Annotated in this window: 110 protein-coding genes (2 of these 110 running past the window's edge); 52 read left to right on the top strand and 58 right to left on the bottom strand. The window is 64.9% G+C overall.

Annotated features, from left to right (window positions below; translation table 11 throughout):
• The 4 genes in view from GCN78_RS15570 to GCN78_RS15555 are tightly spaced (at most 1 nt apart) and all read left to right on the top strand, a layout consistent with a single transcriptional unit that may run on beyond the window.
• A protein-coding gene (locus GCN78_RS15570; protein WP_152252502.1) for a vWA domain-containing protein crosses the window boundary here: on the top strand, nucleotides 1-28 show its 3' end. Its footprint begins 1,751 nt before the window's first position; 28 of the gene's 1,779 nt are visible here — the last part of the coding sequence; the start codon falls outside the window, past its left edge; the stop codon is at nucleotides 26-28.
• Nucleotide 29: 1 nt separating this feature from the next.
• Entirely contained in the window at nucleotides 30-623 is a 594-nt protein-coding gene (locus GCN78_RS15565; protein WP_152252501.1) for a hypothetical protein, read from the top strand.
• Nucleotides 620-1,999, top strand: a complete 1,380-nt coding sequence (locus GCN78_RS15560; RefSeq protein WP_152252500.1) for a phenylacetate--CoA ligase family protein — start codon at nucleotides 620-622, stop codon at nucleotides 1,997-1,999. Before GCN78_RS15565 ends, GCN78_RS15560 begins: the two co-directional genes overlap by 4 nt.
• Nucleotides 1,996-3,087, top strand: a complete 1,092-nt coding sequence (locus GCN78_RS15555; RefSeq protein WP_152252499.1) for an AAA family ATPase — start codon at nucleotides 1,996-1,998, stop codon at nucleotides 3,085-3,087. Before GCN78_RS15560 ends, GCN78_RS15555 begins: the two co-directional genes overlap by 4 nt.
• A 72-nt stretch (nucleotides 3,088-3,159) precedes the next feature.
• On the opposite strand, the gene GCN78_RS15550 is transcribed toward GCN78_RS15555, so the two are convergent.
• Nucleotides 3,160-5,856, bottom strand: coding sequence for a TonB-dependent receptor (locus GCN78_RS15550; RefSeq protein WP_152252498.1), 2,697 nt, complete (start codon nucleotides 5,854-5,856; stop codon nucleotides 3,160-3,162).
• A gap of 494 nt (nucleotides 5,857-6,350) precedes the next feature.
• On the opposite strand from GCN78_RS15550, the gene GCN78_RS15545 reads away from it, so the two are divergent.
• A complete protein-coding gene (locus GCN78_RS15545; protein WP_226939654.1) occupies nucleotides 6,351-7,343 on the top strand; it encodes an AraC family transcriptional regulator in 993 nt (330 codons plus the stop codon).
• 209 nt (nucleotides 7,344-7,552) lie between these two features.
• Here GCN78_RS15545 and GCN78_RS15535 read toward each other — a convergent pair whose 3' ends face one another.
• The 11 genes from GCN78_RS15535 to GCN78_RS15485 form a co-directional block, all read right to left on the bottom strand.
• Nucleotides 7,553-8,839, bottom strand: a complete 1,287-nt coding sequence (locus GCN78_RS15535; RefSeq protein WP_152252497.1) for an O-acetylhomoserine aminocarboxypropyltransferase/cysteine synthase family protein — start codon at nucleotides 8,837-8,839, stop codon at nucleotides 7,553-7,555.
• 94 nt (nucleotides 8,840-8,933) lie between these two features.
• A complete protein-coding gene (locus tag GCN78_RS15530) occupies nucleotides 8,934-9,845 on the bottom strand; it encodes a carbohydrate kinase family protein (RefSeq protein ID WP_152252496.1) in 912 nt (303 codons plus the stop codon).
• Nucleotides 9,842-11,482 (bottom strand): alpha-amylase family glycosyl hydrolase, encoded by a 1,641-nt coding sequence (locus tag GCN78_RS15525; RefSeq protein WP_152252495.1) that lies wholly within the window; start codon nucleotides 11,480-11,482, stop codon nucleotides 9,842-9,844. The genes GCN78_RS15530 and GCN78_RS15525 overlap by 4 nt, the downstream gene beginning before the upstream one ends.
• Before the next feature lie 2 nt (nucleotides 11,483-11,484).
• Nucleotides 11,485-12,375: a maltose ABC transporter permease MalG gene (gene malG, locus GCN78_RS15520; protein ID WP_070218276.1), complete on the bottom strand. Its 891-nt coding sequence runs from the start codon at nucleotides 12,373-12,375 to the stop codon at nucleotides 11,485-11,487.
• Between the two features lie 10 nt (nucleotides 12,376-12,385).
• Complete coding sequence (gene malF, locus GCN78_RS15515; protein ID WP_152252494.1) at nucleotides 12,386-13,897, bottom strand: maltose ABC transporter permease MalF; 1,512 nt, start codon at nucleotides 13,895-13,897, stop codon at nucleotides 12,386-12,388.
• Nucleotides 13,898-14,030: 133 nt separating this feature from the next.
• Nucleotides 14,031-15,251, bottom strand: coding sequence for a maltose/maltodextrin ABC transporter substrate-binding protein MalE (gene malE, locus GCN78_RS15510; protein ID WP_070218275.1), 1,221 nt, complete (start codon nucleotides 15,249-15,251; stop codon nucleotides 14,031-14,033).
• A gap of 109 nt (nucleotides 15,252-15,360) precedes the next feature.
• A complete protein-coding gene (locus GCN78_RS15505; protein WP_152252493.1) occupies nucleotides 15,361-16,446 on the bottom strand; it encodes an ABC transporter ATP-binding protein in 1,086 nt (361 codons plus the stop codon).
• 84 nt (nucleotides 16,447-16,530) lie between these two features.
• A complete protein-coding gene (locus GCN78_RS15500) occupies nucleotides 16,531-18,168 on the bottom strand; it encodes an alpha-amylase family glycosyl hydrolase (protein ID WP_152252492.1) in 1,638 nt (545 codons plus the stop codon).
• A gap of 240 nt (nucleotides 18,169-18,408) precedes the next feature.
• Nucleotides 18,409-19,419 carry a substrate-binding domain-containing protein gene (locus GCN78_RS15495; protein WP_152252491.1) on the bottom strand — a complete coding sequence of 337 codons (1,011 nt, stop codon included), beginning with the start codon at nucleotides 19,417-19,419 and terminating at the stop codon, nucleotides 18,409-18,411.
• Nucleotides 19,420-19,760: 341 nt separating this feature from the next.
• Nucleotides 19,761-20,981 (bottom strand): maltoporin, encoded by a 1,221-nt coding sequence (locus GCN78_RS15490; protein ID WP_152252490.1) that lies wholly within the window; start codon nucleotides 20,979-20,981, stop codon nucleotides 19,761-19,763.
• Between the two features lie 219 nt (nucleotides 20,982-21,200).
• Nucleotides 21,201-22,742 carry an MFS transporter gene (locus GCN78_RS15485; protein ID WP_152252489.1) on the bottom strand — a complete coding sequence of 514 codons (1,542 nt, stop codon included), beginning with the start codon at nucleotides 22,740-22,742 and terminating at the stop codon, nucleotides 21,201-21,203.
• 125 nt (nucleotides 22,743-22,867) lie between these two features.
• On the opposite strand from GCN78_RS15485, the gene GCN78_RS15480 reads away from it, so the two are divergent.
• The 3 genes from GCN78_RS15480 (at nucleotide 22,868) to GCN78_RS15470 (ending at nucleotide 26,931) form a co-directional block, all read left to right on the top strand.
• The gene (locus GCN78_RS15480; protein ID WP_152252488.1) at nucleotides 22,868-23,782 is read left to right on the top strand and encodes a LysR family transcriptional regulator; all 915 of its coding nucleotides are present in this window, start codon (nucleotides 22,868-22,870) and stop codon (nucleotides 23,780-23,782) included.
• A gap of 308 nt (nucleotides 23,783-24,090) precedes the next feature.
• Nucleotides 24,091-25,206, top strand: coding sequence for a patatin-like phospholipase family protein (locus tag GCN78_RS15475; protein WP_413465211.1), 1,116 nt, complete (start codon nucleotides 24,091-24,093; stop codon nucleotides 25,204-25,206).
• Nucleotides 25,207-25,284: 78 nt separating this feature from the next.
• On the top strand, nucleotides 25,285-26,931 hold the full coding sequence (locus GCN78_RS15470; RefSeq protein WP_152252487.1) for a methyl-accepting chemotaxis protein: 1,647 nt from the start codon (nucleotides 25,285-25,287) through the stop codon (nucleotides 26,929-26,931).
• Nucleotides 26,932-27,153: 222 nt separating this feature from the next.
• Here the strand turns inward: GCN78_RS15470 and GCN78_RS15465 are convergent, their stop codons facing one another.
• The 4 genes from GCN78_RS15465 to GCN78_RS15450 form a co-directional block, all read right to left on the bottom strand.
• Nucleotides 27,154-27,507: a hypothetical protein gene (locus tag GCN78_RS15465; RefSeq protein ID WP_152252486.1), complete on the bottom strand. Its 354-nt coding sequence runs from the start codon at nucleotides 27,505-27,507 to the stop codon at nucleotides 27,154-27,156.
• Between the two features lie 186 nt (nucleotides 27,508-27,693).
• The gene (locus tag GCN78_RS15460) at nucleotides 27,694-28,248 is read right to left on the bottom strand and encodes a lysozyme inhibitor LprI family protein (protein WP_152252485.1); all 555 of its coding nucleotides are present in this window, start codon (nucleotides 28,246-28,248) and stop codon (nucleotides 27,694-27,696) included.
• A gap of 156 nt (nucleotides 28,249-28,404) precedes the next feature.
• Entirely contained in the window at nucleotides 28,405-29,871 is a 1,467-nt protein-coding gene (locus GCN78_RS15455) for an aminotransferase-like domain-containing protein (RefSeq protein ID WP_152252484.1), read from the bottom strand.
• A 10-nt stretch (nucleotides 29,872-29,881) separates the two neighbouring features.
• The gene (locus tag GCN78_RS15450; RefSeq protein ID WP_152252483.1) at nucleotides 29,882-30,466 is read right to left on the bottom strand and encodes a LysE family translocator; all 585 of its coding nucleotides are present in this window, start codon (nucleotides 30,464-30,466) and stop codon (nucleotides 29,882-29,884) included.
• Nucleotides 30,467-30,681: 215 nt separating this feature from the next.
• Between GCN78_RS15450 and GCN78_RS15445 the strand changes: the two genes are divergently transcribed.
• From GCN78_RS15445 to GCN78_RS15410, 8 genes are all read left to right on the top strand, one after another.
• Nucleotides 30,682-30,984 carry an HNH endonuclease gene (locus GCN78_RS15445; RefSeq protein WP_152252482.1) on the top strand — a complete coding sequence of 101 codons (303 nt, stop codon included), beginning with the start codon at nucleotides 30,682-30,684 and terminating at the stop codon, nucleotides 30,982-30,984.
• Nucleotides 30,985-31,189: 205 nt separating this feature from the next.
• The gene (locus GCN78_RS15440) at nucleotides 31,190-31,654 is read left to right on the top strand and encodes an SRPBCC family protein (RefSeq protein WP_152252481.1); all 465 of its coding nucleotides are present in this window, start codon (nucleotides 31,190-31,192) and stop codon (nucleotides 31,652-31,654) included.
• 272 nt (nucleotides 31,655-31,926) lie between these two features.
• A complete protein-coding gene (locus GCN78_RS15435) occupies nucleotides 31,927-32,697 on the top strand; it encodes a creatininase family protein (RefSeq protein ID WP_152252480.1) in 771 nt (256 codons plus the stop codon).
• 54 nt (nucleotides 32,698-32,751) lie between these two features.
• Nucleotides 32,752-34,023 carry a YVTN family beta-propeller repeat protein gene (locus GCN78_RS15430; RefSeq protein ID WP_152252479.1) on the top strand — a complete coding sequence of 424 codons (1,272 nt, stop codon included), beginning with the start codon at nucleotides 32,752-32,754 and terminating at the stop codon, nucleotides 34,021-34,023.
• Between the two features lie 12 nt (nucleotides 34,024-34,035).
• Complete coding sequence (locus GCN78_RS15425; RefSeq protein WP_152252478.1) at nucleotides 34,036-34,638, top strand: pyridoxamine 5'-phosphate oxidase family protein; 603 nt, start codon at nucleotides 34,036-34,038, stop codon at nucleotides 34,636-34,638.
• 71 nt (nucleotides 34,639-34,709) lie between these two features.
• Nucleotides 34,710-35,081 carry a VOC family protein gene (locus tag GCN78_RS15420; protein ID WP_152252477.1) on the top strand — a complete coding sequence of 124 codons (372 nt, stop codon included), beginning with the start codon at nucleotides 34,710-34,712 and terminating at the stop codon, nucleotides 35,079-35,081.
• Between the two features lie 27 nt (nucleotides 35,082-35,108).
• A complete protein-coding gene (locus tag GCN78_RS15415) occupies nucleotides 35,109-35,444 on the top strand; it encodes a hypothetical protein (RefSeq protein ID WP_152252476.1) in 336 nt (111 codons plus the stop codon).
• Nucleotides 35,445-35,724: 280 nt separating this feature from the next.
• Complete coding sequence (locus GCN78_RS15410; protein WP_152252475.1) at nucleotides 35,725-36,351, top strand: phasin family protein; 627 nt, start codon at nucleotides 35,725-35,727, stop codon at nucleotides 36,349-36,351.
• Nucleotides 36,352-36,457: 106 nt separating this feature from the next.
• On the opposite strand, the gene GCN78_RS15405 is transcribed toward GCN78_RS15410, so the two are convergent.
• The gene (locus GCN78_RS15405) at nucleotides 36,458-37,486 is read right to left on the bottom strand and encodes an alpha/beta hydrolase (protein WP_152252474.1); all 1,029 of its coding nucleotides are present in this window, start codon (nucleotides 37,484-37,486) and stop codon (nucleotides 36,458-36,460) included.
• Between the two features lie 105 nt (nucleotides 37,487-37,591).
• Complete coding sequence (locus GCN78_RS15400) at nucleotides 37,592-38,482, bottom strand: LysR family transcriptional regulator ArgP (RefSeq protein WP_099379669.1); 891 nt, start codon at nucleotides 38,480-38,482, stop codon at nucleotides 37,592-37,594.
• A gap of 204 nt (nucleotides 38,483-38,686) precedes the next feature.
• Between GCN78_RS15400 and GCN78_RS15395 the strand changes: the two genes are divergently transcribed.
• Entirely contained in the window at nucleotides 38,687-39,292 is a 606-nt protein-coding gene (locus GCN78_RS15395) for a LysE/ArgO family amino acid transporter (RefSeq protein WP_152252473.1), read from the top strand.
• Here GCN78_RS15395 and GCN78_RS15390 read toward each other — a convergent pair whose 3' ends face one another.
• Complete coding sequence (locus GCN78_RS15390; RefSeq protein WP_152252472.1) at nucleotides 39,293-40,735, bottom strand: coniferyl aldehyde dehydrogenase; 1,443 nt, start codon at nucleotides 40,733-40,735, stop codon at nucleotides 39,293-39,295.
• A 147-nt stretch (nucleotides 40,736-40,882) separates the two neighbouring features.
• Between GCN78_RS15390 and trxC the strand changes: the two genes are divergently transcribed.
• From trxC to GCN78_RS15365, 5 genes are all read left to right on the top strand, one after another.
• The gene (gene trxC / locus GCN78_RS15385) at nucleotides 40,883-41,335 is read left to right on the top strand and encodes a thioredoxin TrxC (RefSeq protein WP_152252471.1); all 453 of its coding nucleotides are present in this window, start codon (nucleotides 40,883-40,885) and stop codon (nucleotides 41,333-41,335) included.
• A 70-nt stretch (nucleotides 41,336-41,405) separates the two neighbouring features.
• Nucleotides 41,406-41,915: a MarR family winged helix-turn-helix transcriptional regulator gene (locus tag GCN78_RS15380; protein ID WP_226939660.1), complete on the top strand. Its 510-nt coding sequence runs from the start codon at nucleotides 41,406-41,408 to the stop codon at nucleotides 41,913-41,915.
• Nucleotides 41,912-42,658, top strand: coding sequence for a HEAT repeat domain-containing protein (locus tag GCN78_RS15375; RefSeq protein WP_152252469.1), 747 nt, complete (start codon nucleotides 41,912-41,914; stop codon nucleotides 42,656-42,658). Before GCN78_RS15380 ends, GCN78_RS15375 begins: the two co-directional genes overlap by 4 nt.
• A gap of 18 nt (nucleotides 42,659-42,676) precedes the next feature.
• The gene (locus GCN78_RS15370; RefSeq protein WP_152252468.1) at nucleotides 42,677-43,042 is read left to right on the top strand and encodes a DUF6616 family protein; all 366 of its coding nucleotides are present in this window, start codon (nucleotides 42,677-42,679) and stop codon (nucleotides 43,040-43,042) included.
• 189 nt (nucleotides 43,043-43,231) lie between these two features.
• The gene (locus tag GCN78_RS15365; protein WP_152252467.1) at nucleotides 43,232-43,822 is read left to right on the top strand and encodes a DUF1287 domain-containing protein; all 591 of its coding nucleotides are present in this window, start codon (nucleotides 43,232-43,234) and stop codon (nucleotides 43,820-43,822) included.
• On the opposite strand, the gene pdxR (GCN78_RS15360) is transcribed toward GCN78_RS15365, so the two are convergent.
• Entirely contained in the window at nucleotides 43,791-45,263 is a 1,473-nt protein-coding gene (gene pdxR, locus GCN78_RS15360; protein ID WP_152252466.1) for a MocR-like pyridoxine biosynthesis transcription factor PdxR, read from the bottom strand. The genes GCN78_RS15365 and pdxR (GCN78_RS15360) overlap by 32 nt on opposite strands.
• A gap of 103 nt (nucleotides 45,264-45,366) precedes the next feature.
• Here pdxR (GCN78_RS15360) and GCN78_RS15355 point away from each other — a divergent pair, with 103 nt between their 5' ends.
• Together GCN78_RS15355 and GCN78_RS15350 are read left to right on the top strand one after the other, a co-directional pair.
• A complete protein-coding gene (locus GCN78_RS15355) occupies nucleotides 45,367-45,807 on the top strand; it encodes a carboxymuconolactone decarboxylase family protein (protein ID WP_152252465.1) in 441 nt (146 codons plus the stop codon).
• Between the two features lie 80 nt (nucleotides 45,808-45,887).
• Nucleotides 45,888-46,184: a hypothetical protein gene (locus tag GCN78_RS15350; protein ID WP_226939653.1), complete on the top strand. Its 297-nt coding sequence runs from the start codon at nucleotides 45,888-45,890 to the stop codon at nucleotides 46,182-46,184.
• Between the two features lie 103 nt (nucleotides 46,185-46,287).
• Here GCN78_RS15350 and GCN78_RS15345 read toward each other — a convergent pair whose 3' ends face one another.
• Nucleotides 46,288-47,475: a multidrug effflux MFS transporter gene (locus GCN78_RS15345; RefSeq protein WP_152252464.1), complete on the bottom strand. Its 1,188-nt coding sequence runs from the start codon at nucleotides 47,473-47,475 to the stop codon at nucleotides 46,288-46,290.
• Between the two features lie 189 nt (nucleotides 47,476-47,664).
• Between GCN78_RS15345 and epsC the strand changes: the two genes are divergently transcribed.
• Nucleotides 47,665-48,603 carry a serine O-acetyltransferase EpsC gene (gene epsC, locus GCN78_RS15340; protein WP_152252463.1) on the top strand — a complete coding sequence of 313 codons (939 nt, stop codon included), beginning with the start codon at nucleotides 47,665-47,667 and terminating at the stop codon, nucleotides 48,601-48,603.
• Nucleotides 48,604-48,691: 88 nt separating this feature from the next.
• On the opposite strand, the gene GCN78_RS15335 is transcribed toward epsC, so the two are convergent.
• From GCN78_RS15335 to GCN78_RS15315, 5 genes are all read right to left on the bottom strand, one after another.
• The gene (locus tag GCN78_RS15335; protein ID WP_152252462.1) at nucleotides 48,692-49,171 is read right to left on the bottom strand and encodes an META domain-containing protein; all 480 of its coding nucleotides are present in this window, start codon (nucleotides 49,169-49,171) and stop codon (nucleotides 48,692-48,694) included.
• A 79-nt stretch (nucleotides 49,172-49,250) separates the two neighbouring features.
• Nucleotides 49,251-50,147: a subclass B3 metallo-beta-lactamase gene (bla, locus tag GCN78_RS15330; RefSeq protein WP_152252461.1), complete on the bottom strand. Its 897-nt coding sequence runs from the start codon at nucleotides 50,145-50,147 to the stop codon at nucleotides 49,251-49,253.
• Between the two features lie 86 nt (nucleotides 50,148-50,233).
• Nucleotides 50,234-51,625, bottom strand: coding sequence for an LLM class flavin-dependent oxidoreductase (locus GCN78_RS15325; protein ID WP_152252460.1), 1,392 nt, complete (start codon nucleotides 51,623-51,625; stop codon nucleotides 50,234-50,236).
• A gap of 3 nt (nucleotides 51,626-51,628) precedes the next feature.
• Nucleotides 51,629-52,456 carry a MetQ/NlpA family ABC transporter substrate-binding protein gene (locus GCN78_RS15320; protein WP_152252459.1) on the bottom strand — a complete coding sequence of 276 codons (828 nt, stop codon included), beginning with the start codon at nucleotides 52,454-52,456 and terminating at the stop codon, nucleotides 51,629-51,631.
• A gap of 21 nt (nucleotides 52,457-52,477) precedes the next feature.
• The gene (locus GCN78_RS15315) at nucleotides 52,478-53,692 is read right to left on the bottom strand and encodes an acyl-CoA dehydrogenase family protein (RefSeq protein ID WP_152252458.1); all 1,215 of its coding nucleotides are present in this window, start codon (nucleotides 53,690-53,692) and stop codon (nucleotides 52,478-52,480) included.
• Nucleotides 53,693-53,946: 254 nt separating this feature from the next.
• Between GCN78_RS15315 and ssuE the strand changes: the two genes are divergently transcribed.
• From ssuE to GCN78_RS15290, 5 genes are read left to right on the top strand one after another with little or no spacing between them, the layout of a single operon-like run.
• Entirely contained in the window at nucleotides 53,947-54,567 is a 621-nt protein-coding gene (ssuE, locus tag GCN78_RS15310; RefSeq protein ID WP_152252457.1) for an NADPH-dependent FMN reductase, read from the top strand.
• A 25-nt stretch (nucleotides 54,568-54,592) separates the two neighbouring features.
• Nucleotides 54,593-55,591 carry a sulfonate ABC transporter substrate-binding protein gene (locus tag GCN78_RS15305; RefSeq protein WP_193316750.1) on the top strand — a complete coding sequence of 333 codons (999 nt, stop codon included), beginning with the start codon at nucleotides 54,593-54,595 and terminating at the stop codon, nucleotides 55,589-55,591.
• 16 nt (nucleotides 55,592-55,607) lie between these two features.
• On the top strand, nucleotides 55,608-56,768 hold the full coding sequence (ssuD, locus tag GCN78_RS15300; protein ID WP_152252456.1) for an FMNH2-dependent alkanesulfonate monooxygenase: 1,161 nt from the start codon (nucleotides 55,608-55,610) through the stop codon (nucleotides 56,766-56,768).
• A 1-nt stretch (nucleotide 56,769) separates the two neighbouring features.
• The gene (gene ssuC, locus GCN78_RS15295) at nucleotides 56,770-57,561 is read left to right on the top strand and encodes an aliphatic sulfonate ABC transporter permease SsuC (protein WP_152252455.1); all 792 of its coding nucleotides are present in this window, start codon (nucleotides 56,770-56,772) and stop codon (nucleotides 57,559-57,561) included.
• Between the two features lie 23 nt (nucleotides 57,562-57,584).
• A complete protein-coding gene (locus tag GCN78_RS15290) occupies nucleotides 57,585-58,415 on the top strand; it encodes an ATP-binding cassette domain-containing protein (protein WP_152252454.1) in 831 nt (276 codons plus the stop codon).
• Here the strand turns inward: GCN78_RS15290 and GCN78_RS15285 are convergent.
• Both GCN78_RS15285 and GCN78_RS15280 read right to left on the bottom strand, forming a co-directional pair.
• The gene (locus GCN78_RS15285; protein ID WP_152252453.1) at nucleotides 58,372-59,097 is read right to left on the bottom strand and encodes an HAD-IA family hydrolase; all 726 of its coding nucleotides are present in this window, start codon (nucleotides 59,095-59,097) and stop codon (nucleotides 58,372-58,374) included. The two genes, GCN78_RS15290 and GCN78_RS15285, sit on opposite strands and share 44 nt — an antisense overlap.
• Before the next feature lie 55 nt (nucleotides 59,098-59,152).
• Entirely contained in the window at nucleotides 59,153-59,608 is a 456-nt protein-coding gene (locus GCN78_RS15280) for an META domain-containing protein (protein ID WP_152252452.1), read from the bottom strand.
• A gap of 151 nt (nucleotides 59,609-59,759) precedes the next feature.
• Between GCN78_RS15280 and GCN78_RS15275 the strand changes: the two genes are divergently transcribed.
• The 5 genes from GCN78_RS15275 to GCN78_RS15255 all read left to right on the top strand — a co-directional run bounded on the left by GCN78_RS15275 (nucleotide 59,760) and on the right by GCN78_RS15255 (nucleotide 64,871).
• On the top strand, nucleotides 59,760-60,695 hold the full coding sequence (locus GCN78_RS15275) for a hypothetical protein (RefSeq protein ID WP_152252451.1): 936 nt from the start codon (nucleotides 59,760-59,762) through the stop codon (nucleotides 60,693-60,695).
• Nucleotides 60,692-62,161: a MocR-like pyridoxine biosynthesis transcription factor PdxR gene (pdxR, locus tag GCN78_RS15270; RefSeq protein ID WP_152252450.1), complete on the top strand. Its 1,470-nt coding sequence runs from the start codon at nucleotides 60,692-60,694 to the stop codon at nucleotides 62,159-62,161. Before GCN78_RS15275 ends, pdxR (GCN78_RS15270) begins: the two co-directional genes overlap by 4 nt.
• 178 nt (nucleotides 62,162-62,339) lie before the next feature.
• On the top strand, nucleotides 62,340-63,476 hold the full coding sequence (locus GCN78_RS15265; protein ID WP_226939658.1) for a benzoate/H(+) symporter BenE family transporter: 1,137 nt from the start codon (nucleotides 62,340-62,342) through the stop codon (nucleotides 63,474-63,476).
• A gap of 91 nt (nucleotides 63,477-63,567) precedes the next feature.
• Complete coding sequence (locus tag GCN78_RS15260; protein ID WP_152252448.1) at nucleotides 63,568-64,299, top strand: CPBP family intramembrane glutamic endopeptidase; 732 nt, start codon at nucleotides 63,568-63,570, stop codon at nucleotides 64,297-64,299.
• 29 nt (nucleotides 64,300-64,328) lie between these two features.
• The gene (locus GCN78_RS15255; protein ID WP_152252447.1) at nucleotides 64,329-64,871 is read left to right on the top strand and encodes a gamma carbonic anhydrase family protein; all 543 of its coding nucleotides are present in this window, start codon (nucleotides 64,329-64,331) and stop codon (nucleotides 64,869-64,871) included.
• On the opposite strand, the gene GCN78_RS15250 is transcribed toward GCN78_RS15255, so the two are convergent.
• The 7 genes from GCN78_RS15250 to GCN78_RS15220 all read right to left on the bottom strand — a co-directional run bounded on the left by GCN78_RS15250 (nucleotide 64,844) and on the right by GCN78_RS15220 (nucleotide 70,887).
• Nucleotides 64,844-65,788, bottom strand: coding sequence for an acyl-CoA desaturase (locus tag GCN78_RS15250; RefSeq protein ID WP_226939652.1), 945 nt, complete (start codon nucleotides 65,786-65,788; stop codon nucleotides 64,844-64,846). The two genes, GCN78_RS15255 and GCN78_RS15250, sit on opposite strands and share 28 nt — an antisense overlap.
• Nucleotides 65,785-66,102, bottom strand: a complete 318-nt coding sequence (locus GCN78_RS15245; protein ID WP_152252446.1) for a DUF3144 domain-containing protein — start codon at nucleotides 66,100-66,102, stop codon at nucleotides 65,785-65,787. The genes GCN78_RS15250 and GCN78_RS15245 overlap by 4 nt, the downstream gene beginning before the upstream one ends.
• A gap of 29 nt (nucleotides 66,103-66,131) precedes the next feature.
• Nucleotides 66,132-66,653 (bottom strand): gluconokinase, encoded by a 522-nt coding sequence (locus GCN78_RS15240; RefSeq protein WP_226939651.1) that lies wholly within the window; start codon nucleotides 66,651-66,653, stop codon nucleotides 66,132-66,134.
• 17 nt (nucleotides 66,654-66,670) lie between these two features.
• Nucleotides 66,671-67,174 (bottom strand): OmpA family protein, encoded by a 504-nt coding sequence (locus GCN78_RS15235; RefSeq protein ID WP_152252445.1) that lies wholly within the window; start codon nucleotides 67,172-67,174, stop codon nucleotides 66,671-66,673.
• A 16-nt stretch (nucleotides 67,175-67,190) separates the two neighbouring features.
• Complete coding sequence (locus GCN78_RS15230) at nucleotides 67,191-68,450, bottom strand: diguanylate cyclase domain-containing protein (RefSeq protein WP_226939650.1); 1,260 nt, start codon at nucleotides 68,448-68,450, stop codon at nucleotides 67,191-67,193.
• An 8-nt stretch (nucleotides 68,451-68,458) separates the two neighbouring features.
• Nucleotides 68,459-69,040, bottom strand: a complete 582-nt coding sequence (locus GCN78_RS15225; RefSeq protein ID WP_226939649.1) for a YfiR family protein — start codon at nucleotides 69,038-69,040, stop codon at nucleotides 68,459-68,461.
• Between the two features lie 194 nt (nucleotides 69,041-69,234).
• On the bottom strand, nucleotides 69,235-70,887 hold the full coding sequence (locus GCN78_RS15220) for a Na+/H+ antiporter (protein ID WP_152252443.1): 1,653 nt from the start codon (nucleotides 70,885-70,887) through the stop codon (nucleotides 69,235-69,237).
• 189 nt (nucleotides 70,888-71,076) lie between these two features.
• Between GCN78_RS15220 and GCN78_RS15215 the strand changes: the two genes are divergently transcribed.
• The 4 genes from GCN78_RS15215 (at nucleotide 71,077) to GCN78_RS15200 (ending at nucleotide 76,013) form a co-directional block, all read left to right on the top strand.
• A complete protein-coding gene (locus tag GCN78_RS15215) occupies nucleotides 71,077-72,375 on the top strand; it encodes a c-type cytochrome (RefSeq protein ID WP_152252442.1) in 1,299 nt (432 codons plus the stop codon).
• Between the two features lie 29 nt (nucleotides 72,376-72,404).
• Nucleotides 72,405-72,872: a (2Fe-2S)-binding protein gene (locus GCN78_RS15210; protein ID WP_152252441.1), complete on the top strand. Its 468-nt coding sequence runs from the start codon at nucleotides 72,405-72,407 to the stop codon at nucleotides 72,870-72,872.
• Entirely contained in the window at nucleotides 72,865-75,186 is a 2,322-nt protein-coding gene (locus GCN78_RS15205) for a xanthine dehydrogenase family protein molybdopterin-binding subunit (RefSeq protein ID WP_152252440.1), read from the top strand. Before GCN78_RS15210 ends, GCN78_RS15205 begins: the two co-directional genes overlap by 8 nt.
• 161 nt (nucleotides 75,187-75,347) lie before the next feature.
• A complete protein-coding gene (locus GCN78_RS15200) occupies nucleotides 75,348-76,013 on the top strand; it encodes a dienelactone hydrolase family protein (RefSeq protein WP_152252439.1) in 666 nt (221 codons plus the stop codon).
• Nucleotides 76,014-76,022: 9 nt separating this feature from the next.
• Here the strand turns inward: GCN78_RS15200 and fghA are convergent, their stop codons facing one another.
• The 7 genes from fghA to GCN78_RS15165 all read right to left on the bottom strand — a co-directional run bounded on the left by fghA (nucleotide 76,023) and on the right by GCN78_RS15165 (nucleotide 81,554).
• The gene (gene fghA, locus GCN78_RS15195) at nucleotides 76,023-76,892 is read right to left on the bottom strand and encodes an S-formylglutathione hydrolase (protein ID WP_152252438.1); all 870 of its coding nucleotides are present in this window, start codon (nucleotides 76,890-76,892) and stop codon (nucleotides 76,023-76,025) included.
• Nucleotides 76,893-76,948: 56 nt separating this feature from the next.
• Nucleotides 76,949-77,812: an NAD-dependent protein deacetylase gene (locus tag GCN78_RS15190; RefSeq protein WP_152252437.1), complete on the bottom strand. Its 864-nt coding sequence runs from the start codon at nucleotides 77,810-77,812 to the stop codon at nucleotides 76,949-76,951.
• Nucleotides 77,813-77,860: 48 nt separating this feature from the next.
• Nucleotides 77,861-78,532 carry a signal peptidase I gene (gene lepB / locus GCN78_RS15185; protein WP_152252436.1) on the bottom strand — a complete coding sequence of 224 codons (672 nt, stop codon included), beginning with the start codon at nucleotides 78,530-78,532 and terminating at the stop codon, nucleotides 77,861-77,863.
• A 155-nt stretch (nucleotides 78,533-78,687) separates the two neighbouring features.
• On the bottom strand, nucleotides 78,688-78,933 hold the full coding sequence (locus GCN78_RS15180) for a hypothetical protein (RefSeq protein WP_152252435.1): 246 nt from the start codon (nucleotides 78,931-78,933) through the stop codon (nucleotides 78,688-78,690).
• On the bottom strand, nucleotides 78,930-79,181 hold the full coding sequence (locus tag GCN78_RS15175) for a hypothetical protein (RefSeq protein WP_152252434.1): 252 nt from the start codon (nucleotides 79,179-79,181) through the stop codon (nucleotides 78,930-78,932). Before GCN78_RS15175 ends, GCN78_RS15180 begins: the two co-directional genes overlap by 4 nt.
• A gap of 126 nt (nucleotides 79,182-79,307) precedes the next feature.
• Entirely contained in the window at nucleotides 79,308-80,882 is a 1,575-nt protein-coding gene (locus GCN78_RS15170; RefSeq protein ID WP_152252433.1) for an oleate hydratase, read from the bottom strand.
• 132 nt (nucleotides 80,883-81,014) lie between these two features.
• A complete protein-coding gene (locus tag GCN78_RS15165; RefSeq protein ID WP_152252432.1) occupies nucleotides 81,015-81,554 on the bottom strand; it encodes a GNAT family N-acetyltransferase in 540 nt (179 codons plus the stop codon).
• 81 nt (nucleotides 81,555-81,635) lie between these two features.
• Here GCN78_RS15165 and GCN78_RS15160 point away from each other — a divergent pair, with 81 nt between their 5' ends.
• Nucleotides 81,636-82,028, top strand: coding sequence for a VOC family protein (locus GCN78_RS15160; RefSeq protein WP_152252431.1), 393 nt, complete (start codon nucleotides 81,636-81,638; stop codon nucleotides 82,026-82,028).
• A 1-nt stretch (nucleotide 82,029) separates the two neighbouring features.
• On the opposite strand, the gene GCN78_RS15155 is transcribed toward GCN78_RS15160, so the two are convergent.
• Nucleotides 82,030-82,614 (bottom strand): DinB family protein, encoded by a 585-nt coding sequence (locus GCN78_RS15155; protein WP_152252430.1) that lies wholly within the window; start codon nucleotides 82,612-82,614, stop codon nucleotides 82,030-82,032.
• A gap of 162 nt (nucleotides 82,615-82,776) precedes the next feature.
• Here GCN78_RS15155 and GCN78_RS15150 point away from each other — a divergent pair, with 162 nt between their 5' ends.
• The gene (locus tag GCN78_RS15150) at nucleotides 82,777-83,763 is read left to right on the top strand and encodes an HDOD domain-containing protein (protein WP_193316749.1); all 987 of its coding nucleotides are present in this window, start codon (nucleotides 82,777-82,779) and stop codon (nucleotides 83,761-83,763) included.
• Between the two features lie 14 nt (nucleotides 83,764-83,777).
• Here GCN78_RS15150 and GCN78_RS15145 read toward each other — a convergent pair whose 3' ends face one another.
• The 8 genes from GCN78_RS15145 to GCN78_RS15110 all read right to left on the bottom strand — a co-directional run bounded on the left by GCN78_RS15145 (nucleotide 83,778) and on the right by GCN78_RS15110 (nucleotide 91,924).
• Nucleotides 83,778-84,479: an ABC transporter ATP-binding protein gene (locus GCN78_RS15145; RefSeq protein ID WP_152252428.1), complete on the bottom strand. Its 702-nt coding sequence runs from the start codon at nucleotides 84,477-84,479 to the stop codon at nucleotides 83,778-83,780.
• Nucleotides 84,472-85,185: an ABC transporter ATP-binding protein gene (locus GCN78_RS15140; RefSeq protein ID WP_152252427.1), complete on the bottom strand. Its 714-nt coding sequence runs from the start codon at nucleotides 85,183-85,185 to the stop codon at nucleotides 84,472-84,474. Before GCN78_RS15140 ends, GCN78_RS15145 begins: the two co-directional genes overlap by 8 nt.
• The gene (locus tag GCN78_RS15135) at nucleotides 85,178-86,152 is read right to left on the bottom strand and encodes a branched-chain amino acid ABC transporter permease (RefSeq protein WP_152252426.1); all 975 of its coding nucleotides are present in this window, start codon (nucleotides 86,150-86,152) and stop codon (nucleotides 85,178-85,180) included. The genes GCN78_RS15140 and GCN78_RS15135 overlap by 8 nt, the downstream gene beginning before the upstream one ends.
• A complete protein-coding gene (locus GCN78_RS15130; RefSeq protein ID WP_141168659.1) occupies nucleotides 86,149-87,021 on the bottom strand; it encodes a branched-chain amino acid ABC transporter permease in 873 nt (290 codons plus the stop codon). Before GCN78_RS15130 ends, GCN78_RS15135 begins: the two co-directional genes overlap by 4 nt.
• 104 nt (nucleotides 87,022-87,125) lie before the next feature.
• Entirely contained in the window at nucleotides 87,126-88,292 is a 1,167-nt protein-coding gene (locus tag GCN78_RS15125; RefSeq protein WP_152252425.1) for an ABC transporter substrate-binding protein, read from the bottom strand.
• Between the two features lie 60 nt (nucleotides 88,293-88,352).
• Complete coding sequence (locus GCN78_RS15120) at nucleotides 88,353-89,894, bottom strand: class I adenylate-forming enzyme family protein (protein ID WP_152252424.1); 1,542 nt, start codon at nucleotides 89,892-89,894, stop codon at nucleotides 88,353-88,355.
• An 11-nt stretch (nucleotides 89,895-89,905) separates the two neighbouring features.
• Nucleotides 89,906-91,060, bottom strand: coding sequence for an acyl-CoA dehydrogenase family protein (locus tag GCN78_RS15115; RefSeq protein ID WP_152252423.1), 1,155 nt, complete (start codon nucleotides 91,058-91,060; stop codon nucleotides 89,906-89,908).
• Nucleotides 91,061-91,099: 39 nt separating this feature from the next.
• Nucleotides 91,100-91,924: an IclR family transcriptional regulator gene (locus GCN78_RS15110; protein ID WP_152252422.1), complete on the bottom strand. Its 825-nt coding sequence runs from the start codon at nucleotides 91,922-91,924 to the stop codon at nucleotides 91,100-91,102.
• A 277-nt stretch (nucleotides 91,925-92,201) separates the two neighbouring features.
• On the opposite strand from GCN78_RS15110, the gene GCN78_RS15105 reads away from it, so the two are divergent.
• The gene (locus GCN78_RS15105) at nucleotides 92,202-94,184 is read left to right on the top strand and encodes a TonB-dependent receptor plug domain-containing protein (protein ID WP_152252421.1); all 1,983 of its coding nucleotides are present in this window, start codon (nucleotides 92,202-92,204) and stop codon (nucleotides 94,182-94,184) included.
• 30 nt (nucleotides 94,185-94,214) lie between these two features.
• Entirely contained in the window at nucleotides 94,215-94,751 is a 537-nt protein-coding gene (locus tag GCN78_RS15100) for a molybdopterin-dependent oxidoreductase (RefSeq protein WP_152252420.1), read from the top strand.
• A 52-nt stretch (nucleotides 94,752-94,803) separates the two neighbouring features.
• On the opposite strand, the gene GCN78_RS15095 is transcribed toward GCN78_RS15100, so the two are convergent.
• The 3 genes from GCN78_RS15095 to GCN78_RS15085 are packed head-to-tail and all read right to left on the bottom strand — an operon-like array spanning nucleotide 94,804 to nucleotide 97,665.
• Complete coding sequence (locus tag GCN78_RS15095; protein ID WP_152252419.1) at nucleotides 94,804-95,733, bottom strand: alpha/beta hydrolase; 930 nt, start codon at nucleotides 95,731-95,733, stop codon at nucleotides 94,804-94,806.
• Nucleotides 95,730-96,590 (bottom strand): alpha/beta fold hydrolase, encoded by an 861-nt coding sequence (locus tag GCN78_RS15090; protein ID WP_152252418.1) that lies wholly within the window; start codon nucleotides 96,588-96,590, stop codon nucleotides 95,730-95,732. The genes GCN78_RS15095 and GCN78_RS15090 overlap by 4 nt, the downstream gene beginning before the upstream one ends.
• A 13-nt stretch (nucleotides 96,591-96,603) precedes the next feature.
• Nucleotides 96,604-97,665 (bottom strand): sugar phosphate isomerase/epimerase family protein, encoded by a 1,062-nt coding sequence (locus GCN78_RS15085; protein WP_152252417.1) that lies wholly within the window; start codon nucleotides 97,663-97,665, stop codon nucleotides 96,604-96,606.
• A 140-nt stretch (nucleotides 97,666-97,805) separates the two neighbouring features.
• Between GCN78_RS15085 and GCN78_RS15080 the strand changes: the two genes are divergently transcribed.
• Complete coding sequence (locus GCN78_RS15080; RefSeq protein ID WP_152252416.1) at nucleotides 97,806-98,405, top strand: TetR/AcrR family transcriptional regulator; 600 nt, start codon at nucleotides 97,806-97,808, stop codon at nucleotides 98,403-98,405.
• Between the two features lie 25 nt (nucleotides 98,406-98,430).
• Here GCN78_RS15080 and GCN78_RS15075 read toward each other — a convergent pair whose 3' ends face one another.
• Entirely contained in the window at nucleotides 98,431-98,802 is a 372-nt protein-coding gene (locus tag GCN78_RS15075) for a flagellar basal body protein (RefSeq protein ID WP_152252415.1), read from the bottom strand.
• A 213-nt stretch (nucleotides 98,803-99,015) separates the two neighbouring features.
• Between GCN78_RS15075 and GCN78_RS15070 the strand changes: the two genes are divergently transcribed.
• The 5 genes from GCN78_RS15070 to GCN78_RS15050 all read left to right on the top strand — a co-directional run bounded on the left by GCN78_RS15070 (nucleotide 99,016) and on the right by GCN78_RS15050 (nucleotide 103,753).
• Nucleotides 99,016-100,158 (top strand): dienelactone hydrolase family protein, encoded by a 1,143-nt coding sequence (locus GCN78_RS15070; protein WP_413465210.1) that lies wholly within the window; start codon nucleotides 99,016-99,018, stop codon nucleotides 100,156-100,158.
• Between the two features lie 111 nt (nucleotides 100,159-100,269).
• Nucleotides 100,270-101,763 carry an NYN domain-containing protein gene (locus GCN78_RS15065; RefSeq protein WP_152252414.1) on the top strand — a complete coding sequence of 498 codons (1,494 nt, stop codon included), beginning with the start codon at nucleotides 100,270-100,272 and terminating at the stop codon, nucleotides 101,761-101,763.
• 151 nt (nucleotides 101,764-101,914) lie between these two features.
• Nucleotides 101,915-102,532 (top strand): PAQR family membrane homeostasis protein TrhA, encoded by a 618-nt coding sequence (trhA, locus tag GCN78_RS15060; RefSeq protein WP_152252413.1) that lies wholly within the window; start codon nucleotides 101,915-101,917, stop codon nucleotides 102,530-102,532.
• Between the two features lie 81 nt (nucleotides 102,533-102,613).
• Complete coding sequence (locus tag GCN78_RS15055) at nucleotides 102,614-103,495, top strand: LysR family transcriptional regulator (RefSeq protein WP_152252412.1); 882 nt, start codon at nucleotides 102,614-102,616, stop codon at nucleotides 103,493-103,495.
• A gap of 24 nt (nucleotides 103,496-103,519) precedes the next feature.
• Nucleotides 103,520-103,753, top strand: coding sequence for a hypothetical protein (locus GCN78_RS15050; protein WP_152252411.1), 234 nt, complete (start codon nucleotides 103,520-103,522; stop codon nucleotides 103,751-103,753).
• Here GCN78_RS15050 and GCN78_RS15045 read toward each other — a convergent pair.
• Nucleotides 103,743-106,622 carry a bifunctional diguanylate cyclase/phosphodiesterase gene (locus tag GCN78_RS15045; protein WP_152252410.1) on the bottom strand — a complete coding sequence of 960 codons (2,880 nt, stop codon included), beginning with the start codon at nucleotides 106,620-106,622 and terminating at the stop codon, nucleotides 103,743-103,745. The two genes, GCN78_RS15050 and GCN78_RS15045, sit on opposite strands and share 11 nt — an antisense overlap.
• A 154-nt stretch (nucleotides 106,623-106,776) precedes the next feature.
• Nucleotides 106,777-107,547, bottom strand: a complete 771-nt coding sequence (locus GCN78_RS15040) for a spermine/spermidine synthase domain-containing protein (RefSeq protein ID WP_152252409.1) — start codon at nucleotides 107,545-107,547, stop codon at nucleotides 106,777-106,779.
• Nucleotides 107,548-107,712: 165 nt separating this feature from the next.
• Between GCN78_RS15040 and GCN78_RS15035 the strand changes: the two genes are divergently transcribed.
• Both GCN78_RS15035 and GCN78_RS15030 read left to right on the top strand, forming a co-directional pair.
• Nucleotides 107,713-107,988, top strand: a complete 276-nt coding sequence (locus GCN78_RS15035) for a hypothetical protein (RefSeq protein WP_077402750.1) — start codon at nucleotides 107,713-107,715, stop codon at nucleotides 107,986-107,988.
• Nucleotides 107,989-108,025: 37 nt separating this feature from the next.
• Nucleotides 108,026-109,177 (top strand): GGDEF domain-containing protein, encoded by a 1,152-nt coding sequence (locus tag GCN78_RS15030; protein ID WP_152252408.1) that lies wholly within the window; start codon nucleotides 108,026-108,028, stop codon nucleotides 109,175-109,177.
• Nucleotides 109,178-109,183: 6 nt separating this feature from the next.
• On the opposite strand, the gene GCN78_RS15025 is transcribed toward GCN78_RS15030, so the two are convergent.
• Nucleotides 109,184-109,522: a hypothetical protein gene (locus GCN78_RS15025; protein WP_152252407.1), complete on the bottom strand. Its 339-nt coding sequence runs from the start codon at nucleotides 109,520-109,522 to the stop codon at nucleotides 109,184-109,186.
• A gap of 294 nt (nucleotides 109,523-109,816) precedes the next feature.
• On the opposite strand from GCN78_RS15025, the gene GCN78_RS15020 reads away from it, so the two are divergent.
• A protein-coding gene (locus tag GCN78_RS15020) for a calcium:cation antiporter (protein WP_152252406.1) crosses the window boundary here: on the top strand, nucleotides 109,817-110,235 show its start. The gene runs 664 nt beyond the window's last position; the window shows 419 of its 1,083 coding nt (coding positions 1-419); the start codon lies at nucleotides 109,817-109,819; its stop codon lies off the right edge, out of view.

Genomic DNA, 110,235 nt, shown 5'->3' with positions numbered 1-110,235 from the left:
CAGCCGTCGCCACTATATACAATCATGATATGCACACTCCCGGTCCCCACCTCGAACGATTAACCCACCGCCTGGCCGACACGCCCGTCGAATTCCTCGCCGAGCCGCGCATCGCCGGCGTCGCCAACGCGCAGGCCGTGGCGGTTGCCGCGCTGGTCAACGACATTTTGCTGCTGCATGGCGCGCGCGCGCCGGCCGCGTCCTTGCAGGGGTTTGTTGGCGCGCAGGTGAAGGCCGACCGCAACCGGCTGGCGCTGGCCATGATCCTGTGCTGGCTGCTGGCCGACGACTGGTTCATCGGGCAGCAGCTGCCGCAAGCAGCCTTGCTGCAGGTGCTGGGCGAGGCGGCACGCGAACTGGCTGCCGCCACGCCCGCCCACCAGTTCACGCAAGACCCCGAGCGGCGCGAGGAACTGGCGCGCATCGTGCTGGCAAGGCTGGGATTCCGGCCGCAGGACGAAAGCGTGGCGCAGGCCACGGACAGGCTGTCCGCCATCAGCGGCACGGAACGGCGCCGCCTGCTCGAAGCGAGCCGCCTGGCCGAGCAGCGCGCGCGGGAAATCCGCGAGGCGCTGGCGAAGAAGGCGGCCGAGGAATCGGCCGACAAGTGGTCGCGCGAATGACGCTCGCTGGCAAGCCTGACGTCAATCTGCCTGGCGGCGCCTGGGAATCGGACCGCGACTACTGTCCCACCCTGACGCAAACGGGCAGCCGCATGCTGGAGCACTTGCGCAGCCACCCTTGCGCCCCCGTATACCGCAACCGCAGCGGCAACAAGCTGCTGGCCGGGGAAGTGGCGGCCTTGCGCGCGTATGAGCAGGAAGTCATGGCGGCGGCGATCGGCTGGAGCGATGCCGCGCCGCCGCCCTGGCTGGCGGATTTTCTCCAGACGGTCTACGCCACGGTGCCGCATTACCGCGCCTGCGGTTCACCGCCCGCCCGCCTGGCGGACGTGGCACCCATCAGCCGCGCCGAGCTGGCGCACGACATCGCCGCCTTCGTGCCCGACGATGCGGATCTGGCGCGCATGATCAATTTCCAGACCACGGGCACCACGGGCCACCCTTTGCTGATCGCCTCGCACCCGCTGGTGGCGGGGCGCTACCTGGCCTTCCACAAGCGCGCGCTGCGCCGCTTCGGCGTGACCCTGCGCCATGGCGCGGGGCAGGTGGGCGTGATGCTGCTGGGGCACCAGCGCCGCTGCTTTACCTACGTTTCCGTCACCCCCACGATGAACGAATCGGGCCTGGCGAAGATCAACCTGCACCCGGACGACTGGCGCCACCCGGACGACCGCGCGCGCTACCTCGACGCCATGGCGCCCGAACTGATCGCGGGCGATCCCATCTCGTTTGCCGAGTTGCTGACTCTGCCGATGACGCACAAGCCGTCCGCGCTGATGTCCGTCTCGATGATGCTGTTGCCCGGCATGCGCGCGCGCCTGGAAGCGCGTTTCGGCTGTCCCGTGCTCGACATCTATTCGCTCAATGAGGTGGGGCCGGTGGCCGTCTTCGATGAGCAGGCGGGCGGCCACGTGCTGCTGCAGCATCGGCTGTACGTGGAAATCCTCGATAGCCGCGGCCAGCCCGTGGCCGATGGGGTGCGCGGCGAAATCACGGTGACGGGCGGTTTTAACTTTTGCCTGCCCCTGGTGCGCTACCGCACGGGCGATTACGCGTCGCTGGCGCATGGCCCGCATGGCCCCGTGCTGGTGGGGCTGGCCGGGCGCAGTCCGCTGCGCTACAGGACGATGAACGGCGAGTGGATCAACAATATCGACATCACGCACGCCTTGAAACCGCTGGCCATCGCCCTGTTCGGCGTGCACCAGCATGGCGATGGCGCCATCGCGCTGCGCCTGGCGCCGAACGCCATGCCGCAGGCGGACCGGGCGCGCGCCTTGCTCGCGCCTTTTTTCGGCGCCATCACGGTCGAGACCTTGCTGGCGGAAGACAAGATCATTCAATACACCTCGGATTTGCGGGAAGCAGTGGCATGAACCTTTATAAACGCGGCCTCGTGGTCGGTAAATTTTGCCCGCTGCACCGGGGCCATGAATTGTTGATCAAGCGTGCGCAAGACGCTTGCGAAGAACTGCTGCTGGTCAGCTACACCAAGCCCGAATTTCCCGGCTATGAGCCGGCGCGCCGGGAACGGTGGCTGCGCGCGCAATTTCCCCAGGCTTCGATCGTGGTGCTGGACGATGCGCGCCTGGCCGCCCTGTGCGCGGCGCGCGGCATGCCGGCGCGGATTTTGCCGCACAACGATGACGATGGCGACGTCCATCGTCATTTCATGGGCTGGCTGTGCTGGACGGTGCTGGCGCTGCCCGTCGATGCCGTGTTCACCAGCGAAGACTACGGCCCCGGCTTTGCCCAGGTGCTGCAACGCCATTACGCGCGCGGGCCGGTGGCGCACGCGAGCGTGGACCAGGCGAGAGCGCTGGTGCCCGTTTCCGGAACGCGGGTAAGGCAAGACCCGCAGGCGCACAGCGCCTTCCTGTCGCCCATTGTGCGCGCCGATTTCGTCATGCGCGTGTGCGTGCTCGGTGGCGAATCGAGCGGCAAGACGACCTTGACGCAGGCGCTGGCGCGCCATTTCGAGACGGAATGGGTGGCCGAATATGGCCGCGAACTGTGGGAAAGCCAGGATGGCGTGCTGGCTTATGATGATCTGCTGAAGATCGGCCGGGAGCAGCTCAAGCGTGAAGCTGCCGCTGCCGCACAGGCGCGGCGCTGGCTGTTTTGCGATACCTCGCCCATGACGACGTATTTCTACTGCGTCGAGATGTTCGGCAAGGCGGAGCCGGAGCTGGCGCGGCTGGCCGAACACCGCTACGACCTGGTGCTGCTGTGCGCCCCCGATTTCCCCTTCATCCAGGACGGCACGCGCCGCGACGAGGACTTCCGCGCGCGCCAGCATGCGTGGTACAGGGACGAACTGGCGCGGCGGGGGATCGCCTTTGTCCATGTGTCAGGGGCGGTGACTGACAGGGTCAGGCAGGTGGCGCAAGTGCTGGCGCCGCGCTTCCTGACCATGCAGGGTGCTGGCCAGGTGGCAGACAAAAGAAATGCCGTCCAGTCTTAACTGAACGGCATTGGCGCGCTGGCGAGGATGGTCAGCGATGGCAGTGCGGGGACTGCCATGTGAAATCAGCGATTATTTAAACTTGTAGCGTGCGTTCAAGTAAATATAGCGGCCGACGATATCGTTCATCGCATTGACATAGTTATCGACATACGCACTGTTCGAGTACACGGTACCTTTATCGAACATATTGTTGACGCCGAAACTCACATCCAGGTCTTTGACCGGCTTGAAGTGGACATTCATGTCCCACGCCGTGTACGCGCCAATACGCTTGTTGGTAATGGCGGCGTCCTGCAGTTTCGTCGGATCGTCAATATTCTTCGTGCTGGAGCGGGTACGGGCGGTCAGGGCCACTTCGCTGTCGTTACGCTCGAAGCCGATACGCAGCGTGTTCGACCATTTTGGATGGTAAATGCCGTCCCGACGGTCGGTCGGCTCGCTGCCCGGCGAGATGCTTTGCTCGTACTTCAAATTGTAGCTATTGGACTCGCGCAATTTCAACGTGCCGTATTCACCCACTTTGAATGAGTACTTCACATCCAGATCCAGGCCTGCGACATTCGTCTTGCCAACGTTTTGGAACGGCAGTTTCATGTCCTTGATACGGCCTTTGTTCAAACCGGGATTAGCCGCTTCCAGCACGGGATTGCGCGGATCGCGGCCGATCAGTTCAGCGAAGCCGGGAATCGTGTCTTCATGATCCAGCACGTACTGCGCATCGAGCGTCTGGATGGTGTCCTTTTGACGCACGCTATACCAATCCAGCGATGCGGACAGGTCCTTGATCGGCTGCAAGACGATACCCAAGGAGAAGTTCTTCGCCTTTTCCGCCTTCAGATCAGGATTGCCGGACAGGTAAACCTTGGGACCGTAGGAGCATTGCACGCCCGTGTAACCCAACGGCCCGCAACGCGCCCAGTCGGCCACGGTGGCGTAGGCGGTGGTGGTCGAAGCGATCTCCGGCAGCGTCGGCGCCTTGAACGAGGTCGTGGCCGAACCGCGCAACATCACTTGCTGGTTAGGACGCCATGCGAGCGCCACTTTCGGGTTGTAGGAATTGCCGAAATCGCTGTAATGGTCGCCGCGCAGCGCCAATTGCATTTCAATCTGCTTAGCGATCGGTACGTTTAATTCTCCGTACATGGAATACACCGTACGGCTGGCCTTGCTGCTGGTCGCGCCGAAGTTGACGATGTTGCCCGCTTTCATCTGTGGGTCGGCAACGTCGTCGATCGACTCGTGGCTGCCCTGCAGGCCCCAGGCGAAGCCAACGGATTCGCCGCCCAGCGTGAACAATTCAGGCGTGCTCATCTTCCATTCGGCGCTGCTCAGCTTGGAGGTTGAGCGGTGCGAAGTTGTTGTCAGGAAAGGCAAGTAGGCGCTTTCCGGATTATTCAAGACAAACGGATCGTAGCCACCCGCTTTGCCCAGCAAGCCGGCTTGCAAGGCTGCCGTCGACTTGTCCAACAGCGCTTGCTTGTCGGCGTCGTCGCTCAGCTTGTTCTGGTTCAGGCTGATTGCGCCTTCGCTATCCCATTTGCCCAGCGTACCGCGCCAGCCGCCGACCACGCGCGTGGTCTTGCTGGTGACCTTCGAGGTCCGGTTGCCGGCCTCGTAGACGCTGCGGAAAACCTGCACCAGATCGCCAGGCATGAAGCCGTTCACGCTGCCATCGCTGCCGTCCGGCAGCGTCGCCAGACCTGGGTTGGTCGAACCGGCCGTCTTGTAGTTGGCGCTGCTAAAGTTGGGGGAATTGCCGATAAAGGTAGACGAGTTCTGGGTGTAAGCGGCTTCCAGGAACAATTCGTCGCTGCTGTTGAGGCGCTGCGTGAAAATGGAAGAAATACCGGCGCGCTCCTGCTTTGGCGTCAGGTGCGTAGCGGGATTGGTGAAGCAGACATTGTCTCCGGTGCTCGAGACGCCCACGGTGCCCTGACAACCGGGGATCACATAACCCTTGTCGCCACTGCTCTGGTTGCGGATCCAGCCCATGTATTCGTTGGTCTTGCGGTTGTCGGAGCCGCCGAACTTGCGGAAATCGTGCGCGGCCAGATTCGAATGCTTGTCCGACATCAGCGGATTGCGGCGGTACAAGTCCAGCGTCAACAGCAGGTTGCGTCCATCCTTCTCCAAATCGCCCCAACCCGAGGTCAGGCTGACGTTGCCGGTCTGGCCGTCGCCCTGCTGGTTGGCGCCGATGTTGGCGGTCCCCTCTATGCCCTGGTAGTTGGTGCGGGTCTTGAAGTTGATCACGCCAGCGACGGCGTCGGAGCCATAAATGGCCGAAGCGCCATCGCGCAGGATTTCCACCGATTCGATGGCCGACAAAGGCAGGCTGTTCAAGTCAACGAAGGAATTCTCCGCACCGATCGCGAAGCCGTAGTTGGCCAGGCGGCGGCCATTCAACAAAATCAGCGTGTACTTGGAGTCGAGACCACGCAGCGCGGCCGAAGAGGCACCGGAGGCGAAGGTGGCGCTATCGTTGCCGTCGAGAGAGACGGAAATCGATGGCAGTTTGCTTAACAATTCGATCACGGTGGAGGCACCGGACTTGGCGATGTCGGCGCGCTTGACGACCTCGATGGGAGTCGGGCCTTCCATGTCGACGCGCGAAATATTGGAACCGGTGACGACGACGCGCTGCATTTTATCGTTGGCGACGTCGGCTTGCTGCGCTTGCACTTGACTGGCGATGAGAATGCTTCCTGCCATGACGCTCAGTGCGATTTTAACCGCATGAACGCTCTTTTTTTCTTGAAAAATCATATTCTCCGAGCCCTAGTAAACAATTGATTGCTTTTAATAAACAACAAAATTCAAGCCACCGGTGTCATTGAACGGTCCGGTACTGAAATTATTGTTGCGTCTTTTTTGCCGACAAGCTCATGGATTGACTTTAGCTAGTCTTTTCCATAAGGCTTAGTTAACTATACAACTTCGCTCTGGGTGCGTTTTACATAATGTTGCCAATAAACAACGGAAACAATGTGTATCTAGGCAATATTTCTCGGTATCTATGAATTCCTCGCTTGGTTTGCCGGGCGTCAGACCCAGCGTGGCATCCGGGGAACGAAAAAATCGGGGCGACAGATTTCGCTTGGCGGGTAGGTTTGCCACGAAGGTGGTCCAAGCGAAAATTGCATTAAGGAAATATTTCGGGTCTGGATGTATAGCCCGTGGCCAGGCCGAATGCGCGCATCGACCCGTGCCGACACTGCCGCCGTTCCATTCAGCCGGGGCTTCATGCCATAATCGGCGGCATGAATTACCCTGCCCCTTCACCGGAACAGCCTGCCTCCGGCCTGTTTCGCGCCGAATATGCGCGACGCATGAATGCCGTGCTCGATCATATCGACCGCCACCTGGACACGCCGCTGGATCTGACCCGGTTGGCCGACGTCGCGCATTTTTCGCGCTTCCACTTTCACCGTGTGTTCGCCGCCTGGATGGGCGAGACGCTGGGCGACTATGCGCGCCGCCGGCGCCTGGAAACGGCGGCCCTGCGGCTGGCCTGCCGCCCCGACGAAACGATACTGGATATCGCGCTGGCGACGGGCTTCGGTTCCGGCGAAGCGTTTGCGCGCGCCTTCAAGCTGAAATTTGGCTGCACGCCGACGGCCTGGCGCGCCGGCGTCGCCGACAAAAACGCCGCCATGCTGGCCGCCATGCGCCTGCGCCGGCAAGATAGCAATCCGGATCAGGCCATGCGCAATCCCGGTCAGGAAAACGGGCCGAACTTCCAGCACCATGGGCACTCCAATCCACTTGATAGAGAGAGTCCCATGCAAGTCACCATCCTCGACCTGCCACCCGCCACCGTGGCGTGCCAACGTCATATCGGCCCCTACGGTCCCGCCATCGGCGCCTTTTGGCGCGACACCGTCGCACCGTGGATGCAGTCGCACGGCCTGGGCGACGCCATTTGCTACGGTATCGGTCATGACGATCCCAGCATCACGCCGCCCGACAAATGTCGCTACGACGCCTGCGTCGCCGTGCCCGATGCTTTCCAGTCGGGCGGCCGTGCCAGCATCACCACCTTGCCTGGCGGGCGCTATGCGGTGGCGCAGTTCAAGGGACCGTCCAGCGCCATCGCCGAAGCGTGGACGCGCATGATGCGCGAATGGCTGCCGTCCAGCGGCCTGCAGTGGGATGAGCGTCCGTGCTTCGAACGCTTTTACGCCGCCACGGCGATGGATCCGGCCACCGGCGAACTGTCTTGCGAGATATGCATTCCCGTGCGGCCGCTGTAACCGCCTAGATACCGTTATCCCCGTCAAGCGGCGTGCAAGGTCGGATCCACCATTTTTCCCGACTTGAGCACGCCGAATGCCACGTGCACCCGCTTGCGCCTCATGGCGGGCATGTACAGCGCTTTGCGCAGGAAGGTCGAATCCGGCAAATGCCACGGCTTGCTTGGCACTGTCGAAGCGCTCGGGATGGGCATAATGGGCCAGCCGCCTCAGGCGGCGTTCAAGGCCTGCTCCAGGTCTTCGCGCAAGTCGTCGATATGCTCGATGCCCACGGACAGGCGCAGCATGTCTTCGGAAACGCCCGCCTTGGCCAGTTCCTCTGGATTGAGCTGGCGGTGCGTGGTGGAGGCCGGATGCGTGGCCAGCGACTTGGCGTCGCCGATGTTGACCAGGCGCGTGAACAGTTGCAGGGCGTCGAGCACGCGGGCGCCGGCCGCGCGCGGATCTTCGCCGGCGGCCAGTTTCAGGCCAAACGACAAGATGCCCGAGGCGCGGCCATGCATGTATTTTTTCACCAGCGCGTGGTCCGGGTGGTCTTCCAGGCCCGCGTAATTGACCCATGCGACTTTCGGATGCTGTTTCAAGTGCCTGGCCAGGGCCAGCGTGTTGTCGCAGATGCGGTCCATGCGCAGGGCCAGGGTCTCGATGCCCTGGATCAGCTGGAAGGCGCTCAGCGGAGAAATGGCCGCGCCCATGTTACGCAGCGGGACGACGCGCGCGCGGCCGATGAAGGCGGCGGGGCCGAACGCTTCCGTGTAGACGACGCCGTGATACGACACGTCCGGTTCGTTCAGGCGCTTGAAGCGCTCCTTGTGTTCGGCCCACGGGAACTTGCCGCTGTCGATGATGGCGCCGCCCACGGTGGTGCCGTGGCCGCCCAGGTATTTGGTCAGCGAATGGACGACGATGTCGGCGCCATGCTCGATGGGGCGGAACAGATAGGGGCTTGGCACCGTGTTATCGACGATCAGCGGGATGCCGTGCGCGTGCGCGATCTGGGCCAGCTTGGCCACATCCGTGACGTTGCCGAGCGGGTTGCCGATCGATTCGCAAAAGATGGCCTTGGTGCGCGCATCGATCAGCGCGGCGAAGGTCTCGGGCTGGCGCGCGTCGGCGAAACGCACTTCGATGCCGATCTGCGGCAGGGTGTGGGCAAACAGGTTGTAGGTGCCGCCATACAGCTGGCTGGCGGAGATGAAATTGTCTCCCGCTTCGGCGATGGTCTGGATCGCGTAAGTGATTGCCGCCATGCCCGAGGCGACGGCCAGCGCGGCCACGCCGCCCTCCAGCGCCGCCACGCGCTTTTCCAGCACGTCCTGCGTGGGATTCATGATGCGCGTGTAGATATTGCCGGCCACCTTGAGGTCGAACAGGTCGGCGCCATGCTGGGCATTGTCGAAGGCGTAGGCCACCGTCTGGTAGATGGGGACGGCGGCGGCCTTGGTGGTCGGGTCGGGGGTGTAGCCGGCGTGCACGGCCAGGGTTTCGATTCTCATGTGGTCTCCGGTTCGAATGGGTTGCGGTGGTCAAATCCGCAGCCATTGTGCCATGCGACCGTTAGCTCGATGCTACGCTTGATAGAATATTAAGTCATAAGCTAGTGCATGCCTGATATAAGCCGTGCAGTTCTTCCCGATTGATGAAGCGTTCATGCGTACCGGGGCTGGCGCAGGCGAATGCGCCGGCGATGGCGCCGCGGCGCATGGCGGTGTCCAGGCCTGCGTCGCCCAGCCAGGCCTGCAGGAAGGCGGCAACGAAGGAGTCGCCGGCGCCATTCGTGTCCACCACGGGCAAGTTCAAGCGTGCCGTCGGATAGTGGCGCACGGTTTCGCCGCCCCGTTCCAGCAGGTAGGCGCCATCCGCCCCGGCCATGGCGATGACGGCTTGCGCGCGGCCTTCCGCCACGATGGCGCGCATGACATCGTCGCGCCGCTCGCCCAGCGCGGCCGTGCTGAGGAAGACCAGGTCGGCGCGCAGGGCGAATGTCTTGTGGTGCGGGTTGACGCCATCCCAGTCGTGCAGGTCGGTCGACACCGTGGTGCCGCACGCTTGCGCATCATCGAACAGTTCGGCCACCCAGCCCATGATGGAAAAGTGCGCGTGGCGCGCGGGACCCAGGTAGGGCAGATAGAAGGCGGCCGGCATGCGCACGTCTTCCGGGTGGCGGCCGTCGTACAGCGACATCCTGCGCCCTTGCGGGTCGACCAGGTTGACGCTGCGCCGCGTGCCCGAGGGCTCGACGATGTGCGAGAAATCGAGTTTGACCTCCTTGTAGCGCTGCAGGATGGCCGCGCCTTGCGCATCGTCGCCGATGAAGTCGATGAACTTGCAGCGCAAGCCCAGCGTGTGGCAGCCGAGCGCCACGCCATTGCCCGTGTGCGCCACGTAATCGCGGATGGGCGGCACGTGCACGGAATCGGCCACGGGCAATTGCAGGGAAGGGACGCGCACGATGGTGTCGATGCCGGCGCCGCCGACCACCAGGATGTCATAGGTACTCATGGTGCTGCCTTTTCTAACAGGACGGTGCCGGCCGCGTTCACGGCGACGGCGCCATTTTTAACCAAACAGGTGTGATTCGTATACGCGTCGCGCAGCAGGGCGCCGTCGGCGAACACGCCGTGGACTTTCAAGGTGATGGCGCCTTGCGCCTCTGGCACGGCGATGACGGCGTCGCCATCCATCACGCGGGCGAACGCGTACGGTTGTTCATCGATCAGGCGATGTTCGCCGCGCGCCAGCGCAGGGTGGCGCAGGCGGAACTGGCCCAGCTTGCGCGCATGCGCCAGGGTGGCCGCATCGAGCGACGACCAGTTCATGTCGGAGCGTGTGGCCTGCTGCTCGTCGCCGATGGGCGCGGCGCCAGGCTGGCGCGCGCTTTCATCGCCATAGAACAGCTGCACGCCGCCCGGCGCCAGCAGCAGGGCCGACAAGCCATGTTTCAGCCGGTCGCGCGGGAACAGGCTGGTGTCGTGCGACGAGATATACGACAGGATGTCGTAGCGGGGGCCCGGGCCCTTGCCCAGCAAGCCCGCGTACTGGCGGTACACGCCGTCGATGCTTTTCCAGTCGCCGTTGGCGCGATTCTGGAAATCGAAATTGATCATCGAATCGAAGCCCGCGTCATGCCAGCTGCTGTGCTCGGGGCCATGGCCCCACGCTTCGCCCGTCATCCAGAATGGCGCATCGTCGATCTTCTGCTGCGGGTGGCGCGCCTTCCAATCCTTCAATGCATCGGTGGCCGCCGCGCGCAGGGCCAGCCAGCTGGCCGGCTCCACGTGCTTGACGGTGTCGGCCCTGAAACCGTCGACGCCGAATTCGCGCACCCAGTCGGCCAGCCAGTGGACAAGGTAAGTGCGGACAGTCGCATCGGGCAGGGCCACGGCGCGCGTGTCGCTTTTACGCTGCAGGATGGGCGGCAAGCCCACGGCCTTGCCGCTCTCCGTGCGGAAGTCGGGCAGATACGCCAGCTGCATCGTGTAGTCGTCCTTGCCGCCGTCGGGGTAGCCGGGCAAGCCCGCGCGCACCCAGTCCGGCCCCCACCACTGCGCGAATGCGAAGTTGTTGTAGTCGATGAAGCTGTGATAGTCGCGCAGCACGGCCTTTTCGTGACCGGGCCACAGCACGGGCACCTTATATTCGGCCAGGGTGCGCAAGTCCGCATAGCCGGGGTGGTTCAGCACCACGTCGAACAGCACGCGGATGCCTTGCGCGTGGGCGAGATCGATCATCTCGCGCAATTCTTCGCGCGTGCCCATGTTGGCGTCCATGGTGGTGTAGTCGAGCGCCCAGTAGCCGTGGTAGGCATAGTGCTGGAATTGCTGCTTGCCGCCCACCACCCAGCCGTGTATCTGCTCGTACGGCGCCGTGATCCACAGGGCGTTGACGCCCAGTTCCTTGAAATAGCCGGCTTTGAGCTGCTGCGTGATGCCGGCGATGTCGCCGCCGTGAAACGTGCCGACGTCGCCGCCTTGCGGGTCGGCGGCGCGGCCATAACTGTGGTCGTTGCCGGGGTTGCCGTTGGCGAAACGGTCCGTCACGGCGAAGTAGACGATGGGGTTGTCAGCGAAGCTGACGCTCCCTGCCTGCGCCGAAGCGCTGAGTAACAGGGCGGCCAGCGTAGTCAGGGAGCGGCGCATGGTCAGCCCTTCACGCCGCCAGCCGTCAGGCCGGAGATCATCCATTTTTGCGCCAGCAGGAACACGGCCGTGATGGGCAGGCCGGACAGGATGGCCGCCGCGGCGAAGTCGCCCCACAGGTATTTTTGCTCGTACAGGAACAGCTTCGAACCGACGGCCAGGGTCAGGTTGTTCTGTTCATGCAGCAGCACGGAGGCGATCGGGTATTCGATGATGGCGCCGATGAAGGACAGCAGGAATACGACCATCAGGATGGGCACCGTCATCGGCAGCAGCACGTAGACAAACGCTTGCCACTGCGTGGCGCCGTCGACCTTGGCCGCTTCCTCGATCTCGACGGGGATGGTTTGATAGTAGCCCTTGATGGTCCAGATATGCAGGGCGATGCCGCCAGTGTAGGCCAGCACCAGGCTGCCGTGGTGGTCGATGCCCAGCCACGGCACGTAGCTGCCCAGCACATCGAAGATGGCGTAGATGGCCACCAGGGCCAGCACGGCGGGGAACATCTGCAGCAGCATCAGCGCCGACAGGGTCTGCGACTTGAAGCGGAACTGCATGCGCGCGAACGCATACGCGCAGGTGGTCGACAGCAGCACGGTGACGGTGGCGCTCATGCTGGCCACCTTGATGGAATTCCATAGCCACAGCAGCACGGGGAAGTCCGGCTCGACCAGGGCGCCGTTGGGGGCCTGGTAGGACATGCCCAGCGCCAGTCGCCAGTGTTCGAAGCTGATCTCGGGCGGTATCAGGCTGCCCGAGGCGAAGTTGCCGGGCCGCAGGGAGATCGAGAGAATCATCAGGAAGGGGAACATCACCAGCGCGATCAGCGCGATCACGGCGACGTGGGCCGCCAGGATGCGCCAGCGGTTGGAACGGTCGACAACGATAGCCATGGTCTGTCCTTTATGCTTTGTTCATGCGCGTCAGGCGCATGTTGACCAGCGAAATCGCGGCCACGAGGAAGAAGATCAGGGTCGAGATGGCGGCGGCCAGGCCGAAGTTCTGGCCGGAATCCTCGAACGCGATGCGGTAGGTGTAGGACACGAGCAAGTCGGTCGTGCCCGCTGGCAAGGTTGTGTCGAGGAAATCGGGACGCCCGCCCGTCAGCAAGCTGATCAGCACGAAATTATTGAAGTTGAAACCCAGGCTGGCCACCATCAAGGGGGTCAAGGGCTTGATGATCAGGGGCAGGGTGATCTTGAAGAAATTCGTCAGCGGTCCCGCGCCGGCCAGGGCCGACGCTTCGTACAGGTCCGATGGGATCGCCTTGATCAGGCCCATGCACACGACCATCATGTAGGGGTAGCCGAGCCAGGTGTTGACGATCAAAATCATGGCCTTGGCCAGGGTGGTGTCCGAGAACCAGGCGGGCTTGATGCCGAACAGGGCGTCGAGCACGAGGTTGATTTCGCCAAAGTTATTGTTGAACAAGCCCTTGAAGACCAGGATGGAAATGAAGCCCGGTACGGCGTACGGCAGGAACAGCAGGGTGCGGTAGAGGCCGCGGAAGCGCAGCGCATCCCAGTTCAGCAGCACGGCCAGCACCATGCCCAGGCCCGTGGTGGTGGCCACGCTGATCAGGGCGAAGACGATGGTCCAGACGAAAATGCGCAGGAAGGGGCCGCGGAACGCTTCATCGGAGAAAATCTTGACGAAGTTGGCGAAACCCACGTTGACCTTGAAACCCGGTTCCAGTTTCGTGCCGTCCGGCATTTCATAAAAGCCCGTCTTGAAGTTTGGCTTGACCAGTTCGCCCGTGGCGACTTTCTTGAGCGTTTTGTCCGGTAACTGCTTGTAGACATGCGCGACGGGGCCGAATTCGCGCAAGCCCACCATGCGCAGCTCGATCTTGTTCGGCAACACGAGGGTCAGCAGCTTCAAATCCTTTTGCAGGGCGATGATGTCCTTGATGGGCAGCGGCGGAGCCAGCACGGGCGCCTGCACGGGATCGGGCGGCGCCACTTCCACGTTCAGGGGCACGGCGCGCTTGAGGGCCAGCGGCTGCGTCAGCAGCACTTCGCCCGTGTCCGGGCTTTCCAGGCGCAAGCGGTATTCCTTGTTGTCGGCGTGCACGGTCATCGCATAGCCGGCGCTTTCCACGCGCTGCGTCTCGTCCAGCAAATATTGCGTGGCGCGCTCATAGGTGAGCAGGTTGCGCGAGCTGAAATTGGTAAAGCCGATCGACACCGTGTACACCATCGGCAGCAGCACGAAGACGATGACGGCCGTGATGCCGGGAAACAGATAGCGGTAAGCATAGGCGCGCGGCGACGTGAAGACAAACGTCGTCAGGGTCAGCAAGCCGAGGAAAACGGCGGCCAGCATGGTCTGGCCGGAAATGTACAACATGAAGAGCAGATACAGACCCAGCGCCATGCTGATGGTCAATACCGTAGGGCCGATAAACTTGCGCACGATGGATACCTGTGAAGATGGATGCTGTTTGCGTCGAACTTGTACGCAATGGAGAGCTGGGGTCAGACCCGGCGGGTCTGACCCCGGATTTCTGCTGATGGGCGAAAATTAAATTTCGCCTAACCAGCGTTTATCAATTCGCCGTCGTAATCCGCTTCGCCGCCGCATCCAGGCCATCCTTGGTCGTCTGGCGGCCTTGCGTGATGTTTTCCAGCGCCGATTGCATCGACGACCAGAAGCGGCCCATTTCCGGGTTGTTTGGCATCGGGCGACCCGCTTGCGCGCTTTCCATCGTCGCCTGGATGTTCGGATTGGCTTTCAATTCGGCGAACAGCACCTTGTTCGCTGGCGTGCCCAGCGGGACGTCGGCATTGATGGTTTTCAGGCCATTGAGCTGCAGCATCTGGTTTTCCAGGAATTCCGTCGCCAGGTCCTTGTTCGGGCTGGCTTTCGAAATCATCGCGCCCAGCACGCCCACGAATGGGGTGGCCGTCTTGCCTGCGACGGTAGGGATCGTTGCCACGCCGTAATTGATCTTCGATTTGCGCGCGTTGTCCCACGACCATGGACCGTTGATCATCATGGCGATCTTGCCCTGGTTGAAGCCCGCTTCCATTTCCGCGTAGCCGGCGCCCTTCGGCATGGCGCCGCTGTTGATCAGGGTCATCAGCGCATTCACGCCCGCTTGCGAACCGGCATTGTTGACACCCGTCTTGGCCGCATCGTAGCGGCCGTCGCTCTTGACTTCAAACGGGAAGCCGCCGCCCGCGCCCAGCAAAGGCCAGGTGAAATAGGTATTCGTGTAATCCCACAGGATGGCTTTCTTGCCTTGCGCGGAGAGTTTTTTGTCCAGCGCGGCGATTTCCTCGAAGGTCTTTGGCGGGGTCGGCACCAGGTCCTTGTTGTAGACGAGGGCGACGGCTTCGATGGAAATCGGGTAGCCCCAGGTCTTGCCGCCCACGGTAAAGGCGTTCCACGCCAGCGGCAGGATGGCGGCGCGCGCTTCCTTGCTTGGCGTCACTGGTTGCAGCAAGCCGGCGTCGATCCAGCCGCCGATGCGGTCATGCGGCCAGATCCAGATGTCCGGGCCCTTGCCGGCGGCCGCCGCTTGCTGGAATTTGTTTGGCGCATCTTCCGGGTGCTCGACGACGACCTTGACGCCCGTCTTCTTGGTGAATTCCTCGCCGACCTTGGCCAGGCCCTTGTAGCCTTTGTCGCCATTGATCCAGATCAGGAGGGTGCCTGCTTCGGCCGCGTTCGCCATGCTGACGGCGGCCAGGTTGCCGATGCCGGCCAGGGCGGCGGCGATCAGGGTGGTTTTGATGAAGCTGCGTTTCGGGTGCGTGAAGGACATGTCAATCTCCAGTATCTTTTTTTATGCTAAGTTTATGTTGAGTATCAAGGCTGAAACGATGCAACCAGGCCAGGCGGCGCCTGTAGCGCCTGGCCCCTTAAATGTGGAATCAGGTACGCGTCTGGCCGTGCTCGTCGAACACGTGGACGCGGGCGGGTGCCACCTGCAGCGCCACGGATTGGCCAATGGCCCAGTCCGTATCCGCATCGGCGCGCACCACCAGCGGCTCGTCGCCGCCCGGCACCTGCACATACAGATAGCTGATGTCGCCCAGTTTTTCCACCGCTTGCACGGTGGCCGTGAGGGCGGCGGTGGCGCCGGGCGCGCATGCCTGCACGTGTTCGGGGCGCGCGCCGATGGTGACGGGGGTGCCGCTGGCCAGCGGCTGCTCGAGTGCCGCCTGCAGCATGCCGCCCGCGTTGGTGGCGATCGTGGCCACGCCGTCCGCATAGCTGTGGATCTTGCCCTTGAGGAAGTTCATGCGGGGCGAACCGAGGAAGCCGGCGACGAACAGGTTGGCGGGATGGTGGTACAGCTCCAGAGGTGCGCCCACCTGCTCGATGCGGCCCGCGTTGAGCACGACGATGCGGTCGGCCAGGGTCATCGCTTCGACCTGGTCATGCGTGACGTAAATCATGGTCGAGCGCAATTCGCGGTGCAGATTCGCCAGTTCGATGCGCATCTGCACGCGCAGCGAGGCGTCGAGGTTGGACAGCGGTTCGTCGAACAGGAAGACGTCGGGCTTGCGCACGATGGCGCGGCCGATGGCCACGCGCTGGCGCTGGCCGCCCGACAAGTCTTTGGGTTTACGTTCCAGCAAGGGTTCGATGCGCAGGATCTGCGCGGCGCGCTGCACGGCGTCGGCGATCTGCACCTTGCTCATGCCGGCCAATTTGAGGCCGAAGGCCATGTTCTGCGCCACGCTCATGTGCGGGTACAGGGCATAGCTCTGGAATACCATGGCGATGCCGCGTTTGGCGGGCGGCACGTCGTTCATGCGCGTTTTGCCGATGAACAAGTCACCGCCGCTGATTTCTTCCAGGCCGCAGATGCTGCGCAGCAAGGTGGATTTGCCGCAACCCGACGGGCCCACGAAGACCATGAATTCGCCATCGGCGATCTCCAGGTCGATGCCGTGCAGGGTTTGCACGTCGCCATATGCCTTCTTCAGGCCTGTTAACTTCAGTCCAGCCATGTCGTCCTCATTCTGTCAATTCGGCCCCGCTGATGCGCGGGGCTCGTTATTGTAATTGGCGGCATGGCCGCCAAAGCCTGCGATTTACGCCAAGGTGCCGAACCAGCCGCCATGCGCGGGCAAGCTGATCTGTTGACCATCTTTGTTTCCTGGCAAGCCGTGACCGGCCAGGTTGGCCGCCGGCGCCGCATCGGGCCAGGCGAAGGTGACGGCTTGCGTGCCCAGATTGAAGGCGGCCAGCACGGACGGTTGGCCGGGCAGGTCGCGGCGCAGGGCCAGCACGGGTTCCGGCGCATCGAAGAAAACGATATCGCCGCGCAGCAATTGCGGCAGGGTGCGGCGCCAGGCGAGGATCTTCTGCGCAAACTGCAGCGGCGAGGCGCTATCGCGCTCTTCCACGTCGACGGCGCGCGCCAGGTGTTCAGGCGGCACGGGCAGCCAGGGTTTGGCAGTGCTGAAGCCGCCGTGCGGCGCTTCGGCCACCCACGGCATCGGTGTGCGGCAGCCGTCGCGGCCCTTGAACTGGGGCCAGAACGGGATGCCGTACGGGTCTTGCAGCGCCTCGAAAGGAATGTCCGCTTCCGTCAGGGCCAGCTCGTCGCCCTGGTACAGGCACGGCGTGCCTTTCAGCGCCGCCTGCACGGCCAGCACCACCTTGGCCAGCGATGGCGATGGATTATCGCCGCCCCAGCGCGTCATGACGCGCACGCTGTCGTGGTTGCCCACGGACCAGGACGCCCAGCCGTCGGCCACTTGCGCCTCGAATTCTTCCACCTGGGTGCGGATGTGCGCGGCCGAGAACTCCGCCGTCAGCAAGTTGAAACTGTAAGCCATGTGCAGCTTGTCGGCGCCCGTGTAGGCGGCCATGGTGGCGAGCGCATTGTCGTCGCCCACTTCGCCGATGGAAATGGCCTGGTATTCATCGAGCACGGCGCGCACGCGCTGCAGGTAGGCGATGTTTTCCGGCTGCGTCTTGTCGTACACGTGCGCCTGCATGCCGTACGGGTTGATGGCCGACACGCTGCTGGCGTCGCGCTGCGCGGCTGGCGGATTGTCGCGCAGCAACTGGTCGTGATACGGGAAGTTGCAGGAATCGAAGCGGAAGCCATCGACGCCGCGCTCGAGCCAGAAACGCAGGTTGTCCAGCTGCGCCTGCTGCACGGCCGGATTGTGGAAATTCAGGTCGGGCTGGCTGGCGAGGAAATCGTGCAGGTAGTACTGGCCGCGGCGCGGCTCCCATTGCCACGCGGAACCGCCGAACACGGACAGCCAGTTGTTCGGCGCCGTGCCATCCGGTTTCTGGTCGGCCCACACATACCAGTCGGCCTTGGCGTTGTCGCGGCTGGAGCGGCTTTCCACGAACCACGGGTGGTTGTCGGACGAGTGCGACAGCACCTGGTCGATCATCACTTTCAAGCCCAGTTCATGGGCGCGCGCCACCAGGCGGTCGAAATCGGCCAGGGTGCCAAACATGGGGTCGACGTCGCAGAAGTCGGCCACGTCGTAGCCGAAGTCTTTCATCGGCGACGTGAAGAAGGGCGAGATCCACACGATGTCGGCGCCCAGGGCGGCGATGTAATCGAGCTTGGAGGTAATGCCGGGCAAGTCGCCGATGCCGTCGCCATTGCTGTCGAGGAAGCTGCGTGGATAGACCTGGTAGATGACGGCGCTGCGCCACCAGTCGGCGGGCAGGTGGGCGAGATTGTTCTGAATGGTCGGCATGAATGATTTCTTAAAAGTTGTCTGTAGCCGTGGCTATCAGGGCGGCGCTGCTGGTTGGTAGGCGAACGTCTTATTTTAAAATTCAAAGCGCTTTGGGTATGAAATGAGTATAGTTCAAAGCGCTTTGAAAAGTAAAGCGATACACGCGCCAGACATACGATTTTTTTATGAGGGTGATTCAGGACAACGATGCGCCGCCGCCGGCAAGGCGGCCGGCGGCATGGGGACAGCGGAAAATGCCTAGTTCGGCACGGGACCGGCCGACTCGCCCGGCAGCAGTTCGCACGGCCACAGTTCCTGCAAGTCGCTGACGGGCGTGCCGTCCATCAGGGCCAGCAGCATGTGGATCATCTTTGCGCCGGCGCCGCGCGGGTCGGGCTGGACGACGGTGGTGACGTTGTGGCCGGCCAGGGAATCTTCCATCACGCCCCAGACGATCAGCGACATCTCGCGGCCGATGGCGATGCCCGCGTCGAGCAGGGCGCGCACGGCGCCCACGCCCGACATGTGGTTGTCGACGATGACGGCCGTGGGGCGGGGCGAGCGGGCCAGCAGGCGCTGCATGGCCTGGTAACCGGCGCGGCGGTCGTGCGCGTTGTCGACCAGATTGTCGGGGTCGACGGCCAGGCCACCCGCCTGCATGGCGTGCTGGAAACTCTCGACGCGCTGGCGCACGAAGTTCAGGTCCGGCGTGGCGCTGATCAGGCCGATGCGCTGGTGGCCCAGCTGCGCCAGGCGCTCGACGGCCAGGCGCATGCCCGCTTCATTATCGTAGTCGAACCACGCGTGCGGCTGGTTCAGCTGCGTGCGGCCGTGCGCGACGAACGGCATGCCCTGCTGCGCCAGGTAGGCGATGCGCTCGTCGAACGGTTTGGTGCGCCCGACGATCAGGCCATCGATGCGGCGGCCCTTGACCATGCGTTCATAGGTGTGGAATTCATTGGTGGCCGAGGCGGGCGCGATCATCATGTCCATCTGCTGCGCTTCCAGCGCTTCCGACATGCCGCCCACGATCTCGATGAACATGGGGTCGGCCAGGTCGTTCGGCATCAGCGGGTAGATGATGCCGACGATATTCGTGCGCCCCACGGCCAGGCTGCGCGCCATGGGATTGGGGCGGTAGCCGGCCGCCTGCGCGGCGGCCAGCACCCGCTCGCGCGTGCGTTCACTCACTTCCGGATAGCCGTTCAAGGCGCGGCTGACGGTGGTTTCGGATATTCCTAGCGTTTTGGCGAGATTTTTGAGGTTCATGGATGCTGCGGTCGGGGTCTGTCTTGGGTGGGTCTTGCCGCTGCCGGCCTCCTGCCGGTGGGCGGGAGCGGTGCGGTGCGATGAAGGGTAGTTTATCTGATAAATGCCGGATTGATCAGGGTCATGACAAGCGGCGGCGGCGCCCAAAAAAATACGCGGGCAAACCCAGGGGCGCCCGCGCTAAAAGAGGATACTGCTGAATCACTACATTGAAGCTGCCGGCCATCGCGTGCAGCGGCGAAATGGTGGGTCCGGATATTACTTGCCCCTGGATAAGCGGGCGGTGTTGCTGCCACCGGCAAGCGTCCGGAGACGCCTGCCGACGTTCTAGAGTCCTGCGCTTACCACCAGGACTCGACCTGGAAACCGACGGAGCTGCCGTTGGTCTTGCCACCAAACACGCCCGTCGACGACAGCGCCGATTCCGCGGCGGCGGCCGACTGGGCTGCCTTGTTCCATTTGGCGTAGGTGTAGAAGGCGCGCAGCACGGGACGCGACCAGAAGCTGTTGCCGGCCGACAGTTGCGGCGCGAAGGTCAGCTTGGTCAGGTTGCGGCTCTCGCCGCCTTCCGGCTTGACGATGTCATGGCCCAGTTCCACGGCCAGGCTGTAGTTGTCCGTGAAGTGGTAGACGGGGCGCGCGCCGATCGAGGTCCACTTGCTGCTGACGCCCGCCGTTTCCTTGTCTTCGTAGACGAAGGTGCCCATGCCCGACCAGGCGCCTTTGGGCTGGATCATGATCTGTTCCGTCAGGCGCACGACCTTGTCATCCTTGTTGGCGCCGAGGCTGAAGCCGCCCGTGTTGGCGGCGCTGCCTTTGCCGTACTGTAATGCCACCTTGTTGAAGCCGCCCAGCAGATTGCCTTGCGTATGCATGATGGTCAGCAAGTGGCCGCTGGCGATGGGTGCCGCGCCTTGCGCGTTGCGTTTCTGATTAAATTGCAGGCCCAGCGTCAGTTCACCGTCCGGGTTGACCTTGATGCCGGAGAAGCGCAGGTCGTGCGACAGGCCCATGCGCTTGCTGTCGCCGTCATCGGCCGTGCGCACGATGGCGTAGGCCAGCTTGGCGGCGCCCAGGTCGATGTTTTCCAGGCCGGCGCCAGGGCCGCTGTTGTTCCAGAAGTAGTAATCGGTGATGTGCACGTCCTGGCGGTCATAGTAGCGCTTGCCGACCCAGGCGCGCGCTTCGGCGAAGGCGCCCGTGCCGATCTTGTCGGCCACCACGTTCATTTCGCGCCACGACGGATCCGATTGCTCCCAGTCCTGGTTCTGGTTGACGGAGAACGCCACCAGGGTATTGATGCGGAAAGTGGTGCCGTTGGCTGCCTTGAAGGCTTCGCCGCCGAATTTCAGCTCGCCGTAGGTTTCGCACTCATTGCCCAGACGATATTTGGACGAGGCGCCGGCCAGGCCGAAACAGGCTTCCTTGCCGCCTTCGCTGCTGGTGCCGAAGCCCGAGCGGATGTAGCCGCCGAAGTCGATCGGCAGGGCGGCCTGGGCGGCCGAAGCGCTCAAGGCCAACGCCACGGCGGCAGGCAAAGTTTTCAAGAAATGTTTGTTCATTGCGTCTCCAGTGTTTTTATAGGTGTGGGATCGGTGCGCGTCACTTCGCACAACCAAAGCGCTTTAGTTATGTTTCAAAGCGCTTTGAGTATAGTTCAAAGCGCTTTGATCAGTAAACTAGTTTTATTCTTGAAAACTTTTGAGGTGTTGCGGGGAAACATCAGGGAGGGGGCGGCACGTGGGCGCCGCCGCGTACGGCAGACGGAATGATGGTCGTGATTATTGCGGTGCCTTGCAGGCTGACAGGGCGGCCGTGTCCGTTGCTGTAACGGCCGGATGGCGCAAAAAGGCCAGGATCAGCAGGGCCGATGTCGTGGTGATGCTGGCCAGCACATACAGCAAGTGGCGGAAGGCGGTGCCATAGGTCTGCGCCAGTGCGGCGGCGCCGGCCTGCGGCAACAACTCGCTCGCCTGGCGCAGCTCGCCCAGCGCCAGGAAGGGGCCGGCGTGCGCCGCCTGCTGCGCGCCGATGCCGGCAAGGCCGGCGCCGCCCAGCGCCGCCACGGTGAACGTGCCCAGCAGCGCGCTGACGATGGCCAGCGCCAGGCCTTCGCCCGCCACCCGCGTCGTGTTGAAGATGCCGGCCGCCATGCCGGCCCGCTCGACGGGCACGACGCTGATGGCCAGGCCATCCATCAAGCCCCAGGGCAGGCTGATGCCGCAGCCGATCAGCAACAGCGGCCCCAGCAAGGTAGCGGGAGCCTGGCCCGGCGCGCAGGTGGAGAGCCACAGCAAGCCGCCCGCCGCCAGCAGCAGGCCGCTGGCGCAAATGTGTGCGGGAGCAATGCGCTGCGCCGCCATGCCGGCCAGGACAGGCAGCACCAGCATGGGCGCCGACAGGGAAATCATCATGCGTCCCGCCTCCAGCGCGCTGTAGCCTTCGATGCCGATGAAGCGGGCCGGCAGCAACACCAGCAGCACGACAAAGGAAAACGCGGGTGCGGCTGCCAGCAGTTGCACGCCGGCAAAGGCAGGCAGGCGGAACAGGGTCAAGTCCAGCATGGGGCGCGCCGCGCGCCGTTCCACGCGGATGAAGACGGCCAGCAGCAAGGCCGCGCCACCGAACAGCCCCAGGCTGGCGGGGCTGCCCCAGCCACTGTTGGGCGCCTGCAGCAAGCCGTACGTAAACAAGGAGAGCGCGCCGGTAAACGTCAGGGCGCCGGGCCAGTCCACGCCTTGCGCCTGCGGGTCGCGCGTTTCGCGCATGGCGCGCGCGGCGGCCAGCAGGGCGGCCAGGCCGGCCGCGGCCGTGGCAATGAAGATGGCGCGCCAGCCCGTGCGGGTGATCAAGGTGCCGGCCAGGAAGGGGCCGAAGGCCAGGCCCACGCCGAAGGCCGTGCCGATCAGGCTGAAGGCGCGCGCTCGGGCGGGACCATCGAACTCCTGCGCCAGCGCCGCCAGTCCGCTCGACAGGGCCATGGCGCAAGCGAGGCCCTGGACGGCGCGCAATACGTCGAGCCACAGGATGCCGGGCGCGGCCGCCAGCGCCAGCGCGGCGGCGGAAAACACGCCCATGCCCAGCAAGAACACGCGCTTGCGGCCGTAGCGGTCGGCTAGGGCGCCAGCCACCATCAGGCAGCCGCCAAAGCTGAGCATGAAGGCATTCGTGATCCACGCCAGCGCCAGAGGCGTACCGTGCAGGTCGGCGGCGATGGCGGGAATGGCGATGGCCGGCCCCGTGAAACTGAGCGGCATGCACAGCGCGGCCAGGCAGACGGCGGCCAGCACGACGGCGCGCCGGGCCGGGACGGCAAGTTTCATACGGTGATGCGTATCCATGGGAATGATTCCAGAAAGAGGGAATCTGATGATAATATGGACGCAATCCGTGAGAAAGTGGCTGAAAATCCACTCATAGCGGACAAATATTCCCTAATAGAGATCGCATGCATAACCTGAACGGCATTGCCGCCTTCGTGCGCGCGGCGGAAACTTGCAGTTATGTGGCGGCCGGGCGGCTGCTCGGTGTGTCGGCCTCGGCCGTCGGCAAGAGCGTGGCACGGCTGGAAGAAAAGCTGGGCGTGCGCCTGCTCAACCGCAGCACGCGGCGCATCAGCCTGAGCAATGAGGGCGCGCTGTTCTATGAGCGTTGCCAGCGCATCCTGGCCGATCTGGGCGATGCCGAGGCGGAACTGTCGCACCTGGCCGAGGCGCCACGCGGCAAGCTCAAGGTCAGCCTGCCCGTGATCGGCTACCGCATCATCCTGCCCCTGCTGGCCGAGTTTACGCGCCAGTATCCGGAAATCGAGCTCGACCTCGATTTCAACGACCGCCTGGTCGACGTGGTGGCCGAAGGCGTCGACGTGGCCGTGCGCAGCGGAACGCTCACCGATTCGCGGCTGATGGCGCGCGAACTGGGGCCGTTTGCCTTTGCCATCGTGGGTTCGCCCGCATATTTCGCCCGCCACGGCGTGCCGGCCACGCCGCGCGCGCTGGAAGGGCACGCCTGCGTGCGCTATAAATTCCCTACTACGGGCAAATTGCAGGAGTGGGCGCTGCAGCGCGCCGAGGGCGACGGTGGCGGCGAACTGCGCTTGCCGACGGCCTTGACCTGCAACAATATCGAAGCGCTGATCGGCGCCGCCACGCAGGGCGTGGGCCTCGCTTATTTACCTGACTTTCTCGTGCGCGACGCCATCGCGCGCGGCGAACTGCAAGCCGTGCTGGCCGAGCACTTGCTGTACGCGAGCAAGTTCTGGGTGCTGTGGCCATCGAGCCGCCACCTGTCGCCGAAAATCCGCGTCTTTGTTGACCATTTGTGTACCCACTTGCATTTTTCCGCTCCACCTCCCACCCGCTGAACGGCCTGACAGCCGCCGTGGCGGCCAGTTGAGGAATATTCCTACCCAAAAGAGATTTTTCCTAACATTGCGGAATATTTATTTGCTGCGATGCATCACGCTACGCCGCGCGCCGTCAGCTTATACCCTTCCTGAATACCCATCATGCGTTAACTAAATTGCCATAAGGAATTTATTTATGTTAATTTCATATCTGTTTCCGCAACATTGCATCAAGTTCATGGTTGCGGAAATACCTGCACGATGCGGTGCGATAAGCGCGTAGTAACCAACAATTAGGGGTAATTACCCCGTTCCAGGGAGTGCACATGAAGACAGTAAGCACGACGCCGCCACATCCGGCGCCCGCCGCGATGCCTGCCCGCAAGACGGGTCTGCTGCTGGGTGGCGGCGCACCCAATTCCACCTTGATCGCCGGTGCCCTGGCCGCCTTCCTTGACGAGGGCATCGAGTTCGACGTCATTTCCGCCTCGGGCGCCGGTGTGTTGATGGGCTTGCTTTACACGACGCCGCACGAGGCCACGCCGCGCCAGGCCTTGCAAAGCTGGGCCGACACGGGCGTGGCCGACAGCATTTACAAGATGATTCCGATCAACTACAAGGTGTTCCAGAAGCCGGGCATACACGCGAGCACCTTCCGCGACGCCTTCCAGCCGCCCGCCAACAATCCCTTTTTTCAGGCCTTCCAGCAAACGTTTGCGGGCGTGCCCACGGCCTGGTCGGACTGGGGCAAATTGATGGTGTCGTCGCTGTCGCCATCGGACCTGTCGGCGAAAAGCCTGGGCCTGTGCGCGCACTTGCCGTTCCTGGAAAAAGCCGTGGATTTCTCGGGCGTGGCCCGCATGCGTCCCGACTTCTACATCAATGCCTACAACCTCAGCGAACACCGCATGCAAATCTGGGGCAAGCACGAAATCGAGCCCATTCATGTGCGCGCGGCCCTGTCGTTTCCCTTCCTGTATGCGCCCACGACCATCGCCGGCGACGATTACATCGAAGGCGCGGCGCTCGACACGCTCAATTTCGACCCGTTTATCGAAGGCAAGGGCGAACACCATGACGCCGACACTCTGGTCATCCTCGATATCTTGGGTGACGAGCGCTTGCTGCGCAAACCGCGCAACCTGTACGACGCCTGGGTGCGCTCCATCATCACGCCGCTGGTGAAAATCTCCAAGAGCGAGCTGCGCCTGTTCGAACTCGAGCACAACACGGATGCGCGCACGGGCCAGCCCAAGCGGCGCCTGCTCAAGCTCGACCTGATGGGCGGCATCCCGGAGCAGCACTGGCCCGACACCCTGGACTGGTCCAGCTCGAACATGCAGCTGCTGTTCGACGTGGGCCACAAGGCGGGCCTGGCGTTTTGCCGCCAGCATGGCGACTTGCTGCGCCGCGCGCCCGAGGCTTCCCCGCTGGCGGCGTAGCAACCGATCCCCGGCCACCCGATCGGCAGCTACTCATCTTGCCTGGCCTTGCCAGGCTACTTTTTACTGTGAAACACCATGAATATCACCAAGCAACTCATTCTGACCCTCACCATTGCCTTGCTGGCCCTGCTATTGCTGGGCGCAGGCGGCGCCATCCAGTTACAGCGCGCGCAGCAGCGCTTTGACACCGTGCAAAACCGCATCATTCCCAGCATCCAGGGCTTGAATGCGGCCAAGGGTTTCCTGGCCGACTCGCGCCTGGCCGGCTATCGCCTGTCCGTGTTCTCGAATCTGGCCGACAAGACGGCGCTGGACAAGGCCGTCGCCGATGCCAACACGAATTTCGACAAGGTCATCGCCACCTACCGCGCCGAGCGCCTGTACGACGCGACGGACAGCAAGATGCTCGACGCCGACCAGGCCGCCATGGAAGCGTACCGCCGCGCGCTGGTGCCGTTCTTTGCCGCCGCCTACGCGGGCGACATGGATGGCGTGCGCGCCACCTTGCTTGCTGGCACGCCACTGGCCATCACGGCCGCGGCCGCCAAGAAAAGCATGGATGACCATATCGCCTACAACAACAAGCTGGTCGACGATGTGAAGGCGGAAAGCCTGGCCGCCTACGATACGGCCTTCAACACCATGCTGGCCGTGCTGGGCGTGGCCGTGCTGCTGACGGGCGCGCTGGCCTGGCATATCTACCGCACCATCAGCGGCGGCCTCGGCGATATCGAACACACCTTGGAGCGCGTCAGCGCCTCGCTGGACCTGTCCGCCGCCATGCCCGTCGAGCGCATGGATGAAGTGGGCCGCACGGCCACGGCCTTCAACAAGTTCCTGGAACGCATCGTCGGCGTGATCGCCACCGTGCGCGCCTCGGCCGATACGGTCAGCGTGGCGGCCGCGCAGATTTCCGCCGGCAACGCGGACTTGTCCGTGCGCACGGAGCAGCAGGCGTCGTCGCTGGAAGAAACGGCGTCCAGCCTGGAAGAGCTGACTTCGGCCGTGCGCCAGAATACGGACAATGCGCGCCAGGCGAACTCGCTGGCCGTGTCCGCTTCGGACGTGGCCCGCAAGGGCGGCGCCGTGGTGGCGCAAGTGGTGGGCACGATGGGTTCCATCAATGAATCGGCGAAGAAGATCGCCGACATTATCGGCGTGATCGACGGCATTGCCTTCCAAACCAATATTCTGGCGCTGAACGCGGCCGTCGAAGCGGCGCGCGCGGGCGAGCAGGGCCGCGGCTTCGCCGTCGTGGCCACCGAGGTGCGCAACCTGGCGCAGCGTTCGGCGGCGGCCGCCAAGGAAATCAAGGGCTTGATCGAGGATTCCGTGGACAAGGTCAACACGGGCAGCGCGCTGGTCGACCAGGCGGGCGCGACGATGGAAGAAATCGTCGCCAGCATCCGTCGCGTGACGGACATCATGGGCGACATCGCCAACGCCAGCCATGAACAGAGCGCCGGCATCGAACAGGTGAACCAGGCCATTTCGCAGATGGACCAGGTCACCCAGCAAAACGCGGCCCTCGTGGAAGAGGCGGCGGCCGCCGCCGCCTCGCTGCAGGACCGCGCCGTCGAGCTGGTCGACGTGGTGGCCGTGTTCCGCCTGCGCGGCGACGCCCAGGCTAAATCGCTGAAAGTGGCGGGCGGTTTGCCGGCCCCGGCAGCGGCTGCATCCAGCCGGCGCCTGGCGCTGCCCGGCCGCAGCGCGCGCGCTTAAACCTGGTAAATGCCCCGGTACGCCGGGGTTTTTCTTTGGTGAGGGTCCGTTCCAATTGGGGGGGCGTTGAGTTCTGTGCTTGTGGCAAGTGTCGGTAAGGTTAGCCGGGCTGGCAGGGTGGCATGCAGGAAGCGCAGCCCGGTTCCGCTGCAGTCCAGTGTCAGCCTGCCTCGCGGGCGCGGGATTCCGCTGTCGCCCCGTTGCAGGCAGTGAGCCCTATCGTCAAAAGTCGGCAAATTTTGCCCACGTCATGCCTACATACCCAAGCACAGCACCAACAAGGCTTGCGAGCGCAACGCCTTCAAGCGGCCAGCGCCACAAAGCGGACAAGATTAACGAGGCTATGACGCCGAATGACATCCGACCGATTGCACTGGACTTGATCTTCAAGTCGGAATCCGGATCGAAGGCGTATATCCCCCCGAGTAAGAATCCGAGACAGCAGAAGGAACCTGCCCAAAGCTGCGCTTGCCGCCACGATATGTCCGTCCACGGTGCCGCATATGACAGCGCTGCGCCAGCGCTTGTCACCGCAAAAAAGACTGCCAGGATAATTGCTTTACGCAGTGTGGTCATGATCGGACTGTGCGAAAAACTGGTTTGAGGAGCTGGTCAACATACAGAGTTGAAGAGTTGACCGCCAACTGCCGATGAGCATAAGGAATGGCCAAGCGATAATAGTCATGCATTGTCACATCAACGTGAGTGCCTGCTGCTGGCCCCGATTGCCGTCGTTGTTAAGTCGGCAAGCTTTGCCCAGTGTCATCGCTTGCCCGAAGCAGGAGTGCGTTTACGCTCTGGCAAGGTGAATTCTTTCCTCGTTCCATAAAACTCATCCTTGAATTCTATGCAGCCATTACAGGGCTTAACGGTTTCTAACGCCGATATGCGCTGTTCAGTCAACCGCATCAAACACAGGTCCATCGAAAAGTTGTAACCACTTGCACCACGCATCGCCTCGTTCTGGAACTTGCACTCCTCGTCACGGAAAACCGTCCATGCGCGTTGCGCGCTTTGCAGTCCTCGCGGCTTGGTAAGCGCGTACATCAATGTCTTGTAGACGACGTTTAAGCGCGCGTCGGATTCTGCTAGCTCTCGACTCATGCAGAAGGTATTTTCAAGATTATTGCTTTCTTCGCAATGCTCCTGCTTGATCGATGCCATATCACTTTGTTGTTCGGATGCGTTGGTCAGGGACGACAGCGAAAGGCACAAAAAAATAACGCCCAACATGGACAACCGGCTTGAAACGGTACTTCCCACGAGCATGCGCTCCTTCTCTTGATTGATCGTATTGAGGCGCGCTTCTGGCCACACTCAGTCGTATTGACAAGGATATCACTTTGCCAAAATGAAAGCCCGCAGATTCGCACATCCCCATCCCCATCCCCATCCCCATCCCCATCCCCATCCCCATCCCCATGCCATCGACCAGGCGGTAGCCACCTCGGAGCGCATGCTTGGCGCCGATACTCAGGACTTGCCCTCGATGCTGGCGGCGCCGCTGGCGCGGGCCAGGCTTGAGCGGGCGCCCGCCACCGCGCGCAGGCGCTCTTCAAGGTAGGCGCTCACGCGGGGATGCTGGCTGAAGGCGACGTTGAAGCGGATGTGCTGGTTTGGTGTGTCGTTGGCCGAGAACGCGGCGCCGCGCATCATCAGGATCTTGTTGCGGTAGGCGTCCTGCACCAGCAAGTCCACGTCCAGCCCTTCGGGCATGCTGCCCCACAGAAAAATGCCTGCGTCGCCGGGCTGCTCGAACAGCACGCCGGCCGCGCTCAGTTGCCGCGTGCTGGCGTTGCGCGCCACCATGATCTTGCGTTGCAGCCGCTCCATGTGCTTGCGCAGGTTGCCGGCCTTGAGCACTTCCAGCAGCACGTATTCGTTCAGCGCAGGCAAGGTCATGATGGCGTGGATCTTGGTGCGCATCAGCAGCTTGAGCAGGGCAGGCGCCGCGGCCAGGTAGCCCATGCGCAGGGCCGGGCTCAGCGCCTTGCACAGGCTGGAGTAATAGATCACGCCGTCCAGTCCGGACAGCGATGCCAGCCGCGTGCTGTGGCCCGGCTGGAAATGGCCGTGCACGTCGTCTTCGGCGATCAGAAAGCCATGTTGCTGCGCCATGATCAGCACCTTGTGCAGGTTGGCGGCGCTGCTGCTCCAGCCGGTGGGATTGTGCAAAGCCGTCTGCACGAACAACAGGCGCGGACGGTGCGCGCGGCAGGCGGCTTCCAGTTCGTCCAGGTCGAGGCCATCGGGGCGGCGCCGGATGGGCACCAGGCGCACGCCGTCCTGGCGCAGCCTGCCGAACATCAGGAAGTAGCCGGGGTCTTCCACCAGCACCGTATCGCCGGGCTGCAGGAACGTGCGGCAGATCAGATCGATTGCATGGGTGCCGCCGAACGTGGTGAGGATGTGGCTGGCGTCGGCAGCGATGCCGATGCCGCGCATCAGCAGCGCGATCTGCTCGCGCAGTTCGGCCAGCCCTTGCGGCGGACAGCGCGAGGCCATGCCGGCCGCGCTGCGCGCCAGGCCGCGTTGCACGGCGGCCGCCGGCAGCGCGTCCTGCAGCCAGGTGGGCGGCAAGGCGCCGCTGCTGGCCAATATCACGCCCGGCCGCTGGTCGTTCACTTGCTGGCTCAGCCACACCGGTTCCTGCTCCTGGCCCGCTTCCAGCGCCACCTCGTCGGGAATGGCGCGGCTGGCGTCAGTTGCCGCACAGACGAAGAAGCCCGCCGTGCCGTGCGTATCGATGACGCCTGCGGCCACCAGCCTGTCATACGCCACCACCACGGTGTTGGTGCTGACCGCAAGCTGCGTGGCGAGCTGGCGGATCGACGGCAGCCTGGCCCCGCCAGGCAGGACGCGTTGCGCGATCTGCTGGCGCAATGCGGCCTCGATCTGCTTGAACAGGGCGATGGGGGAGGAGCGGTCGATGGCGAACATGGGTGGCAGTCTAACGTAAAAACATCACGGCGAGGACCAGCAGGATGGCCCCCATCGTCAGATTGAATATGCGCTGGTTGCGGGGCGCTTTCAGCAGGCTGCGGATCGAGACGCCGAACAGCGCCCACATGGCGTTGCACGGCATGCCCACCACGGTGCCGATCACGGACACCAGCAGTGCGCTGGCGAGCAAGTTGCCCTGCGCAGGCATGAAGACCGACGCCATGGTGATCGCCTTGAGCCAGCTCTTGGGGTTCAGCGCCTGAAACAGCGCCGCCTGCGCCAACGACACGGCCTTCGGTGCGCCGCTTCCCGCCACCGACGCGCCGGCAAGCTTCCACGCCAAGAACATCAGGTACAGCGCGCCCGCGATGCGCAGCACCTGCTGCGCCATCGGGTACGCGACGAACACGCTGCCCAGTCCCACGCACATGAGCATGGTTTGCACGAAGATGCCGAGCTGGATGCCGAGGATCACGGGCAGCGCTCCGCGATAGCCAAAATTGGCGCCGGTGGTGGCCAGCATGACGTTGTTCGGCCCGGGCGTGGCGGACATCACAAAGCAATAGCTCATCAGGGGCAGGAGTTCGGTCATGGTATGCAGTCGCAGCGTGGAGAAGGCCCCAGTCTAGAGGCGCGGCACGGCAGGGACAAGGCACAAGACGCCCCATACCAGCACACGCTGTATCAGTCGAACGACTGCTACAGCGGCGATAGTGCAGGCGGCCGGGGCCAGCGTCTATGTTGGCATGATGCCGCCAGGGGGCGAATGTTATAGTGGCGGGAATGTACTTACTGAAAGAAACTGCCATGAAAAACGACGCAACCGCCCGCCCGCAAACCAGCCAGGCACCTGCCAGGCTCAGCAAAGGGGACTTCGTCACCGCCCTGCGCAAGCTGCTGCAAGAAGAAGGAAAGGCCGGCAAGGCCAGCGTGGATGTGCGCGCCGCGAACCTGCATACCGACGTTGGCGTTTATCCCTCGCGCGGCCACTCGATGCCGACCTGTTGCACGGTGATGTATGAAGAGATGCTGCCGGGTGACGAGATACTGCTGACCCCACCCGGCGGCAAGGGAGCTACGCTGCTGATACGGTATAAATTCCCGCGCTGAAAATCGCGGTCTTGAAGACAGTCGATAAGCTGGCGGACATGTCGACGCGGCAGTAGCCGCGAACCGATTGCCAGGTAAATCATGTCCCTGTATCAGCAGAATCTGATTCTATTTGCAGGATGAAAAACAGTGTATTCTGCAATCGCGGCAGGAATACTTCCTGTCGGAGTGACTTTCCTCGACATGACAGGGAGATCCCCAATTGATGCAAATCAAAGAAAGCATCCACATCGCAGTCCCGCCCATGGTCGTCGACCAGATTTGGAGCGAGGTCGACCGATGGCATCTGTGGGATCCGGATACGAAGCAAGCCCGGCTCAACGGGCCGTTCGCGGTGGGGACGCATGGCAGGATCGTTCCCGGCAAGGGGATGGGGATTGCGCTGCTGGTCACCGAGCGCACGGCCGGCCGCTCGTTCACCGTCGAGGGCTATATCCCCCTGTTCCGCATCCATTTCGAGCACACGGTGGTGGCCGCGGAGGGCGGATCGGAAGTCATGCACCGCGTGTGGTTCACGGGTGCGCTTGCCTTTCTGTTCGGGCCAGGTGTTGCCAGGCAAGTGCGGGACGGGTTGCCCAGGACGATGCGCTCGCTCAAGGCCTATGCCGAGAAGCGCAACGAAACGCTCCATGATGGCGAGGCGGGCGGGGTTGCCGCGACCACCGCCTGATAGATAGTTTCCCCTCGTCAATTCCTTGCAAAGCACTGCAGCAAATTAACGTGCCGTTCCCGTCATGATGGAATACAATTCCTGCGTGGCAGCCGGCTTGCCTGGCAAGGCCGGGCACGGCGCCTTTGATCTCGGAAAGATGTTGGCTTATGACTCTGCAGTTCCCTCAGCGAACGGCGCCCGGCGCGCCATCCACGCTCCGCCTTTCACGCAAGCCCCTCGTTTCCCTGTTCGTCCTGAGTTTGTCGTGTCTGCCGGTCACGGTGCCCGTCATGGCCGCCGCGCCTGCCAGCGGCAGCGTCATGCTGGAAGAGCTGACCAGCACGGAGTTGCGTAGCCGCATAGACCATGGTGCCACCACCGTGCTGGTGCCGATTGGCGGCGTCGAGCAGAGCGGGCCGTATATCGCGCTGGGCAAGCACAATGTGCGCGCCGGGCTGCTGGCGCGGCAGATTGCGCAAAAGCTCGGCAACACCATCGTCGCGCCCGTCGTGTCCTACGTGCCGGAAGGCAGTATTTCGCCGCCGGCCGGCCACATGCGCTTTGCCGGCACGATCTCGATACCGCCGGCCGCCTTCGAAGCCGTGCTGGAAGGGGCTGCCGCCAGCCTGCGCCAGCATGGTTTCCGCGACATCATTTTTATCGGCGACCATGGCGGCTATCAAAAAAACGAGCAGAACGTGGCCAACAAGCTCAACCGTGCCTGGGGCAAGGCATCCGCCGCCAAGGACGCGCGCGCGTATGCCTTGCTCGATTACTATGACATCACGCAATCGGCCTACATTGCCGAACTGCAAAAGCGCGGCCACAGCGGCGCCGAGATCGGCCTGCACGCCGGCTTGGCGGACGCGGCGCTGATGCTGGCGACGGACCCGTCGCTGGTGCGCAGCGAGGCCAGGGCCCATGGGCCGAAGCCCGGCGTGGCGGACGGCGTGCGCGGCGATGCCACGCGTGCCACGGCTGAACTGGGGCAGATCGGCATCAAGCTGCAGGTGGACACGTCGGTGGCTGCCATCAAGCAACTGCTGCAACGTAATAAATAATTCCGCTGGAAGTGCTGAACTTCCGGCTTTTGCAACGAAATGACGCGAAATCACATGAAAAAATCTCAACGACGCACCATCGTTACCTTGTCCGCCCTGGCTGCCGCACTGGCAGGCCTGGGTGTGGCCAGCCAGGTCATCGGCGCCAGTACGCCGGCCGCGGCCAGCCCGGCACCGGCTGCCGCCTATGCGCCGCTGCCGGGCATGCCGCCGCTGGTGGACCCGAAGAACGTGTATGGCAGCATCGCCAGCAGCAACATGAGTCCCGTCGTCAAGGATCACTTGCGCCGGGTCTACGTGCCCAACCTGCGCTCGAACGATGTGTACGTGATCGACCAGGACAGCCTGAAAGTGGTGGACAAGTTCAAGGTCGGCAGCGGCCCGCAGCACGTGGTGCCGTCGTGGGACTTGCGCACCCTGTGGGTGGCGAACAATGCCGAACGCACGGACAAGGGCAGCCTGACGCCGGTCGACCCCTTGACGGGCAAGCCGGGCAAGGAAGTACCCGTCGATGACCCCTACAATATGTATTTCACGCCGGACGGCAAGTCGGCCATCGTCGTGGCCGAAGCGCGCCACCGCCTCGATTTCCGCGACCCGAAGACCATGGCCGTGCAGTATTCGATCGACACGCCCCAGTGCGGCGGTATCAACCATGCGGATTTCTCGAATGACGGCCGCTACGCCATGTTCACCTGCGAGTTCGACGGCACCATCGCCAAGATCGATCTGGTGGGTCGCAAGGTCGACGGCTACCTGAAATTGCAGATGCCGGCCAAGCGTTTTGCCGAGTCCGGTCCCGTGGGCGGCCCGGCGAATGAAATCTGCAGCGTCAAGAAGGGCATGCCGCAAGACATACGCATCTCGCCGGACGGCAAGAAATTCTTTATCGCCGACATGGACGCCGACGGCGTGCACATCGTCGATGGCGCCACCCTGAAGGAAATCGGCTTCATCCAGACGGGCGTGGGCGCGCACGGCCTGTACCCGAGCCGTGACGGCAAGAAACTGTACGTGGCCAACCGCGGCACGCACCGCATCCACGGCAAGCCGAAGGGCAAGGGTAGCGTCAGCGTGATCGATTTCGCCACGGAAAAAGTGGTGGCGAACTGGCCGATCCCCGGCGGCGGCAGCCCCGACATGGGCAATGTGAGCGCCGATGGCAAGTACCTGTGGCTGTCCGGCCGTTTCGACGACGTGGTGTACCGCATCGATACGAACAGCGGCGATGTATCCAAGGTGAAAGTCGGCCAGGAACCGCACGGCCTGACCGTGTGGCCGCAGCCGGGCCGCTATTCGCTGGGGCACACGGGCAACCTGCGCTAGGCGGGCAGGCGCGTGGCCATTACCCTGGAGCAACTGCGCGCGCATTATCCGCCCGCGCAGGGGCGGTCGCTGAGCAAGCAGCTCGACCATCTCGACCCGCATTGCATCGCCTTCATCGGGCTGTCGCCGTTCGCCGTGCTGGCCACGGGCGGTGCCGGCGGCCAGCTCGACGCCTCGCCGCGCGGCGGCGCGCCCGGTTTCGTGCGGGTGCTCGATTCCCATACCCTGCTGCTGCCCGATGCCAAGGGCAATAACCGCCTCGACAGCTTCAGCAATATTGCCGAGACGGGCAGGGCGGGGCTGCTGTTCATGATCCCCGGCGTCGATGAAACCTTGCGCGTGAATGGCGAAGCCAGTCTCAGCGACGATCCGACGCTGCTGGCGCACTTCGCCGGCGAGCGCGGCCCGCCGCGCCTGGTCATGCGCCTGCGCGTGGCCGAGGCGTATCTGCATTGCGCCAAGGCCCTCATGCGTTCGCGCCTGTGGGACAGTGCGGCCCGGGTCGAACGCTGCGTCTTGCCGACGATGGGGCAGATGATTCAGGACCAGACGGGCGGCAGCGGACCGCAGGAAACGCAGGAACAGATGGTCGCCCGCTACGCGCCGGATCTGTGATTTTGCGTGCTTAAAAGGCAATATTGGCGCATACTGCGCTTCCTTTCCCCTTACCTGCAAGGAGCGCCACCATGATTCTTGATCACATCGGTTTGAATGTCAGCGATGCCCAGGCCAGCAAGGCCTTCTTTTCGGCCGCCCTGGCGCCCCTGGGCGTGTCGGTGGTGATGGAAGTGCAGGGCTGGGTCGGCCTGGGCAAGGATGGCAAGCCCGATTTCTGGTTCGGCGTGGGCGCCGCGCCGCATGCCGGCATGCATCTCGCCTTCGCGGCGGACAACCGCGCCCAGGTGGATGCGTTTTACCAGGCCGCGCTGGCAGCGGGCGGCAAGGATAACGGCGCCCCCGGCATCCGCGCCATGTATCACCCGAATTACTACGGCGCCTTCGTGCTGGGGCCGGACGGTCACAATGTCGAAGCCGTCTGCCACCATCCCGAGCCCTGACACCGTTCCTTACCCAAAGAGAGCAGCATGAAGCACAGCGCCACCCTGTTTGCCGACGACGCCGGCCGCTATGCCTACGTGAAAGCGGGATTTTCCTGGCCGGCCCTGTTGCTGGGCTCGTTCTGGGCCGTCGCCAAGCGCCGCTGGTGGTTGTTGCTGCTCATGCTGGCAATGGATGTCTGCCTGTGGTTCGGCAGCCATCTGGCCACCGAACTGCGCATCGGCCCGATGATGCTGCTGATGGCCGGGGCGGAACTCAGTTACCTGCTGGCGCGCGGCTGGTATGGCAACCGCTGGCTGGAAGCGTCGCTGCGCAGCCATGGTTACAAGCCCGTCGTGCCGGGCACGGACGCTTCTGCTTGAGCATGCCTGACACAGATTTTCCTCCTCGTCACTGACGTTTGCCAAGGGCAATCCGTCCAGCCAAAACTTTCTGCGCAGCCTAGCGCACCTTTGATCCAGATCATGCCTCACCTGCGGTGCTCACGTAGCCTTGGGACTCGCGTTGCAAAGCATCTTCCCACCAATCGGATATGTTTTTTCGCGTTTCGTGGCGTAGCCCGGCCGTCTGCCTCACCGTTCGACAGCCGGTGGTGTCGCCATCTGTTTGTGTCCACCCAACCGCTATTTAATGAGGAACTCCATGTATCCATATTCCCGTAGTGTTACCCCCGCCGCCAAAAACCACCTGGAAGCGCAACTGGCTTTCTTCAATGGCCTGTCGAAGTCCTTGTTTCAATCGGTGCAGCACTTCAGTGACCTGAACATGCAGCTGGCGCAAGGTTTGCTGGAAGAAACCACGGTCACCGGCCAGAACCTGCTGACGGTCGAGCGCGCAGAAGATGTGTTCCAGGTGGCTGCCGCCTCGGGCCAGCCAGCCGCCGAGCAATTGCGCAAGTATCAGCAACAGCTGTCGCGCCTGGCGGCCGATACGCAGGTCGAACTGGCCAACGTGGCAGAACGGCATGTGAATGAAACGAGCCGCACGGCCAAGGCCCTGGCGGAAGAAGTGGCCCGCACGGCTTCGGAAGAAACGGAGAAAAACGTGCGCAAGCAGCAGGAAGCCATGCAGCGCATGGCCGAACCATTCCAGGCCTATCAGCAAAACGGCGCCAGCCGCGAGCAGCAACGCCGTGATGGTCAAAGCCTGCAAAGCGCCAGCCACCAGGGCAGCCAGCAGTCGTCCGGCAGCGAAAGCATGTCCGGCGGCAGCGCATCGCAAGCGGGCTCCGCACAAAGCAAAAGCAGCAGCGCCAGCCGTAAAGAGTAAGCACGAGGCTGCTTGCGGCTGAGCCGCATCGCGAGGACCGAGCCTTGAGATGTGGCTTGCCGGCACGCAGTATCGTGCGTATTGGTTCGGGCAGAGCGCCCGCCCTTCAGGGGGCGGGCGTTTTGTCGTAGGCGTGCAGTTCAGGGGCTGGCGTGGTCACGCCAGGTGAGCGCGATGGCATGGCCATGCTTGCCGGCAGCGCTGCCTCGGGCAAGACCGCGGGCAAGACCGCGGACAAGATCGCGTCACCGCTCCCGCTCCCGCTGTTGGCATCGATGAAAGCGCTGATGGCGTCCATGGTGGGTGCCAGCCTGCGCAAGGGCGCGGCCAGCGTGGCGACCAGGGTGGCGTGGCCCACGTGGTCGAAATAGGTTTCCGTCACGGGCCTGGCAAGCGTCCGCAAGGCCTTGGCCAGGCCCCCCGTGTTGCGTCGCGGATCGACCAGCTTATCCTGTCCGGGCAGGGGAGCGATCAGCAGGGCGGGCGGGGCGTCGGCCGTCACGTGATGGATGGGCTGTGAAGCGGCGGGCGTGTCCGGATAAAAGAACACGGGCCGGGTGGTGGTGTTTTCGATGGGCAAGAAGTCGTAGGGGCCGGCCAGGCCTATCCAGCCCCGCAAGTCGTGCGGGTGCATGCCGTGGCGCGCCAGCAAGCTGGCGTCGAGCGCCACCATCGCCGCATTGTAGGCGCCGGCGCTATGGCCCATGACGAACAGGCGCGCGGGGTCGCCGCCATGGCGGCTGGACTCCATCGCGGCCCAGGCCACGGCACGGGCCGCATCCTGCAAGATCTCCGGGTAGTGCACGTCCGGATACAGCCGGTAGTCGGCGATCACGGCCAGGTAGCCACGTGCCGCGAGCGCGTGGCCAACGAAGGCATAGTCGGCGCGCTCGCCCGTCGTCCAGTTGCCACCATAAAAGAACACCACCACGGGCACGGGCCCCGTGCGGGTCCTGGGGGCGTAGAGATCGAGTTTCTGGCGCGGCAGGGGACCGTAGGGCAGGTCGCGCGTCACTTGCGAGGCGCCGCTGGACGACAGGGCATTGATGGCCATCAAGGGCGAGCAGGCGGCCAGGCCGGCAGCGAGCGGGATGGCCGCCAGCAAACCGAGCATGGTGGTGCGCAGGATCGTCATGCCAGCTCCCGATTCAGGTGGATGATGCTTGCAGTGTAGGCCAGGCAGGGCCGGGCACGCACGGGGAAGTTGCAGTCTGGCATAGATAAATGTTGCTTGCGTCAATCAATCCTGTAACAGCCATTTGCGCGCCGTGGCGATGACGGCGTCCGACAGGGTGCGCGTGAGCGGTGTCTGGATATCCCAGGCATGCCAGGTCAGGGGCACGTCGAGCGCCTGCCCGGCCGCCACGTCGACCAGCCTGCCGGCGGCCAGCGCCGTTTCCGCCTGCAGCAGGGGTACCATGCCATAAGCATAGCCCGCTTCGATGAAGCGCACGAAGTCGCGCGCCGAACCGAGCACATGGTGCGGATAGCGGCCCGTATAGCCGAGCCGGTGCTGCAGATAGCGCTCGTGCAGCGCGTCCTTGCTGCCGAAGGTGATGGCGGGCGCCTGGCTGACGGCTTCCACCGTAAATCCATGGGGAAACCATTGCTGCGCGAACGCGGGCGAGGCCACGCACAGGTAGCGCATGCCGCCCAGCGGCGTGGCCGTGGTGCCGGCCACCAGGTCGTTGGCGCTGGTGACGCAGGCAAACACGCGCCCTTCACGCAGCTGGCTCAGGGTGTGATCCTGGTCGTCGAGGCGGATATCGAGCAGGCACGACGGTGGCGACAGCAGCGGCCCCAGCGCTTCCGGAATCCAGGTGGCGGCGCTGTCGGCGTTGACGGCGATGGCCAGTTCCGGCAATTGCGTGGTGGGTCCCGGCTGGGCGTCGAGCGCCGCTTCGAGCAGCTTGACTTGCCGGTAATGGGCGATCAGGCGCTGGCCCGCTTCCGTGGGCAGCGGCGGGTGGCTGCGGATGATCAGCAGGGTGCCTTCCAGGTTTTCCAGGGTGCGGATGCGCTGCGACACGGCCGGCTGGCTGATGGCCAGCGCCTGCGCGGCCTTTTCAAAGCTGCCCAGGCCGATCACGGCGTCGAGGGCGGCCAATCCACGGTAATCGACGACGCGCATAAGATTCTCTTATATATGGTTAGAATCATTCATTATACTTATATTTACTTTTTCTTTACACTGTTGAAATAGGGTAACAACTCCACTCTCCCGCGCGGTCCTCCAGGTTCCGCACCACCCTCCACCTACCTCTGATGACTTTGCCGTTGCCGGCAGAGCGTGGGCGGCCGTGCGCGTGATGGAAAGCAATAGAAAGGAATCGATATGGACAGCGCAATTTTCTTGAAAGGCATGGGGCTCGGAGCGAGCCTGATCGTGGCCATCGGCACGCAGAACGCCTTCTTGCTCAAGCAGGGCTTGAAGCGCCATTATGTGCTCACCTGCATCCTGGTGTGCCTGTTGTGCGATGCCATTTTGATCACGGCCGGTGTGGCCGGCATGGGCACCTTCATTGCCGACAATCCTGATTTCCTGCTGTGGGCCAAGGCCGGCGGCGCCACGTTCCTCATCGCGTACGGCTTGCGCGCGGCCAAGTCGGCCTGGCGTCCAACGGCCCTGACGGTGTCGGCCGCCAAGGCGCCCGAAGGTTACTGGGCCGTCATCGGCGCGGCGTTGGCGTTCAGCCTGCTGAACCCGCACGCCTTCCTCGACACGGTCATCCTGCTCGGTTCGATCGGCGGCCAGCATGAAGGTGTGGGACGCTTCTATTTCGCCGGCGGCGCCATCATGGCGTCGGCCCTGTGGTTCTTCCTGCTGGGCTTTGGCGCCCGCTACCTGGCGCCCGTGTTTGCCAAGCCCATGGCCTGGCGCGTGCTCGACGGCATCATCGCCCTCGTCATGTGGGCCATCGCCGCCTCGCTGTTCCTGTAATCAGCGGGTCAGGAAGGCCAGCACGCGGCTGGCCAGTTTGCCATACGGCGGACGCAGCAGTGTCAAGGCGCTGTAGCGGGCCTGATAAAACACGGGCCGCAGCTTGCTGAACGTGTGAAAACCTTCGACGCCGTGGTAGTGGCCCATGCCGGATTCGCCCACGCCGCCGAAGGGCAGGTCGTGCTGGCCGACATGAAACAGGGCGTCATTGACGGACACGCCGCCCGACATCACGCGCTCGATCAGCATTTGCACGGTCCTGGCCTCGTTGCTGAAGGGGTAGATGGCCAGCGGGCGCGGTCCCGCGTTGATGCTGTCGATCACGGTGTCCAGGTTCGCATAGCCGCGCAGCGGCAGGATGGGACCGAAGATTTCCCGCGTCAGCAGCAGACTGTCCGCGGGCGCGTCGAGCACGATATGCGGCGCGATCTTGCGCGTGGCGCGGTCGTGGCTTGGCCCCGGCAACAGCGAAATCACCTGCGCGCCCCGTGCGCGCGCCTCGTCGAGCGCCTGCAACAGGCGTTCAAAGGCGGCCTCGTCAATGATGGACGTATAGTCGGGCGTATCCAGTTGTGGGTAGCGCGTGGGCACGATCTGGCGCGCATGGTCGACGAAGTCGGCGATGCTGGCCTCGGGCAGCCAGGCGTGGTCGACGCTGGTGCAGATTTGCCCCGCGTTCAGGCACTTGACGAACAGGATGCGCTCCGCTGCCGTGCGCACGTCGAAATCGGCGCAGACGATGGCTGGCGCCTTGCCGCCCAGTTCCAGGGTGACGGGGCACAGATTGCGCGCGGCCGCCGCCATGACGGCGCGGCCCGTCTGGCCGGACCCCGTAAACAGCAGGTGGTCGAACGGCAACTGTGAAAACGCCATGCCCACGCCGCCCGTCTCGTCGAAAAACCGCAGCTTTTCCGGTGGAAAATAGGCGGGCATGGTGTCGATCAGCAGCCGCGCCAGGTGGCGTGAGTTTTCGCTCATCTTGACTATGGCCCGATTGCCGGCGGCGAAGATGTAGGTCAAGGGAACCAGGCTCAGGTTCACGGGGAAATTCCACGGCACGATCACGCCCACCACGCCCAGCGGCTGCGGCATCACGCGGTTGCGCGCGCCTGGGAAGGTGCGCCAGTCCACGCCACGGCGCTGCGGCCGCATCCATTTTTTCACGTGCTTCAAGACATGGTTGATGCCGTCGATGGCGGGAAATATCTCCGCCAGCAAGGTTTCGTGGTGGGAACGGTTGCCATAATCGGCGCTGATGGCCGCGCACAAGGCGTCTTTATGCTCGCGCAGAAAGCGCTGCAAGGTGTGCAGGTCGCGCTTGCGCTCGGCAAGCGTGGGCACGGGGTGGGCCAGCTGGGCGGCGCGCTGCAAGGCCAGGGCGGCGGCGAGGTCCGCGTGGGCAGGTTGGGTGTTCAACTCCATGTTTTCTGCGACATCAGGCATTGTTTTCCTTGGCTGGCTCGGCAATGTGCGCGCCGTTCCGGCACACTATAGTGGACTATGTGAACATGCGCCGCCAGCATGCCGACGGCGCCGCACGATACGCCGTAAAATGTCCGGCAACTGTACGCCACCTTTTCCAGGAACGCCATGACCTCGACCACGCCAGATTCCCTGCACATCGTGTGCCCCCATTGCGACGCCGTCAACCGCTTGCCGGCGGCGCGCCTGATTGAGCAGCCCACCTGCGGCAAGTGCCAGAAGGATTTGTTTACGGGCCAGCCCGTGGACCTGGCCAGCGCCCGTTTCCTCAAGCATATCGAACGCAGCGACATTCCCGTGCTGGTCGACTTCTGGGCGCCGTGGTGCGGTCCGTGCCGCAGCATGGCGCCATTCTATGTGCAAGCCGCCAAGACGCTGGAGCCGGCGTTTCGCGTCGTCAAGGTGAATACGGAAGCGTCGCCGGACCTGGGCAGCCGTTTCAATATCCGCAGCATTCCCACGCTGGCCCTGTTTCGCAAGGGCGTGGAAGTGGCGCGCCAGCCGGGCGCCATCGATGCGCAAGCCATCGTCGCGTGGGCGCGCGACAAGGCGCGTTTCTAAACATACAGGAAAACCATCACGGTTTTCCATTTGACATTTGATATGGCGCCATATTATATTGCGCCATATGATAAAACTCGAACAAAAATACACGGCCTTGCTGGGCGACGTGCAGCGCCGCGCCAGCGGTCTCGACATGGCGCAGTCCACGGCGCGCTTGCGCCTGTGCTTTGAAGTGCTGGGCCTGGCCTCGGCCATCGATGGCGATTGCGCCACGCGCCTGGGCCGGCATGGCTTGTCGGAAGGTAAGTTCGTCTTGCTGTCCCTGCTGCGCGACGTGCCCGAGGGACTCTCGCCGCACGCACTGGCCGAGCGGGCCGGCGTGACGCGCGGCACCATCACGGGCTTGCTCGACGGCCTGGAACGCGATGGTTTCCTCGCGCGCCATCCTGACCAGGTCGACCGGCGCAAGCTGCTGGTGCGCCTGAGCGCCAAGGGAGAAGCGGCCGCCGCGACCCTGGTCGATGAACATGCGCAATGGATCGCCAGCCTGTTCGCCGATTTCACGCCGGACGAAATGCAGCTATTGAGTGCGCTGCTGGACAAAGCCTGGCGCAAGACGGACCGGGGGGCTGTATGAGCCGTGGCGTCGCCGACATCGCGCCCGCGCGGCTGGCCCTGCTGAACGGGGGCAGCGTGGCCAGCGCCACTCTGACGGAAGGGCTGGCCATCGATTTCGCCCAGTTGCTGTCCGCCGCCGTGCCGGGAATCGGCGCCGCCCGCCTGGAGCGGATGCGCGCGCTGGAAGCGGCCGGCATCACCAAACGCATGGCGTTGGCGGCGCAATTGCTGCTGGAGGCCGACGTTGATCTGGCGCAATTGCAAGCGCATGCGTCCGACACGGTCCGTGGCTGGGTCTGCTTTGCCATCGCCGCCCAGACTGGCTTGACCTTGCCGCAACGGCTGACGGCCATGCGGCCGCTGGCCGACGATGGCCACTTCGGCGTGCGCGAATGGGCCTGGCTGGCGCTGCGACCCCATCTGGCGGAGAGCCTTGACGAGGCGATTGCCTTGCTGGCGCCATGGACGGCGGACCCGTCGGAACGCCTGCGCCGTTTCGCCTGCGAAGCGCTGCGCCCGCGCGGCGTGTGGTGCGCGCATCTCGTCCGCTTAAAAGAAGAGCCGCAGCTGGGTTTGCCCCTGTTGCTGCCCCTGCGCGCCGACCCGGCCGTCTACGTGCAGGATTCCGTGGCCAACTGGCTCAACGATGCGGCCAAGAGCCGGCCGGACTGGGTGCGCGGCCTGTGCGCGCAATGGCTGCTGGAAAGTCCCGCTGCCGCCACCCTGCGCATCTGCAAGCGCGCCCAACGCTCGATTTCTTGACTTTTTTGGAGGAAAAACATGCATTACTTGTTGGAACTGTACAGCCCGAAACCCGCCTGGCTGGCCCTCGACGGCGGCGCGCGCCAGGCGTATTTCGATAAGGTGGGCGCCGGCATGGCGGCCTTGTCCGGCAGCGGCGCCGAAGCGCTGGCCATGGGCGCCATCGATGGCGGCAAGCTGCATGCCGCTGCCCAGCAATTCTATGCCGTCTGGCGCTTCCCGGACGAGGCGGCGCTGGACGCCTTGCTGGCAGGCATCGCCGCCACGGGCTGGCATGATTATTTTGACACCGTCAATGCGGCGGGACCGGCCGTGGATTTCCCCACCCACCTGGCGCAACTGGCAGGCGTAAGTAATCCTCAGGAAAATATTGTGAATTTATGACGAACAGAACCGGATGCTATGCAAGGCGCCCGCTGCGACGCAGTGCGAGCACTGCTAGCAGCGGGCAACGCCGCAGAGCGCCGGTTATGGAAGTCAGAAATCACAATAATTTATTGGGGGTTACTTAGCGTCCGACGTTTTTCCTGCCGTTACGGTAGAGTTGGCATTTCCATCCGACTATCGACGTTGATGCCAATCAAACCGCTCTCCATCCTCGTGCTTGCGCTGGCGCCCATGCTGGCGTTGGCTGTCCCTGCCACTCCGCAAGCCCTCGTCGCCGCCGCCCGCAAGCAGGTAGGCGTGACGGTGCAGTACGATCCGCGCTATGAACGGCTCGCCTATCCGGGCGGCGACGTGCCGCTCGAGCGGGGCGTGTGCACGGACGTGGTGGTGCGCGCCTACCGCCAGCTGGGGCAGGACTTGCAGGTGCTGGTGCACGAAGACATGCGCAAGGCGTGGCAGGTGTACCAGCAGCAGGGACGCTGGCAGATGAAGGGGCCGGACCGCAATATCGACCACCGCCGCGTGCCGAACCTGGGCACTTACTTTGCCCGTCACGGCACCAGCCTGCCGCCGGCCAAGGAGGCCAGCGCCTACCGCGCGGGCGACATCGTCACGTGGCGTTTGCCGCGCAACCTCACGCACATCGGCATCGTCAGCGACAAGCAGTCGTGGAGCGGCGTGCCGCTCATCATCCACAACATCGGCGAGGGCGCGCGCGAGGAAAATATTTTATTCAGCTATCCGATCACGGGGCACTATCGTTGGCAACCCCGTTGACTGGCAGGGGCGCGATCTTCTGCAGTATCGCCAGCACCTTGGCCAGCGCCGTGTCGATATCGAGCCTGTCGATGGCGCCATAGCCGAGGAACAGGCCCTCATGGCGGGCGGGCCCATGGTAGAAGCTGGCCAGCGCATACAGGCTGACGTCGGCCTGGCGCGCGCGGCGCAGCAATTGCGCGATGTCGAGCGGCGCCTGCGCCAGCGCCGCCACGTGGAAGCCGGCGCTGGCCGGCACGAGGCGGAACCACGGCGACAAGGGGCCGTTGAACCAGTGCTGCAGCCGCTCGCGCCGTCCCGCGTAGATGTCGTGGCAGCGGCGGATGTGGCGCAGCAGATGGCCATCGTCGATGAACTTGGCCAGCGCATGCTGGCCCATGCTGGCCGTATGGCAATCCGTCAGGTATTTCACCGTTTCCACGGCGGCCACGAGGGCTTGCGGCAGCACCGCATAGCCGAGGCGCAATTCCGGCAGCATGATCTTGGAAAAGCTGCCCACGTGCGCGACGACGCCGTAGCGGTCCATGCTTTGCAGGGAATCCTCGGGCCGGCCTTCGTAGCGGAAAGCGCTGTCGTAATCGTCCTCGATGATGATGGCGCCCAGCTGCCGCGCCCGTTCCAGCAAGGCATGGCGGCGCGCCATGCTCATCGGCATGCCGAGCGGAAATTGATGTGCGGGCGTGACGTAGATCAGCCGCGTGCCGTCCGGGATGTGCGCGACGACCAGGCCATCCTCGTCCACTTCGACGCCCACCACGCGCGCGCCCTGGCTGGCGAACACGGCGCGCGCCACCGGGTAGCCGGGTTCTTCCACGGCCACCGTGTCGCCTGGCTCCAGCAGGGTCAGCGCGAGCAGGTGCAAGGCTTGCTGCGCGCCGCTGGTGACGAGCACTTGTTCCTCGGTGCAATGGATGCCGCGGCTGAAGGCGGCATGGCCGGCGATCGCCGCGCGCAATGACGGCAAACCGGCGACGGGGCCGTAGCGGCCGCGCGCCTGGCCACCCTGGCGCAGCGCGTGCAGCATGCAGGCGCGCCATTCATCCTGCGGGAAGTGCGCGGGCGTGGCGCGCCCGCCGATGAAGGCGTAGCGCGCCGGTTCTTCCTGGCTGGCGCGGCGCAAGGGCGTGGGCGTCGCTTCCCAGCGGGCGATGCGTTGCGCGCTGGCCAGCGGCGTGCTGGCGTGGCGGCGCTGCGGCGAGGCGTGCGGCGTCTGCACGAAGCTGCCCACGCCGACTTTGCCGACCAGCAGCTTTTCATAACCGAGCTTGTCATACACGTCGGACACGGTCTTGCGCGACAGGCCCAGCTGGCTGGCCAGCAGGCGCGAGGGCGGCAATTGCTGGCCGTCCGTCAGCCGGCCCGAGCGGATGGCCTCGCTGAGCTGGCGGTACAGCTGGCCGCCCAGGTCGCGCGTGCCGTCGATCAGGATATGTAATTCCATGGAGTATCTGTTGGTGGTCTGCCGTTTTTCGGCAGGATTGGCCTGCCGCGCGCGCTATGCGCGCTTCTACAATGGTGCATCTCTACTCATCAAGGAATGCATCATGACACAGCAACGACTCGATTTTACACAAGCTTCGCCCGACGCCGTCAAGGCCATGTACGCGCTGGAAGCGGCCATCGCCAAACTGGGCGTGGAACACGCGCTGCTCGAACTGATCCGCCTGCGCGCCTCGCAAATCAACGGCTGCGCCTTTTGCGTGGACATGCACACGAGCGATGCGCGCAAGGCCGGCGAAACGGAGCGCCGCCTGTACGCCGTGTCCGTCTGGCGCGAAACGCCGTTCTTCACGCCGCGCGAGCGCGCCGTGCTGGCCTGGACGGAGGCGCTGACCCTGCTGCCGCAGAATCACGCTGCGGACGCGGACTATGCGGCGCTGGCGGAGCAATTGACGCCGGCGGAAATGGTCAACGTGACCCTGGCCATCGGCTCCATCAATACCTGGAACCGCCTGGCCGTGGGTTTCCGCAAGATGCCCGAATAAATCCTGTGTTCGTTCGCGAACAGACGCCTGGCTGTTCCCTGGGTAGTCTGGCAAGACAACTTGTCAGCGAGGGAACGGCCATGGAAGTCAATGTGAGCGAAGCAATGGAAAAGACCCCGGAACAACTGGAAGAGGCGCGCCGCGAATTCGTCGCCGAACTGTGGCGGCGCTTTGAAGCCTTGCAGGAATGGGCCGTCAGCCACTGGCCCGACCAGCAGCATCCCTTGAGTTCGGCCGACTTCGTCGAATCGCGCAAGGAAATATTGAGCCTGCGTTCGCCGGCCGGTTCCTTGAACCAGCCGGCTACGCGCGATGCGGCAGAGCCGGAGCAGGGCGGGGCGCAGTATATTGACGTGACCCCCGCGCCCTGGCCTTGATTAAATGCTGGGGTCAGACCCGCCGGGGGATAGCACCCCAATGGGGCGCTATCCGATCGCGAGCGACTGACCCCGGTTTTTTACCGGGTTGGTATGCGTGACTTTACTTCGCTGCGACTTCCGCCGAACCACCCTGCGCAAACACCCAGCACAATAAACTCACCAACAGTCCCGCCATCACGCCATACGCCAGGTTCAGCGCGCTGTCGAACAGCAGCGGCGCCACCAGGCCCGACACCAGCGCGAACAGCAGCATCTGGATGAACGATTGCATCGACGAGGCCAGGCCGCTGTTGTTGGGGAAGTGGTTCAGCGCCATCAGGGTCATCGGCGGCATGGCGATCGACAGGGCGAACGAGTAGAAGAACAGCGGCAGCACGGCCCACGGCACTTCGGCGGCAAACACGTAGTTGTAGCCGATGTTGGCCAGCGCGGCCACCAGCATCAGGATGAAACCGGCCCAGATCATCTGGCGCTGGCTGTAGCGGTGGGCGATCTTCGCCGACAGGGCCGAGCCGAACACCATGCCGCTGATCAGGGGAATGAACAGCCAGGCGAATGCCGTCTCCGGCAGGTGCAGGATGTCGATGATGAAGTAGGCGGCCGAACCGATGTACAGGGCGAAGCCGCCAAAGGCGGCGCCGATGGCCGTCGACAGCAGCAGGAACTGGCGGTGGCACAGTACATTCCAGTAATTGACGGCGATGTCGCCCAGGTGGAAGGCGTGGCGCTGCTCCTTCGGCAGGCTTTCCGGCAAGGCGCGCCAGACGACGACGAACATCAGCACGCCGAAGGCCGTGAGAAACCAGAAGATCCAGCGCCAGCCCAGGCCCACCTGCAGCCACCCGCCCAGCACGGGCGCGATGGCCGGCGCCAACGCGAACACCATCATGATGTGCGAGAGGATTTTCTGCGCGGCGGCGCCCGAATAGCGGTCTTGCACGATGGCGCGGCCGATCACGGAACCGGCGCCGGCCGAGAGGCCCTGCAGCACGCGCCAGGCCAGCAGCCAGCCCAGCGACGGCGCCAGCGCGGCGCCCACGGAGGCGACCACATACAGCACCAGCGAGACGAGAATCACGGGACGGCGGCCGAAGGAGTCGGACAGGGTGCCGTAAAACAGCATCATGAAGGCGAACGTGAACAGGAAAAAGCTCAGGGTTTGCTGCACCAGCAAGGGGCTGGCATTGAAATCGTGCACGATGGCGGGGAACGACGGCAAATAGGTGTCAATTGCAAGCGGTCCGACCATCGCCAGGCCCGCCAAAATCCAGGTTAATAATTTAGTCATGTTGAAGAGTGTTTTTGTTAGTCCGTCATTTTACGCTAGTGACCGGAATCGGGTTTGGCGCCGACCTGGTTTGCCATCCATATACGTTTTTCGTATATGGAAGCTTGAAATTCTTCGTTTGCATCGCGTGCCGCCGCCGTTAAGCTGGGGCGACCCGGCCTGTTTGCCGTTTTCTGGAAGTGATCCGCCATGCACAGCATTTATCCCGCGGCGCCCGCCGACGAGTCGGCCCAGTGGAACCTGGGACCCGTGATCCAGGCCTTGCGCAGCTCGCGCGAAGACAAGCACAAGATCCGCCATAACGGCAGGGTGCGCGAACTGCCGTCGCGCGAAGCGCTCACCACCATCGTCAACGGCCTGTCGGCGGCCCTGTTCCCCACGCATTACGGGCGGCCCAACCTGACGGACGAAAGCATCGATTATTTTGTCGGCGACACGCTCAATACCACCCTGAACCGCCTCAGCGAACAGGTGCGGCGCGGCCTGCTGTTCTCCGTACCGGCCGGCGATGAGGGCGAGGGCGCCAGCGACGATGCGGCCCTGGCGCAGCAGGCGCGCGACATCACGCGCGCCTTCGCCGCCAGCCTGCCCGACATCCGCGCCCTGCTGGTGTCGGACGTGCAGGCCGCCTACGCGGGCGACCCGGCCGCCACCTCGGTGGCCGAGATCATGCTGTGCTACCCGGGCACCATCGCCATTTTGTACCATCGCCTGGCGCACCGCCTGCACGCGCTGGGCGCACCGTTCCTGGCGCGCCTGATCGCCGACATCGCGCATACCCTGACGGGCATCGACATCCATCCGGGCGCGCACATCGGCGCATCCTTCTTCATCGACCATGGCACGGGCGTGGTGATCGGCGAGACGGCCATCATCGGCCAGCGCGTGCGCCTGTACCAGGCCGTCACTCTGGGCGCCAAGCGTTTTCCGGCGGACGCTTCCGGTGCGCTGATCAAGGGTACGCCGCGCCACCCCATCGTCGAGGATGACGTGGTGATCTACGCGGGCGCGACCGTGCTGGGGCGCATCACCATCGGCGCGGGATCGACCATCGGGGGGAATGTGTGGCTGACGCAGAGCGTGCCAGCGAATAGCAATGTATCGCAGGCGCAGATGCGCAACGACTGAAGAGTGGCCGAGAAAACGTCCATGACGGCGTTGCAGCGCCTTGCCCTGAACGTTTTTCGGGCACTCTTCACATGCGGGAGTGCGGGTTTTACTTCACCGTCAACGCTTCATAGCGCGCCACGGGCACGCCATCCTTCAGCAGCAGCAATTCCTGGTCGGCGTAGCGGTAGCCATTGACTTCGCCCAGGGTGGTCAGGAGCAGGCGCTCGAGTTCCATGTCCTGCGGCTGGCACATCATCATGGTGCCGGCCAGCTGCGAGAAGGCCAGGGTGCTGACGCCATCGCTGGTGTAGCCGCCCATCATCTGGTTGCAGCCGCTGTTGCCGCTGGCGCGGCCTTCGGCCAGCATCAGGGTCACGTCGCGCTGCTCGGGCGCCTTGCGTACCACTTGCTTGCCCTTCAATTCCTTCAGCTTCCACTGCGTGCCCGTCAGCTTGGGCGCCGGCTTGGCGGGCGACGTGGCGCCTGGCGCGGCGGCGGCTGCATCGCTGCGCACGGGCGTTTGCGCGCAGCCGGCGGTGATGGCGACGATGGCGGCGAGGGGAATCAGTCTGGCGAGTTTGAACATGGCATTTCCTGGTTAACGTGATGGGTATAGCCGCCAGCGTAGCAGATTGGCGCCACGCCAGCGTGCACGGTTGACAAGCTTATTCCTGTTTTTCCTGTTCCAGGCGCGCCTCGAGCACGGTGCGCGCCGCCGCCGCGTAGGCGCGGCAGGCCTGCGGGTCGACAAAGGCATCGCTGCCAGCCGTGGCGCTCGCTTCCAGCCGTTCCCACAATTGCGATGCTTCCGGATGGGCCGAAACGAGCACGTCGCACGGCAGTTTTTCCAGGGTCTCGAAGCTGCGGCGCAAGTCCGCCACCGCGTTCGGATACTCGCTGCTGGCGCTGAACTTGAAGCCGGGACGCGAGACGGCGTTGAGGCTGTCCGCGTAGACCATGTTCAGGCAGCGGGGGCCGTCGCAGGACTCCCACGTCCAGCTCAAGCCGCCGGGCGTGTGGCCCGGCGTGGCGTGCGCCGTCACCGTGATGGGGCCGACATGGAAACGGCTGCCGTCGCGCGCCAGGCGCATGTCCTTCACGGGCGGGTACTTGGGCAGCGCATGGTATTGCGGGTCGTCCGGTCCCACTTCGCCCGACGCCAGGTCCAGCGCGGCCGACGGGCTGGCGGCCACCAGCGCATTGCTGCGCCGCTGCAGCTCGGCCAGTCCGCCCGCATGGTCGATATGGCCGTGCGAATTGAGGATCAGTTTCACGTCTTCGATGCGAAAGCCCAGCGCGCCGATACTGGCGATGATCTTCGGCGCCGACTCCGGCAAGCCGCCATCGATCAGCACATGGCCTTGCGGCGACGTCACCAGCACGGAACTGAGGCCCTTCACGCCCACGTAATAGGTATTGCCGAAGATGCGGAACGGCGCCTGGTCGGCGTTCCAGGCGGCGCAGACGTCGCAGCCTGGCGTTGGCGGCGTGGCCAGCGCCGGTGAACCATAACCGGCCAGCAGCAGGCCCAGGGCCAGCGCGCGTAGGGGAGTGGGGGGCATTGCATTCCTTATCCGTGTTGCCAAGGTGGCGTATGCTGACACGGAACGGGACTGGATGCAAATGCCCGCGGGGACGCGGGCGGCGTTCAGGCCGCAGCGAGCGTGGCCTCGCCTGGCGCGATGCTGACCTGGCGCCCTGCGTGATCGGCCGGCAGGCGCGGGCCCTGGCCAAACACCTTGTGGCGCAGGGTGCCTTCCTCATAGGCTGTGCGGTAGCGGCCGCGCCGCTGCAGCTCCGGCACGATGTGGGCCACCACGTCGGCCATGCTGTCGTGCGCCACGGCGAAGGCCAGATTGAAACCGTCGACGCCCGTCGCGTCGATCCAGCTTTCCAGCTGGTCGGCGACCTGGCGCGCATCGCCCACCAGCACCGGGCCGCGTCCACCGAGGCCGATGTATTCGGCCGCCTCGCGCACCGTCCACGTGCGGTCCGGGTCGGCCTGGCTGAACGAGGCCAGCGCCGAGCGGCCGGCCGGCGAATCGATGTACTCGATGGTGGCGTCGAGCGGGTAGCGGCTGAAATCGACGCCCGTCCAGCCGGACAGCAGCACCAGCGCCGCCTCGATGTCCACGTGGCGCAGGTAATCGGCATGCTTGGCGCGCGCTTCTGCTTCCGTGGCGCCCGTGATGACCAGCGCCTGCGCGTAGATCAGCAGCGCGTCGCCATCGCGCCCGCCTTGCCGCACGGCGGCGCGCAGGTCGTCGGCGTAGCGCTTCACCACCGTCTTGCTGGGGCCACTGACGAAGGTCGCCTCCGCGTGGCGCGCCGCGAAGCGCGTGCCGCGCGGCGAGGTGCCCGCCTGGTACAGCAGGGGCGTGCGCTGCGGCGACGGCTCGCACAGATGGATGCCGGGCACCTGGTAGTGGCGCCCGGCATGGTTGATCGGATGGACTCGGGCCGGATCGGCGTAGATGCCGCGCGCCTTGTCGTTGACGACGGCGTCGTCGTCCCAGCTCTTTTCCCACAGCTTGTAGACGACGTCCAGATATTCGTCGGCCAGGTCGTAGCGTTCGTCGTGGCCCAGTTGCTGGCTCAAGCCCAGGTTGCGCGCCGCGCTGTCTAAATAGCCTGTGACGATGTTCCAGCCGATGCGCCCTTTCGTCAGGTGGTCGAGCGTGGACATGCTCCGCGCGAACGTATACGGATGCTCGTAGGTGAGGGCGCAGGTGACGCCAAAGCCCAGGTGCGTGGTGGCCTGCGCCATGATGGGCACGAGCGCCAGCGGGTCGTTCAGCGGCACCTGCACGCCGTGTTCCAGCGCCGCATCGAGGCTGCCCCGGTACACGTCATACACGCCCAGCACGTCGGCCAGGAACACCGCGTCGAACAGGCCTTCTTCCAGCAGCCGCGCCAGTTCCGTCCAGTGGGCGGGATCGGTATAGCGGTGGCTGCGGTCGCGCGCATGCGTCCACAGTCCCGGCGACTGGTGGCCCACGGTATTCATCTGGAAGGCGTTGAAGCGTATCGTCTTGGCCATGGCTTATTTCGCGGCAGTCTGCAACGCTTGCTGGTAATCGGGTTTCGAATAACCGGCAAAGTGTTTATTGGTGATGTCGAGGAATTCACGCGAGCGGTAGGCGGCCGCCAGGTCCTTGGCGAACTGCTTGTCCTTGTCCGCCGTGCGCACGGCCACCAGGTTGATGTAGTTGGGCGAGATTTTCTCGGCCACCAGCGCATCCGTCAGTTTCAGTCCCGACGCCAGCGCGTAATTGCCGTTGATGAAGGAGTAATCGGTGTCGCCCAGCGAACGTGGCAGTTGCGCCGCTTCCAGCGGCAGCAGCTTGATTTTCTTCGTGTTGACGGCGATATCCTTTTCCGACGCGCGCACGGGGTCGAAGTTGGCGCGCAGCTTGATCCATCCCAGCTGGTCGAGCAGCACCAGCGCGCGCGCCTGGTTGGTCGGGTCGTTCGGCAAGCCCACCGTCGTGCCTTCCTTCACGTCGTCCAGGCTCTTGTGCTTCTTGCTGTAGATGGCGATCGGCGCCGTGGGGATGGTGATCAGGTCCGTCAGGGCCAGCTTGTGCTCCAGCGCGAACTTCTTCAGGTAGACGATGTGCTGAAACACATTGGCGTCCAGCGACCCCTCGGCCAGCGCGAAGTTGGGCTGGATATAGTCGTTGAATTCCACCAACTTGACCTTGTAGCCCTGTTTTTCCAGGATAGGCTTGATGCCCAGCTTGATCTGGTCCGCGTACGGCCCGGCGCTGGTGCCGATGGTGATGTCTTTCGGATCCTTGGCGTGGGCGAAGCCGCTGGCCAGTGCCAGGGTCAGGGCGGTGAGGAGGATGCGGCGGCGGGCGATGGTCATGGTGGCTCCTTGGTGGTTGAATTACGAGTACGCCGTCGGCTCGGGCAGCGTGCCAGTCAAGGCAAAGCGTCCCAGGTCGCGCAGCTTGTAGTCGACGGGGTCGTGCAGGGTGTGCACGCGCACGTTGCGCCAGTAGCGGTCGAAGCCGTATTGGGCCGAGGTGGAGCGGGCGCCCGTCAGTTCGAACATCTGGCTGCTGATTTCCAGGCCCGCCTTGTGCGCCAGGCACTTGGCTTCGGCGACGGCGACGGCCAGCAAGCCCCGTTCGCGCGCCGTCACCAGCGCGCCCTTGCGGAATACGGTTTCCAGTTCCTGCGCCGCCGCATCGGCCAGCACTTGCGCGGGGCGCAGCAAGAGCCACAGCTGGCCGTAGCGGTGCTGGATCAACGGGTCGTCCGTTGCCTGGTCCACGCCCGAGGCAAACCAGGCTTTCGCCTGCTCGCCCGTGTAGCGGCGCGCCGCCTCGAACGCGCCTTCGGCGATGCCCAGATAGAGATTGCTCATGATCAGTTGCGCGATCTGCGAGCGCACGGTGGCTTGCGGCGTGGCTGCCTGGCCCGGCGCCTGCAGCACCAGCTCGTGGGGCAGGGTGACCGCCTTGAAATGCACATTGCCGCTATCCGTCTGGCGCTGGCCGAAGGCGTCCCAGTCCGCCTGCACGGTCACGCCATCCCCGCGCGTGGGCAGGGCGGCGATCAGCGCCGTCTGCGTGGGCGCGTGCCAGGCCGAGACGGTGAGCCAATCGGACCCCACGGAACCGGAAGAAAAGCTCTTGATGCCGTCGAGGATGAAGCCGTCGTCGCTGTCGCTGGCCGTGACTCTTTTGTCGAGGGGATTCAAGGCATTGCCCCAGAACAGGCGCTCGTCGACGGTCAAGGTGAGCAGGCGGCGCTGCTGTTGCGCGCTGCCGTACAGCTGCAGGCCGGCCAGCTGCAAATGGTGGAAGCCGAAGACATGCGCCAGCGCGCTGTCGGCCCGCGCCAGGATGCGGATCACCTGATACACGAGGGGCCAGGACGCGCCCTGGCCGCCGAATTCCACGGGGATCGACAAGGTCAGCAAGCCTGAATCGCGCAGCCATGCGCGCTCCTGCGCCGCGTGGCCGCCGGCCCGGTCGCGGGCATTGGCCGTTTCGGCCAGGCGCGCGGCCAGCTTTGTGGCGACGCGGATGGCGTCCTGCAGGGGTTCCGGCACAGGCGACCGGGGACGGGCGGCATGGAGAAAAGCGCTAGACATGAGTGAATTTCCAGAAAGACGATGAGGCCGATATTGCACCGCCAGGCGCGCGCCGTACACGAAGAAAACCGCGCATGGATATGCGAAAAAAGCCGCGCGGGGAGCGGCGCCTTCGCTTGCGGGGTGTCAGGCCCGGATAGTCAAAAAACGCATATCGAAGCGCGAAAGCATTCGTTTTACACGGCCGCTGATGGCGATAGGCTGCAAGCATCCGAGCAACGCCACTTTCGACAAACTACAGGGACGGGCATCACATGAGCATCTTGTTATTGGGCGGCAGCCCGCAACTCCCCTCAAGTTCCAGCCGTTTGCTGCTGCATATCGGCGAACAGCTGGCGCTGCAGGGCCACGGCTACGCCAGTCTGCATGTGCGCGACTTGCCGTCGCGCGCCTTGCTGCTGGCCGACTACGATGACGCGGCGATTGCCCGCGCCGTGCGCGCCGTGGCGGACGTGGACGCCATCGTGATCGCCACGCCCATCTACAAGGCTGCGTATACGGGCTTGCTGAAAGCCTTCCTCGACCTGCTGCCGCAAGATGGCCTGGCCGGCAAGCTGGTGCTGCCGCTGGCCACGGGCGGCGGCCATGCGCATACCCTGGCGCTCGACTATGCGCTGCGTCCCGTGCTGCATGCGCTGGGCGCCAAGCAAGTCTTCACCAGCATCTATGCCAATGCGCAGCAGCTGGACTGGCACGAGGAGCGGGGCCTGAGCCTGGACGCGCCGATTGCCGAACGCGTACAGGCCGGCATCGAGGAACTCTCCAGCGGCCTGTTCGTGCTGCGGGGCCGGCGTCCGACCGCGCCAGCCGAGATCCCGCTCCCCGTGCGTTCGCTGCAGGACCAGCCTTACGCGCCCCATTATCAAGCCGCCTGATTATTCACCGACCAAAGGAAGCACCATGACACACCGCCACGCACAACGCCTCTCGCGCCGTACCACTTTGGGTTTGCTGTTTTCTGCCGTCGCCGGCGTGATGGCGGCCGGCATGCCGGTCGCGGCGCAGGCGCAAGCCAAGGGCGAGGTCCGCATCGGTTACCAGAAATACGGCACATTGACCCTGCTCAAAGGGCGCGGCACCCTGGAAAAACGCCTGGCCGAGCAGGGCGTGGGCGTGAAATGGACGGAGTTCCCGGCCGGCCCCGTGCTGCTCGAAGGCCTGAACGTGGGCAGCATCGATTTCGGTACCGTGGGCGAGGCGCCGCCGATCTTCGCCCAGGCAGCCGGCGCCAACCTGGTGTATGTCGGCAATGAGCCGGCGTCGCCCGCCAGCGAAGCCATCGTCGTGCCCAAGGGTTCCGGCCTGCGCACCCTGGCCGACCTGAAGGGCAAGAAAATCGCCCTGAACAAGGGCTCGAACGTGCATTACCTGCTGTTGAAGGCGCTGGAAAAGGCCGGCGTCGCGTACGCCGACATCCAGCCCGTGTTCCTGCCGCCGGCCGATGCGCGCGCCGCCTTCGAGCGGGGGAGCGTGGATGCCTGGGCCATCTGGGACCCGTTCCTGGCGGCCGCCGAAAAGCAGCTGGGCGCGCGCGTGCTGGCCGACGGCAAGGGCCTGGTGGCGAACTACCAGTTCTACCTGGCCTCGCGCACCTATGCGGAGAAAAACCCCGAGATCCTGCGCATCGTGCTCGATGAAGTGGCCAAGGTCGATGACTGGGGCCGCAACAACCCGGACGAGGTGGCGACGATCCTGTCGGCGCAGACGGGCTTGAGTAAAGACGTCGTGGCGCTGGCCGCCGCGCGCTATGCGTATGGCGTCAAACCCGTGTCGGTTGACGTCATCGCCTCGCAGCAAAGGGTGGCGGACGCCTTTTCCAGCCTGAAGCTGATTCCGAAACCGATCGTCGTCAAGGATGCGCTGCTGCCGGCGCGCCAGCTGGCCACCAGCACCAAATAATCAAGGAGTACACACCATGTCATTGAATGTCTTCTGGTTCATCCCTACCCACGGCGACAGCCGCTACCTGGGCACGTCGCAGGGCGCACGCCCCGTCGATGCCGATTATCTGCGCCAGGTGGCAGTGGCCGCCGACACGCTCGGCTACGGCGGCGTGCTGCTGCCGACGGGCCGCTCCTGCGAAGATGCGTGGGTGGTGGCGTCGTCCTTGATCAGCGTGACGCAAAAACTCAAATTCCTCGTGGCCGTGCGGCCCGGCCTGTCCACGCCCGGCCTGGCCGTGCGCATGGCGTCCACGTTTGACCGCCTGTCGAACGGGCGCCTCTTGATCAACGTCGTCACGGGCGGCGACCAGGGGGAACTGGAGGCGGACGGCCTGTTTGCGGACCATGCCAAGCGTTATGAAATTTCCGACGAATTCATCAGGGTGTGGCGCGCCACCCTGGCGGGCGAAGGCGGCGCCGCCGGCTACGATTTCGAGGGCAAGCATATCCAGGTGAAGGGCGCGAAAACCCTGTATCCGCCCGTGCAGAAGCCGTATCCGCCGCTGTATTTCGGCGGTTCGTCCGAGCCCGCGCACGAACTGGCGGCCGAGCAGATGGACGTCTACCTGACGTGGGGCGAGCCGCCCGCCGCGGTCGCCGAGAAGATCGCCGACATCCGCGCGCGCGCCGCCAAGCGCGGGCGCACGGTGCGCTTCGGCATCCGCCTGCACGTGATCGTGCGCGAAACGAATGAGGCGGCCTGGCGCGCGGCCGATGAACTGATCAGCCACCTGGACGACGACATCATCGCCAAGGCGCAGGCGGCCTTCGGCAAGATGGATTCCGTGGGCCAGCAGCGCATGGCGGCCCTGCACGGCGGGCGGCGCGACAAGCTCGAAGTGTCGCCCAACCTGTGGGCAGGCGTGGGTCTGGTGCGTGGCGGCGCGGGCACGGCCCTGGTGGGCGATGGTCCGACGGTGGTGGCGCGCATGCAGGAATACGCGGACCTGGGCATCGATACCTTCATTTTCTCCGGCTATCCACACCTGGAAGAATCGTACCGCTTTGCCGAACTGGTGTTCCCGCTGCTGGGCAAGGGCAAGGCCGTGGGCGAGCAATCGTTGAGCGGCCCCTTTGGCGAAGTCATGGCCAGCAATATCGTGCCGGCCGCGCCGCAGAAAAAGGCGGCCTGAGATGGCGAGGGCCGCCGTCAAGCGTCCGCCAGGCACGCCGTGGCGCAATGCGCTGGCGCCGTGGGCCCTGCCCGTGGCGCTGCTGCTGGCATGGCAGCTGGCGGCGCAGTGGGGCTGGCTGTCGAGCCGCATCCTGCCAGAGCCGTGGGCCGTGGCGAAAGCCTTCTGGCACCTGGCCGCATCGGGCGAATTGTGGCTGCACCTGAAAACGAGCTTGTGGCGCGCCACCGTCGGTTTCGCCATCGGCGCGGGACTGGGCTTGCTGCTGGGGCTATTGACGGGCAGTTTCCGCCATGCGGAAACCCTGCTCGACACGACCTTGCAAATGGTGCGCAACATCCCGGCCCTGGCCCTGATCCCGCTGGTGATCCTGTGGTTCGGCATCGACGAGACGGCCAAGCTGTTTCTGCTGGCCGTCGGCGTGTTCTTTCCCGTCTACCTGAACACCTTCCACGGCATCCGCTCGGCCGACCAGGGCTTGATCGAGATGGCGAAAAGCTATGGCCTGTCCGGCTGGCCCCTGTACCGCGACGTGATCCTGCCGGCCGCCATGCCCTCGATCCTGGTCGGCGTGCGCTTTTCGCTGGGACTCGTGTGGGTGCTGCTGATCGTCGCAGAAACCATCTCGGCGCAGGCCGGCATCGGCTACATGACCATGAATGCGCGCGAATTTTTGCAAACGGACGTGGTGCTGGTGGGGATACTGCTGTATGCCTTGCTGGGCAAGCTGGCCGACCTGTTCTCGCGGGGGCTGGAACGCCGCTGCCTGCGCTGGAATCCCGCCTACCGATAGTGACGAAACGAGGAAAGAACACCATGCTGCTCGCCCCCATCCAGATTGAAACGGATTTTTTATCGCATTTCGTGCGGTACGACCCGGCCGGCGCGCCGCCGCAGGCGAAGGTCGCCCCGCAGGCGCCTATGGCGCGCCGCGGCGTGCCGCTGGCCTTGACGCAATTGAGCAAGGCCTATGGCGAACGTCCCGTGCTGAACAACGTCGACCTGCAACTGGAAGCGGGCGAATTCGTCGCCATCGTGGGACGCAGTGGCTGCGGCAAGAGCACCTTGCTGCGCTCCATCGCTGGCCTGGAAAGCGTCGACGAGGGCAGCATCGCCATCGGCAGCGGCGTGGGCGCGCCCGACATCCGCATCATGTTCCAGGAATCGCGTCTGCTGCCGTGGAAGACGGTGCTCGACAACGTGGCCCTGGGCCTGCCCCGTTCCGTCGGTGCGGCGGCCGCCTCGCTGTGGACCGTCGGCCTGGCCGAGCGGGCTGACGACTGGCCGTCAGCGCTGTCGGGCGGCCAGAAGCAGCGCGTGGCGCTGGCGCGCGCCCTCGTGCACGAACCGCAATTGCTGCTGCTCGACGAGCCATTGGGCGCGCTCGACGCCCTCACGCGCATCGAGATGCAGCAGCTGATCGAGTCGCTGTGGCTGGCGCGCGGCTTCACGGCCGTGCTGGTGACGCACGACGTGGCCGAAGCCGTGGCCCTGGCCGACCGCGTGCTGCTGATCGAGGAGGGGCGGATCACCATGGACGTGCAGGTGGACTTGCCGCGCCCGCGCCAGCGCGGCCATGCGGCCTTCGCCGCGCTGGAGCAGGCTATCTTGTCGCGCGTGCTGCAACCGACTCCGCCAGCACGATGAAGCCGTCCGCATCGAGCGTCGCCACGATGGCTTCATAATTGTCGATGGCCGGGTGGCGGGTGGCCAGCGGGTGCGCATGCGTGGCGGTGACGACGATGACCTTCGCGCCAGCCGCCTCGCCCGCCTCGATGCCGACGGACGCATCTTCGAACACGAGGCAGTCAGCGGGCGCCACGCCCAGTTTTTCCGCCGCCAGCAAATAGCAATCGGGTTTCGGCTTGCCGGCCTTGACGTCTTCCGCCGTCACCATGATGGCGGGTATCGGCATGCCGGCCGCCTTCAGGCGGGCCGTGGCCAGCGCGCGCGGCGCCGAGGTGACGATCGCCCATTGCGCGGGCGGCAGCGACTGCAAAAAGCGCAGCGCGCCCGCGATTTCAATGATTCCTTCCACGTCGACGATCTCCGCATCCGTGATGCCCTGCGACTCGCGCTGCGCGTCGACGCCGGGCAAGCGCAGCTTGGCGATGGTGTCGACCGAACGGGCGCCGTGGATGGTGGGCAGGAAGGCCGCCACGTCGAGGCCCTGGCGCTGTGCCCAGGTGCCCCAGATGCGTTCCGCGGCGGCGATGGAATTGATGACGGTGCCGTCCATGTCGAACAGCAGGGCGCGGTAGCGGCCTGCGGCCCGGGGCGGCGTTGACGATAACGGTGGCTGCTGCAGCGGCGAGGGCAGTGCGGACATGGCTTCCTTCCAGATGATGGGCTGGAAGCCATTGTAACGGCAGTCGATTTTTATTTCACAGGTAGACCGATTCAAACCTGGCCACGGGCGCGCCATCCTTGAGCAGGATCAGATACTCGCCTTCGAAACGGTAGCCCGTCACGCTGTTCAAGTTGGCCAGCACGGCGCTTTCCAGCTGCATCAGGGGAGGCGGGCAGGCCATGCGCGTGCCGGCCAGCTGGGTGAAGCGCAGCGCCGTGCCGGCCAGCGTGTAGCCGCCCATGACCTGGTTGCAGCCCGTGAAACCGTGGACCTTGCCGTCGTCGGTGAGGGTGATGCGCACTTCGCGCTCCTGTTGCGGCGCCATCGTCACCGGGGCGCCATCGAGTTCCGTCAGCTTCCAGTAGGTATTCGTCAGGCTGTACGTCGGCTCCAGGCCGGTGGCCGGCTTGGCCCTGTCGGCTGTGGCGGCGCAGCCGCCCGCCATGGCGATGGCGGCGGCGAGGGACAGGTATTTCAGGCGATGCAGCATGGGAGGCTCCTGTTCAACGGTGAATAGTCGCCAGACTAGCACTTTTCCCGTGCCTGCCCGCGTACCGCAGCGGCCAATGTTTCCATTTTGCCAGTCCTGGCATTACACTCATGTTTTGTGCCGTATTCAACTTTTATCGGGAGCCGGGCCGATGCTGCAAGCGCAAGCGCTGGATAATCGACTGGTCGCCACCACCGGCGACGACGTGCTGGTCGACCGCATCGTGCCCGGCGCGCCGCTGGTGATCGCCTTCGGCTTCGTGTCGTGGACGACGCGTCCCGCCTTCGATTTTTACGGCCGCCTGCGCAAGCTGGAGCAGGCCAGCGGCCAGCACCTGAACAAGATCCTCGTGCGCGACTCGGGCAATGCCTGGTACCACCGCCGCATCACGGGCCTGGGCAACCACGTGGATGAAACGGCGCTAGCCTTGCGCGAGCTGGTGCGCCGCATCGCACCCAGTACCATCAGCACCCTCGGCCAGTCCATGGGCGCGTACGCGGCCGTCATGTATGGCTTGCTGCTGGACGCGCAGCAGATCGTCGCCTTCGGGCCGCTGTCCTTCCTCGACGTGGAACAGGCGCGCTTGTACCATGAGCTGCGCTGGCTGCCCGTGATGGAGTCGCTGGCGCAAGACCCGCCGCCATCGGGCTACTACGACCTGGCGGCCCTGTGCCGCGCCAGGGCGACGGAGACAACGCAGATGCACCTGGTGTTCGGCACGCGGCCGGATGCGGCCAACGCCGGCGCCGGCGCCAGCGAGTCGGTCAACCTCGACGCCATGCACGCGCAGCGTCTGGCCGCCTTCGGCCGCTGCACCCTGCATCCGTATCCCCACTCGGGTCATGCGGTGGTGCAGCACTTGATCGACACGCGGCGCATCAACGGCTTGCTGGCCAGCTGCATACTCGGTCTCACCTTGGACGATGAACCGATGCCGGACGTCAGCCGCGAGTGGCAGGACTGGGTGGCGGAAAACCTGCGCCTCGGCTGCGCCGGCGAACAGCTGGTGGCGGTGCTGCAGCAGCACGGCTTTTCGCTGGCCAGCAGCGTCGCCGCCGTGGATGCCGCCCGCGCCAAGGCCATATGACGCCGCTGTTCGAACTCGACACCCTGAAGATCCGCCTCGCCGCCCCTGAACTGGCGGCGCTCGAGCTGCGCGTGCGGGTGCAGCGCGCGCTGCGCCAGCTGATACTCGATGGCGTGCTGGCGCCCGGCCTGCGCCTGCCGGCCACGCGCGCGCTGGCGCAATCGCTGGGCGTGTCGCGCGACACGGTGGAAATGGCGTATGCGCAGCTGCGCCTCGATGGCTATCTGCGGCGCCAGGCGGGATCGGGCAGTTTTGTCTCGCCGACGATAGGCGCGAGCTTGCTGGGCAAGCCTGCGAGCGCGCTGCCGCCCTTGTCCGCGCAGCCGGTGGCCCTCAGCGCGCGCGGCGCGCACATCCTCGCCAGCGGCGGCGTGAACGACCAGCAGAGCGTGAAGGCGTTTGCCACGGGCTTGCCGGAAACGCGGGCCTTTCCGCTCGACGTGTGGGAGCGCTTGCGGCGCCAGGCGGCCGGCGAACACCATGTGCTGCTGCATGGCGACCCGCAAGGCGCCGAACCGCTGCGCCAGGCCATCGCCGACTATGTGAACCTGGAGCGGGGCGCGCGGGCCACGGCCGGCCAGGTGCTGGTGCTGAGCAGCACGCGCCAGGCCCTGTACCTGTGCGCGCAGGTGCTGGCCGACGCGCATGGCCCCATCCTGATGGAGGACCCCGGCTATTTCGGCGCACGCAAGGCGTTCGAGATGGCGCAATTGCAGGTGATTCCAGTACCCGTCGATGCCGATGGCTTGTCGATCGACCACCTGCGCGCGGACCGCAGCGGGGCCAACACCGTGTACGTCACGCCCTCGCACCAGTACCCGACGGGCGCCACCCTGGCGCTCGAGCGCCGCCTGGCCCTGACCGCCTGGGCTGCGGAGCGCCAGGGCTGGATCATCGAGGACGATTACGACAGCCAGTTTCACTACGCGGGTTTGCCGACGGCGTGCGTGCAGGGGCTCGACACGCAGCAGCGCACGATTTACCTGGGCACCTTCGCCAAGTCGCTGTATCCGGGTCTGCGGCTCGGCTACATGGTGCTGCCGCCCGCGCTGGTGAAACCGATGACGTATGCGCGCAGCATCCTCGATGGCCATACGCCGCAGCTGGACCAGCTGACATTGGCCCGTTTCATCGCCGACGGCCATTTCGCGGCCCATGTGCGCGCCATGCGCAAGGTCTACGCCGTGCGCCGCGATGCGATGGCGCAGGCCGTGCGGCGGCACTTGCCGCACGTGGTGACGGCGCAGCTGCCGCCGGGCGGCTTGCAGATGCCGTGTCTGCTGCACGAGGGCAGGGACGAGCTGGACACGCTACGCCTGGCGGCGCAGGCGGGCATCGTGCTGCCAGGCCTGAGCCGGCTGTATGCGAGGCCGCCGGAGCGGGGCGGCTGGCTGCTGGGCTTTGCGGCGCTCACGCCGCACGAGATCGACAGCGGCATCGTGCGCCTGGCCCGCGCGTTGGGGTGAGCGGTGAAGTGGTCTGCTGGATGTGTGGAAATTGGCCTGCCTGAGCAGTCCATGCGGGCGCTAAGATGCCCTTTTTTAAACCTCAGGCAAGGGCACACGCATGCAGACAAGTTCCACATCCTCGGCCATCACCGGCGACAGGCGCCAGGCGCGCTGGCGCGACCTGGCGTCCCCCGCCATGGCGGCCTTCATTTCCGTCCTCGTCAATTATGGCGGCACCTTCGTGCTGGTGTTCCAGGCGGCCCAGCTGGCCCAGCTCAGCGCCGCGCAGACGGCGTCCTGGGTCTGGTCGCTGAGCATCGGCGTGGGCGTGACGGGCATCTGGCTCAGCTACCGCTACCGCGCGCCCATCATCACGGCCTGGTCCACGCCCGGCGTGGCCTTCCTGGCCACCGTCATGCCGCACACGCCGTATGCCGAGGTGATCGGCGCCTACATCGTGTCCGCCATCGCCTTCATCTTGCTGGGCATGTCCGGCGCCTTCGAGCGCCTGGTGCGGCTGATACCGGGCGGCATCGCCGCCGGCTTGCTGGCCGGCATCCTGCTGCAATTCGGCGTGAACGCGTTCGGCGGCGCCAGCGCCGATCCGCTGCTGGTGGTCGTGCTGCTGCTGTCGTACGCCGTGCTGCGCCGTTTCACGGCGCGCTTTGCCGTGGTGGGCATCATGCTGATCGGCCTGACCCTGCTGCTGGCGCAGGGGCGCATCGATGCGCAAGGCATAGCACTGGCCCTGGCCGCGCCCGTGTTCGAGATGCCGCGCTTTTCCGTGGCGTCGCTGCTGGGCGTGGCGCTGCCCCTGTTCCTGATCACCCTGACGGGGCAATACATGCCCGGCATGCTGGTGCTGCGCAATGACGGTTACCAGGTCAGCGCCAGTCCGATTTTGACGGTGACGGGGCTCGGTTCGCTGCTCATGGCGCCGTTCGGCGCGCACGCGTTCAACGTGGCCGCCATCACGGCCGCCATCTGCACGGGCAAGGATGCGCATGCTGACCCGTCGAAGCGCTATGTCGCGGGCCTGGCGTGCGGCGTGCTGTACATTTTGGTGGGCATCTTCGGCGTCACCCTGGCCAGCCTGTTCATGGTATTGCCGCGCCCCTTCATCACGGCGCTGGCGGGTCTGGCCTTGCTGGGCGCCATCGGCAACAGCCTGGCGCAGGCGATGGCGGACGTGCGCATGCGCGAAACGGCGCTGATCACGTTTCTCGCCACGGCCGCGAATGTGACCTTGCTGGGCGTGGGCGGCGCCCTGTGGGGACTGGCGGCCGGGCTGACGGCGCATGCGCTGATGCATGGCTGGCGCAAGGCGGCCTGACGGCGGCGTCGCCAGATAGCTTGCCCAGGTTGCCGGCCGCCGCATACAATTGCTGCGCCCGTGCCCGTTGGCACTACCGAACGATTGAGCGATGCCCGAGATCACTTCCCTGGCGCGGTATCTGCTGGCGATCACGCCTGCCTTCCTCGTCTGCGCCGCCTTGCTGCTGGCGTTGCCACGGACAATTCCGCTGCTGCGCGTGCTCGTGCATATACTGTTCTTCGTGCTGGCGCGCGACGCGATGACGGCGCACGGCTACTGGCAAGTGGCGGCGGGCGGCTTGCGCTTCACGGCGCCGCCGCCGGTCTTGCTGGCGCTGGGCGCCATGTCGCTGGGGCTGGTGGCGAGTACTTGCTGGCTGGAAAGTGAGGCGCGCCGCCAGATCCGCTGGCTCGGCGTGCGCCCGGTCCTGTCCGTGCTGCTGGGTGTGGCGGGCGCGTGCGTGATCATCGCGCTGGCGACGGGCTTGAAAGCCGCTGTCGGCTTGCCGTCGCTGGCGCCCGTCGCGCCATCAGCGCTGCCCTTGCTGCTGGGCTTTGCGCTGGCGGCCAACTGTTATGAGGAATTGCTGTTCCGCAGCTTGCTGCAGCAGCAATTGCGCGCCTGGCTGCCGGCCTGGCGCGCGGCGCTGGTGTCGGGCCTGCTGTTTGGCCTGTGCCACGCCTTCCTCGCCACCACCGTCACGCAGGTGGGCGCGCCCATCCTCGTGTTCACCGTGATCGAAGGCGTGGTGGCGGGGCTGGTATATTGCCGTGCCGGCTTGCTGGGCGCGTCCCTGGCGCATGGCCTGGCGATTTTCGCGCTGGCCGCCGGCTGGGTGTGAATTTATTATTAATGAAAAGCGAGAAAACGATGCCAGTCAGTTCCTACCTGAATACCCGTCCCGTGCTGGGTGAGCGCGTCTACCTGCATGACACGGCGCAAGTGATTGGCGATGTGCGGATCGGCGACGATTGCTCGATCTGGTGCAACAGCGTACTGCGCGGCGACGTCAACCGCATCGTCATCGGCGAGGGCAGCAATATCCAGGACTTTTCCATGGGCCATGTGTCGCACAAGAATGCGGCCAAGCCCGACGGTTCGCCCTTGACCATTGGCAAATACGTGACCATCGGCCATTCCGTGATCTTGCACGGCTGCACCATCGGCGACGAATGCCTGATCGGCATGGGCAGTATCGTCATGGATGACGTGGTGGTGGAAAAGCACGTGATGCTGGGCGCGGGCAGCCTGGTATCGCCGGGCAAGGTGCTGGAAAGCGGCCACTTGTATGTAGGCCGGCCCGCCGTCAAGGTGCGCGCACTGACGGAAGCCGAGATCGCCTACCTGCGCTATTCGGCCGAGCATTACGTGCGCGTCAAAAACAATTACCTGGCCGGTGGCGACGACGCCTGAACGGCGGCGCCGTCAAGGCGGCGCAGTTCAGGCCGCGGCGCCAGGTCGTGCGGCAGGCGCAGGCCGGAGACGAGGCCCAGGCGCCGCAAGAGCAGCAGCATCCACCAGCCCGGGTCCCATTCGCCCGGCAGCAGGCCCAGCCTGGCTGAGCCCGGATAGGCGTGATGGTTGTTGTGCCAGCATTCGCCCATGGTCAGCAGCGAGGTCAGGCGGATATTCCTGCCTTGCACGGCGGCGCCATGGACCTCGAAGTGCATCTGCCCATGGTTGTGCGCGAAGTAGCCGATCAGCCAATGGCCGAGCACGCCGGCGCTGACCCGCGCGCAGACGCCCCAGCACACGAGGCCCCAGCCGCCCCAGGCGTAGAACAGCGCGGCCCACGGCAGTTGCTGCAGCATCCAGGTGGTTTCCAGAAAGCGGTAAAAGCGGTCGTGCGCGATGCGCGGTTCGATGGCGATGTGCGGCGGGTGGACGAGGTCCAGGCGGCAATGTAATTGCCACCAAGCATCGCGCCAGACGCCGGCGCCGTGGCGCAGATAGGGATGGCAGTCGGGCAGGCGCTGGGCATAGTCGCGCAGCTCGTGCTGGCGCAGCAGACCCAGCGGGCCGCTCAGGCCCACCAGCACGCCCAGGTAGACGAGCAGGTATTCCAGCCATCGCGGGCATTCAAAGCTGTCGTGGATCAGTTTGCGGTGGCTGCCCAGCGAATGGCCGAACAGCAGGACGATGGCCGTGCCGGCCGCAAACAGCAGCAGGCCGGTCCAGCTGAAGAAGAACACGGCGCCGGTCACGGCGCCGGCCAACATGGACATCAGCCACAGCGAGGGCAGCGGCGCATAGCGTACCACGCCGTCGAGCGCGCTGTCCGCGCCGGTGGCGCGGGCGCGGTGGCTGTCCAGGCTGGCTGCGGTGATCAACCCTGGGGGGCGGACGACGGTTGCGTGTATTTGTCGAAGTTGGCGATGTAGTCGTTGAAATTATCCGTCAGCATGCGCTTGTACTGTTCCGTGAAGAAGGTCACGGCGTCGTCCTTTTCCTGTTGCATCTTGGCCACATCGTTGGTCTTGCTGGCAACGAGGAAGGCGTTGAAGCGGGCTGCCGCGTACAGCAGCGAGGTGGCCACTTCGTTGCCGCGGCTCTGTTCGCATTGCTCGTTGGCCAGGGCGATGATCTGGTCGGCGCGTTCCCAGAATTCCGGGCCCGGTGCCGGTTTTGTCGTTGGTGTGGTCATAAAAATCCTTCGTGAAAGTGCGCGCCAGTCTACACAGGGCGCTGCGGACTGTCCAGCCGCGCGCCTGTCGGCGCTTGCAGGATCTGTTCGACCAGTGTTGCCAGCGGCTGGCGGATGTCGAGCACGATGCCGGCCTCGTCCGCCTGCAAGGGCTGCAGGGTGGCCAGCTGGCTGTCGAGCAGGCTGGGCGGCATGAAATGGCCGGGGCGCTGCAGGCGGCGCTCCAACACGGCGCGCGGGCCGTCCAGGTGGACGAAGCGCAGGGCCGGGTCGCCCTCGCGCAGCACGTCGCGGTAGGCGCGTTTCAGGGCCGAGCAGGAGACGACGAGCCCGCCGCCTTGCGCGCGGGCCGTGGCGATGCGTTCGCGCAGGGCGGCCAGCCAGCCGGCCCGGTCCACGTCGTCGAGCGGGATGCCGGCCGCCATCTTGGCCACGTTTTCCGGGGAATGCACGTCGTCGCCTTCCACGTAAGGCAGGTGCAAGGCTTGGGCCAGCAGGCTGCCGACGGCGCTCTTGCCGCAGCCGGAGACGCCCATCACGACCCAACGCATGGCGGGCACGCCCACGTTCAAGGCGCCGAAACGATGACGGTGACGCGGCGGTTTTCCGCCTTGCCCGTCTTGCTGGCGTTCGAAGCCACGGGCTTGCTCATGCCCAGGCCCTTGACGGTGATGTTGTCGCGTGGAATGCCCGATGCGCTCATGGCGTCGGCCACCACGTTGGCGCGCGCCAGCGACAGCTTGTTGTTGTACGCTTCCGTGCCTTCGTTATCCGTATGGCCTTCCACGCGCATGTGGGTAATGCCCACTTTCAGCAGGGCGGCGCTGATTTTCTGGATGGCGGTGCGGCTCGGTGGCGTCAGCTTGGCGGCGTCGAATTCAAACAGCAGCTTGTCGGTAAAGCTCAGCTCCCAGCCTTCGTCCGTCTGGTTGAAGCCTTGCTCCTTCAAGGTGGCGACTTGCTCGGCGTTGAACAGCGGTTTTGTCTCCGGCGTGCTCTGGCAGGCGGCCAGCAGGCCCAGCATCAGGAGGCCGAGGAAGCCGCGGCGTAATTGCTTGTAGAGGAAGTGCATGGTGTTGCTCCTTGGTTCAGGGGTGAAGGTGGGTTTGCGGCAGGCGCGCCACCTGGCGCGTGCCGCGCTGCGTCTGCTTGGCGCGGTACATGGCTTCGTCCGCCGCGCCCACGAGCGAAACGGCGTCGATGGCGTGATCGGGGAAGACGGCCACGCCGATGGTCAGCGAGCTGACGATGCTGTTGCCAGTGGGGAGGTCGATGGCTTGCGCCATGGCGGCGATGATGTTGTCGGCGATGTGCATGGCGTCGCTGCTGTTGCGCAGCGGCTTGAGCAGGATGGCGAATTCGTCGCCACCCAGGCGCGCCACCAGGTCGCCCTCGCGCAATTGCTGCTTGATGCGCGCGGCGATCGTCACCAGCACCCTGTCGCCCGAGGCGTGGCCGAAGGTGTCGTTGATGTACTTGAAACGGTCGCTGTCGAGGAACAGCACGGCCACCTTGCCATTGCCGACCCGCGCTTCGAGAATGGCGCGTTCCAGCTCCGCTTCCATGAAGGCGCGGTTCGACAGGCCCGTCAGACTGTCGTGGTTGGCGCGATGCGACAGCGACGCGTGTTCCTTTTGCAGATGGCTTTGCCACGCTTCCAGTTCGTCGAGCAGGGCGTTGAAGTCGTCATTGATCTGGTTCAGCTCGGCGATGTTGGCCGGCGGCACGCGCAGTTCGAACGAACGGTCGCGCCGCACGCGGTGCGCCGTTTCCGCCAGATGGCGCAGGGGCGACGTGATCTCCGTTTCCATGCGGCGCGACAGACGCACGGCGACGACCAGGCTCAGCACCAGGCAGGCGAGCAGGCAGGAAAGGCCGCTCAGCAGGAAAGGCAGCAGGCTGCGGCTGTGCGGCACCAGGGTGATGTTGCCGATGGCCTGTTCATTGCGCATGATGGGAAAGGTCAGCGAATCGGGCAGCATCCAGCCTGTCAGCGCGCGTTCGATGACGTAGCGCGTGCCGTGCTGGCCCCGTTCCCAGTGGGCCAGCACCTTGCCGGCCTGGTCGCTCACCCGTGCCTGGTCGACGTCTTCATTGACGCCGATCAGGGCCAGCGCTTCCTTGGCCGCCATGGAGTCGCCAAAGACGACGGCCCCTTCCACCGTGTAGCTCATCGAGCGGGCCACCAGGCGCAGGTTCTGGTCCGAATACACGCGCAGGGCCAGCAGCGCCACGGCCGTCAGGGTCAGGCCGGCCGCCAGCACGGCGATCAGCGACACGCTCAGGTGGGCACGCCGCAGCACGCTGTCGAGCGTGGGGCGGAGCTTGCGGGCAGGCTTGCTGTTCATGCGGGCGCTCATGGCGGCGGTCCCTTGCGACGTGCAATTTGCAAGGCGTTCGGATGCACGCGCAGGCCGCTGCGGGCGATGGCGTCGAGGTTGACGTCAAAACCGATCTGCGCGTCGTTCAGGCGCAGGCAGAACATGGTGCCCACGCTGCAGGACGTGCCGGGTTCTGCGACCGACAGAATCGGCTTGCCGATGATCTGCGCCAGCAGATGTTCGCGTTCGCCCTCCGGCAAGCTGCCCAGGTAGACGACGTCGCATTCGCTGGCCGCGCTGGCCGCTGCGGGGACTTTCACGCGGATGCGCTGGCCCAGGCTGGAGGCGGGCGTGTCGACGATGGCCGCGCCGTAGCGGGGCGCGCCGAGCATGCAGACGCGCACTTCCGGGCGCGCCACGGGCCAGCGCACATAACTGATGATGCCAAACAGGACCTGGGCCACCTCGGCGGGACGCCTGGCGTCGGCCGCCGCGCCCGTTTGCGCCCACGCCGCGCATGGCGCCAGCGCAGCGCAGGCGAGCAGCGATGCCAGCAGCACATGGGCGAGCAGGGCGGGCGGCGCAAGGCGCTGCCTGTGGCGAGGGAAGGAGGGCACGGCGTCGGTGTCTTTATGCAGGTCGGGTGGCTATTCAAATAGTTACTCAACAACACAGACTGTACGGAAGTCCCTGCCGAAAGTAAATCACGGCGCTACGCCATCAACCTTGCATTATAAACACGAATGTTAAAACTTGCATTCTTTACCATGAGAATTACTTATCAACACTGCCGTGGCACGCCAAAGTGTTGCTATTCTTCCAGTGTTGCTTCCAGCAAGTCGATTTCGCGCAGCAGGCGCAAATGGATGGTGTCGTCCAGTTCGCCCGAAATGCGGCGCCGGAACAGTTCATCGCGTTCCGCGTTCAGCGCTTCCAGGCGCAGCGCGCGCTCGGCCTTGGCCAGTTCCTGCAAGCGCATCGCCTCGTCGTTGCTGCTTTCGCCATACGCGAGGCGGCGCCGGTAGGCTTCGATCAGGCGGTTGGCCGCCTCGGTGACGACTTGCTGCTTGTCATTTTTGTCGATGCCTTCGCACACCTTTTCCAGCCGCGCGATGGCCGCTTCGGCGGCGGCGGCCCGGGCATTGCGCTCTTCCGTCGAGCGGCGCGCGGGCGGCGCGAACACCAGGCCTTTGGTCAGCAGGGGCAAGGTGACGCTGGCCAGCAGCAGCGACAGCAAGATCACGCCCATGGCCAGGAAGATGACGAGGTCGCGCGCGGGAAAGCGCGTGCCGTCGGGCAAGAACAACGGCAGGGTCAAAATGCCGGCCAGGGTCAGCGCGCCGCGCACGCCCGCGAACGACGCCACCAGCAACAGGCGCAGGCTGGGGCGGGCCAGCAGCGCCGCATCCTTCGGTTCGCCCGCGATTTTCTTGTGGTGCTTGAACAGGGTCAGTTTCATGGAAATGAAGACCCAGAGGAAGCGCATGAAGGTCAGCCCCACCGTGATGGCGACGACGAACAGGGGCAGCTTCCAGGCGCTGCCGGCGCCCACTTCCATGGAGGCGGCCGGCAAGCCGGCAACGGTGGCGGGCAGCTGCGCGCCGAGCATGACGAAGATCACGCCATTCAAGACCAGTTGCACGGTATCCCACACGGCCTTGCGCTGGGTGCGCGTGGCGGCCAGCGGACGGCCGATCAGGTCGGCATAATGCATCGACACGCCCGCCGTGGCGGCGGCCAGGATGCCGGAGCCGTGGATTTGCTCGGCGCCCAGGTAGGCGGCGAACGGGATCAGGATGCTGATCAGAATTTGCAGGCCCGGCTCTTCGCCGACCTTGCTCACCAGCCATTTATTCGCCAGGCCCACGCCCCACGAGATGGCCAGGCCGATGATGATGCCGCCGCCCGCTTCCTGCAGGAAACTCAGCGAGGCGGCGCCGATGGAAAAGCCGCCCGTCATCATGGCGCCCACGGCAAACGTGAAGCAGACGAGGCCCGACGCGTCGTTGAGCAAGGATTCGCCTTCGAGGATGTGCATCAGGCGCGGCGGAATGGGATTGCCGGCGGCGATCGCCGAGACGGCCACCGGGTCGGTCGGCGACAGGATGGCGCCCAGCGCGAAGGCGACGGCCAGCGGCACGCTGGGAATGAGCCAGTCGATGAAGAAACCCATGCCCAGCACGGTAAACAGCACCAGGCCGATGGCCAGCATCAGGATCGAGCGCGCGTCGGAAAAGAAGGCGCCCTTGGGAATGCGCCAGCCATCGAGAAACAGCAGCGGCGGGATGAAGAGCAGGAAGAAAATATCGGGATCGAGCGGCACTTGCACGCCAAACACGGCCAATCCCGTGCCGCCGGCGATCTGGATCAGGGGCAGCGGCAGCTTGACCCAGCGCGAGCGGGCGAGAAAGCCGCACAGGACGACGGTCAGGACGAGGATGAGGATGATGGTAACGGTATGCATGAAGGAGCGGCGGCGTGCTGAAACGCTGATTATAAGGCGCAGCCCACCTGCGGCACGACCTCCGTGTCATTGCGTACATACAACAAGTCACAATCGCGGTAAGATTATCCCTATCATTGTCATCATCTGCCCTGTTGCTGCCGTCCGTGCGCGGCAGGCGCGTGCTTAGCCTTTTATCGGACTCCTGTTTTGCTCAAAAAGATTTTCACCGGCCTGCTGTTGTCGCTGGCATTGCTCATCGTGGCGGCGCTGGCTGCCTACTTGTATTACTGGCGCCCCGCGCTGGCGCCCATCGATCCGCCTGCGGCCACCGCGTTTTCCCCGCAAGTGGTGGAGCGGGGCCGCATCCTGGCCGGCATGGGCAATTGCGCCGCCTGCCATACGGCCAAGGGCGGCGCCGAGTACGCGGGCGGCCACGGCCTGGCCACGCCGTTCGGCACGATCTATGCGACGAATATCACGCCCGACAGACAAACGGGCATCGGCCGCTGGTCGCTGGCCGCCTTCCAGCGGGCCATGCGCGAAGGCGTGGGCCGCGATGGCGCGCATTTGTATCCCGTCTTTCCGTACACCCATTTCAACCTTGTCTCGGACACCGACCTGACGGCCCTGTACGCGTATTTCATGACGCGCCCGCCCGTGTACGCGGCGGCGCCCGTCAACAGCGTGCCTTTCCCCTTGAACCTGCGGCCGTTACAGGCGGGCTGGAAACTGCTGTTTTTCAAGCCGGCGGCGTATCGGCTCGATGCCGCGCAAGGGCTGGACTGGAACCGGGGCCGCTACCTGGCCGAAGGCCTGGCCCATTGCGCCGCCTGTCACACGCCGCGCAATGCGCTGGGCGCCGAGCTGGCCGGTTCCTCGTATCTGGGCGCGTCCATCGACCACTGGTATGCGCCGGCCTTGACCAGCGCCAACACGGCGCCCTTGCCATGGACGCAGGATGAACTGTATGCCTTCCTGCGTACGGGGGCGACGGCCTTGCACGGCGTGGCGGCAGGACCCATGTCGGCCGTCGTGCACGAAGGCATGGGCGCTGCGCCCGACAGCGATATCCGTGCGCTGGCAACGTATTTTGCCGGCGTGGCGGCAGTCGGGCAACGCCAGGTCGATACCGATACCGTGGTGAAAGCCGGCATCGCCCGCTCGCAAAGAGTCAGCCTGGTCGACAATGACCGTGGCGCCAGCCTGTACGTGGCCGCCTGCGCGTCGTGCCACTCGAACAGCGATGGCCGGCCCGTGGCCCTGCGTCCGGAACTGAGCCTGAACAGCGCCGTCAGCGCGCCCGATCCCGCCAACCTGATCCAGGTGATATTGCACGGCATTAGCAAGGACGCGGCCATGCCCGGCGTGCTGATGCCCGGCTTTGCCGCCTCGCTGACGGACAACGACGTGGCCCAGCTGGCCGCCTATCTGCGCCGCAGCCGCAGCCACCAGCCGGCCTGGACGAACCTGGAAGCGGCCGTGGCGCGCGCGCGTGCCGGCAAGTAATCTCTGAAAGCTTCTTATGTATAACACTCATGTATAACATCATTGTGAATGGCCAGCCCTTCGGCACCGAGGCCGATGCCGAGACACCCCTGCTGTGGGTGCTGCGCGACGAAGCCCATTTGACAGGCACGAAGTTTGGCTGCGGCATCGGCATGTGCGGCGCCTGCACCGTGCACGTGGATGGCCGCGCCATGCGCTCGTGCATCACGCCGATTGCCGCCGTGGCCGGCTGCGCCATCACCACCATCGAAGGCCTGTCGCCCGATGGCACGCACCCGCTGCAGCGGGCCTGGCTGGCCACGCAGGCGCCCCAGTGCGGCTATTGCCAGTCGGGCCAGATCATGCAGGCGGCCACCTTGCTGAAAGACTATCCGCAACCGACGGATGCGAATATCGATGCCGTCATGAGCGGCAACCTGTGCCGCTGCATGGCGTATGTACGCATCCGCAAGGCGATCAAACTGGCGGCCGGCATGCAGGAGGCGCCCGGTGTTTAAATTGCCGAAAGAAAATTCCGCCACCCGCCCCAGCTCGCTGGGCCGGCGCGGTTTCCTGATCGCCGCCGCCGGCACGGGGTTGACGCTCGCTTTCTTGCGCGCCGACAGCTCATTGGCTGCCGGCAAGGTGGCGTCCGCGTCGCCGGCTAAGTCTGCCACTGCGCCCGTGTTCGACCCCAGCATCTGGTTCCAGATCGGCCGCGACGGCATCGTCACCGTCAACATCGCCAAGGCGGAAATGGGCCAGCACATCGGCACGGCCCTGGCGCGCATCGTGGCCGAGGAACTGGAGGCGGACTGGAACAAGGTGCGCCTGCATTACGTGGACACGGACCCGAAATGGGGCTTGATGGTGACGGGCGGCAGCTGGTCCGTGTGGCAGAATGTTGACCCGCTCAGCCGCGCCGGCGCGGCCGGGCGCCTGGCGCTAGTCGAGGAGGGCGCGCGCCTGCTGCGCGTGCCCGTGTCCGCCTGCCACGCCAGACTGGGCGTCGTGCATGGCCGGGGGCGCTCGATCAGCTATGGCGACATCGTGCGCCGTGGCAAGCTGACGCGCCACTACACGCCCGAGCAACTGAAAGCCATCGTGCTCAAGACGCCGCGGCAGCGCAGCCTGATCGGCCAGCAGGTGCAGGCGCTCGACATCCCCGCGAAAATCAATGGCACGGCCGTGTACGGCATCGATGCGCAGGTCGAGGGCATGCTGTATGCGCGCCCGAAGATCCCGCCCACGCGCTACGGCGCGAAAGTGGTGTCCATCGACGATACGGCGGCGAAAAAGGTGAAGGGCTACCTGCGCTCGTTCGCCCTGCAAGACCCCAGCGGCACGGTGCCCGGCTGGGTCATGGTGGTGGCCGACACGTATGCGGCCGCCATGCGCGCGGCCGACCTGGTGCAGGTGAAATGGCGGGCCGGCGCGGCCGCCCATGTGTCGGAGCAGGATATCCTCAACTACGCCAGCAAACAACTGGCCGATGCCAGCCTGGGCGCCCGCGTGGTCGATGATGATGGCGTGGAGCAAGCGTTCAAGGATGCCAGCCTGCAACTCGAACGTCACTACACGACGAGCACCGTGTTGCATTTCCAGTTGGAACCGGTGAATGCCCTGGCGCAGGAGATCGACGGCGTCTGGCATATCCATGCGGGCAATCAATGGCAATCGCTGATCCTGCCCGTGCTGGCGCAGGCGTTGAAGGTGCCCGAGAGCAAGGTCATGCTGCATACCTATTTGCTGGGCGGCGGTTTCGGGCGGCGCCTGAATGGCGATTATTGCGTGCCGGCCGCGCTGGCGGCGCAAGCCGTGGGGCGGCCCGTCAAGATGATTTGCACGCGGGCCGACGATGCCCGTTTCGATTCGCCCCGTTCGCCGTCCGTGCAGCATGTGCGCATGGCGTTCGACGACGCCGGCAAGGTGTCGGCGATGGTGCACGAGGCCAGCGCGGGCTGGCCCACGCAAGCGATGATTCCCGCCTTCCTGGCCAAGGATAAGCAGGGCCATCCGTATGATCCGTTCGCCATCGCCGGCGCCGACCACTGGTACACGGTGGGCGCGCAGCGCGTGCGGGCCGTGTCGAACGACCTGGCCAACAGCAGTTTTCGCCCCGGCTGGCTGCGCTCCGTGGGGCCCGGCTGGACGAATTGGGCTGTGGAAAGTTTCATGGACGAGGCGGCGCAGGCGGCCAAGGTCGATCCGCTGGCGTTTCGCCTGTCCCTGCTGCAGGCCACGGGGCGCAACGCGGGCAGCGCGCCGAACGCCGTCGGCGGCGCCGCACGCCTGGCCCACGTGCTGCGGCGCGTGGCGGACAAGGCGGGCTGGGGCACGGCCATGCCGCCCGACACGGGCCTGGGCATCGCCGCCACGTTCGGCCAGGAACGCGACATGCCCACCTGGACGGCGTGCGTCGCCCGGGTGAAAGTGGATCGCAGCACTTGCATGGTGAAAGTCGAAAAACTGTTCATGGTGATCGATGCGGGCAGCATCGTCGACCCCGATGGCGCGCTGGCCCAGGCGGAAGGGGGCGCGCTGTGGGGCGTGAGCATGGCCTTGCATGAAGGCACGGCCTTCCTGAACGGCGAGGTGAAGGATACCAACCTGAATACCTACACGCCCCTGCGCATGGCCGACGTGCCCGAGCTCGATATTGAATTCGTTGCCAGCACGGCAACGTCGACGGGCATGGGCGAACCGCCCACGACGGCCGTGGCGCCGGCCATCGGCAACGCCATCTTCGCCGCCGTGGCCTCGCGCGTGCGGCATTTGCCGATCCGCCCGGAAGCCGTGCTGAAGGGGCTCGACCGGCACGGCGCCGTGTGATGCGGGTGCGTGGCGAATTTGACGTGCGCCGCGCGTGAATGGATGCAGGCTGGTACACTGGAGATTGCCGCTCAGGGCGCGCAGGCGGCGTCCAGTCCGGCAAAATCAGCGCACCAGCGGCGCGATTTCAGCCCGATTGCAATTCGATAGCGGAGGCAACCATGCAAGAACAATTTGTCAGCATTACGGCCGATGAACTTCAAATGGATGGCGTGCTTGAAATGCCCGAGCGACCGGTGGGCATCGTCCTGTTTGCCCACGGCGCGGGGGCCGACAGCGACTACCTGGGCGCTTCCAGCCACGCCACTTCCCAGGATTTTCTGCGGGCCGGCATCGGCACGCTGCGCTTCGACCAGGGCGGTGTCGAGCCTGGCGGTGGCAGCGATAGCCATACCTATTTCGTGCGCAGCGATATCGTGCTGCTGGCGCGCCAACTGGAAAAAGCCCTGGGCTGGCTGCAGGTCGACCCGTCCACGCGGCGCTTGCCCTGCGGCCTGTACGGCTATGGCACCAGCGCGGCCGTCGTCATGCAGCTGGCGGCCTGGCGCAGCGCGGAAATCGCCGCGCTGGCCGTCTGTGATGGCCAGGTGGAAATGGCGGGCAAGGCGGCGCTGGAAAACGTGCGCGTGCCATCGTTGCTGATCGTGGGCGGGCGCGACCCTGACGTGGCTGGCCTGAACCGCATGGCGTTCGCCACCTTGCGCTGCGACAAACAACTGGAACAGATCGCCGCGCCCGGCGGCCCTGACACGCGGCACCAGGCCGCCCTGCTGGCCACGGACTGGTACACGCGCCACTTCAGCGGGCATACCAGCACGGTGCAGTAGGCTGCGAGGTCAGCCGAGGGCGCGCAGGTTTTTCGCGTGGAAGCGCACGTGCTCTTCCATGAAGCTGGCGATGAAGTAATAGCCGTGGTCATAGCCGGCCTGGCGGCGCAGCTGCAAGGGCTGGCCGGCGTCGCGGCACGCCGCTTCGAACACGTCGGGGTGCAGTTGCTCGGGCAGGAACTTGTCGGCCAGGCCCTGGTCGATCAAGATGCCTGCGGGGAACAGCGGCGGCTGGCCCAGCCGGCCGCGCATCAGCGCGCTGGCGTCGTATGGCTGCCAGCTGGCCGCATCGTTGCCCAGGTAGCCCGAAAATGCCTTCTTGCCCCACGGACATTGGCTCGGTGCGGCGATGGGCGCGAAGGCGGAGACGGAGCGGAACAGGTCCGGATTGCGCAAGGCCAGCACCAGCGCGCCGTGGCCGCCCATCGAGTGGCCGAAAATACCCGTGCGTCGCGCATCGATCGCCAGTTCCTGCTCCAGCAGCGCGCGCAATTCCAGGATGTAGCTGTACATGCGGTAGTGGCTGCTCCACGGCGCCTCGGTGGCGTCCACGTAAAAGCCGGCGCCCACGCCGAAATCCCACGCTTCGCTCTCGCCCGCGATGTTCGCGCCACGGGGGCTCGTGTCGGGCGCGATCAGAATCAAGCCTTCCTCGGCCGCCACGCGCTGCGCGCCGCCCTTGATCATGAAGGTTTCTTCCGTGCAAGTCAGTCCCGCCAGGTAAAACAGGGCGGGGCGTTTGGCGGTGACCACGCTGCCAGGCGCCGTGTCGGGAATGAAGGCCGAGAAACGCATGGGCAAGCCGATGGCTTGCGCGTCGTGGCGATAAAAGCGTTGTACGCCGCCAAAACAGGCGTGTTCACTCAACAGTTCCAGCATGAATTCTCCTCGTTAATCGCACAGTATAGCCAGAGCGGCGCAGGGCCGGCACGGGATCAGCCCAGCATGGCCGCTAATGCAGGCAAGATGTCCTGTGCCGGGGCTTCGGTCTTGAAGGCCAGCAAATGGTCGGCGCGCGTCTTGCCCAGGTTGATGGCGGCCACGGGCTTGCCCGTTTCGGCGGCCATGCGGCACAGGCGAAAGCTGGAATACACCATGACGGACGAGCCCACCACCAGCAGGGCGCCGGCTTCGCGCATCTTGCGCTCGGCTTCGGCCGCGCAGGCGGCGGGCACGCCATCGCCGAAAAACACCACGTCCGGCTGCAGGGTGCCGCCGCAGCGGGGACACACGGGCACGTGGAAGGTGGCCAGCTGCGACGGCTCCAGCAAGGCGTCGCCATCGGGCGCCGGCGTGGCCGTGGCGCCCAGCAACTGCGGATTGTCGCGTTCGAGCTGATCCTGGATCAGGCGGCGTGTGTGGCGGGCATGGCAAGCGAGGCACACCACGCCATGTATGCTGCCGTGCAACTCCGTGACGGCCGGGCTGCCCGCTTGCTGATGCAGGCCATCGACGTTTTGCGTGACCAGGCCGCCGATGCACTGGCGCTGCGCCAATTGCGCGATGGCCAGGTGGCCGGGATTCGGCGCGGCGCGCGCCAGGGTCGGCCAGCCCACCATGCTGCGCGCCCAGTAGCGGCGGCGCACGGCTTCGTGGCGGCGAAAATCGGGACCTTGCACGGGGGCATTGCCACGCCGCACGCCTTCCGTGTCGCGGTAGTCGGGTATGCCGGACGCCGTGCTGATGCCGGCGCCCGTCAGCAGCAGCACGTCGGGATGGCGCTGCAGGAACTGCGCCAGCTGATCGAGGGCGTGGTGGGTACTGGCTGGCGGCTGGCTGGCTGAGGAAAAATTTTGCATGATGCGCCATGCTAACCGAAAAGCACGGCGCCGTTGCAAGGGGCCGGTTTACTCCAGCTTCATGCCGAAACGCTGCAGCCGAGGCTGCCAATGCTCCTGGATATTGGCCGAGACGAGGATGCGCTCGGCCTTGCCGATCAGCAATTCACGGGGCACGAAGCCGAAGTAACGTGAGTCGGCGCTGTTGTCGCGGTTATCGCCGAGCATGAGGAAATGGTCGGCCGGCACCGTCACGGGGGCAAAGCTGCGCGCCGCGCCTGCCATTTGCGGCAAGACCTGGATGCGGTGCTGCTCGGTCGGGTTGCGTTCGCGGATGCGCTGCGCCGTCAGCTGGCCCAGGTGGGCGACGGTTTCCGGCGCAGTGTCGAGCGCCGTGTACTGCGCCGGCTGGCCATTGATGACCAGCTGTTCATTGCGCATTTCCACCGTGTCGCCGGGCAGGGCGATGATGCGCTTGATCAATCGCGTGCCGTCTTTCGGCGAAGAAAAAGTGACGATGTCGCCGCGCGCCGGCTCGCCCAGGCGCCGCAACACGATATCGGTGAGCGGCACTTTCAGGTTGAAGGCGAGGCGGTTGACGAAGACCACGTCGCCTTCGAGCAGGTTGGGGCGCATCGACGCCGACGGTATCGGATTCCAGTCCGCCACGGCCGTGCGGAACACCCCGAACAGCAGCAGAAACATCAAAAAACCTTTGTTGGCGCGCATCCATGTGCTCATGTCGGCTCTTTCGCTGGGCTATGCCCGTGAGGGGAGGGGAGGCGCCATTGCCGCTGGCGCCATATCACGATGCACGGCGAGGCTGAAGCCAATCTTAAATCAACGCAGGCGCGGCTGATGGCGTGAGTATTGTTGCGTGCACGCATCACCCTGGTTCAGGGATGCCGGCACGGCGCATGCGCATCGTCGTCGCCGTTGCGCCGGCGCTTGCCGTGCATCTCATCCCACAGCTCGCCGAGCGCCACCAGCAAGCCGCCGGCCACGAAGGGGATCGCCACCAGCCAGGGAATACTGTCGAGCCAGGGACCGAGCAGGATGGCCGAGGCGATGGCGATGATGATGGCGCTGTACCAGAAGCGGCGCGGATGCTGGAGCGTGAACATGTAGTGAAGGTGGTTCATACATCCTCCTTGGTGAGCAGGCGGAACAGCCGGGCGGCCAAAATGCTGCTGACGGCGATGACGATGCAGCCATCGAGGAAAAACAGCACCTTGCCTACCAGATGCATGCCCTGCACGAGGTAGACGGACAATTCCTGCGCTTCCGCCCACTGCGTCATGCGTGCCAGCACAATGGCGGCGGCAAAGATGGCGACGGCCAATGCCAGCACCAGCAGCACATGTTCGAACAGGCGTAGCCGCACTTTCATGTTGGACTTTGCAAGATAGATAAGATTCCCGAACCTTGACGTTATCAGTCCATTATCACGCTGCCTTGCGCTGCCACAAAGTCGCGGACGATAGGAGGAAAACGGCATTGACGTCCGGGAATGCGGCTACTTGAAGGCCTTGATGACGGCGTCCAGCTTGACCTTCAGCGACTTGTCGTGCGCGTGGATGGCCGGCACTTCGCGCTGCACGCCCAGCAGCTGGTAGACGGCCATCTGCGCCGCGCGCACCGAGTATTCCACGGTGAAGACGACGTCGTCGGCGATTTCCACGAACTGGCTGACGAAAGCCAGGTTGACGCAGTTGGCCGGCACGGGCAGGGGGCGGTCGCTCTTCGCGCGGGGCATGAACATGCTGGTGATGTAGGGCATGCGGCAGGGAATGCAGTTGGCCGTGGCCATGAGTTCGAGGTCGAAATTCAGATGGCCGCACAGTTCGCGCACGATCTCCTCGCCGCTGCAGTCGGACATGGGCTTGGCGACGAAGTTGCCGATGCGGTCAGGGTGCAGCGCATAGCCCCAGAATACTTGCACGCCCTCGGGCTGGCCGGCGAAATGGGGCTGGTGCGCCAGCACGATGGACATGAGCCAGTTGCTGTCCTTGAAGGTGACGAGGCCGCCCGTGCCCGCGCTATTGCCCGTGAATTGCTCCATCCGGTCAAAGAAGGCGCTGTCCTTCAAGGTGACCGTGTACGAGGCCCAGTACGATTCGGGGATGCCGCTGTTGAAGGCGGCGGGGCGTCCCAGCTCCGGCCGGCCCTCGGCCAGTTTTTCCCACAGGCGCCAGCCATGGCTGTCGTGCTTCGTGCGCTTGGCGGGCGCGCGCTGCATGCTGCCATAGCTGGACGCATCCGTCATCGAGGCATTCTGGAAAAACACCAGGTCACCCACGGCGACGGGGATCACGTCGGCCAGGCCGCGGCGCTGGCAGGCAATGGCGGTGGCGCTCAGGCGGCCGCCGGATTCCTGCACCTCGATATCGGTCACCGTGCAATCCATGATGAGGTTGACGCCTTGCGCCCGCAGCCACGCGACGAGGGGGCGCACCAGCGAATCGTACTGGTTGTAGACGGTGCGCTTGACGCCGGCCAGGGTTTCGATGCGCGAAAACTCCAGCATGAAGCGGTGCAGGTAGCGCTTGAACTCGACGGCGCTATGCCAGGGCTGGAAGGCGAACGTGGTGGCCCACATGGTCCAGAACCTGGTGTCGAAGAATGCGGGCGAGAGCCAGTCCGTGATGGCGCTGCTGCCCAGCGTGTCTTCGTCGGCTTCCGTCAGCTTCAGCAATTCCAGCCTGTCCTGCATGGAAAAGCCCATGCTGCTGACATCGACCTTGAAACGGTTGCGGTCAACCAGGCGCGCGCGCGAGTGGGGAAGGTGCAGTTCGTTGAAGGCGAGGGTTTCATCGTAGACGCTCTGGCCCGCATGTTCGAGCGAGGGGATGCTCTTGAACAAGTCCCAGGTGCACTCGTAATTGTCCGTGGTCAGCATGCGCCCGCCGCGCAGGGTATAGCCATCTTCGGCATTGCCGCCGCCGTCGAGGCTGCCCCCGGTCACGGGCGATGCTTCGAAGATGGTGATGTTGCTGCCTTGCATGCCGCCGTCGCGTATCATGAAGGCGGCCGCGGCCAGCGAGCCGATGCCGCCGCCGACGAGGTAGGCTTTTTTGTCTGTATCGCGCATGTTTTTCCTGAGGGTGAGTGCATTCGCGTGCGCGAAAGGCCGGCAAGCGACACGGCCGATGTCGCGCCATATTTGCCTATTTTACAACATCAGGTGGGGCAGTCCGCTTAATGGAGCGCTTGCTCGGTTTTGTCAGGTGCCCGCATGCTCGTTGCGCCGTTCAAAGTACAGCAGGTCCGACCAGGCATCCTGGAAGCGCATGGCCTTTTCCGAGCGGCCATACTGGTGAAAGCCGTTGCGCCGCATGACGGCGACCGACCCCAGGTTTTGCGGTCGCGCCGTCGCTTCCACGCGCCACAGTTCCAGCGCGCCGAACGCTTCTTCCAGCAGCAGGGCCACCACGCGCGTGGCATAGCCGCGTCCGCCGAACCGTTCGCCGATGCGGTAACCGAGCGTCGCCTTGTTGAAGTAGGGGCGCGTGACGGCCGTCAGGTTGACCCTGCCGATGATTTGCCCGTCCAGTTTTGCCAGGTATTGGTAGGCGCGGTCTTGCTGGCGCTCGTGCTGCGCCTGCTCGATGGCGGCGGCGATGGCTTCCTGGTGGTAATAGGATGGCGCGCGCGCCGTGACCCAGCTTTCAAAATACGAGCGGTTTTCCAGTTCGAAGGCCAGCAAGGCGGCAATGTCGGCGCTGGAGGGCGGGAGCAACTGAAGTCGGTCGAGGTCTGGCATGGGATCGTGTGGAAAAGCGATGCGCCATTATAATCAGCTGGCGCATTTCGCCGCACATGCTTGAATTGACGAAGGAGCAGCATGCTGTCCCATATTTGCCTCGGCACCAACGACTTTCCCCGCGCCTACGCTTTCTACACGGCCTTGATGGGAGAACTCGATTTGATCGAGAAATTTCATGATCCTGCCAAGCCCTGGGCGGGCTGGATGGCGCAGGATGCGCCGCGCCCCCTGTTCGTGCTGACGGCGCCGCATGACGGCATGCCGGCCACTGCCGGCAATGGGCAGATGACGGCATTGCTGGCGGCCAGCCGCGCCCACGTGGACCGCAGTTACCAGGCCGTGCTGGCGCTGGGCGCCGTATGCGAAGGGCCGCCCGGCTTGCGCCCCCATTACCACGCTCACTACTATGGCGCCTACTTCCGCGACCTCGACGGCAACAAACTGTGCGTCTGCTGCCACGCCGAAGAGTAGCTCAGCGCGGTCCCCAGACGTCGTCTTCCGTCCAGCCCAGCTCCGCAAAGTCCTGCGCCCGTTCGTCGGCTTCGCCGGCGCAATAGAATTCGTCGAGCTGGGGCGGCGCGATGCGCGTGCCGGCCAGCATCGCGTGCACTTGCCCCCGGTGATGGATCTGGTGCTGGAACAGGTGCGCCAGCATGCGCTGGCGCGTGTCGACTTGCGGCGTGTCGCGCAGGATCGTCACGGGCCGCGCCAGGTCCGCATCGCACAGGCTGCGGCAATGGGTGATCAGGCGCAGGTCCGAGGCGCGCTGCGCCGCGTGCAGGGCAGCGCAATCGGTGAACGGTTCATCCTGTTCAAAGAAGACGTAGCAATCTGCATGGGGCGCCGCGCCGCGCAGCTCGCGTTCGAGGGCGTCGAGATAAAACCAGTCGCACGTCAGAATATGGTTCAAGGTGAACTGGATGGTGGGGAAAAAACTCACGCGCGTGGCCAGGAACTCGGCCTTGGTCAGTTGCCCGCAAGCCTTCAGCAAGCGGTGGTTGGCCCAGGCGTTGTTATACGCCTGGCTGGTGATGTAGTGCGCAAGTGGATTGTTCATGAGGGGGCGCTTGTCGAGCATGGCAGGGTGCATGTCGTGCCACTTTAGCATGTTGCGGCAGGTGGACAAAGCGTTTACGCCAGCCGCACCAGTATTGCCGTCATCAAGTAAAATCGCGCAGCGGATGTCGCGATAGTGATGCATAAAGGTTTGGACAGCAAAATGGGTTGGATAGGAAAATTACTGAGCGGCGGCGACGACAAAAACAAGGCTGCGCCGGTCACGGCAGCGGCGGCGCCCGAGACGGCACGGCAGCCAGCCACCCTCGCCGAAATCGATGCCATCTACTACCGCTGGCTGGCGGCGGCCGGTTCGGCGCAGGCCACCGAGCAGGCCGAACAGCAGATTCTGGACGAATTGACGCGCCTGGCCCGCGAGCCGATCGCCGGTGCCGCGCTGGTGCCGCGCATTCCGGCCATCATTCCGCAGTTGATGCGTACCTTGCAAAATGAAAACATGAGCGCGGCCGAGCTGTCGCGCCAGCTGGCCCAGGACGTGCTGCTGGTCGCCGAGGTCTACCGCGAAGCGAATCGCCCTCGCTACCATTCGCGCTACAACGCCAGCCCGTCGATCAACAACATGGAAGGCGCCATCATGCTGCTCGGGCAAAACGGCATGCGCATGCTGCTGGCCCGCGTCGCCTTCCGTCCCATCGTCAGCATGCAAAGCGGCGGGCTGACCATACGCACGGCGCCGCTGATCTGGCGCCAGTCCGAGAAATGCGCGCTGGCGGCCAATCTGGTCGCGCCGGCCATGCAGGCCAGCGCCTTCGACGCCTATCTCGCGGGATTGATGGCCAACGTGGGGCTGGTGGTGGCCTTCCGCCTGATCGACCAGATGCACGCGCCCGATGCCTTTCCGCAATCGGACGCCTTCATCGCCCAGGTGTTTGCGCAGGCGCGCATCCTGTCGGTACGGATCGCCGAATTATGGGAGTTTCCCGAGTCCGTGACCCGCGCGATCGGCCAGGCCGACGCCGATCCCCAGGCGCAGGCGCTGGCGCTGGGCGACCGCTTGAGCAAGCTGCGCATGCTGGTCGACACCGGCCGCTTTCCTGCCGACGATCCCTTCGTGATGACGGGCCTGAGCAAGGCCGAGCTGCAGGTGTTTGACAAGCTGGCCGACGACGAGGACGACGACGAGGAGTGAAGGCCGCAGGCCGCTCAGCGCGCAAAATACAGCGCATGCAGGTGCTCGAGGTCGACATCGGCGGCCGCCTGCGACAGCGCCACTTTGCCGCTCTGCATCAGGTAGACGTGATCGGCCACGTCCACGGCGCGCGCCGTGTTCTGCTCCACCAGGATGATGGTGCGCCGGCCATCGTTCAGGCGCGCGAGGATCTCGAACAGCTCGTTGACCACCAGCGGGGCCAGGCCCAGCGACGGCTCGTCGATGATCAGCAGAGACGGATCGGACATCAATCCCCGCGCCATGGCCAGCATCTGCGCCTCGCCGCCCGAGAGTGATCCGGCCAGCTGCCTGCGGCGTTCGTGCAGGCGCGGGAACATGGCGTAGGCGTCGGCCAGGCGCGCCGGCATGTGGCTGCGGTGCTCTTTCGGGAAGGCGCCCATGATCAGGTTTTCTTCCACGCTCATGTCGCGAAACGTCATGCGGCCCTCGGGGATCATGGTGACCCTCGCGTCGCTCATCTTCCACGTCGGCGTGCCGTTGATGGCCGTGCCATCGAGGCTGATGCTGCCGGCGGCCACGGGCAGCAGGCCCATGATGGCGCGCAGCAGTGTGGTCTTGCCGGCGCCGTTCGGGCCGATGATGGTGGTCAGCTTGCCCTTCTGGATCGATAGCGAGACATCCCACAGCACGTTGATGGCGCCATAGCCGGCGCGCAGATTCTCTATGTTAAGCATGCGCGGCTCCCGTATAGCTTTCGATGACGGCCGGATCGCGGAACACGCAATCCGGCGTGCCGTCCGCGATCAGCTGGCCAAAATTGAGCACGGCCACGCGCTGGCACAGATTGCTGATGGTTTCGATATCGTGCTCGATCATGACGATGCCCACGCCGAAGGCGGCGTGCAAGTCCTTCAGCATGCCCATGAAACGGCGCTTGCCGTTCGTTTCCAGGCCGGCCAGCACTTCGTCGAGCAGCAGCAGTTTCGGGTTGGTGGCCAGCGCCTTGGCCACTTCCAGCGCCTTCAGTTCCGTCAGCGCCAGTTCGCTGGCCGCGTCGCGCTGCGCCTTGTCCGCCAGGCTCGTGAAGTCGAGGATTTCATCGATCTTGCGCATGTCGACCTTGCCGGTGCCGAAGCGCTGCGCCACGACGAGGTTTTCGCGCACCGTCAATTCATGCATCGGTTGCGGGATCTGGAAGGTGCGGCCCAGCCCCAGGCGGGCGCGCTGGTACATGGGCGTGGCCATGATGTCGCGTCCCTCGAAGCGGATGCCGCCGCCGGTGGGGCGCACCAGGCCGGAGATCGCGTTGAACAAGGTGGTCTTGCCGGCGCCGTTCGCGCCCACCAGACCGATCACGTCGTGGCTGCCCACGTTCAGGGTGACGGAATCGACGGCCGTCAGGCCGCCGAAGCGCACCGAGACATTATCGAGTTCAAGCATGTGCTTTCTCCTTCGCCTGGAACATGTTTTTCAGCCATTTTTGCAGCAGCGGCAGCAAGCCGTTCGGACTGAAGACGATCATCGCCACCAGCAGCACGCCCAGCACCAGCTGGTGCCCGGTCGGGATCAGCGACTTGAAGATCAGCTGGTCGACCAGGTAGACCACCACGGCGCCCAGCACGGGGCCGAGTATCGTGCGGTAGCCGCCGAAGATGGCCGCCACGATGGGCAAGGTCACCCACAGGCTGTTGAAGGCGTAGTCCGGCTCCAGGAAGTTGATGTAGTGGGCGTTGAAGGCGCCGAACAGACCCGCCATGAAGGCCGATACGAGCAGCATCGCGCCTTTCAGCAGGGTGCTGTTGACGCCGACGACGCGCGTGGCGTCTTCGCTGTCGTGCATGGCGCGCAGGGCGATGCCGTAGTGGCTGGCGCGGATGCGGCCGTAGGCGAATGCGCAGCACACCACCAGGGTCAGCACCACCAGGTAGGCGCCCGTCTTGCTGGCCAAATCGAAGCCGAAGACGGTGGGCAAGGTCGGGATGTTGTTGATGCCGCCGGCGCCGCCCGTGACCGAACTCCATTCCGTGGCCAGGATGCGGAAGATGTGGGCGTAGGCGAGGATGGCCAGCGCAAAATACGGCCCCCGCAGGCGCAGCACGGGCAGCATGATGACGGCGGCGATGGCCGCGCCCGCGCCACCGAGCAGCATGGCGGCGAACACGGGCACGCCCAGTTTCACGGTGGCGAGCGCGGAGACATACGCGCCCACGCCGAAGAAGGCCGCATGGCCGAAGCTGACCATGCCGCCCAAGTTCCCCAGCAAGGCCCAGGACATGGCCACGCCGCCGATGATCAGGGCCGCCACCACCATGCTCATCACATACTGGTTGCCGCCCAGGGCCAGCGGCACGGCGACGTACGCGGCCAGCAGCAGGGTCGCCATCGATATCCAGCTTGAACGCTTCATCCGCGCCTCCGTTGTGCGCCGAACAAGCCGTTCGGCATGATGAACAGCACCAGCAGGAACAGCACCATGCCGGATAATTCCTGCAGCGCGGAGCTGGCCAGGGTGACGGTCAGCGCTTCGGCCACGCCCAGCAGCACGGCGGCGAGCAGCACGCCGGGGATGGAGCCGATGCCGGCCAAGACCGTGATGATGAAGGCTTTCACCGTCAGCGCGCCGCCGTAGGCGGGCTGGATCACGCCATAGCTGAACAGGGCGACGCCGGCGAAGGCGGCCAGGATGCCGGCGACTAAAAAGGAGACCAGTTCCGTGCGGCCCGGGTCGATGCCCATCAGCTTGGCCGCGTCGCGGTTGCTAGAGACGGCGCGCACGGCGCGGCCATACCAGCTGGTGGCCAGCCAGCGCCACAGGGCCGCCATCAGCACCAGGCTGACGCCAAAGAAAATGACTTCGCTGCGCATGCTGAAAAACGGGCCGATCTCGATGCCTTCCTGCAGCCAGGTCGACGACGTCGAGCGGATGTCGGCCTTCCACACGAGCAGGATGAAATTGGTGAGGATCACGCCGATGCCGTAGGTGAGGATCAGCGAATTGATTTCGCGGTCTTTCTTGATGCGGCTGACGATCAGGTACACGCCCACGGACGTCAGGCTGACGATCACCAGCGCGATGGGAATGGCGAACATGGGACCGAGTCCCAGGCCGGATTCCACGCTGTAGGCGATGTAGGCGGCCAGCAGCACCAGTTCGCCGTGCGCCAGGTTGATCACTTTCATGGTGCCGAAGACCAGCGCCAGTCCCAGTGCGATCAGGGCGTAGGAGCCGCCCTGCAGCAAGCCCGAATACAGGGCTTGCAAGATTAATTCTGTCATGTCGTCATCCCGTCAGGCAGCCCTGGCGCCGCGTGTACACAGCGCAGGACTGCCGTTCATCGGTGCGCGCCGGAGCACGCGCGTGTGCAGCGGGAGGCTGCGGCCTACCAGGGCAGGGCGGGGTAATTCAGCTTGCCCGTCGCGTGTTCCTTCGGCCAGACGATCACCACCTTCTTGTCCTGGTGCTGCGCCATGCGGTGCACGAAGTTCTGGTTGTCGCCGTTGGCGGCGAACTGCACCCGGCCGATCAGGGTTTCACGGTCCGTCTTGCGCATTTCCTCGGCCACGCCGCCTTTCTTGAGCGTGCCCTTGTCGGCCGCGCGCGCGATGGCTTCGAACAGCAGCATCGATTGCACATAGCCGAACTGGCCCAGGTAGTCGGGTTCCTTCTTGTACAGCTGCTTGTAGGCGTCGCTGAAGGCCTTGCCGTCGGCCGTCTTGAATTCCGTGGGGAAGGGCAGCAGGGCCGTGCCGAATACGTTCGGCATCAGGTCGGGGAAGTCGGCCGCCATTTTCGGCGTGGCCAGCGACCACACGCCCACCATGGCCTTGATCTTCGGTTTCAGGACGCGGGCGGCGCGGATGATGCCCACGTAATCGTTTTCGTAGCCGACCATGGCGACGACTTCCGATTTATCCTGCAGCTTGATCTTGTTGATGATGGGCTTGAAGTCCGTGATGGCCGGGTCGAACGAGTGCGTCGTCACCTTCACGCCCTTGGCCGTCAGCGCCTTTTCCACGTCTTTCGCCAGGCCCGTGGTGGCGTCCTTGGTCGAATACACGATGGAGACGGACTTGGCGCCCACGTCCTGCAACAATCCCAGCATGGCTTTTTCGTAGCCGGCCGTGTTATTGATACGGAAAAAATTCTTGCGCCCGCTGGACACCAGGCTGTCGTCCACGCCGCCCGAGGTGATGTAGACGAGGCCCAGTTTGTTCGCCGTGTCCGAGGCGGGCGAGATATTGTTCGAGCCATAGCCGCCCGTGATGGCCACCACGCCCTGGCTGGCCAGCTTTTCCACGGCGGCGATGGCCTTGGCGGGCGCCGATTCGTCGTCGACGGTGATGACCTTGATGGTGTGCTTGCCGTTGGTCTTGTTGAAGACCTCGGCCGCGACCATGATGCCTTCCTGCATGCCGGCGCCGACCCTGGCCAGGTTGCCCGTCAGCGGGATTTCCGCGCCGACCAGGAATTCGTCGGCGCTGGCCTGCGTCATCCAGGCGCTGGCAACCAGCGCTGCCATGGCGATGCGTGTGTAGGTGCGTTTCATCGTGTCTCCTCCGGTGATGTGGCTTGGTTTTATTGTCGTGTCTGGCACAACATGGTCAACTTATCCGGCATTCTGCGCCATTTGCCGCAGCTGCCCCTTTAAAATCTTGCCCGTGGCGGCCGCCGGCAGCGCGTCCATGACGATGATGGCGGACGGGCATTTGTACGGCGACAGGGTCTGCGCCAGCCAGGCCTGCAATTGTGCCACGCTGGCGGGCTGGCGCGGGTCCAGCTCCACATAGGCGATGACGTCCTCGTTGCCATCGGCGAGCGTGCGTCCCACCACGGCCGACTGCACCACGGATGGGTGGGCGTTCAGCGCCGTTTCCACTTCCAGCGGATACACATTGAAGCCGGAGCGGATGATCAATTCCTTGGTGCGGCCGACGATGAAGAGGGCGCCGTCGGGATCCTGGCGCGCCATGTCGCCCGTGTTGAGCCAGCCGCCGTCGCGCATGGCGGCCGCCGTCATGGCCGGTTCCCGGTAGTAGCCGGCCATGATGTTCGGCCCGCGTATCCACAATTCTCCCGGCTCGCCCGGCGCCACGTCCGCGCCATCGAGGCTGACCACGCGCACTTCCACGCCGGGGATAGGCATGCCGACGGAATCGTCGCCGCGCGGCGCTTCCAGGCGCGTCTGGCTGATGGTGGGCGCACTTTCCGTCATGCCGTAGCCATTGTGCAGCGCGGTGCCCAGCAGTTTTTCCACGTCGCGCTTGAGCGACGGCGCCAGCGGCGAGCCGCCCGCATACGCGAAGCGCAGCCGCGTGGGCAGCGGCGTGTCGGCGTCGCCCAGGGTTTGCAGCAGCTTGGCGTACATGGCGGGCACGCCCTGCACGATGGTCAGCTCGTCGTCCTTCAAGGCCGAGAGCAGGCCGTCGACGGAAAAGCGCGGCACCAGGTACAGCGCGGCGCCCGCATACAGGGTGCCCAGCGCCACCGAGGCCAGGCCGTACACGTGCGAAATCGGCAGCACGCCGTAGGCGCGGTCGTTGCTGCTCAAACCCCGCAAGGTGCTGGACACGGCGGCGATGAACAGCAGATTGCGGTGCGTGAGCATCACGCCTTTCGATTGCCCCGTCGTGCCCGTCGTGTAGATCAGCGCGGCCACCTGTTCGTTGCCGGGGACCGTGTCTTCCGCGATGGCCGCCGCGTTCAAGTCGCCGGCCAGCAGTTCGCCCATGCCGTCGACCGTGACGGCACTGGTCGCGCCCAGACGTGCGGCATGCGCGGCCGCTTCCGGTGAGGCGCCGGCCAGGAACAGCACGCGCCGCGCGGAACTGTGCGCGGCGATGGTGTCGATCTCGCGCGCCGACAGCCGCGCATTGACGTTGACGATCCACGCGTCGATGCTGGCCGCTGCGAAGATCAGCGCCACCTGCAGCGCGCAGTTCTCGCCCACCACCATCAGGCGGTCGCCGGCACGCACGCCCTGCTGGCGCAGCAGCTGCGCTGCATCTTCCACACTGTGCTGCAGCTGCGCGTAGGTCCAGCTGCGGCCAGCTTCATGCAAGGCTGGCGCGTCGGGCGCGCGCATCGCCCAATAGATGGGGATGGCCGACAGGCGCGCCGGCAAGTGCGTCAGCAGGGAAGGAATGTCCATCGCGGCCTCTTTCACTTTTGCGCTGCCTTGATCATGTTGCGGGCGATGACGATCTGCTGGATCTGCGTCGTGCCTTCATAGATGCGGAACAGGCGCACGTCGCGGTAGAAGCGCTCGGCCGCATATTCGCTGATGTAGCCGGCGCCGCCGTGGATCTGCACGGAGCGGTCGGCGACCCGGCCGCACATTTCGGAGGCGAACAGCTTGCAGCACGACGCCTCCGTCGAGATGTCTTCCTTGTTGTCGCGCCGGCGCGCCGCGTCGAGCACCATGCTGCGCGCCGCGTAGATTTCCGCCTTGCTGTCGGCCAGCATGGCCTGGATCAGCTGGAATTCGGCGATGGGCTGGCCGAACTGCTGGCGCTCCATGGCGTAGGCCAGGGCGTCGGCCAGCATGCGTTCGGCCGCGCCCACGCAGACGGCGGCGATGTGCAGGCGACCCTTGTCGAGCACCTTCATGGCCGTCTTGAAACCCACACCTTCCTTGCCGCCGATGAGGTTCGCGGCCGGCACACGGCAGTTTTCAAAAATGACGTCGCAGGTATGCGCGCCTTGCTGGCCCATCTTCTTATCGATTTTTCCCAGCGAGAGGCCCGGCGTATCCTTTTCCACGATGAAGGCGGAGATGGCCGCGGCGCCGCGCTTGACGGGGTCCGTACGGGCCATGACGGTGAAGATGCTGGCCTCGGGCGCGTTGGTGATGTAGCGCTTGCTGCCGTTGAGGATGTAATAGTCGCCGTCGCGCACGGCCGTCGTGCGCAGCGAGGCCGCGTCGGAGCCCGATCCCGCTTCCGTCAGGGCGAACGAGCCGATGATCTCGCCGGCGGCCAGCTTGGGCAAATAGTATTGTTTCTGCGCTTCCGTGCCGTCGATGACGATGCCTTGCGAGCCGATGCCGTTGTTCGTGCCGATCAGCGAGCGGAAGGCGGGCGAGGTGCGGGCGATTTCAAACGCGACGCGCACTTCCTCTTCCATGCTCAATTCCAGGCCGCCGTAGGCTTCCGGAATGGACAGGCCGAACAGGCCCAGTTCGCGCATCTGCGCGACGATGGCTGGCGGGATCGTGTCCGTTTCAGCCACCAGCGCCTCGTTCGGCACCAGCACTTCGCGCACGAAACGGGCGATGCTGTCGAGCAGGATGTTCAGGGTTTCTTCGTCGCGTATCATCGGGGTCCTCGAAGGCGATATTGAGAGGGGGCGCGCAGTCTAACCGCGGCCCAGGTTTTTTTCCACTGTCTTGACCAGGGCCACCAAGCGCGGTCCCAGGTCGGACTCGAGTTTTTCGCGCGACAGCAGGAAGGCGGGGCCGCCGCAATTGAAGGCCATCACCTGTTCGCCGTCGGCTCCCAGCATGGGCACGCCCACGGCATGCACGTCGTTCTGCCACTCTCCTGCCGAGATGCAAAAACCCCGGTCCTGGTAATCCTTGAAGCCTTGTTCGATGCCGGCCTTGATGCGCGGCCAGCGCTCCGTCTCGTGCACGCGCGCATGGTCCATCAGGTAGTCGCGCTCGGCCTGCGGCAGGATGCACAGCAGGGCCTTGCCCATGGCCGTCGTCATCAGGGGGATGCGCGAGCCGACGTCGAGGCGCAGGGTGACATTGGCGCTGCTGCGGCAGGTCTCCACATAGACCATGCTGAGGCGGTCGCGCGTGCCCAGCGACACGGAGGCCTGCGCATGTTCGGCCAGTTCCTCCATCAGCGGGCGCGCCATCTTGCGCACGTCGAGGTTCGACAGCATGCGGTAGCCGAGGGCCAGCACGCCGGCGCCCAGCTGGTACTTGCCCAGGCTGTCCGAGTAATTGAGGTAAGCGAGTTTGGTGAGGGTATAGGTCAGGCGCGAAATGGTGGGCTTGGGGATGCCCGTGCGCTTGGCCATGTCCGCGTTCGACAGATAGACTTCTCCGGGGCGAAAGCAGCGCAGCACTTCCAGGCCCCGCGCCAGCGCGTTGACGAACTGGCGGTCCTTGCCTTCCTCATCGTCGCTGAAGACGATGAGTTCCGGATCTGCCGCGGCTGGAATATTTGTCATATTTGCATTCATTTTCGAACTCCCTGGAAATCAGTTTGCCTAGCCAAATTCGACGTGTCAACCGTTTTGTGAAACATTCGTTCGCACAGCGAAATGCTGCAGTGCATAAAATTTGCCTCGAAAATTGACTTGCGCAGGGGTTTCCCGCCTTGTCGCTTGAGCATCGCTATATACCTCTGTATATTGCGCTGTTGGGTGACGGCCACCGCATGCGTGGCCGCTTTTCTGAGTATCGCTATATAAGACGATATATAACGAGAGTGGAAAGATCTAGACGATGTTGAAACAGGTAATGGCGGGCGCCGTGATGCTGGCGCTGGCGCAGCAGGCCATGGGCAAGGATGACGCGGATGCGGCGGCGCCGTTCGTGCTGGGCACGGTGACGGTGATCGGCCAGCGCGAGCAGGCAGGCCAAATGGAACAACAGGTGGGCGCGCAAGTGAGCCGCGCCGAGATGCGCCGCTTTAACCGCGACAACGTGGGCGACGCCCTCAATCTGCTGTCCGGCGTGTCGCTGTCGACCAACGCGCGCAACGAGAAAACCGTCGCCATCCGCGGCTTCGATGCGCGCCAGGTGCCGCTGTACATCGACGGCATTCCCGTCTACGTGCCGTACGACGGCTATGTCGATTTCAACCGCTTCACCACTGGCGACCTGGCCGCCATCCAGGTGGCCAAAGGCTACAGCTCCGTGGCGTATGGCGCCAATACCCTGGGCGGCGCCATCAACCTGGTGTCGCGCAAGCCATCCGCGCCGCTGGAAGGCGATACGTCCATCGGTTTCGGCTCGGGCAGCGAGCGCCAGCTGTCGGCCAACGTGGGCACGAACCAGGGCCTGTGGTATCTGCAGGCGGGCGTATCCTACATCGACAGCGACGGTTTTCCCCTGTCGTCCGACTTCCGGCCCACGGCCACGGAAGACGGCGGCATGCGCAACAACGCCTATCGCAAGGATCATAAACTGTCGTTCAAGGTGGGTTACACGCCCGATGGCGCGCAGGCAGGCGACGAGTATGCACTGAGCTACTACAAGCAGCATGGCGAAAAGGGCCAGCCGCCGTCGACCCATCCCGTCGGCGCGCGCTACTGGCAATGGCCGTACTGGAACAAGGAAAGCGTGTACTTCGTCTCGCAGACGCGCCTGGGCGCCGCCGAGCGCCTCAAGGTGCGCCTGTACCACGACAGCTACGATAATGAAATCACCTCCTACACGAACGGCAGCTACACGACCGTGAAGACGAGCGGCCAGGGCAGCGTCAGCGGCGGGCGCAGCATCTATAACGACCGTACGAACGGCGGCGCGGTGGAACTCGAATCGTTCCGCCTGGCCGCGCACAGCCTGCGTTTCGTCGCCAGCTACAAGGCCGACGAACACCAGGAACTCGACGCAAAAGGCGTGCGCACCACCTGGTACAAGGATGCCCTGTGGACCCTGGGCGCGGAAGACAGCATCGCCCTCGATGCGGCGACGGAACTGTCGCTGGGCGTCTCGCGCAACGCACTGCGCCCGGACACTGTCTACAGCGCCGGCAATGCCTACACCTTGCCCGCGAATCAATCGGCCACGGATCTGCAGGCGGGACTGTTCCGCAAGGTCGGTCTTGATGCGCGCGTGTACGCCACCGTGGCGCGCAAGTCGCGCCTGCCGACCCTGAAGGACCGCTACTCGCAGCGCCTGGGTACGTATATCGAAAACCCGGCCCTGCGCGCGGAAGAGGCGATGAATTATGAGCTCGGGTATCAAGCAAACGTGCAGGGCGCCAAGGTGGAAGCGGCGCTGTTCTACAGCGACGTGAAGGACAAGATCCAGAGCGTGGCGAACGTGTCGGGCGTGCGCTCGCAGATGCGCAACGCGGGCAGGGCGCACATCAGCGGCGTGGAGCTGGGCTTGCGCGGCAGCGCCGGCGCCTGGCTGGATTGGGGCGGCAATTACACCTATACCGACATGCAGAACGTCAGCGACCGCGCCACGCGCCTGACGGACGTGCCGCGCCACAAGCTGACGGCGCACGCCGTGCTGCACGCGGCGCGCCAGGTCGACGTGGTGGCCATCGCGGAAGCGAACAGCGGGCGCTGGGTCTCGAACACGCTGGAACTCGGCGGTTTTACGACGGTGAACCTGAAGGCCGTCTACCGTCCCTTGCCGGCCTTGACCCTGGAAGCGGGCGTGGCGAACCTGGGCGACCGCAATTACGCGCTGTCCGACGGTTTTCCCGGCGCGGGCCGCACCTGGCTGGCCAATGCGCACTACCAGTTCTGATTTTTTGATTGATCCATGAAAGGACACAGCATGTTGAAGACCATACTGACCAGCCTCGTTTCGGCCGCACTGCTGGGGGCGGCGCCCGCGTGGGCCGATCCGGCGCCGGCAAGCGAGAACATGAGCCACGCGCTCGCCGTGACGGGCAAGGTGGCGACGCCATTGACCCTGACGGTGGAGGACTTGCGCGGCCTGCCGGCGGCCAATGGCGGGGAAATCGCCGTCACGCGCCACAACGGCGACAAGGCCGAGACCATCACCAGCTATCGTGGCGTGCGCCTGCGCGACATCCTCGACAAGGCGGCGCTGGACGCGCCTGGCCACAACGACGTCAAGAAGCTCGCCATCATCGCCAAGGCCACGGATGGCTATGCGGTGGTGTTTTCCTGGGGCGAGCTGTATAACGCGCCGGCCGGCGAGGGCGTCATCGTCTACTATGAAAAGAACGGCAAGGCGCTCGGCGACAGCGATGGCGAGATCGGCCTGATCTCGGCCAAGGATATCCGCACGGGACCGCGCCACGTGAAGTGGCTGAACGCCATCGAGGTGCGCAAGCTGGTGGAGTAACGGGAAGCTGGTGGAAAAAAACGCGCCGTGGAGCCATCCCCGGCGCGTTTTTTTATGCCGCCAGCGCTTTTCGCATGGCCGGGCCGGCCACGTCGAACAGACCCCGCGCCTTTGGCGCCAATCCCAGCATGTGGATCGATGCATGGATCATGCCGTCGAGCTGCACGCACTCTGCCGCCACGCCGTCCTCACGCAGCCGCCGCGCATACGCCACGCCTTCGTCATGCAGCGGGTCGTATTCGCATACCAGCACCGTCGCCGGCGGCAAGTCCTTCAGCGAGGCTGCCCGCAGCGGCGCCGCGTAAGGCTGCGCTCCTTCCGCCGGCTCGTTCAGGTAGGCCGACCAGCAAAAGCGCATGGCCTCCCGCGTCAGCGAATGGCCGTCCGCATAGCGCTGGTACGACGCCGTGTCGAAGGCGAAATCGAGCGCCGGGTACAGCAGCAGCTGGTGCGCCAGCGCGGGGCCGGCCTGGTCGCGCGCCATCAGGGCGGCGGCCGCCGCCAGGTTGCCGCCCGCGCTGTCGCCGCCCACGGCGAGGCGCTTCGCATCGATGCCCAGCGCCGCCGCATGTCCGGCGACCCAGCACAGCGCCCGGTAAAAGTCGTCGAGCGGCACGGGGAACTTGTGTTCGGGCGCCAGCCGGTAATCGACGGAAAAGATCACGCAGCCGGTGGCGTTGGCCAGCGCGCGGCACGGATTGTCGTACAGGTCCAGCGAGCACAAACACCATCCGCCACCATGCGCGAAGACGATGGCCGGCAGGGGCTTGCCCGTGTCCGCGCCGGCCGGCACGTAGGCGCGCACGGTCAGCGCATGCTCGCCGGGCAGCACGTAATCCTGGATCGAAGCGACGTCTTCCAGCGGCCCATGCAGCTGGCGCAAGCCCGTTTCCGTGGCGGCGCGCAGGTCCGCCAGCGAGGCGGGCGGCGGCGCATCCTTCGTCCGTTCCAGCCAGGCGGCGATCAGCGGATCGAGGCTCATGCGGGCTCTCCGGCCAGGAAGGGCAGCACGTGGGCGATGAACGCTTCCGGCTGTTCTTCCATGATGAAGTGGCCGCACTCGGCGACGATCGCGCCTTGCAGGATGTCCGCCTTGCCCTGCATGGTCAGCAATGGCGCGTCATTCGTCGCATGGTCGGCACCGATGGCCAGCACGGGCATGGCCAGGCGCGTTTTCGCCCGCTCCAGGTTTTGCCGGATGGTTTCGGGAATCGCCCGGTAGTAGGCGAAACCGGCGCGCAGGGCGCCCGGCGTCGCGTAGGCGTCCGCATACACGTCGACGGCCACCTTGTCGCGGCGGTACGACCAGCGGTCCAGGATGAAGCGGATGTATTCGCGCTCCTTGCCCGCCGTGAGCATCTCCGGCAAGTCCAGCACCTGGTTGAACATGAAGTGCCACAGGAAGATGTTGTCCGATGGCGCGACGAAGATCGGCGGCGCGGGCGCCAGGCCGGGGATCACGGCTTCCGTCAGCGCCAGTTTCGTCACGGCCTGCGGGAAATCGCTGGCCAGCGCATAGCCGACCCACATGCCGATGTCGTGGCCGACGACATCGTACTGCGCATGGCCCAGTGCCAGCATGGTGCGGTGCAGGGTGGCGGCGATGGCGCCCGTGTCGTAGCCGCCGGCCGGGCGTTCCGAGTGGCCGCTGCCGGGCGGGTCGATGGCGATCGCCTGGTAGCCCTGGGCGGCCAGGGCCGCCATCACGTGGCGCCAGGCGTACCAGGTTTGCGGCCAGCCGGGGATCAGCAGCACGGGTTTGCCGGTGGCGGGACCAGCGATCACGCAATGCAGGCGCTGGCCGTCGATGCGGACGTAGTCATGGGTAAATTCGTTCATGGTGTTTCCTTGTTCAGTTGTGCTGGATACCCAGCAATTGATGGATCTGTTGTTCGCTGACGGGGGCGCCGGCGAAATCGTCGAAGATCTTGTCGGTCACGGCAATGATGTGGGCGTTGATGAACGCCACGCCTTCGCGCGCTCCCACCTCCTGGTCCTTCAGGCAGCATTCCCATTCCAGGGTGGCCCAGCCCGCGTAATCGTTCTGCGCCATCTTCGAGAAGATGGCCTTGAAATCGACCTGGCCATCGCCCAGCGAACGGAAACGCCCGGCGCGGTTTTCCCACGACTGGTAGCCGCCATAGATGCCTTGCCGCCCCGTCGGATTGAATTCCGCATCCTTCACATGGAACATGCGGATATGGTCCTTGTAGATGTCGATGAATTCCAGGTAGTTCAGCTGCTGCAGCACGAAGTGGCTGGGGTCGAACAGCATCTTGCAGCGCGGGTGGCGGCCCACGCGCTCGTAGAACATCTCGAAGCTGATGCCGTCATGCAGGTCTTCGCTCGGGTGGATTTCGTAGCACAGGTTGATGCCCTGTTCCTCGCACACGTCGAGGATGGGCAGCCAGCGGCGCGCCAGTTCGTCGAAAGCCGCTTCGATCAGGCCGGGCGGGCGCTGCGGGAACGGGAACAGATACGGCCAGGCGAACGAGCCGGAGAACGTGCCCATGTCCGTCAGGCCCAGGCGTTTCGAGGCCATGGCCGCCAGTTTCACTTGTTCGATGGCCCACTCGGTGCGTGCCGCCGGCTGGCCGTGCAGGTGGGTCGGCGCGAAGCTGTCGCACAGCGCGTCGTAGGCCGGGTGCACGGCCACCAGCTGGCCGAGGATGTGCGTCGTCAGTTCGCTGATGACGAGGCCATGGCCGGCCAGCATGGCGACCAGGTCGTCGCAGTATTGCTGGCTGTGGGCCGCTTGCGCCACGTCGAACAGGCGCGCATCCCAGGCGGGAATCTGCAGGGCCTTGAAGCCCATGCCGGCCGCCCACTCGGCGATGGCGGGCAGGGTGTTGAAGGGCGCCGTATCGGCGGCGAATTGTGCCAGGTGCAGGCTTGGTCCTTGGATGGTTTTCATATCGGCTCCTATTGTTTGTCGATCGACAAAGAATAGGCGAAATTCTCCCTTCGGTCAAGCCCGAGATGCAAAATAAATCGGGAACGCGCCGCGGGCGCCAGGCGTTATACTGGCCGCCACTTCGCAAGCAGAGGATCAAGATGGCAGGAAGACCGAGGGAATTCGACCGCGCGCTGGCGCTGGCAAAAGCGCGCGACGCGTTCTGGACGCGCGGCTATGAGGGCGTATCGATGGCCGACCTGGTGGCGGCGCTGGGCATCGCTTCGGCGCGCATCTATGCGGCGTTCGGCTCGAAGGAACAATTGTTCCGCGAAGCCGTGGAGCTGTATGAGACGGGCGAGGGCGCGTTCGCCGTGCACGCGCTGGCCGCCAGCCTGAACGTGCGCGACGCCGTGGCGCGCATGCTGGAAGAAGCCGTGCTGCTGTATACGCGCAGCGGCCAGCCGCAAGGCTGCATGGTGGTCACGGCCGCCACCAACACGAGCGCGGAAAACGCGGGGATTGCCGATTGGCTGGCGCAGCACCGGCGCGCGCGCACGCAAGCCGTCATCGAGCGCCTGCGTGCGGCACAGCTGGCGGGAGAATTAAAGGAGGGGGCGGACGTGCAGGCGCTGGGCGATTACTATGCGGCCTTGCTGCACGGCTTGTCGGTGCAGGCGCGCGACGGCATCCCGGCCGAACGGCTGCTGGCGCTGATTACGCCGGCCATGGCGCCGCTGGCGCTGGAAATGCAGAACTAGACTAGCTTGTCGATAGTCGGTGTCTTCAAGTCTTGACGTCGATCAGGCTGCCCAAAGCCTGGTCGGCGGCCTTGACGACGTTCGCCGATAAATTAAAACCGGCCTTGTAGACGAGGTTATCCGTCAGTTCGGAAGCGAGGCCCACGCCGTTCGGCCGGCTTTCCGCCGCCTTGGCCGCATTCGCGTTGGCGCCGCTGACGCTTTCGCTGGCGGCCAGCTTGCGCCCTTCGACGGAGAGGGTGACGCCCGTGCCGGCCGGGCTGGCTTCCTGGAACGCGGCTTGTTGCGGCTGGAAGCCCGGCGTATTCGCATTGGCGACATTGTTGGCGGTCACATCCAGCGCGCGCTGGTTGGCGGTCAGCCCCGAGGTGCCGGTGGTGAGGGCGGATATGGACATGGCGACTCCTTCAGAAGGTCTTTAGTTTACTCCCGTCTGCGGGGAAAATGGTTGGTGCAAGGCAACAATTTTTCACGCAGGTGCTTGCCGCAAAAAATATGTACATCACGTAATTTTTTCATATTGTTCTGTGGCATTTCGCTGTCTAGACTGGCAGGGTAGTCATCCACGGAGTCCGCCATTTATCCCCTGTTGCGCGCCATTGTGCCGGGTTTGCTGCTCAGTCTGCCTTGCCTGCCCCTGCAAGCCCAGCTTGTCCCCTCGCCGCTGCCGCTCGACGCGCGCCTGAACGAGCAAGTCATCATGGTGCCGGCCGGCGAGGGCTTGCGCGAGGCGCTGGAGACGACGGTGTTCCGTCCCGCCGGCCCTGGCCCGTTTCCCCTGCTGCTGATGAATCACGGCAAGCAGGCCGGGCCGGCCAGGCTGCAGCAGCGCGAGCGCTTTATCTATATGGCCACCGAATTCGTGCGCCGCGGCTATGCGGTGATGCTGCCCATGCGCGCCGGCTTTGCGCGCTCGACGGGCGCCTACCGCGATGCCGGCTGCGACATGCTGGGCAACGCCCAGGGCCAGGCGCGCGACGTGCTGGCCGCGCTCGCGTATGCGCGCCGCCAGAGCTGGGTCGACCCGCAGCGCATCGTCGTCGCGGGCCAGTCGTATGGCGGCATGGCGGCGCTGGCGCTGGCCACCCGGGTGCTGCCCGGCGTGCGCGGCGTGCTCAATTTCTCCGGCGGCCTGCGCGTCGACATGCCGGGCTGCGACTGGCAAGGGGCGCTGGCCAAGTCATTCGCCACCCTGGGCGCCTACAACCACATTCCCAGCCTGTGGCTGTATGGCGCGAATGATTCGTTTTTTCCGCCGGCCCTGGCGCGGCGGCTGTTCAATTCCTTTACCGGTTCCGGCGGCCGCGCGCAATTGCTGGCCTACGGCCTGTTCAAGCGCGACGCCCACCTGACCCTGGGCAGCCGCGATGGGGTGGCCGTGTGGCTGCCCGCCACCGAGCGCTTCCTGCGGAACATCGGCATGCCGGTGCGACAGGTCTACCGCGTGGCCGATGCGCCGTCGCCGCCCGCCACGCATTTCGCGCCGCAGGACGATATCGCCGCCGTGCCCTACCTGGAAGAGCAGGGCCGCGCCGCCTACCGCGTCTTCCTGGAGAAGACCGCGCCGCGCGCCTTCGCCCTGTCGGCCAGCGGCGCCTGGGGCTGGGCCGAGGAGGGCGAAAGCCCCGATGTGCGCGCGCTCGCTTCGTGCCAGCGGCGCAGCAGCCTGCCGTGCCAGCTGTATTCGGTCGATGCAAGCGTTGTTTGGCCGGTCGCCGGCGCCAGCGCCAGCGCCGCCGGCGGCACGCAATAGGCCGCCGCGCACGATAGTTGTCGCCGAAACGGGGGATGGGCGAATATACTAGGCGAAAAGGGAGGCGTTGCGCTTCCCGTCCGCCCTTATCATCAGCGAGAATTCACCCTTATGGCGTCATCCCCAGAAAACCTCAGCATGGCCGTGTTTTGCGACTTCGAGAACGTCGCGCTCGGCGTGCGAGATGCAAATTACGAAAAATTCGATATCAAGCCCATCCTCGAACGCTTGTTGCTCAAGGGCAGCATCGTTGTCAAGAAGGCATATTGCGACTGGGACCGTTATAAAAGTTTCAAGGGCACCATGCATGAGGCGAACTTCGAACTGATCGAAATTCCCCACGTGCGCCAGTCCGGCAAGAATTCGGCCGACATCCGCCTGGTCGTCGATGCGCTGGACCTGTGCTACACCAAGGCCCATGTGAACACCTTTGTCATCATCAGCGGCGATTCCGACTTTTCGCCGCTCGTGTCGAAACTGCGCGAAAACGCCAAGCAGGTGATTGGCGTGGGCGTCAAGCAGTCGACCTCCGACCTGCTGGTGGCCAACTGCGACGAATTCATTTTCTACGATGACCTGGTGCGCGAAAGCCGCCGCACGGCCGCCAAGCGCGACGCGCGCGACACGCCAGCACCGAAGCGTTCGGCCGACGAAGAAGTGCGCCGCAAGGAAAAATACGAGTCGCGCAAGACGGAAGCGATCGAGATGGCCGTTGAAACGTTCGACGCGCTGGTCTCGGAGCGCGGCGACAGCGGCAAGATCTGGGCGTCGATGCTGAAAGAAGCGATCAAGCGCCGCAAGCCCGATTTCAGCGAATCCTATTACGGTTTCCGCACCTTCGGCAACCTGCTGGAAGAAGCGCAGACGCGCGGCTTGCTGGAATTTGGCCGCGATGAAAAATCGGGCGCCTATGTCTACCGCAGCAGCGGCCTGGTTCCCGTGGCGGCACCCGTGAACGGGGAAGCCGCCAGCGACGTTGTCGCCAGCGAGACCGGCGCGACGGCGGAAGAGGGCAACAGCCGCGATGGCGGCAGCCGCCGCGATTCGCGCCGCAATGGCCGGGGCGGCCGCAAGCAGAACGAGCAACGCCGTGGCGAGTCCGCGCCGCAGGCCTTCGTGCCGGTGGCCGACGCGGAAGCCGTCGTCGTCGAGCAGTATGCGCCGGCGCCGCAGCCGGAAGTGCAGCACGAGGTGGCCGAAGCGGTGGCCGAGGTCGCGCTCGAAGAAGGCAACGCCAAGCGTGGTTCGCGCCGCAATGGCCGTGGCGGCCGCAAGAATGGCGATGGCGGCCGCGAAGCGCGCGCCGAGGTCGTCGAGGCAGCGCCGGTCGAAGCCGTGCCTGCGCCAGTGCCCGAGCCGGTAGCCGAGGTGATCGTGGAAACCGTCGCCGAAGCGAAGCCTAAGGCCAAGCCGCGCACGCCGGCCCGCAAGGCGGCAGCGGCGAAGAAGCCGGCCAGGAAGGCGGCGGAAGCGGTTGTTGAAGCGGCGCCTGTCGTCGCAGCGGCGCCGGTGGAAGCGCCTGTCGTGGCCGAAGACAAGCCCGCCAAGGCGCCACGCAAGACGCCGGCGCGCCGTCCCGCGCGCAAGAAGGCCGAAGTTGATTGATTGACGCCCCAAAGCAAGAATTCCGGGGTCAGTCCTGTCGGGTCTGACCCCGGAACTTTGCTGCGTATCAATACGCCTGGTGTATGCGCACCACCACCATTCCCCCAAACGTGTACGATGAGCCTGTTTTTAACGCGGCGGGCGGTCAAGCATGTACCACGGTGAACGGTTCAACAGCATTTCCCATACGGTGGGCGCCGCGCTGGCGGCCATCGGCGGCGTCATCCTGATCGTCGTGGCGGCCCGCACGGGCGATGCCTGGAAAATCGTCAGCTGCAGCGTATATGCGGCCATGCTGCTGACGCTCTACCTCACTTCCACCCTGTACCACAGCGTGCGCGGCAAGGCCAAAGCCGTGCTGCAGCGGCTCGACCACTGCGCCATCTACCTGCTCATCGCGGGCACCTACACGCCCTTCATGCTGGTGACCCTGCGCGGGCCGTGGGGCTGGTCGCTGTTCGGCGTCGTGTGGGGCCTGGCCCTGTTCGGCATCGTGCAGGAATATGTGTACGCGAAAGGCGCGCGCATCCTCTCGCTGGTGATTTACGTGGCCATGGGCTGGCTCATCGTCATCGGCATCAAGCCGCTGCTGGCGGCGCTCGAGTGGAACGGTTTCCTGTGGCTGGTGGCGGGCGGGCTGTGCTACACGGGCGGCATCGCGTTCTACGCCACCGACCACAAGCTGCGCCATGGCCACGGCATCTGGCATTTGTTCGTGCTGGCCGGCAGTAGCTGCCATTTTGTCGCCATTTTGTTCTACGTTGCCTGACGTAGCGCGCAACCCGGCCAGCCTCGCCGACTATTGCTTGTAATCCATTATAATGCCCTGATCTGTGAAACAAGGGCAAGAATGGACATCAACTCGGACGACCTGAAAATCTTCGTCACCGTCATCGACAGCGGCACCCTGAGCGCGGCGGCCGTGCACCTGGGACAAACCACCTCGGGCGTCAGCCGCGCCCTGTCGCGTTTGGAAGACAAGCTGGCCACGTCGCTGCTGACGCGCACCACGCGGCGCATGGAACTGACGGAAGAGGGGCAGCTGTTCCTGGACAAGGCGCGCGCCATTCTCGCCTCGATGGAAGACGTGGAAGAGTCGATCCGCATCCGCCGTCAGAAGCCGGCCGGGCGCCTGTCCGTCGATGCCGCCTCGCCCTTCATGCTCCATTGCGTGGTGCCCCACGTGGCCGAGTTTCGCGCCATGTACCCGGACATCCGCCTGGAACTGACCAGCAACGACCAGATCGCCGACCTGCTCGAGCACCGCACCGATATCGCCATCCGCATCGGCGCCCTGGTCGATTCGACCCTGCATGCGCGCCCGCTCAGTGCCAGCCCGCTGCACGTGCTGGCCACGCCCGCCTACCTGGCGCGCCACGGCACCCCGGCCACCCCGGAAGCGCTGTCCGGCCATGCGCTGTTGGGCTTTGCGCAATATGAACTGGGCAATCAGTGGCCGCTGCGCCACGAGGCGGGCAACAGCCTGCAGATCGTGCCCGCGCTGGCCGCGTCCAGCGGCGAAACCCTGCGCCAGCTGGCCCTGCACGACCAGGGCATCGTCTGCCTGTCCGATTTCATGACGAAGGACGACATCGCGGCCGGCCGCCTGGTACAGGTGCTGCAGCCGTTCTATACCGGCTACCGCCAGCAGATCCACGCCGTGTATTACCGCAACACGCAGCTGGCGCAGCGCATCAGCTGCTTCCTCGAATTCCTGCAGCAGAAGCTGTAAGGCCCTGACATGGAAGAAAAGAGCATGCAATGCCCGACGTGCGGCGAGTATGGCGACCTGCTGCGCGCCACGGTGCGCAAGACGGGCCAGCAAGTGATCGTCTGCACGGAATGCGATTTCGTGTGGCCGCATCCGGAGCGGGACATCGATCCGGCGCATGCCACGGATGTGGCTTCCCTGCTGGCGCAAGCCGGCCTGGACGACGACTGGGAAGAACTCGAACGCGGAGCCAGGGTGCCGCCGTCGCCTACGGCATGACGTGCGTGTCTTCCGCCTGCAGCAGCGCCTCCACCTCATGCGCCGGCAGCGGGTGGCTGAAGTAATAACCTTGCGCTTCGTCGCAGCCATGGCGGCGCAGGTAATCGAGCTGCTCGGCCGTTTCCACCCCTTCGGCCACCACGCGCAGCTTCAGATTGTGCGCCAGGGCGATGATGGAGACGACGATGGCCGCGTCGTCCGCGTCGCGCGCCACGTCGCCGACGAAACTGCGGTCGATCTTCAGCACGTCGATGGGGAAGGTGCGCAGATAGGCGAAGCTGGAATAGCCGGTGCCGAAGTCGTCGATCGACAGCTGCACCCCGAGTGCCTTCATGTCGTGCAGCTGGCTGACGGCCAACGCCACGTCGTGCATGAACAGGCTTTCCGTCAGTTCCAGTTCCAGGCAGGCGGGCGGCAAGCCCGTTTCCAGCAGCACTTCGCCGATCGAGGCCACCAGATTCGGCTCGTTGAACTGGCGCGCCGACAGGTTCACGGCCAGGCGCAAGGTGTCCAGTCCCGCCGCATGCCAGCGTTTCACCTGCGCGCATGCTTCGCGCATCACCCAGGCGCCGATCGGCACGATCAGGCCCGTATCTTCCGCCAGCGCGATGAAGCGCTGCGGCGCCACCATGCCCAGGTCCGGGTGCTGCCAGCGCAGCAGCGCTTCCACGCCGACGATGCGCCCGCTGGCCAGGTCCACCTGCGGCTGGTAATGCAGCACGAACTGCTCGCGTTCGAGCGCGTTGCGCAGCGCCGTCTCGATGCGCAGGCGTTCCAGGGTGGCCTGGTTCATGGCCGACGTGTAGAACTTGATGTTGTTGCGGCCCTGTTTCTTGGCGCAGTACATGGCGATGTCGGCCTGCTCGATCAGGTTCTGCGTCTCGCCATGCAAGGTCACGTCGCCGGGGGCGTCGTAGCGCGACATGTCGTAGACGGCCACGCCGATGCTGCAGGTGACGAAAAATTCCTTGCCATCCAACAGTACCGGCTGCGCCACAGCATCCATCACGCGCTGCACGACGGCGCCGCTGAGCACTTCGTCCGCCTGTTCGCACAGGATGGCGACGAATTCATCGCCGGACAGGCGCGCCACCGTATCGCTTTCCCGCAGGCTGGCCTGCAAGCGCGCGGCGATGGTTTTCAGCAGCAGGTCGCCGGCCTTGTGGCCCAGGCTGTCGTTGACGAACTTGAATCGGTCGAGGTCGATCAACAGTACCCACAATGCGCGATTCTTGCGGCGTGACAGGGCCATCGCCTGGGCCAGGCGGTCGCGCAGCAGGGCGCGGTTGGGCAGGCCCGTCAGCACGTCGTGATGGGCGATGTGCTGGATTTTCTGCTCGGCCAGCTTGCGTTCCGTGATTTCGGAACCCGTGCCCCGGTAGCCGCGAAATTCGCCCAGCTCGTTGAACAGCGGTTCGCCATTGATGCTGAACCAGCGCAGCTGGCCATCGCGGTCGTGCATCGCATATTCGAGATTGGAAAAGGGCAGGTGCGCTTCCAGGTTGGCGATATGCTGCTTGCCCCAGCGCGAATTGCGCATCTCCGGGTTGTTTTCCCAGCGCGTCATGCCGATGAAGCGTTCCAGCGGCATGTTCGATTTGTCCGTGAAACCGCTGGTGATGTGGGTGAAGCAGAAGTTGGCGTCCTGTTCCCAGTACCAGTCCGAGGACAGGGCCAGCAGGCGGCGGAAGCGCTTTTCGCTTTCCTGCAAGGCGCGCTCCGTGCGCTGGCGCGCCCGCACGTCGGCGCTGAGCAGCTCATTGCTGCGCTTGAGGTCGGCCGTGCGCTGCTCCACCAGCAGCTGCACGCGGCGCGAGCGCTGCGTCAGCGATTGCACGAAGGCGGCCGTCAGTGCGCTGAACAGCAAGCCCATGATCAGGGTAAACAGGGAACCCAGATGGTCGGCCAGGAAGGGGCGCGGATGGGCCGCCACGCGCACATGCCAGGGCCGGCCGGCGGAAGCGAAGGCCCGGTCATAATGGCTGTGGTAGGCAAAGTGCAGCCAGCGCGGCAGGGACTCCCAGGCGCCGCCCGCCGCGGCGGCGGGCGCCTGGCCATGCCGGAAGATCAGTTGGCGCGGCTCGGCGCCGGCGTCGGCGTAGACGCTGATTTCAAGCTGCGGGTCGCCCAGCAGGTCGGCGCCGGCGAGGATTTTCTGCACCAGTTCCCCGGCGCGGATGATGGCCGCCGTATCGCCGATCAGCGCCGCGCGCCGCTGCTGCACCGTTTGCAGGGGCACGCCGTGGCGGTATACGGGGCGCAGGATGACGAAGCCCTGCTGCGGTCCCTGCGCCAGCGCCACCAGGCCGGTGGCGGTGGTCTGGCCGCTGACGATGGCCTGTTCCAGCGCGCGCGCCACCAGGCCGTTCGGGCTGACGTTCAGGCCGAAGGCGGGGCGGTTGCCCTGCAAGGGAACGAGGTAGTCCACCACCAGATAGCTGGCGCGCGGCGTGGCGGGCACGACGACGCCATCGCGCATTTCCGTCATGGCGTAATCAGGCACGATGCGCCGCAGCTCGGCCTCGAAGGCGGCGCGCTGCGCATGCGGCACGATGCGGTGGAAATTGAAGGCCTGGATGAACGGGTGGCGTTGCAGCAGCGGCGTGGTGAAGTCGTGGAACTGTTCGCGCGTGACGGGCACGACGGCGGCAAACAGCTGGTTCGTCGTGGTCAGCACCTCGACCGCATCGTCGAGTCCCTGCTCGATGGCGGCCACCCTGGCGCCGGCGCGCTGCTGCAGGCTCAGGCTCATCTTGTCGTATTCGAGCTGGCTGATGGCGGCAAACAGCACGGCCGTGACGCTGACGCCGCAGGCAAAGGTCAGCGCAGCCGCGGCGGATATCGACAATGGCAGGCGGCCACGCAGCATGGTTTTTCCTATCTCACTTCATGGACACATGGGTTCGGCGGCGCCTGCCGGCCCCACGCAGGCCGTAGTTTGTCATAAACCACATCCATCATGCGGATTTTGCACCAAATCGCTGCCAATAAGCAACAATATCTATGGCCGGGGAAGACGACTTTCAGTCGCTGCCGGCGCCTGAGCGCCGGCGCAAACGCCACAGCTGCCATGCCGGCAGCCAGCGGTTCAGGAACGCCAGGCCTGCCATCCGCCGCCAGCGCACCAGGCGCACCACGCGCACGGCGCGGCCGTCGGCGTCGGCTTCCGGCTTGGCGGCGAAGACGATGCGGTTGTTGCCGGCGATGCCGTCGAAGTGGCACACGGCGCCGCGGAAGGTGAGCATCAGGCGCGCCAGCATGGCGGGGTAGTGCTCGTCATAACTGAACAGGTTGGCCACCAGCACGCCGCCGGGCAGCAGAGTGCGCAGGCAGTCGGCGTAAAAGCGCGCGCTGCCCAGGGCCGGCGGCAAGCCCGTTTCGTCGTAGCCGTCGAGCAGCAGCACGTCGGCGCAGCCGGGATGCTGGCGGATATAGCTGACGGCGTCCGTTTCGATGATGCGCAGGCGCGCGTCGTCGGGCGGCAGCATGAACTGCTCGCGCAGGGCGATCACGTCGGCGCGCAATTCCAGCACCGTGATGCGCGTGTCGGGCAAGTGGCGGTGGCAGAATTTCAGCAGCGAGCCGCCGCCCAGGCCCACCATCAGGATATGCCGCGGGCGCGGCACGAACAGGGTAAAGCACATCATGGCGCGCGCATAGCGCAACAGCAGATGGTCGGGGCGCGACAGCAGCATTTCGCTCTGGATCATGCCGGGCTGGAATTCCAGGCGGCGCCGGTCGCCACAGGTATGCACCTGCGGGGCAAGTGGGGTGGTGCTTCTGTTTTCCGGCATGGGACGACTTCGCTGAGTGGACTGGGGGAGATGCTTTGTTGCATTCAGAGAAATCTGATAAGCTCCCGTGAGCATACCCGATTAATCCGCGCCAAGCATGCGACGTATACTATGTATATGGCGCGCGGCGGCACGGCCGCGCAGTCGGGCACCATGGAGACAAGCATGTTTTTGGATCACCCCATCATTACGGCGACGAACAGTTTTACGGAGCCTGACCGCATCGAGCGCTTGACGCGCGTGTATGGCTACGCGGCGGCGCTGGCCGATCAGGCCGCCAATCTCGGCTTCATTGAGAAAGTCGCGCAAATCCACGACCACAAGGGCACCCTCATCGTGTTCTGGCACGAGGCGCCCAGCGAAGTGGAGAAGCAGTATTTCGTGCAGGCCTGGGCCAGCAAGATCGGCGACGGCAGCACCAATGTCGAACACGAAATCTGACCCGGCGCGCCGCGCCTGCGCACCGATCGCGTAGCCCATGGATATCAAGACCCTGGTACTGGCCCTGGCGCTAGGCAACCTGAGCCTGTGTGCGGCCCTGTTCTTTTTCGAGTACGAGCGCAAGAAGTCGCTCAGCATGTCCACCTGGGCGGTGGCCAAGCAATGCCAGGCCGTGGCCTGGTGTCTGCTGTATTTCCGCGGCGTGCTGCCCGATTTCCTCTCCATCTTGCTGGGCAACAGCCTGCTGTTTGCCGGCATGGCGCTCGATGCGGGCGCGCTGTGGCAGGCGGCCGGGCGCAGCGGCTGGCGCCGCTATGTATTGCCGGCCCTGGGCCTGGCGCTGGCGCTGTTTGCCGCCTGCTATCTGTTCGACGTGGCGCCGCTGTTGCGCAGCGCCGGCGGTTCGCTGATCGTGGCCGGCTTCTTCCTCGCCGGCGTGGCGGCGCTGTGCCTGAAATGGCGCGAGGCGAGCATGCTGCGCCGCTTCCTCGTCGTCAGCATGGGTCTGCTGTCGCTGCTGATCGCCGCGCGCGGCGTGCTGGCCGCCGCCGTGCCCGGTTTCGATGCCGAGCTGATGCAGCTGGCCGGCTTCGGCGCCCTGTACCTGATGATGCTGACGAACGCCTTCGGCTATCTGCTGCTGTCGCGTGAACAGCTGGGCGGCGAGCTGGCGCGCCTGGAAGTGCTCGACGCGGCCACGGGCGTGCCGAACCGGCGCGGCTTTTACCAGGCGCTGGCGCCATGGATGGCGCTGGCGCGCCGGCCCGGCTTGCCGACGGCGCTGGTGGTGCTCAATATCGACCACTTTAAGAGAGTCAACGACAGCTATGGCCATCCGGTGGGCGATGCCGTGTTGAAAACCATCGTCGACACCTGCCGCCAGCAATTGCGCGACAGCGACCTGATGGGCCGCCTGGGCGGCGCCGAATTCGCCATCCAGCTGCCGCGCACGACCCTGGCCGATGCGCTGATGGTGGCCGAGCGCATCCGCGCCGCCGTCGAAGCGCTGCCCGTCAAGACGGAGCGCGCCGTGCTGCAGCTGACGGCCAGCCTGGGCGTGACCACCATCCGCGCCGAAGACAGCACCGTCAGCCTCTTCAAGCGTGCCGACGAGGCGCTGCAGGCGGCCAAGCAGGCCGGCCGCAACAGGGTCGTCGAGGCGCAGGGCGCCAGCACCCTCGATATTTAAGGGGGCTTACTTCTTGCGCGAGCCCAGCCAGCTGGGTTCCTTGCCGCATTCCTTGCTCAGGAACAGGGCATCGAGGCCGGGATCGCAGCGCCGGTCAGGCGCCTTCATCGGCTCGACGGTGAGCCACTCGCTACGGGGCAGTCTCTTTTCTGCGCGCGGTTCCACGGGCGGCGCGGGCGGCAGGCTGTCTTGCCAGCGTGACTCCGCGGCAGGCGCGGGCGGGGTGGCCCAGTTCGCGTCAACTTGCGCTGCCTGCGCTGGCGGCGTGTCCGCATGGGCGGTGGCGCACAGCACGCTGCCCGCGAAGACGAACATGCGCATGGCGTTTTTGTTTACTGAAATCATGGTCTGTCCCTGGTCGGTGTCGGAAGGCGTTCCCTGCAGTATGACGCCAGCCGCCAGCAAAAAGACAGGGAAATTGCAACGGCATGTTACCAAAGGGACTATAGTTAATGGTAGTAAACAGGTGCATTGCAGCAAGGCGCTCGAACGGTGAGCAAGGCGCGGGGCGCCGCCAGTCGAACGTGTGCATTCCCTAACTTTCATTTAAGCAAAGCAAGTTATGCTATGCAGCGCACGCCAGGCTGCCCTGTGCCGTCCGCACCGCAGTTCCTCTTTCTTACTCTTGCCAGGCTCATAATGAAAATGCTCAAATCCCTGCCTGTATGGCCGCTTGCCGCCCCGCTTGCCGGCTGGCTGTTCCTGTTCGGTTCCACCTTCAATCTCGGCGGCACCTACCAGATCCTGCTGGTGGCTGGCCTGATCGGCAGCGTGCTGGCCGCCGTGTACCACGCGGAAGTGGTGGCGCACCGCATCGGCGAACCGTACGGCACCCTGGTGCTGGCACTGGCCGTGACCCTGATCGAGGTGGCATTGATCGTCTCGCTGATGCTGGCCGGCGGACCGGAAACGACGGGCCTGGCGCGCGACACCGTGTTTGCCGCCATCATGATCATCTTGAACGGCATCGTCGGCATTTGCCTGCTGCTGGGCGCCGGGCGCCACCGCGAGCAGACCTTCGGCCTGCTGGGCGTGAGCGCTTCGCTGGCCACCCTGGC

Source organism: Janthinobacterium rivuli (genome assembly GCF_009208735.1).
In the GTDB taxonomy this organism is placed as follows: domain Bacteria; phylum Pseudomonadota; class Gammaproteobacteria; order Burkholderiales; family Burkholderiaceae_D; genus Janthinobacterium.
The sequence above is the reverse complement of the archived record's forward strand: the minus strand, read 5'-3'. Positions and strand labels throughout refer to the sequence as shown.

Excerpts from the sequence above, each read along its gene's own strand:
- GCN78_RS15245 (WP_152252446.1), bottom strand. The coding sequence starts at position 66,102 with ATGACCACACCAACGACAAAACCGGCACCGGGCCCGGAATTCTGGGAA.
- GCN78_RS15165 (WP_152252432.1), bottom strand. The coding sequence starts at position 81,554 with ATGCCAGACCTCGACCGACTTCAGTTGCTCCCGCCCTCCAGCGCCGAC.
- GCN78_RS15500 (WP_152252492.1), bottom strand. The coding sequence starts at position 18,168 with ATGCCGACCATTCAGAACAATCTCGCCCACCTGCCCGCCGACTGGTGG.
- GCN78_RS15170 (WP_152252433.1), bottom strand. The coding sequence starts at position 80,882 with ATGCGCGATACAGACAAAAAAGCCTACCTCGTCGGCGGCGGCATCGGC.
- GCN78_RS15025 (WP_152252407.1), bottom strand. The coding sequence starts at position 109,522 with ATGATTTCAGTAAACAAAAACGCCATGCGCATGTTCGTCTTCGCGGGC.
- GCN78_RS15220 (WP_152252443.1), bottom strand. The coding sequence starts at position 70,887 with ATGCATACCGTTACCATCATCCTCATCCTCGTCCTGACCGTCGTCCTG.
- GCN78_RS15280 (WP_152252452.1), bottom strand. The coding sequence starts at position 59,608 with ATGCTGCATCGCCTGAAATACCTGTCCCTCGCCGCCGCCATCGCCATG.
- GCN78_RS15265 (WP_226939658.1), top strand. The coding sequence starts at position 62,340 with ATGGCGGCCTTCATTTCCGTCCTCGTCAATTATGGCGGCACCTTCGTG.
- GCN78_RS15485 (WP_152252489.1), bottom strand. The coding sequence starts at position 22,742 with ATGAAACTTGCCGTCCCGGCCCGGCGCGCCGTCGTGCTGGCCGCCGTC.
- GCN78_RS15065 (WP_152252414.1), top strand. The coding sequence starts at position 100,270 with ATGGCGTCATCCCCAGAAAACCTCAGCATGGCCGTGTTTTGCGACTTC.
- GCN78_RS15095 (WP_152252419.1), bottom strand. The coding sequence starts at position 95,733 with ATGAGCCTCGATCCGCTGATCGCCGCCTGGCTGGAACGGACGAAGGAT.
- pdxR (WP_152252450.1), top strand. The coding sequence starts at position 60,692 with ATGACGCCGCTGTTCGAACTCGACACCCTGAAGATCCGCCTCGCCGCC.
- GCN78_RS15560 (WP_152252500.1), top strand. The coding sequence starts at position 620 with ATGACGCTCGCTGGCAAGCCTGACGTCAATCTGCCTGGCGGCGCCTGG.
- GCN78_RS15035 (WP_077402750.1), top strand. The coding sequence starts at position 107,713 with ATGTTTTTGGATCACCCCATCATTACGGCGACGAACAGTTTTACGGAG.
- GCN78_RS15275 (WP_152252451.1), top strand. The coding sequence starts at position 59,760 with ATGCTGCAAGCGCAAGCGCTGGATAATCGACTGGTCGCCACCACCGGC.
- GCN78_RS15305 (WP_193316750.1), top strand. The coding sequence starts at position 54,593 with ATGACACACCGCCACGCACAACGCCTCTCGCGCCGTACCACTTTGGGT.
- GCN78_RS15105 (WP_152252421.1), top strand. The coding sequence starts at position 92,202 with ATGTTGAAACAGGTAATGGCGGGCGCCGTGATGCTGGCGCTGGCGCAG.
- GCN78_RS15430 (WP_152252479.1), top strand. The coding sequence starts at position 32,752 with ATGAAAAAATCTCAACGACGCACCATCGTTACCTTGTCCGCCCTGGCT.
- GCN78_RS15400 (WP_099379669.1), bottom strand. The coding sequence starts at position 38,482 with ATGCGCGTCGTCGATTACCGTGGATTGGCCGCCCTCGACGCCGTGATC.
- pdxR (WP_152252466.1), bottom strand. The coding sequence starts at position 45,263 with ATGGAATTACATATCCTGATCGACGGCACGCGCGACCTGGGCGGCCAG.
- GCN78_RS15475 (WP_413465211.1), top strand. The coding sequence starts at position 24,091 with ATGAAGACAGTAAGCACGACGCCGCCACATCCGGCGCCCGCCGCGATG.
- GCN78_RS15145 (WP_152252428.1), bottom strand. The coding sequence starts at position 84,479 with ATGCTTAACATAGAGAATCTGCGCGCCGGCTATGGCGCCATCAACGTG.
- GCN78_RS15200 (WP_152252439.1), top strand. The coding sequence starts at position 75,348 with ATGCAAGAACAATTTGTCAGCATTACGGCCGATGAACTTCAAATGGAT.
- GCN78_RS15260 (WP_152252448.1), top strand. The coding sequence starts at position 63,568 with ATGCCCGAGATCACTTCCCTGGCGCGGTATCTGCTGGCGATCACGCCT.
- GCN78_RS15420 (WP_152252477.1), top strand. The coding sequence starts at position 34,710 with ATGATTCTTGATCACATCGGTTTGAATGTCAGCGATGCCCAGGCCAGC.
- GCN78_RS15345 (WP_152252464.1), bottom strand. The coding sequence starts at position 47,475 with ATGACTAAATTATTAACCTGGATTTTGGCGGGCCTGGCGATGGTCGGA.
- ssuD (WP_152252456.1), top strand. The coding sequence starts at position 55,608 with ATGTCATTGAATGTCTTCTGGTTCATCCCTACCCACGGCGACAGCCGC.
- GCN78_RS15315 (WP_152252458.1), bottom strand. The coding sequence starts at position 53,692 with ATGTCTAGCGCTTTTCTCCATGCCGCCCGTCCCCGGTCGCCTGTGCCG.
- GCN78_RS15325 (WP_152252460.1), bottom strand. The coding sequence starts at position 51,625 with ATGGCCAAGACGATACGCTTCAACGCCTTCCAGATGAATACCGTGGGC.
- GCN78_RS15410 (WP_152252475.1), top strand. The coding sequence starts at position 35,725 with ATGTATCCATATTCCCGTAGTGTTACCCCCGCCGCCAAAAACCACCTG.
- GCN78_RS15180 (WP_152252435.1), bottom strand. The coding sequence starts at position 78,933 with ATGAACCACCTTCACTACATGTTCACGCTCCAGCATCCGCGCCGCTTC.
- GCN78_RS15030 (WP_152252408.1), top strand. The coding sequence starts at position 108,026 with ATGGATATCAAGACCCTGGTACTGGCCCTGGCGCTAGGCAACCTGAGC.
- GCN78_RS15235 (WP_152252445.1), bottom strand. The coding sequence starts at position 67,174 with ATGCACTTCCTCTACAAGCAATTACGCCGCGGCTTCCTCGGCCTCCTG.
- GCN78_RS15435 (WP_152252480.1), top strand. The coding sequence starts at position 31,927 with ATGGCCGCCGCGCCTGCCAGCGGCAGCGTCATGCTGGAAGAGCTGACC.
- GCN78_RS15375 (WP_152252469.1), top strand. The coding sequence starts at position 41,912 with ATGAGCCGTGGCGTCGCCGACATCGCGCCCGCGCGGCTGGCCCTGCTG.
- GCN78_RS15160 (WP_152252431.1), top strand. The coding sequence starts at position 81,636 with ATGCTGTCCCATATTTGCCTCGGCACCAACGACTTTCCCCGCGCCTAC.
- trhA (WP_152252413.1), top strand. The coding sequence starts at position 101,915 with ATGTACCACGGTGAACGGTTCAACAGCATTTCCCATACGGTGGGCGCC.
- GCN78_RS15450 (WP_152252483.1), bottom strand. The coding sequence starts at position 30,466 with ATGACCGAACTCCTGCCCCTGATGAGCTATTGCTTTGTGATGTCCGCC.
- GCN78_RS15495 (WP_152252491.1), bottom strand. The coding sequence starts at position 19,419 with ATGAACCTCAAAAATCTCGCCAAAACGCTAGGAATATCCGAAACCACC.
- lepB (WP_152252436.1), bottom strand. The coding sequence starts at position 78,532 with ATGAGCACATGGATGCGCGCCAACAAAGGTTTTTTGATGTTTCTGCTG.
- GCN78_RS15100 (WP_152252420.1), top strand. The coding sequence starts at position 94,215 with ATGTTGAAGACCATACTGACCAGCCTCGTTTCGGCCGCACTGCTGGGG.
- malG (WP_070218276.1), bottom strand. The coding sequence starts at position 12,375 with ATGGCTATCGTTGTCGACCGTTCCAACCGCTGGCGCATCCTGGCGGCC.
- GCN78_RS15365 (WP_152252467.1), top strand. The coding sequence starts at position 43,232 with ATGCCAATCAAACCGCTCTCCATCCTCGTGCTTGCGCTGGCGCCCATG.
- GCN78_RS15150 (WP_193316749.1), top strand. The coding sequence starts at position 82,777 with ATGGGTTGGATAGGAAAATTACTGAGCGGCGGCGACGACAAAAACAAG.
- malE (WP_070218275.1), bottom strand. The coding sequence starts at position 15,251 with ATGTCCTTCACGCACCCGAAACGCAGCTTCATCAAAACCACCCTGATC.
- GCN78_RS15395 (WP_152252473.1), top strand. The coding sequence starts at position 38,687 with ATGGACAGCGCAATTTTCTTGAAAGGCATGGGGCTCGGAGCGAGCCTG.
- GCN78_RS15130 (WP_141168659.1), bottom strand. The coding sequence starts at position 87,021 with ATGACAGAATTAATCTTGCAAGCCCTGTATTCGGGCTTGCTGCAGGGC.
- GCN78_RS15525 (WP_152252495.1), bottom strand. The coding sequence starts at position 11,482 with ATGCGCCGCTCCCTGACTACGCTGGCCGCCCTGTTACTCAGCGCTTCG.
- fghA (WP_152252438.1), bottom strand. The coding sequence starts at position 76,892 with ATGCTGGAACTGTTGAGTGAACACGCCTGTTTTGGCGGCGTACAACGC.
- GCN78_RS15455 (WP_152252484.1), bottom strand. The coding sequence starts at position 29,871 with ATGTTCGCCATCGACCGCTCCTCCCCCATCGCCCTGTTCAAGCAGATC.
- GCN78_RS15210 (WP_152252441.1), top strand. The coding sequence starts at position 72,405 with ATGTATAACATCATTGTGAATGGCCAGCCCTTCGGCACCGAGGCCGAT.
- GCN78_RS15110 (WP_152252422.1), bottom strand. The coding sequence starts at position 91,924 with ATGACAAATATTCCAGCCGCGGCAGATCCGGAACTCATCGTCTTCAGC.
- trxC (WP_152252471.1), top strand. The coding sequence starts at position 40,883 with ATGACCTCGACCACGCCAGATTCCCTGCACATCGTGTGCCCCCATTGC.
- GCN78_RS15040 (WP_152252409.1), bottom strand. The coding sequence starts at position 107,547 with ATGCCGGAAAACAGAAGCACCACCCCACTTGCCCCGCAGGTGCATACC.
- ssuE (WP_152252457.1), top strand. The coding sequence starts at position 53,947 with ATGAGCATCTTGTTATTGGGCGGCAGCCCGCAACTCCCCTCAAGTTCC.
- GCN78_RS15490 (WP_152252490.1), bottom strand. The coding sequence starts at position 20,981 with ATGAACAAACATTTCTTGAAAACTTTGCCTGCCGCCGTGGCGTTGGCC.
- GCN78_RS15155 (WP_152252430.1), bottom strand. The coding sequence starts at position 82,614 with ATGAACAATCCACTTGCGCACTACATCACCAGCCAGGCGTATAACAAC.
- GCN78_RS15355 (WP_152252465.1), top strand. The coding sequence starts at position 45,367 with ATGACACAGCAACGACTCGATTTTACACAAGCTTCGCCCGACGCCGTC.
- GCN78_RS15350 (WP_226939653.1), top strand. The coding sequence starts at position 45,888 with ATGGAAGTCAATGTGAGCGAAGCAATGGAAAAGACCCCGGAACAACTG.
- ssuC (WP_152252455.1), top strand. The coding sequence starts at position 56,770 with ATGGCGAGGGCCGCCGTCAAGCGTCCGCCAGGCACGCCGTGGCGCAAT.
- GCN78_RS15550 (WP_152252498.1), bottom strand. The coding sequence starts at position 5,856 with ATGATTTTTCAAGAAAAAAAGAGCGTTCATGCGGTTAAAATCGCACTG.
- GCN78_RS15045 (WP_152252410.1), bottom strand. The coding sequence starts at position 106,622 with ATGCTGCGTGGCCGCCTGCCATTGTCGATATCCGCCGCGGCTGCGCTG.
- epsC (WP_152252463.1), top strand. The coding sequence starts at position 47,665 with ATGCACAGCATTTATCCCGCGGCGCCCGCCGACGAGTCGGCCCAGTGG.
- GCN78_RS15390 (WP_152252472.1), bottom strand. The coding sequence starts at position 40,735 with ATGCCTGATGTCGCAGAAAACATGGAGTTGAACACCCAACCTGCCCAC.
- GCN78_RS15470 (WP_152252487.1), top strand. The coding sequence starts at position 25,285 with ATGAATATCACCAAGCAACTCATTCTGACCCTCACCATTGCCTTGCTG.
- GCN78_RS15125 (WP_152252425.1), bottom strand. The coding sequence starts at position 88,292 with ATGAAACGCACCTACACACGCATCGCCATGGCAGCGCTGGTTGCCAGC.
- GCN78_RS15535 (WP_152252497.1), bottom strand. The coding sequence starts at position 8,839 with ATGAGAATCGAAACCCTGGCCGTGCACGCCGGCTACACCCCCGACCCG.
- GCN78_RS15545 (WP_226939654.1), top strand. The coding sequence starts at position 6,351 with ATGAATTACCCTGCCCCTTCACCGGAACAGCCTGCCTCCGGCCTGTTT.
- GCN78_RS15405 (WP_152252474.1), bottom strand. The coding sequence starts at position 37,486 with ATGACGATCCTGCGCACCACCATGCTCGGTTTGCTGGCGGCCATCCCG.
- GCN78_RS15465 (WP_152252486.1), bottom strand. The coding sequence starts at position 27,507 with ATGACCACACTGCGTAAAGCAATTATCCTGGCAGTCTTTTTTGCGGTG.
- GCN78_RS15090 (WP_152252418.1), bottom strand. The coding sequence starts at position 96,590 with ATGAACGAATTTACCCATGACTACGTCCGCATCGACGGCCAGCGCCTG.
- GCN78_RS15240 (WP_226939651.1), bottom strand. The coding sequence starts at position 66,653 with ATGCGTTGGGTCGTGATGGGCGTCTCCGGCTGCGGCAAGAGCGCCGTC.
- GCN78_RS15285 (WP_152252453.1), bottom strand. The coding sequence starts at position 59,097 with ATGTCCGCACTGCCCTCGCCGCTGCAGCAGCCACCGTTATCGTCAACG.
- GCN78_RS15140 (WP_152252427.1), bottom strand. The coding sequence starts at position 85,185 with ATGCTTGAACTCGATAATGTCTCGGTGCGCTTCGGCGGCCTGACGGCC.
- GCN78_RS15050 (WP_152252411.1), top strand. The coding sequence starts at position 103,520 with ATGCAATGCCCGACGTGCGGCGAGTATGGCGACCTGCTGCGCGCCACG.
- GCN78_RS15335 (WP_152252462.1), bottom strand. The coding sequence starts at position 49,171 with ATGTTCAAACTCGCCAGACTGATTCCCCTCGCCGCCATCGTCGCCATC.
- GCN78_RS15530 (WP_152252496.1), bottom strand. The coding sequence starts at position 9,845 with ATGAGTACCTATGACATCCTGGTGGTCGGCGGCGCCGGCATCGACACC.
- GCN78_RS15135 (WP_152252426.1), bottom strand. The coding sequence starts at position 86,152 with ATGAAGCGTTCAAGCTGGATATCGATGGCGACCCTGCTGCTGGCCGCG.
- GCN78_RS15415 (WP_152252476.1), top strand. The coding sequence starts at position 35,109 with ATGAAGCACAGCGCCACCCTGTTTGCCGACGACGCCGGCCGCTATGCC.
- GCN78_RS15320 (WP_152252459.1), bottom strand. The coding sequence starts at position 52,456 with ATGACCATCGCCCGCCGCCGCATCCTCCTCACCGCCCTGACCCTGGCA.
- GCN78_RS15080 (WP_152252416.1), top strand. The coding sequence starts at position 97,806 with ATGGCAGGAAGACCGAGGGAATTCGACCGCGCGCTGGCGCTGGCAAAA.
- GCN78_RS15175 (WP_152252434.1), bottom strand. The coding sequence starts at position 79,181 with ATGAAAGTGCGGCTACGCCTGTTCGAACATGTGCTGCTGGTGCTGGCA.
- GCN78_RS15120 (WP_152252424.1), bottom strand. The coding sequence starts at position 89,894 with ATGGACATTCCTTCCCTGCTGACGCACTTGCCGGCGCGCCTGTCGGCC.
- GCN78_RS15075 (WP_152252415.1), bottom strand. The coding sequence starts at position 98,802 with ATGTCCATATCCGCCCTCACCACCGGCACCTCGGGGCTGACCGCCAAC.
- GCN78_RS15230 (WP_226939650.1), bottom strand. The coding sequence starts at position 68,450 with ATGAACAGCAAGCCTGCCCGCAAGCTCCGCCCCACGCTCGACAGCGTG.
- GCN78_RS15555 (WP_152252499.1), top strand. The coding sequence starts at position 1,996 with ATGAACCTTTATAAACGCGGCCTCGTGGTCGGTAAATTTTGCCCGCTG.
- bla (WP_152252461.1), bottom strand. The coding sequence starts at position 50,147 with ATGCCCCCCACTCCCCTACGCGCGCTGGCCCTGGGCCTGCTGCTGGCC.
- GCN78_RS15370 (WP_152252468.1), top strand. The coding sequence starts at position 42,677 with ATGCATTACTTGTTGGAACTGTACAGCCCGAAACCCGCCTGGCTGGCC.
- GCN78_RS15115 (WP_152252423.1), bottom strand. The coding sequence starts at position 91,060 with ATGATACGCGACGAAGAAACCCTGAACATCCTGCTCGACAGCATCGCC.
- GCN78_RS15440 (WP_152252481.1), top strand. The coding sequence starts at position 31,190 with ATGCAAATCAAAGAAAGCATCCACATCGCAGTCCCGCCCATGGTCGTC.
- GCN78_RS15565 (WP_152252501.1), top strand. The coding sequence starts at position 30 with ATGCACACTCCCGGTCCCCACCTCGAACGATTAACCCACCGCCTGGCC.
- GCN78_RS15085 (WP_152252417.1), bottom strand. The coding sequence starts at position 97,665 with ATGAAAACCATCCAAGGACCAAGCCTGCACCTGGCACAATTCGCCGCC.
- GCN78_RS15290 (WP_152252454.1), top strand. The coding sequence starts at position 57,585 with ATGCTGCTCGCCCCCATCCAGATTGAAACGGATTTTTTATCGCATTTC.
- GCN78_RS15255 (WP_152252447.1), top strand. The coding sequence starts at position 64,329 with ATGCCAGTCAGTTCCTACCTGAATACCCGTCCCGTGCTGGGTGAGCGC.
- GCN78_RS15505 (WP_152252493.1), bottom strand. The coding sequence starts at position 16,446 with ATGGCTGGACTGAAGTTAACAGGCCTGAAGAAGGCATATGGCGACGTG.
- GCN78_RS15480 (WP_152252488.1), top strand. The coding sequence starts at position 22,868 with ATGCATAACCTGAACGGCATTGCCGCCTTCGTGCGCGCGGCGGAAACT.
- GCN78_RS15055 (WP_152252412.1), top strand. The coding sequence starts at position 102,614 with ATGGACATCAACTCGGACGACCTGAAAATCTTCGTCACCGTCATCGAC.
- GCN78_RS15190 (WP_152252437.1), bottom strand. The coding sequence starts at position 77,812 with ATGCAAAATTTTTCCTCAGCCAGCCAGCCGCCAGCCAGTACCCACCAC.
- GCN78_RS15445 (WP_152252482.1), top strand. The coding sequence starts at position 30,682 with ATGAAAAACGACGCAACCGCCCGCCCGCAAACCAGCCAGGCACCTGCC.